98 protein-coding genes and 3 pseudogenes (2 of these 101 only partly in view) are annotated in these 115,343 nt (G+C 40.3%); 48 read left to right on the forward strand and 53 right to left on the reverse strand.

What is annotated here, in order from left to right; translation table 11 throughout:
- The 3 genes from J8Z25_RS18395 to J8Z25_RS18405 all read right to left on the reverse strand — a co-directional run.
- Positions 1-842 carry the beginning of a TonB-dependent receptor gene (locus tag J8Z25_RS18395; RefSeq protein WP_167657426.1) on the reverse strand. It extends 1,849 nt beyond the left edge of the window, so only the first 842 of its 2,691 coding nucleotides appear in the window; its start codon is at positions 840-842; the stop codon falls past the left edge of the window.
- Between the two features lie 233 nt (positions 843-1,075).
- On the reverse strand, positions 1,076-1,825 hold the full coding sequence (gene bla / locus J8Z25_RS18400; RefSeq protein ID WP_250662311.1) for a subclass B1 metallo-beta-lactamase: 750 nt from the start codon (positions 1,823-1,825) through the stop codon (positions 1,076-1,078).
- A 243-nt stretch (positions 1,826-2,068) separates the two neighbouring features.
- Positions 2,069-4,168, reverse strand: a complete 2,100-nt coding sequence (locus J8Z25_RS18405) for a TonB-dependent siderophore receptor (protein WP_250662312.1) — start codon at positions 4,166-4,168, stop codon at positions 2,069-2,071.
- Between the two features lie 208 nt (positions 4,169-4,376).
- Between J8Z25_RS18405 and J8Z25_RS18410 the strand changes: the two genes are divergently transcribed.
- From J8Z25_RS18410 to J8Z25_RS18425, 4 genes are all read left to right on the forward strand, one after another.
- Complete coding sequence (locus J8Z25_RS18410; protein ID WP_130052862.1) at positions 4,377-5,114, forward strand: DUF4198 domain-containing protein; 738 nt, start codon at positions 4,377-4,379, stop codon at positions 5,112-5,114.
- A gap of 365 nt (positions 5,115-5,479) precedes the next feature.
- The gene (locus J8Z25_RS18415) at positions 5,480-5,692 is read left to right on the forward strand and encodes a DUF2061 domain-containing protein (protein WP_250662313.1); all 213 of its coding nucleotides are present in this window, start codon (positions 5,480-5,482) and stop codon (positions 5,690-5,692) included.
- Positions 5,693-6,090: 398 nt separating this feature from the next.
- Positions 6,091-7,128 carry a flavin reductase family protein gene (locus J8Z25_RS18420; protein WP_250662314.1) on the forward strand — a complete coding sequence of 346 codons (1,038 nt, stop codon included), beginning with the start codon at positions 6,091-6,093 and terminating at the stop codon, positions 7,126-7,128.
- On the forward strand, positions 7,125-8,186 hold the full coding sequence (locus J8Z25_RS18425) for a fatty acid desaturase family protein (RefSeq protein ID WP_250662315.1): 1,062 nt from the start codon (positions 7,125-7,127) through the stop codon (positions 8,184-8,186). The genes J8Z25_RS18420 and J8Z25_RS18425 overlap by 4 nt, the downstream gene beginning before the upstream one ends.
- A gap of 307 nt (positions 8,187-8,493) precedes the next feature.
- On the opposite strand, the gene J8Z25_RS18430 is transcribed toward J8Z25_RS18425, so the two are convergent.
- Positions 8,494-9,348: a DUF417 family protein gene (locus J8Z25_RS18430; RefSeq protein ID WP_130052866.1), complete on the reverse strand. Its 855-nt coding sequence runs from the start codon at positions 9,346-9,348 to the stop codon at positions 8,494-8,496.
- Positions 9,349-9,622: 274 nt separating this feature from the next.
- Here J8Z25_RS18430 and J8Z25_RS18435 point away from each other — a divergent pair, with 274 nt between their 5' ends.
- The 5 genes from J8Z25_RS18435 (at position 9,623) to J8Z25_RS18455 (ending at position 13,283) form a co-directional block, all read left to right on the forward strand.
- Positions 9,623-10,453, forward strand: coding sequence for an AraC family transcriptional regulator (locus J8Z25_RS18435; protein WP_130052867.1), 831 nt, complete (start codon positions 9,623-9,625; stop codon positions 10,451-10,453).
- A gap of 26 nt (positions 10,454-10,479) precedes the next feature.
- Positions 10,480-11,082 (forward strand): LysE family translocator, encoded by a 603-nt coding sequence (locus J8Z25_RS18440; RefSeq protein WP_250662316.1) that lies wholly within the window; start codon positions 10,480-10,482, stop codon positions 11,080-11,082.
- A gap of 167 nt (positions 11,083-11,249) precedes the next feature.
- Positions 11,250-11,852, forward strand: a complete 603-nt coding sequence (locus tag J8Z25_RS18445) for a helix-turn-helix domain-containing protein (protein WP_250662317.1) — start codon at positions 11,250-11,252, stop codon at positions 11,850-11,852.
- A 98-nt stretch (positions 11,853-11,950) separates the two neighbouring features.
- The gene (locus J8Z25_RS18450) at positions 11,951-12,871 is read left to right on the forward strand and encodes a DMT family transporter (RefSeq protein ID WP_250662318.1); all 921 of its coding nucleotides are present in this window, start codon (positions 11,951-11,953) and stop codon (positions 12,869-12,871) included.
- 1 nt (position 12,872) lies between these two features.
- Positions 12,873-13,283: an Rrf2 family transcriptional regulator gene (locus J8Z25_RS18455; protein ID WP_130052871.1), complete on the forward strand. Its 411-nt coding sequence runs from the start codon at positions 12,873-12,875 to the stop codon at positions 13,281-13,283.
- Between the two features lie 55 nt (positions 13,284-13,338).
- Here J8Z25_RS18455 and J8Z25_RS18460 read toward each other — a convergent pair whose 3' ends face one another.
- Genes J8Z25_RS18460 through J8Z25_RS18470 form a run of 3 tightly spaced genes read right to left on the reverse strand, consistent with a single transcriptional unit; the run spans position 13,339 to position 17,033 of the window.
- Positions 13,339-15,342: an EAL domain-containing protein gene (locus J8Z25_RS18460; protein WP_250662319.1), complete on the reverse strand. Its 2,004-nt coding sequence runs from the start codon at positions 15,340-15,342 to the stop codon at positions 13,339-13,341.
- A gap of 41 nt (positions 15,343-15,383) precedes the next feature.
- Positions 15,384-16,187 carry an MASE3 domain-containing protein gene (locus tag J8Z25_RS18465; RefSeq protein ID WP_250662320.1) on the reverse strand — a complete coding sequence of 268 codons (804 nt, stop codon included), beginning with the start codon at positions 16,185-16,187 and terminating at the stop codon, positions 15,384-15,386.
- Between the two features lie 6 nt (positions 16,188-16,193).
- Positions 16,194-17,033: a methyl-accepting chemotaxis protein gene (locus J8Z25_RS18470; protein ID WP_250662321.1), complete on the reverse strand. Its 840-nt coding sequence runs from the start codon at positions 17,031-17,033 to the stop codon at positions 16,194-16,196.
- Between the two features lie 150 nt (positions 17,034-17,183).
- Between J8Z25_RS18470 and J8Z25_RS18475 the strand changes: the two genes are divergently transcribed.
- Positions 17,184-18,083 carry an IS5 family transposase gene (locus J8Z25_RS18475; protein WP_250661049.1) on the forward strand — a complete coding sequence of 300 codons (900 nt, stop codon included), beginning with the start codon at positions 17,184-17,186 and terminating at the stop codon, positions 18,081-18,083.
- 152 nt (positions 18,084-18,235) lie between these two features.
- On the opposite strand, the gene J8Z25_RS18480 is transcribed toward J8Z25_RS18475, so the two are convergent.
- Entirely contained in the window at positions 18,236-19,333 is a 1,098-nt protein-coding gene (locus J8Z25_RS18480; protein WP_175081192.1) for an ISAs1 family transposase, read from the reverse strand.
- Between the two features lie 276 nt (positions 19,334-19,609).
- A pseudogene (locus tag J8Z25_RS18485) lies at positions 19,610-20,011 on the reverse strand (PAS domain-containing protein); the annotation flags it as partial.
- Positions 20,012-20,430: 419 nt separating this feature from the next.
- On the opposite strand from J8Z25_RS18485, the gene J8Z25_RS18490 reads away from it, so the two are divergent.
- Complete coding sequence (locus tag J8Z25_RS18490; RefSeq protein WP_250661049.1) at positions 20,431-21,330, forward strand: IS5 family transposase; 900 nt, start codon at positions 20,431-20,433, stop codon at positions 21,328-21,330.
- A 32-nt stretch (positions 21,331-21,362) separates the two neighbouring features.
- Here J8Z25_RS18490 and J8Z25_RS18495 read toward each other — a convergent pair whose 3' ends face one another.
- From J8Z25_RS18495 to J8Z25_RS18535, 9 genes and pseudogenes are all read right to left on the reverse strand, one after another.
- On the reverse strand, positions 21,363-22,148 hold the full coding sequence (locus J8Z25_RS18495) for a cyclic di-GMP phosphodiesterase (RefSeq protein WP_250662322.1): 786 nt from the start codon (positions 22,146-22,148) through the stop codon (positions 21,363-21,365).
- Positions 22,149-22,354: 206 nt separating this feature from the next.
- Positions 22,355-25,501, reverse strand: a pseudogene (locus tag J8Z25_RS18500) (bifunctional diguanylate cyclase/phosphodiesterase).
- Between the two features lie 267 nt (positions 25,502-25,768).
- Positions 25,769-27,154, reverse strand: a complete 1,386-nt coding sequence (gene trhP / locus J8Z25_RS18505; RefSeq protein WP_250662323.1) for a prephenate-dependent tRNA uridine(34) hydroxylase TrhP — start codon at positions 27,152-27,154, stop codon at positions 25,769-25,771.
- A gap of 262 nt (positions 27,155-27,416) precedes the next feature.
- Positions 27,417-27,656 carry a hypothetical protein gene (locus J8Z25_RS18510; protein WP_250662324.1) on the reverse strand — a complete coding sequence of 80 codons (240 nt, stop codon included), beginning with the start codon at positions 27,654-27,656 and terminating at the stop codon, positions 27,417-27,419.
- Positions 27,657-27,684: 28 nt separating this feature from the next.
- Positions 27,685-28,584 carry an IS5 family transposase gene (locus J8Z25_RS18515; RefSeq protein ID WP_250661049.1) on the reverse strand — a complete coding sequence of 300 codons (900 nt, stop codon included), beginning with the start codon at positions 28,582-28,584 and terminating at the stop codon, positions 27,685-27,687.
- Positions 28,585-28,649: 65 nt separating this feature from the next.
- A complete protein-coding gene (locus tag J8Z25_RS18520) occupies positions 28,650-28,937 on the reverse strand; it encodes a hypothetical protein (RefSeq protein ID WP_250662325.1) in 288 nt (95 codons plus the stop codon).
- Between the two features lie 81 nt (positions 28,938-29,018).
- Positions 29,019-31,121, reverse strand: a complete 2,103-nt coding sequence (locus J8Z25_RS18525) for a zinc metalloprotease (RefSeq protein WP_250662326.1) — start codon at positions 31,119-31,121, stop codon at positions 29,019-29,021.
- Positions 31,084-31,638, reverse strand: a complete 555-nt coding sequence (locus tag J8Z25_RS18530) for a hypothetical protein (protein WP_250662327.1) — start codon at positions 31,636-31,638, stop codon at positions 31,084-31,086. The genes J8Z25_RS18525 and J8Z25_RS18530 overlap by 38 nt, the downstream gene beginning before the upstream one ends.
- Positions 31,638-32,249, reverse strand: coding sequence for a hypothetical protein (locus J8Z25_RS18535; RefSeq protein ID WP_250662328.1), 612 nt, complete (start codon positions 32,247-32,249; stop codon positions 31,638-31,640). Before J8Z25_RS18535 ends, J8Z25_RS18530 begins: the two co-directional genes overlap by 1 nt.
- Before the next feature lie 760 nt (positions 32,250-33,009).
- Here J8Z25_RS18535 and ndk point away from each other — a divergent pair.
- The 10 genes from ndk (at position 33,010) to J8Z25_RS18585 (ending at position 43,834) form a co-directional block, all read left to right on the forward strand.
- Positions 33,010-33,441 carry a nucleoside-diphosphate kinase gene (gene ndk / locus J8Z25_RS18540; RefSeq protein WP_036972405.1) on the forward strand — a complete coding sequence of 144 codons (432 nt, stop codon included), beginning with the start codon at positions 33,010-33,012 and terminating at the stop codon, positions 33,439-33,441.
- A 171-nt stretch (positions 33,442-33,612) separates the two neighbouring features.
- Positions 33,613-34,743, forward strand: coding sequence for a dual-specificity RNA methyltransferase RlmN (gene rlmN, locus J8Z25_RS18545; protein ID WP_130052879.1), 1,131 nt, complete (start codon positions 33,613-33,615; stop codon positions 34,741-34,743).
- 113 nt (positions 34,744-34,856) lie between these two features.
- A complete protein-coding gene (pilW, locus tag J8Z25_RS18550; protein ID WP_250662329.1) occupies positions 34,857-36,575 on the forward strand; it encodes a type IV pilus biogenesis/stability protein PilW in 1,719 nt (572 codons plus the stop codon).
- Entirely contained in the window at positions 36,572-37,429 is an 858-nt protein-coding gene (locus J8Z25_RS18555; protein ID WP_250662330.1) for a RodZ domain-containing protein, read from the forward strand. Before pilW ends, J8Z25_RS18555 begins: the two co-directional genes overlap by 4 nt.
- Positions 37,430-37,434: 5 nt before the next feature.
- Positions 37,435-38,553, forward strand: a complete 1,119-nt coding sequence (gene ispG, locus J8Z25_RS18560; RefSeq protein ID WP_167657411.1) for a flavodoxin-dependent (E)-4-hydroxy-3-methylbut-2-enyl-diphosphate synthase — start codon at positions 37,435-37,437, stop codon at positions 38,551-38,553.
- A 132-nt stretch (positions 38,554-38,685) separates the two neighbouring features.
- On the forward strand, positions 38,686-39,960 hold the full coding sequence (hisS, locus tag J8Z25_RS18565; RefSeq protein ID WP_130052883.1) for a histidine--tRNA ligase: 1,275 nt from the start codon (positions 38,686-38,688) through the stop codon (positions 39,958-39,960).
- A 24-nt stretch (positions 39,961-39,984) separates the two neighbouring features.
- On the forward strand, positions 39,985-40,605 hold the full coding sequence (locus tag J8Z25_RS18570; RefSeq protein ID WP_250662331.1) for a YfgM family protein: 621 nt from the start codon (positions 39,985-39,987) through the stop codon (positions 40,603-40,605).
- 9 nt (positions 40,606-40,614) lie between these two features.
- Entirely contained in the window at positions 40,615-41,793 is a 1,179-nt protein-coding gene (gene bamB, locus J8Z25_RS18575; RefSeq protein WP_167657410.1) for an outer membrane protein assembly factor BamB, read from the forward strand.
- Positions 41,794-41,868: 75 nt separating this feature from the next.
- Positions 41,869-43,338, forward strand: a complete 1,470-nt coding sequence (der, locus tag J8Z25_RS18580; RefSeq protein WP_250662332.1) for a ribosome biogenesis GTPase Der — start codon at positions 41,869-41,871, stop codon at positions 43,336-43,338.
- A gap of 115 nt (positions 43,339-43,453) precedes the next feature.
- Positions 43,454-43,834, forward strand: coding sequence for a VOC family protein (locus J8Z25_RS18585; protein ID WP_250662333.1), 381 nt, complete (start codon positions 43,454-43,456; stop codon positions 43,832-43,834).
- Here the strand turns inward: J8Z25_RS18585 and J8Z25_RS18590 are convergent.
- Positions 43,831-44,256 carry a MarR family winged helix-turn-helix transcriptional regulator gene (locus tag J8Z25_RS18590; protein ID WP_130052887.1) on the reverse strand — a complete coding sequence of 142 codons (426 nt, stop codon included), beginning with the start codon at positions 44,254-44,256 and terminating at the stop codon, positions 43,831-43,833. The genes J8Z25_RS18585 and J8Z25_RS18590 overlap by 4 nt on opposite strands.
- 181 nt (positions 44,257-44,437) lie before the next feature.
- Between J8Z25_RS18590 and J8Z25_RS18595 the strand changes: the two genes are divergently transcribed.
- On the forward strand, positions 44,438-45,436 hold the full coding sequence (locus tag J8Z25_RS18595; RefSeq protein WP_250662334.1) for an NADP-dependent oxidoreductase: 999 nt from the start codon (positions 44,438-44,440) through the stop codon (positions 45,434-45,436).
- Between the two features lie 49 nt (positions 45,437-45,485).
- Here J8Z25_RS18595 and J8Z25_RS18600 read toward each other — a convergent pair whose 3' ends face one another.
- The 3 genes from J8Z25_RS18600 to J8Z25_RS18610 form a co-directional block, all read right to left on the reverse strand.
- Complete coding sequence (locus tag J8Z25_RS18600) at positions 45,486-45,791, reverse strand: hypothetical protein (protein WP_130052889.1); 306 nt, start codon at positions 45,789-45,791, stop codon at positions 45,486-45,488.
- Between the two features lie 147 nt (positions 45,792-45,938).
- The gene (locus J8Z25_RS18605; protein WP_250662335.1) at positions 45,939-46,454 is read right to left on the reverse strand and encodes a TFIIB-type zinc ribbon-containing protein; all 516 of its coding nucleotides are present in this window, start codon (positions 46,452-46,454) and stop codon (positions 45,939-45,941) included.
- A 20-nt stretch (positions 46,455-46,474) separates the two neighbouring features.
- Positions 46,475-47,062, reverse strand: coding sequence for a DUF4202 domain-containing protein (locus tag J8Z25_RS18610; protein WP_167657405.1), 588 nt, complete (start codon positions 47,060-47,062; stop codon positions 46,475-46,477).
- Positions 47,063-47,338: 276 nt separating this feature from the next.
- Between J8Z25_RS18610 and J8Z25_RS18615 the strand changes: the two genes are divergently transcribed.
- Entirely contained in the window at positions 47,339-49,747 is a 2,409-nt protein-coding gene (locus tag J8Z25_RS18615) for a bifunctional diguanylate cyclase/phosphodiesterase (RefSeq protein ID WP_136374532.1), read from the forward strand.
- Here the strand turns inward: J8Z25_RS18615 and J8Z25_RS18620 are convergent.
- Complete coding sequence (locus tag J8Z25_RS18620; protein ID WP_250662336.1) at positions 49,722-50,186, reverse strand: TlpA family protein disulfide reductase; 465 nt, start codon at positions 50,184-50,186, stop codon at positions 49,722-49,724. The genes J8Z25_RS18615 and J8Z25_RS18620 overlap by 26 nt on opposite strands.
- 154 nt (positions 50,187-50,340) lie before the next feature.
- Between J8Z25_RS18620 and J8Z25_RS18625 the strand changes: the two genes are divergently transcribed.
- Both J8Z25_RS18625 and J8Z25_RS18630 read left to right on the forward strand, forming a co-directional pair.
- Entirely contained in the window at positions 50,341-50,907 is a 567-nt protein-coding gene (locus J8Z25_RS18625) for a Tll0287-like domain-containing protein (RefSeq protein WP_250662337.1), read from the forward strand.
- Positions 50,908-50,982: 75 nt separating this feature from the next.
- Positions 50,983-51,318 (forward strand): zinc ribbon domain-containing protein YjdM, encoded by a 336-nt coding sequence (locus J8Z25_RS18630; RefSeq protein ID WP_250662338.1) that lies wholly within the window; start codon positions 50,983-50,985, stop codon positions 51,316-51,318.
- 67 nt (positions 51,319-51,385) lie between these two features.
- Here the strand turns inward: J8Z25_RS18630 and J8Z25_RS18635 are convergent, their stop codons facing one another.
- Complete coding sequence (locus J8Z25_RS18635; protein WP_167657403.1) at positions 51,386-51,790, reverse strand: hypothetical protein; 405 nt, start codon at positions 51,788-51,790, stop codon at positions 51,386-51,388.
- A 24-nt stretch (positions 51,791-51,814) separates the two neighbouring features.
- Complete coding sequence (locus tag J8Z25_RS18640; protein ID WP_250662339.1) at positions 51,815-52,795, reverse strand: hypothetical protein; 981 nt, start codon at positions 52,793-52,795, stop codon at positions 51,815-51,817.
- Between the two features lie 223 nt (positions 52,796-53,018).
- Between J8Z25_RS18640 and J8Z25_RS18645 the strand changes: the two genes are divergently transcribed.
- Positions 53,019-53,777 (forward strand): AAA family ATPase, encoded by a 759-nt coding sequence (locus J8Z25_RS18645; RefSeq protein ID WP_250662340.1) that lies wholly within the window; start codon positions 53,019-53,021, stop codon positions 53,775-53,777.
- 160 nt (positions 53,778-53,937) lie between these two features.
- Here the strand turns inward: J8Z25_RS18645 and J8Z25_RS20870 are convergent, their stop codons facing one another.
- The 9 genes from J8Z25_RS20870 to J8Z25_RS18685 all read right to left on the reverse strand — a co-directional run bounded on the left by J8Z25_RS20870 (position 53,938) and on the right by J8Z25_RS18685 (position 61,389).
- The gene (locus tag J8Z25_RS20870) at positions 53,938-54,111 is read right to left on the reverse strand and encodes a hypothetical protein (protein ID WP_350338357.1); all 174 of its coding nucleotides are present in this window, start codon (positions 54,109-54,111) and stop codon (positions 53,938-53,940) included.
- Positions 54,112-54,984: a ribosome small subunit-dependent GTPase A gene (gene rsgA / locus J8Z25_RS18650; protein WP_350338358.1), complete on the reverse strand. Its 873-nt coding sequence runs from the start codon at positions 54,982-54,984 to the stop codon at positions 54,112-54,114.
- A 5-nt stretch (positions 54,985-54,989) separates the two neighbouring features.
- On the reverse strand, positions 54,990-55,529 hold the full coding sequence (locus J8Z25_RS18655; RefSeq protein ID WP_250662341.1) for a GNAT family N-acetyltransferase: 540 nt from the start codon (positions 55,527-55,529) through the stop codon (positions 54,990-54,992).
- Positions 55,526-56,707, reverse strand: a complete 1,182-nt coding sequence (locus tag J8Z25_RS18660; protein WP_250662342.1) for a MerR family transcriptional regulator — start codon at positions 56,705-56,707, stop codon at positions 55,526-55,528. Before J8Z25_RS18660 ends, J8Z25_RS18655 begins: the two co-directional genes overlap by 4 nt.
- 144 nt (positions 56,708-56,851) lie before the next feature.
- Positions 56,852-58,060: an organoarsenical effux MFS transporter ArsJ gene (gene arsJ / locus J8Z25_RS18665; RefSeq protein ID WP_250662343.1), complete on the reverse strand. Its 1,209-nt coding sequence runs from the start codon at positions 58,058-58,060 to the stop codon at positions 56,852-56,854.
- 5 nt (positions 58,061-58,065) lie between these two features.
- Positions 58,066-59,076: an ArsJ-associated glyceraldehyde-3-phosphate dehydrogenase gene (locus J8Z25_RS18670; RefSeq protein ID WP_250662344.1), complete on the reverse strand. Its 1,011-nt coding sequence runs from the start codon at positions 59,074-59,076 to the stop codon at positions 58,066-58,068.
- Positions 59,077-59,078: 2 nt separating this feature from the next.
- The gene (locus tag J8Z25_RS18675; RefSeq protein WP_250662345.1) at positions 59,079-59,579 is read right to left on the reverse strand and encodes a phosphatase domain-containing putative toxin; all 501 of its coding nucleotides are present in this window, start codon (positions 59,577-59,579) and stop codon (positions 59,079-59,081) included.
- A 13-nt stretch (positions 59,580-59,592) separates the two neighbouring features.
- Entirely contained in the window at positions 59,593-60,615 is a 1,023-nt protein-coding gene (gene arsB / locus J8Z25_RS18680; protein WP_250662346.1) for an ACR3 family arsenite efflux transporter, read from the reverse strand.
- A gap of 9 nt (positions 60,616-60,624) precedes the next feature.
- Positions 60,625-61,389: a metalloregulator ArsR/SmtB family transcription factor gene (locus tag J8Z25_RS18685; RefSeq protein ID WP_130052902.1), complete on the reverse strand. Its 765-nt coding sequence runs from the start codon at positions 61,387-61,389 to the stop codon at positions 60,625-60,627.
- Between the two features lie 173 nt (positions 61,390-61,562).
- On the opposite strand from J8Z25_RS18685, the gene J8Z25_RS18690 reads away from it, so the two are divergent.
- Together J8Z25_RS18690 and J8Z25_RS18695 are read left to right on the forward strand one after the other, a co-directional pair.
- Positions 61,563-62,693: a PepSY-associated TM helix domain-containing protein gene (locus tag J8Z25_RS18690; RefSeq protein WP_250662347.1), complete on the forward strand. Its 1,131-nt coding sequence runs from the start codon at positions 61,563-61,565 to the stop codon at positions 62,691-62,693.
- Between the two features lie 32 nt (positions 62,694-62,725).
- Positions 62,726-62,992, forward strand: a complete 267-nt coding sequence (locus tag J8Z25_RS18695) for a hypothetical protein (RefSeq protein ID WP_250662348.1) — start codon at positions 62,726-62,728, stop codon at positions 62,990-62,992.
- A 123-nt stretch (positions 62,993-63,115) separates the two neighbouring features.
- On the opposite strand, the gene J8Z25_RS18700 is transcribed toward J8Z25_RS18695, so the two are convergent.
- Both J8Z25_RS18700 and J8Z25_RS18705 read right to left on the reverse strand, forming a co-directional pair.
- Entirely contained in the window at positions 63,116-64,252 is a 1,137-nt protein-coding gene (locus tag J8Z25_RS18700; protein ID WP_250662349.1) for a serine hydrolase domain-containing protein, read from the reverse strand.
- A 107-nt stretch (positions 64,253-64,359) separates the two neighbouring features.
- Complete coding sequence (locus tag J8Z25_RS18705) at positions 64,360-65,169, reverse strand: sulfite exporter TauE/SafE family protein (RefSeq protein ID WP_250662350.1); 810 nt, start codon at positions 65,167-65,169, stop codon at positions 64,360-64,362.
- Between the two features lie 375 nt (positions 65,170-65,544).
- On the opposite strand from J8Z25_RS18705, the gene J8Z25_RS18710 reads away from it, so the two are divergent.
- Positions 65,545-66,522, forward strand: a complete 978-nt coding sequence (locus J8Z25_RS18710) for a DUF1852 domain-containing protein (protein WP_130052906.1) — start codon at positions 65,545-65,547, stop codon at positions 66,520-66,522.
- Between the two features lie 11 nt (positions 66,523-66,533).
- Positions 66,534-67,571, forward strand: coding sequence for a methionine synthase (locus J8Z25_RS18715; protein ID WP_250662351.1), 1,038 nt, complete (start codon positions 66,534-66,536; stop codon positions 67,569-67,571).
- 261 nt (positions 67,572-67,832) lie between these two features.
- On the opposite strand, the gene J8Z25_RS18720 is transcribed toward J8Z25_RS18715, so the two are convergent.
- From J8Z25_RS18720 to J8Z25_RS18730, 3 genes are read right to left on the reverse strand one after another with little or no spacing between them, the layout of a single operon-like run.
- A complete protein-coding gene (locus tag J8Z25_RS18720) occupies positions 67,833-68,069 on the reverse strand; it encodes a hypothetical protein (protein ID WP_250662352.1) in 237 nt (78 codons plus the stop codon).
- A gap of 4 nt (positions 68,070-68,073) precedes the next feature.
- On the reverse strand, positions 68,074-68,478 hold the full coding sequence (locus J8Z25_RS18725; RefSeq protein ID WP_250662353.1) for a hypothetical protein: 405 nt from the start codon (positions 68,476-68,478) through the stop codon (positions 68,074-68,076).
- 28 nt (positions 68,479-68,506) lie between these two features.
- Entirely contained in the window at positions 68,507-68,920 is a 414-nt protein-coding gene (locus J8Z25_RS18730) for a VOC family protein (protein ID WP_250662354.1), read from the reverse strand.
- A 35-nt stretch (positions 68,921-68,955) separates the two neighbouring features.
- Between J8Z25_RS18730 and J8Z25_RS18735 the strand changes: the two genes are divergently transcribed.
- From J8Z25_RS18735 to J8Z25_RS18745, 3 genes are all read left to right on the forward strand, one after another.
- Positions 68,956-69,165 (forward strand): hypothetical protein, encoded by a 210-nt coding sequence (locus tag J8Z25_RS18735; RefSeq protein WP_250662355.1) that lies wholly within the window; start codon positions 68,956-68,958, stop codon positions 69,163-69,165.
- A gap of 242 nt (positions 69,166-69,407) precedes the next feature.
- On the forward strand, positions 69,408-73,166 hold the full coding sequence (locus tag J8Z25_RS18740) for a TonB-dependent receptor (protein WP_250662356.1): 3,759 nt from the start codon (positions 69,408-69,410) through the stop codon (positions 73,164-73,166).
- Positions 73,167-73,515: 349 nt separating this feature from the next.
- On the forward strand, positions 73,516-73,851 hold the full coding sequence (locus J8Z25_RS18745) for a hypothetical protein (RefSeq protein ID WP_130052908.1): 336 nt from the start codon (positions 73,516-73,518) through the stop codon (positions 73,849-73,851).
- 350 nt (positions 73,852-74,201) lie between these two features.
- Here J8Z25_RS18745 and J8Z25_RS18750 read toward each other — a convergent pair whose 3' ends face one another.
- Positions 74,202-74,648 (reverse strand): hypothetical protein, encoded by a 447-nt coding sequence (locus J8Z25_RS18750; RefSeq protein ID WP_250662357.1) that lies wholly within the window; start codon positions 74,646-74,648, stop codon positions 74,202-74,204.
- Between the two features lie 80 nt (positions 74,649-74,728).
- Between J8Z25_RS18750 and J8Z25_RS18755 the strand changes: the two genes are divergently transcribed.
- Positions 74,729-75,676, forward strand: a complete 948-nt coding sequence (locus tag J8Z25_RS18755; protein ID WP_250662358.1) for an IS30 family transposase — start codon at positions 74,729-74,731, stop codon at positions 75,674-75,676.
- A gap of 1 nt (position 75,677) precedes the next feature.
- On the opposite strand, the gene J8Z25_RS18760 is transcribed toward J8Z25_RS18755, so the two are convergent.
- A complete protein-coding gene (locus J8Z25_RS18760; protein ID WP_250662359.1) occupies positions 75,678-76,112 on the reverse strand; it encodes a hypothetical protein in 435 nt (144 codons plus the stop codon).
- A 262-nt stretch (positions 76,113-76,374) separates the two neighbouring features.
- Between J8Z25_RS18760 and J8Z25_RS18765 the strand changes: the two genes are divergently transcribed.
- Positions 76,375-78,189 (forward strand): GGDEF domain-containing protein, encoded by a 1,815-nt coding sequence (locus J8Z25_RS18765; RefSeq protein WP_250662360.1) that lies wholly within the window; start codon positions 76,375-76,377, stop codon positions 78,187-78,189.
- Positions 78,190-78,659: 470 nt separating this feature from the next.
- On the opposite strand, the gene J8Z25_RS18770 is transcribed toward J8Z25_RS18765, so the two are convergent.
- Genes J8Z25_RS18770 through J8Z25_RS18785 form a run of 4 tightly spaced genes read right to left on the reverse strand, consistent with a single transcriptional unit; the run spans position 78,660 to position 90,055 of the window.
- Positions 78,660-79,238 carry an outer membrane beta-barrel protein gene (locus J8Z25_RS18770; protein WP_250662361.1) on the reverse strand — a complete coding sequence of 193 codons (579 nt, stop codon included), beginning with the start codon at positions 79,236-79,238 and terminating at the stop codon, positions 78,660-78,662.
- The gene (locus J8Z25_RS18775) at positions 79,238-88,537 is read right to left on the reverse strand and encodes an Ig-like domain-containing protein (RefSeq protein ID WP_250662362.1); all 9,300 of its coding nucleotides are present in this window, start codon (positions 88,535-88,537) and stop codon (positions 79,238-79,240) included. The genes J8Z25_RS18770 and J8Z25_RS18775 overlap by 1 nt, the downstream gene beginning before the upstream one ends.
- 23 nt (positions 88,538-88,560) lie before the next feature.
- Positions 88,561-89,607, reverse strand: coding sequence for a TIGR03032 family protein (locus J8Z25_RS18780; RefSeq protein WP_250662363.1), 1,047 nt, complete (start codon positions 89,605-89,607; stop codon positions 88,561-88,563).
- A complete protein-coding gene (locus J8Z25_RS18785) occupies positions 89,597-90,055 on the reverse strand; it encodes a hypothetical protein (protein WP_250662364.1) in 459 nt (152 codons plus the stop codon). Before J8Z25_RS18785 ends, J8Z25_RS18780 begins: the two co-directional genes overlap by 11 nt.
- Before the next feature lie 465 nt (positions 90,056-90,520).
- Here J8Z25_RS18785 and J8Z25_RS18790 point away from each other — a divergent pair, with 465 nt between their 5' ends.
- A complete protein-coding gene (locus J8Z25_RS18790; RefSeq protein WP_250662365.1) occupies positions 90,521-90,997 on the forward strand; it encodes a hypothetical protein in 477 nt (158 codons plus the stop codon).
- Positions 90,998-91,000: 3 nt separating this feature from the next.
- Here the strand turns inward: J8Z25_RS18790 and J8Z25_RS18795 are convergent, their stop codons facing one another.
- On the reverse strand, positions 91,001-92,206 hold the full coding sequence (locus J8Z25_RS18795; protein WP_250662366.1) for an anhydro-N-acetylmuramic acid kinase: 1,206 nt from the start codon (positions 92,204-92,206) through the stop codon (positions 91,001-91,003).
- 259 nt (positions 92,207-92,465) lie between these two features.
- On the opposite strand from J8Z25_RS18795, the gene J8Z25_RS18800 reads away from it, so the two are divergent.
- From J8Z25_RS18800 to J8Z25_RS18810, 3 genes and pseudogenes are all read left to right on the forward strand, one after another.
- Entirely contained in the window at positions 92,466-95,201 is a 2,736-nt protein-coding gene (locus tag J8Z25_RS18800) for a TonB-dependent receptor domain-containing protein (RefSeq protein ID WP_250662367.1), read from the forward strand.
- Between the two features lie 523 nt (positions 95,202-95,724).
- The gene (locus tag J8Z25_RS18805; RefSeq protein ID WP_250662368.1) at positions 95,725-96,705 is read left to right on the forward strand and encodes a site-specific integrase; all 981 of its coding nucleotides are present in this window, start codon (positions 95,725-95,727) and stop codon (positions 96,703-96,705) included.
- Positions 96,706-97,149: 444 nt separating this feature from the next.
- Positions 97,150-98,010 (forward strand): annotated as a pseudogene (locus J8Z25_RS18810) (IS982 family transposase).
- A 224-nt stretch (positions 98,011-98,234) separates the two neighbouring features.
- Here J8Z25_RS18810 and J8Z25_RS18815 read toward each other — a convergent pair.
- Positions 98,235-98,846 (reverse strand): hypothetical protein, encoded by a 612-nt coding sequence (locus J8Z25_RS18815; protein WP_250662369.1) that lies wholly within the window; start codon positions 98,844-98,846, stop codon positions 98,235-98,237.
- A gap of 959 nt (positions 98,847-99,805) precedes the next feature.
- On the opposite strand from J8Z25_RS18815, the gene J8Z25_RS20895 reads away from it, so the two are divergent.
- Positions 99,806-100,414 (forward strand): helix-hairpin-helix domain-containing protein, encoded by a 609-nt coding sequence (locus J8Z25_RS20895; RefSeq protein WP_502934609.1) that lies wholly within the window; start codon positions 99,806-99,808, stop codon positions 100,412-100,414.
- Here J8Z25_RS20895 and J8Z25_RS18825 read toward each other — a convergent pair.
- Positions 100,411-101,253, reverse strand: a complete 843-nt coding sequence (locus tag J8Z25_RS18825; protein ID WP_250662370.1) for an SMP-30/gluconolactonase/LRE family protein — start codon at positions 101,251-101,253, stop codon at positions 100,411-100,413. The two genes, J8Z25_RS20895 and J8Z25_RS18825, sit on opposite strands and share 4 nt — an antisense overlap.
- Before the next feature lie 11 nt (positions 101,254-101,264).
- Positions 101,265-101,672, reverse strand: a complete 408-nt coding sequence (locus J8Z25_RS18830) for a hypothetical protein (protein ID WP_130052915.1) — start codon at positions 101,670-101,672, stop codon at positions 101,265-101,267.
- A gap of 185 nt (positions 101,673-101,857) precedes the next feature.
- Between J8Z25_RS18830 and curA the strand changes: the two genes are divergently transcribed.
- The 5 genes from curA (at position 101,858) to J8Z25_RS18855 (ending at position 105,374) form a co-directional block, all read left to right on the forward strand.
- A complete protein-coding gene (curA, locus tag J8Z25_RS18835) occupies positions 101,858-102,889 on the forward strand; it encodes an NADPH-dependent curcumin/dihydrocurcumin reductase (protein WP_130052916.1) in 1,032 nt (343 codons plus the stop codon).
- Positions 102,890-102,940: 51 nt separating this feature from the next.
- Complete coding sequence (locus J8Z25_RS18840) at positions 102,941-103,558, forward strand: glutathione S-transferase family protein (RefSeq protein WP_130052917.1); 618 nt, start codon at positions 102,941-102,943, stop codon at positions 103,556-103,558.
- Between the two features lie 65 nt (positions 103,559-103,623).
- The gene (locus J8Z25_RS18845; RefSeq protein ID WP_250662371.1) at positions 103,624-104,127 is read left to right on the forward strand and encodes a GNAT family N-acetyltransferase; all 504 of its coding nucleotides are present in this window, start codon (positions 103,624-103,626) and stop codon (positions 104,125-104,127) included.
- Positions 104,128-104,136: 9 nt separating this feature from the next.
- Entirely contained in the window at positions 104,137-104,553 is a 417-nt protein-coding gene (locus J8Z25_RS18850) for a hypothetical protein (protein ID WP_250662372.1), read from the forward strand.
- Positions 104,554-104,678: 125 nt separating this feature from the next.
- The gene (locus tag J8Z25_RS18855; RefSeq protein WP_250662373.1) at positions 104,679-105,374 is read left to right on the forward strand and encodes a class I SAM-dependent methyltransferase; all 696 of its coding nucleotides are present in this window, start codon (positions 104,679-104,681) and stop codon (positions 105,372-105,374) included.
- 1 nt (position 105,375) lies between these two features.
- Here the strand turns inward: J8Z25_RS18855 and J8Z25_RS18860 are convergent, their stop codons facing one another.
- From J8Z25_RS18860 to J8Z25_RS18870, 3 genes are all read right to left on the reverse strand, one after another.
- Positions 105,376-106,299 carry a diguanylate cyclase gene (locus J8Z25_RS18860; protein WP_250662374.1) on the reverse strand — a complete coding sequence of 308 codons (924 nt, stop codon included), beginning with the start codon at positions 106,297-106,299 and terminating at the stop codon, positions 105,376-105,378.
- Between the two features lie 75 nt (positions 106,300-106,374).
- A complete protein-coding gene (locus J8Z25_RS18865; RefSeq protein ID WP_130052922.1) occupies positions 106,375-107,043 on the reverse strand; it encodes a response regulator in 669 nt (222 codons plus the stop codon).
- On the reverse strand, positions 107,036-108,340 hold the full coding sequence (locus J8Z25_RS18870; RefSeq protein WP_250662375.1) for a DUF4118 domain-containing protein: 1,305 nt from the start codon (positions 108,338-108,340) through the stop codon (positions 107,036-107,038). The genes J8Z25_RS18865 and J8Z25_RS18870 overlap by 8 nt, the downstream gene beginning before the upstream one ends.
- 182 nt (positions 108,341-108,522) lie before the next feature.
- On the opposite strand from J8Z25_RS18870, the gene J8Z25_RS18875 reads away from it, so the two are divergent.
- Positions 108,523-109,977, forward strand: a complete 1,455-nt coding sequence (locus J8Z25_RS18875) for a TrkH family potassium uptake protein (RefSeq protein ID WP_167657377.1) — start codon at positions 108,523-108,525, stop codon at positions 109,975-109,977.
- 263 nt (positions 109,978-110,240) lie between these two features.
- On the opposite strand, the gene J8Z25_RS18880 is transcribed toward J8Z25_RS18875, so the two are convergent.
- Positions 110,241-112,175 (reverse strand): RecQ family ATP-dependent DNA helicase, encoded by a 1,935-nt coding sequence (locus J8Z25_RS18880; protein WP_250662376.1) that lies wholly within the window; start codon positions 112,173-112,175, stop codon positions 110,241-110,243.
- 258 nt (positions 112,176-112,433) lie between these two features.
- Here J8Z25_RS18880 and J8Z25_RS18885 point away from each other — a divergent pair, with 258 nt between their 5' ends.
- Both J8Z25_RS18885 and J8Z25_RS18890 read left to right on the forward strand, forming a co-directional pair.
- On the forward strand, positions 112,434-113,738 hold the full coding sequence (locus tag J8Z25_RS18885; protein WP_250662377.1) for an NAD(P)/FAD-dependent oxidoreductase: 1,305 nt from the start codon (positions 112,434-112,436) through the stop codon (positions 113,736-113,738).
- 120 nt (positions 113,739-113,858) lie between these two features.
- Positions 113,859-115,343, forward strand: partial view of a hypothetical protein gene (locus J8Z25_RS18890; RefSeq protein WP_250662378.1) — the 5' portion only. Its footprint extends 645 nt past the window's final position; only the first 1,485 of its 2,130 coding nucleotides appear in the window; its start codon is at positions 113,859-113,861; the stop codon falls past the right edge of the window.

Here is a 115,343-nt window from a genome sequence, read left to right on the forward strand (position 1 = left end):
GTTAATGCGCGAACTTTTTGTGCTTCAGGGTCTGTACCAGCACCATCAATCCACCAGTTTTCTCTTTGAGTGACAGTTTGACCCACGCCTTGATATGAGTCTTCAGATATTACTGGGGCATTTAATACATCATCAGAGAGCCTGCGAGTATCGTATTGGTTAGGATCGTAGTAGCCTTCTAAGTAGGAGTCACGCTTCAAACCTTTTGCAGCGAAACGAACTGCAAACTCCTCATTAATTGGAATATTAATCATGCCATCAATGTTTTTACTGTTGTACTTACCTGCTTCAACATTCACATTGCCAAAGAAGTTTTCAAATTGTGGCTTTGCAGATATGACATTGATACTACCCACCGTAGAGTTTCGGCCGAATAAGGTACCTTGCGGACCTCGCAATGCCTCAACACGGTCAATATCATACATAAGTGCAAGTGCACCTTGCATTCTAGGTGAATACACACCGTCTAAATGCACACCAACTGCTGGGTCACCAAGTTCTGTAAGGTTGGTAGATCGGACCCCACGCATTGAAATAACAGGTGCTGATTGATCTGTTGCTGTTGAGATATCAAGGCTAGGAACAAGGTTCGCAATATCTTTAATATTATTAACACCATTCTTTTTAAGCTCAGCTTCTGTTAGCGCCGTAATTGCTACCGGTGTTTCCATCAACTTTGTTTTACGCTTTGTTGCCGTAACAGAAATGATTTCTAAGCCACTTTGCGGCTCTTTTGCTATTTTATTATCTGTATCCAGCTGATTTTCGTTTTGTGCATGTACAGGTAATGAGCAAGCTAAAGCGACAGCAGCTGCTAATGCCTTTTTATTTATTGTGTGCATATTTAACCTTTAGATGTGTGTTCAGATTTAAAAGAATTTACTTTTAATTAACAGTATCTGCAGGTTCATTTTTCATTACCAGCCAAATTCGGCAAGGCGAGTTTCAAATAATACAAAGCGAATTTAAAGTTACTTTCAAGCGAGATTCTACGTACTTTTTTGGCGCGCAAAGCACAAGGGAGAAAGCGGCCTTAAAATGTTCAATGTGAGCCTAAAGCCGCCATAACCTATACCTATTTGAGATGATCGGTTATTAATTTTTCTGTATGTGAGAGTAAATCATATCCACCAACAGCGCCATGTCCAGGGACGACAATCACTGCACTTTTAAATTTCCTTTTTAATTGCTTTGTTATATTAAGCCAAGAGTGTATGTCACCATGAACTAGGTTACCTACAGATGATGACTGAAGTGACCGAACTGCGCAGCCACCAAATAAGATTCTTTTTTCAGGTAACCACGCCATAACATTGTCCATTGCATGCCCAGGGCCTGGAAAAAATAGTTCAAGAGAGCCAAATTTAACAACTGAATCTGCTACTCTAAGTTCTTTGATAATATTGTTAGGTACTGCCGCGCCTTGTTCTATGGTTAACTGAGCAGTTAATGGATGAGCAAAAACATTGATTCCCTTAGACTCAAGTACATCGATACCAGCAGCTCGGTCACCGTGCGCATGCGTAACAAATGCTTTGCTTACTGGCAGTTTTATTTCTGAGCTAATTGCTTCGAGTAAATCTAAAGTGAGTAATTCCCCCCACGCTGTGTCGATAAGGGTTAAACTATCTCCTTCTTTCACAATTAAGCCATTTGAGGGAAATTCTGTACCATTAGGGTAAGTATAATATGATGTATGCAGCCATACCCCATCAGCTAACTGGGTTATAGAAACCTGATTTGGCCTGTTTTCTTGCGCTGAAACCTGAAAGCTATATATTAAAAGAAAGAAAATAAAACTACCGAATATCCTAAATTTCATCATTGCACTATATCCCTAAATTAAGACATAAAAATATATTATAATTAAAGTGATAAACAAATAGTAATATAATTATACAGAAGCTTTTGTTTCTATAACTATAAGAAGCACTATGCATTCGATGATAAGAAAAAACGAACCCAACGGTTCGTTTTTGTATTTAAGTCAAAGAATGTTCTGCAAAACTTTCGCTCAAGAATGCAGGCAATGACTTTGGAGTCTAAGCAAGTTGCAATTAAACCTACGTTAAAAATTATATTGTAAGCTAACCTTATAATTTAACGGCTCACCTGGTTGGGTCCAAATTGCAGAGTATGAATTAGCGTAATAGGTTTTATCCAATACGTTATTTACAACAAACTGTAAGCTCAAATCATCATTAACATGGTAGTTTGCAAACAGATTTACCAAAGTATATGAAGGCAAATAATAGCTAGGGTCAATCGCTTCACCTAGCCGCTCCCCAACATATTGAACCGACACACCAACTGTTGAGTTCGAATCGATTAAATCACTTAACTCTCTCTTAATACGCACATTGGCACTATGTTTTGGAATGTTTAATAAAGGGGTGCCTTTTGGCAAACTAACCCACCAATCGGTATTAACAGTATCTTTTGCTGTTTTAGCATCAGTGTAAGTATATGCAAGATCAAACGAAGTTTGGCTAGTAATATTACCGTGTAAGTCTAGCTCAACACCTTCACTCGTAACCTCGCCTAGAGCCCTAGATACACCTGCTTGTACGTCTGTGCTTAACATGTTGCTCTTTTGCGCATTAAATACTGTAAAGCTACCACTGACAATGTCTGTATTAAATTTAACTCCAACTTCAATAGAGGTTGTTTCCTCAGGCTCAAATGCTTCTCCATCAGCATCGAAACCACTATTAGGTCTAAAACCTTCAGAATAACTGCTATAAAATTGTAGATCTTCAGAGTGAGCATATACTAAACCTGCTCGAGGGCTGAAGGTGCTTTTGTCAGCCTCTGAACGCGTTAAGTTTTTATGGTTATCAATTCTTTGATCAAACCAATCGTAACGACCACCAATTTGCATTTTCCATTTTTCAGTGATGTCGACTTGGTCTTGAATATAAATACCATAGCTATTCTGTACTTCTGTGGTGTCGAATAACAGAGAACCTTCAGGCGCCGTTTTACCGTACTCAGGCTCATACATATTTATAGCGTAACTCGTGTCATCAAGAGTCGGGCGATATCTGTACCAAACTTTATCAAAATCAAACTTACTGGCATCAGCACCAATTAAAAGGTGATGAGTGAAACCTGCAGCTTTTATACTACCGCTAAGCTCTGAGCGTGCAGATATATAGTTAGTTTGAAAGTCACGCTGGTTATGTTGTCTGCTCAGTGTCACGCCATCAATGAAATATACTTGTCGGCTTGGAGCAAGCTCAGCATCACTTGATTCGCTTAAAAACTCTGAATCGCTATAACTAATACCTGTTAGAAGCGACCATTCTCCTAATTGATGCTCAAGGGTAAGCTGATGAGAAATAGCCTTAACTTCTGTAGGTTTATCACTTGGCTCACCTAAAAAAGTTTCAATGGGTAGCGCATCAATTTTACCATCTACAGCAACAATACCTCGATCGAAAGTTAAACTTTGATCAACGTACTCTAGCTCATAATTCAACTTCGTTTTATCTGAAATTAGCCATAAAATTGAAGGCGTTAATACAGTTTTTTCTGATTCATGATAATCTCTAAAACCTTCACTATCTTCCACAGCACCATTAATTCTAAAAGCCACTTGGTCCGTAATTGCGTTCGTGTAGTCGCCTTCAGTGCGATAACTTTGCCAGCTACCGGCAGTGACTTTTACATAGCCTTGCTGTGCAAACTGCGGTTTTTTTGTAATGATATTTATCGTACCGCCAGGCTCAGAGCGTCCATAGAGTGCAGAGCCTGTTCCTTTCATGATTTCTACATAATCAATATTACTCGTATCACGAACACCGCTAAAGCTTCGCCCAGATGAAAAACCGTTAATTAAAAAGCCTGATGGAATATTCTCATCACCCACTAAACCTCGTATTGCAAAGCTTTCCCATAAACCACCAAAGTCATTTTGTTCTGAAATACTTGGGGTTAAATCGAAAATGTCACTTAAGGTGGTTACACCAGCCTCATTGAGTGTGTCTGATGAAATAAACTCGACAGATTGTGGTTGCTCATTTAAAGGAACATCCCCACGAAAAGCTTGCCTTACACCCGACACTGATATTTTTTCTATCTCTGATGGCTCTGTAGTGGCATATACGGAAGATGTAAAAATTGCGCTAATCATGATTGAAAGGGCTGATTTTTGATATCTGTTCATTCTATCTCTCAGGTATGAATTGTAGTTATTCAATAAAGCTTGTAGTTATTAGGTAAAGATTTACATTATCCATCATTTGAACATGCAATTAACAATACTTATCATTTGCAGTATGATAAACAATTAAACCACTGAGAACTACCCTCGCAAACAACAGAAATTAAAAAACTCAAATTAACGCTTAATTAATAAACACTTAGAGAGAAGAATGAACAAAGTTACTTTAGCCTGCATTACATTAGCCATATCAATTTCCAGCATTTACAGCGCAAAAACACAAGCACATGCAATATGGTTTGCTGAGCGCTCATCACAATTAGCACTGATATATGGTGAAGGTGCACAAGATTTAGACACCGTTAAGCGCCAAGACAAAGTTAAAAGAGTTACTGGTTATAACAAAAATTGGCAAGAACAAAGTGTAAAACTTGTTGAGTCAGGGCATATGATGATACTGAGCGATAACACGGTTTATGCTGTTACAGGAATGCTCGATAACGGTTTATGGAGCAAAACTAAAGATGGTAAATGGTTTGCAAGTGGCCGCGACCAAATCCCTGATGCAGTTTTAAGCGAACATACAAAAAAACATGCTGTACATTTGCGTGGGCCTCTTACTAAAATTCCTCAACTTAAAGAACAACAGTTACAAATTATCCCAATAGGAAACAGCTTTTCAGATCAGAAAGGTGCATTAGTTAGTTATCGCATACTATTTAATGGTAAGGCAGTTCAAGGCGCTAAAGTGATTAATGATATTGTGAATGACCCAGATCAAAAGCCCCTAATAAGCAATGATGAAGGCATCGTGACATTGCCACTACGCAATCAAGGCTTAAACGTAGTCGCCGCTATATATGATGAAAAAAGTACAAATCTCGCTGTATTTGATAAGACCGAGCACTTAGCAACACTTTCATTTATTTTACCCCATGCAGCAGAGTAGTTTTTAAATTAGCTAGTTGCACTCAAGCAAACCGCTGTGGGTCTAGACTTTCAAAAAGCCTGGGCCCTCTAGAACGTTGAACGCCCCCTTCAAAAAACAAGTAGCACACAACTCACTCACAGCCATCAAAAATCCATAAATATATTTACAAACAATGCATTAGAACTATCGCAATAGAAAAGTAAATTGACGAAAAGCTCAAAACTTCTTCATCAATGTGCGCATATTGACTTGAAAATTAACAAGCAATACTGGGCATAACCATTCTATTTAATAAATCACTACAATCTTATTATTCCATTTTAAAGATTAAAAATGATGAGCAATACTAAACTCATCAAATTATGAGAGTTGGGGTATTCAAAATGGTTAAGACAGTTACTTTTGCAGTGATGCACTTCACAATCGCTTTTACAGTGACCTACTTTTTAACAGGTAGTTTTTTAATTGGTGGCCTGGTCGCCATTGTTGAGCCTGCAGTCAATACGGTTGCGTTTTACTTTCACGAAAAGGTTTGGCGTAATCTAGAAGGTAAGGATGGCTTCAAACGAAACCCAGATGAGATAATGTTTGCCTAGCTATTAACTAGGTTGGATTGGCTCCCAATACAATGAATCCCTCATCTTACACCTCAATCTGTAAATTAAGCTTTGCCCCAACGTCGGTGGCAGAGCTACAAACTAAAACGGTTAAAGTCTTTCTCAATTAATAGCCGAAAATACTTCTTTGTAAAAGAACTCAAGGCTTCTTTTCTAGATGCATGCCAATTCGGGTTAGCTCTATCAAGCATATAGCAATGAATTTAAATGAAAAACTAGCAATTTTCTCGGCTCTTTTTATTAAGTTTAAATTCTCAAAAGTTGGATTTCCCCGCCAATTTAGAGCTAACACTCAAATTAGACTTGAAATTATCTTTTTTCAGCTTACACTTGTACGCCTAATGAGCGTACACTTGTAAGCTAAAGGCAAAAAAAGAATGTTATTAAATTCATTATCAAAACATTTATTGCATCATCAATCTTGGTCAGGATACTGGGAGCCTGTGCTCCAGTGCTTTAAACCTGGCTGGCGCGATGGGTATTTTCGCGCACAACTAAAACATGTACACGTGTTTGCTGAACAAAGCATCGAGCTGATTGTTGAGCCAGAAAAAGCATGGCCAAATCATCAAGCAGGCCAGCATATTGCGTTAACAATACAAACGAACGGGCGACTACTGACTCGCGTGTTTACCATCGCAAGCGAACCAAAATTGGCAAAGCAAGAGCGACAAATTCGTTTATTGATCCGCAGCCAAGAGATTGGCGCATTTACGTCAAAGCTAGCAAATTTGAAGCCTGGACAATGGCTTAATATCTCTGAGCCTAAAGGCCAGTTTGTTATGCCAAATACCGCGCGCTCTATAATTATGCTTGCCGGTGGCTCTGGCATTACGCCATTTATAGCCATGCTTAAGTCTTTACCGGCTGATAGCAAACAAACCATTACCCTGCTTTATTACGCAAAGTCGAACAGCCACTGGCTTAAAGATGAGCTTGAACAACTAAAACAATCACTGAGCAATTTTGATTATCACTTACTTGAGCGAAGCAAAGACGGCGATGCGACGACATGGCTGACAACAAACGCGCATAAACACTGGTTAGTCTGCGGCCCAGCTGCTTTATATAAGCAAGCTGCCGCTTTAGCTAAGCAATTAAATACGCCTATCGACAGTGAGCATTTCAGTGCAGTCCCTGCTGTTTTAGCAACCCCTGATAAGCACGAACTAACACTCACTCATCAGGGCAAAACATTCACTATTGATAACCAACAAACCTTACTTACTCACTTACAAGCGAATAAGCAACCTGTGACAGTTGGCTGTGGTATGGGAATTTGCCATCAATGCCAATGCGTTAAAAAGCAAGGCATCGTGCGTGATATTCGCACCGGCGAGCTCTCTGATAGCTCAGAGCAATTAATTCAACTTTGCATATCGCAACCAGTCAGTGACGTGGAGTTATCGGCATGAAGACAACAAAAACAGTCAATTTTGAAAAACTAGCAACCCAACTCGATAGCATTAAAGCAGATATAAAATCGAAACTGGGTGAGCAAGATGCGAAATACATTCGCCGCGTTATTGTTTGCCAGCGTGTGTTTGAATGGAGTGGCCGTATTCTCTTAATGCTAGGCTTTATTCAGCCTGCTTTATGGATAGTCGGTGTGCTTAGTTTAGCCACTGCAAAAATTCTCGATAACATGGAAATTGGCCATAATGTGATGCACGGCCAATATGACTGGATGAATGATAAACACATAAATTCAAAGTCTTACGAGTGGGATATAGCGTGCGATGGTTCAAGTTGGAACCGCGTTCACAACTACGAGCACCACACCTATACAAATATTATTGGTAAAGATCGTGACTTCGGCTATGGATTACTGCGTTTATCTAATGACTTTCGTTGGCGGGTAAAAAACCTGTGGCAATTTATCACTTACCTATTGCTAAGCGTGCTGTTCCAATGGGGTGTGTCGTACCATGAAATGGCTGCCGAGCGAGTATTTTTCGGTAAGAAAAAAGATAACCGTGATTACACGGTATCGCATAGCGAACTCAAAAAACGCTTTTTTAGTAAAGGAGCACGCCAGTTAGTGAAAGACTACCTGCTTTTCCCTCTGATTGCCGGCCCTTTATTTTTGTGCGTTTTAACGGGTAACCTAGCCGCAAATTTATTACGTAACCTCTGGACCTCTACGATTATCTTTTGCGGGCATTTCACCGGTGAAGTTGAAACATTTAAACAGCAAGACTGCGAAAATGAATCGCAAGGCCAGTGGTATTACCGCCAAGCGTTAGGCTCATCAAATATCAAAGGGGGTAACCTGTTTCATGTAATGACAGGACATTTGAGCTATCAAATAGAACATCACTTGTTCCCTGATTTACCTGCAAAACGTTATCGTGAGATTGCTCCTAAGGTGCAAGCTATCTTTAAAGAGCACGGCATCAATTACAATACAGGCGGCTTCTTTCGCCAGTACTTTTCTGTTGTAAAACGGATTGTGCGCTACTCTTTTCCGTAATTTCAAAAACGCCAGTGCATTGCACTGGCGTTTTTATTTTTAATATCATGGTAAGGAATTAACTTTAAAAATAGGTTCATTAATTTCTAACTGTAATTCATCATCTGCTGCTTGTTCCGCGAAAGTTAAAGCTGTATTTGCAAAGTTTAGCGCTTGGGCCTAATCAGGCTTCTCTAAGTAGTTTTCTGCAATCGCAAAATTAATAGATGCATCTTATGGGGTGGCAGACAAACAACTCGTGAAGTTGCTCCACAGTGGGATCTTGGTAATTAATCCTAAACTATGGTTAAAGTGAGGCCTATCTAAATTATTGTGCTATTTCATTAGTTGTATTATTGATTACCGCTAGATGATAAATAATCACTAAGTTTGCAATAAACCAGAGATCTTTAATCACAAATTGACCAAGTCCAGCTAAAACCGTCGTACTGCTAAGCGCATTCGGCGCGGTAACTAAAAATGTTTGCGTCATAATAAAAACAGCGCAACAGGAAAGCCCTGCCAACACTATTAACTTGTTATTTTTGAGTAATAAGCCAACACAAAGCAACAGCACACTAACAATGTCAAACACGCCAATCGCATTCGATGCGCCCTGCACACTAAAAACCTGATACAACCACGACATGAATGGTGATGTTTCAACAAGCGTTACAATCCCCTTTGCCTCAAAAGCAAAAAACTTCATTGCGCCTATCCAAACCAGCACTAAAGCCACTGAAGCATAATTCAAGGTAATATGCGCTTTATCACTTAAAGCATCTTTGTAAAACACAAATAAAAATAGCGGAATTACAGCAAAATACTTAATGATCCCCTGCCCTGAACCAATCACAGGAAAGCCCCCTTCACTTGCAAGCCAACGATTAGCGCCAAACAACGTAATCAAACAGATCAGTGATATAGCAAATGCAGTGATGGTCGGAAGTGCCCTATTAATAAACCCTAAATGAGAGTGAAGGCTGGTAATGCCAACAAAGCAAAATGCAAAGCCTGCGATCATACTCATGATGTGAGCTGGCACCTGAGAGTCTAATTTATAAAACGAAAAGATACTGCCAATGGCATTGGGGTTTGCTCCCAAGATAAATGACAAACCCAATAGCGAAAAACTGATGGTGATAAGTGCAATCACTAAATTATTTGATGTACGTAAATTCATACAAACCCCTTTCTACTGATTGTTTAAAAGACCATAGTTAGGGATAAAAACATTCACACTAAAATAAAATATAAGAAAAGTCTGAGAAGAGATTTGTATAAGCAATTGAAAAATCGATATAAGTATCACTGCTATTTGCCGTTATTTGCTGTTAATTAGGCAAAAATAAATCTCTTTAATTCAATATCAGCAATTTTGTTCAAGTTTTAAGGTTGCTTGCTTCGCTATATTGGCGTAGGAATAATAACGAAGCGCACAACCTTCAGGAGCATCTGTGAGCAAAGACAATCACTTTAAGTACATCAACAACGAACAGCATCAGAGCATCTCGATGTTGACTGCGACTATGAGTGATTTTACATATGCAAAGCATGCTCACGAAGAGTATTCAATTGGCATAACTCTACAGGGGCGGCAAGATTTTTTTTGTCGTAATGCGTTTTATAAAAGCGTACCTGGCAATGTTATTTTGTTTAACCCTGAAGATATTCACGATGGTCACTCTGGCACGGAGCAAAACCTAGAGTATCTAATGCTGTACATTCATCCTGATGAATTTCAGCCTTTATTCAAAGCGCTAGGGTATAAGCAAGATTGTACATTACGTATGGCAAACACCTTGTATGCAGATCCATTACTGCGTAATCAAGTGATTAACTTATCTAGGCTTTTACAAACCAATAGCACGAACAAAATAGAGCGAGAAGCTGCACTATTGCAAATGGCGCAGTCTTTAGTCAGGCTCAACGGCAGCCTTGATTTACCGACTTTAAGCACCCGTGTTGATAGCTTACTGCTGAGAGCAAAAGACTATATTTTGGCAAATATCGACAATGACATTGCTATTGATGACATTGCCCATGCAGCCACTATGTCGAAGTTTCATTTTATCCGCCGCTTTCGCGAGCACTTCGGTATTACTCCACATCAATATGTTTTGAACTGTCGTATTAATTATGCCCGTAGAGCGTTACAAGTTGGCCGCGATGCCACCAGCGTAGCGGTTGAATCAGGCTTTGCAGATGCCAGTCACCTCAATCGTAACTTCAAACGAGTATTCGGTATGACACCAAAACAATTTCAACTGCAATGGGCTCGAAGATAGAGCTAAACTACTGATTTGGAGCTGTTATGGCAGATATTTTTGCATATGCTATTGGCATTATGTACACCCCTGGGCCAATCAATTTACTCGGTTTAAGCAGTGGCTTAAATAAACAAACACGTTCACACCTTGGGTTTTTTATCGGCGTGGGTAGCGCGATGTTTATCTTATTTGTACTGCTTGGCTACCTTGGCTTACAAATGATAAATCCGCAGTTTTTGCCTTATGTGAGCTTAATTGGTTGCGGCTATATTTTGTATATTGCTTGGAAGGTCGCAAAAGCAAAAGTACAGGTGAGTGATACCTCAGCGGATGCATCACTTAGCTTTTTCGATGGCCTGTTTATGCAGCTTTTAAATCCAAAAGCGCTGGTAGCCACTTTACCTATTGCTACGATTCAGTTCCCAAGCGCGGATATTACCGGAGCTGCAATCGTATTTTGGTCTTTTATTTTAGCCATCCTTGCCTTTGGTGCTCCTACAAGTTACTCGCTAGCGGGCTTAGTGCTTGGCAAACAAGTATCACGGCCGAGTGTGTTTAATGTGTTTAATAAACTAATGGCTGTTTTGTTAGTTTATGTCGCACTAATGATTGCCTACGAGCATGTACTTACACCTTTATTGGCATAAAATTGATCATCCTTAGCAAACAGGCATAATAGCGTTATTCTCCAAATGGTTATTACAAAACGATGCAAGGCAATCTATCTATCCGCTCTTACAGTACTAAGCCTGTTAGTCATAGCCATGACTAACATCAACTTGTACTGCCCTTAAAAGGTGTGATTGCTATTAGTGTGGGTGATTTTCAAGGTAAAGTCGCCCCCGGTGAATGCGTGGTTGTCAAAGCCACGCAAGTGCATCTTTTTACTGCCATGCCAGAGGCTCGATTTGTTGTGGCCGATATGCCAAAGCTACCAAATAACCTGGCCACTGCTGAGCGCTGCGTGTTTGCTATTAATCAATCACTTTGGGCATTTTTGCAGTTTGTGGCAAAGCAACTTGAGCAAGCGGTTAATCGTGAGTTAGAACTTGCCATGTTTAACACCTTCAATTTGCTGTTAGCTGAGCAAATTATGCAGCCTAAGGTCGACAGCCGTATTAGCGAGGCATTGCTTTATATTGACAGTCACTTAAGCACTCCTCTTCACATCAAACACCTTGCCTGCATTGCCTGTTTAAGCCCAACACAATTTAAGCTGCTGTTTAAGCAACAAACCGGATTGACTGTCATGAACTATGTAACTAAACAACGAATGGAAAAAGCACAAGCCTTGCTGAGTCATACCGACTACCCGTTACAGCGTATTGGTGAGTTAGTAGGTTTCAATGAGCTTTCCTCTTTTAGCCGCAGTTTTTCAAAGTACTTTGGCTTATCTCCAAGCAAATTCAAAAAGTAACTTTAGTTTTTAACGTTAACAAAACCGTCCTTTTTGTCAAAAATTGTGCATCAATTTTGATTATGCTTTTGATACCTTAAATTTAAAGCGAATCATCGATGAACCACGCTATCGCTACAATTGCCGTGTTAGTTGCCAGTGTGTTTTGGGGCACAACAGGCACTGCCGCAAGTTTTGCGCCAGACATTAGCCCTTTTGCAATTGGTGCTTTTGCAATGGGGTTTGGCGGAGTACTACTTTGCCTAACCGCAATAAAACAACTGATAGATGATGCTAATAAACTGAGTCAACATTACCGCCTAATCCTATTAGGTTCAGCTTGTGTGGCTATTTATCCGCTGGCATTTTATACCTCAATGAATAGTGCCGGTGTGGCAATAGGCACCGTTGTCTCGATTGCCAGCGCCCCTTTATTTACCGTCTTATTGGAATACTTAATTGAGAAAAAGCCCGTTGCAACTCGCTGGCTAGTCAGCTTTTGCTTTGGTGCAGTAGGCATTGGCTTAATCGCGTTAGGCAAAGACTCAAACTCTGCTGCTAAGGGGCTGTTTAGTCAAGACATCGGCATTTTACTTGGCTTAATTGCAGGGCTTACCTATGCGGGCTATTCATGGGTTGCCAAACGTTTAATTAGCAACGGCGTTCATTCAAGAGCGACCATGGCTAGCCTATTTGGTGGCGCAGCCTGTGTACTCCTGCCATCATTATTAATTACAGGGGATACGCTGTTTGCCACAATTACCAATACCAGCGTGGCACTATACATGGCCATTGTGCCGATGTTTTTAGGTTATTGGCTATTTAGTATTGGCTTAAAAACCATCGCTGCCAGCCAAGCCGTACTCATTACTTTGCTTGAGCCTATCATCGCCACCATACTTGCTATTGTGATTTTACATGAACAATTTCAGCAAATTGGCTGGCTTGGGATTGGCTTAGTGAGCATTAGTTTGGTAATTCAAACGGTCAATATTAAGCAGTTCGTGGTACACTGCAAAAAACGCATTTTGACGATTTAACATGAGAAAAGACAGCCGACTATCGCGGGTTTTACATGTGCTGATCCATTTAGACAGTTACAGCCAACCTGTCACATCAGAGACATTAGCAAACATGTTAATGACCAATCCTGTGGTCGTGCGCCGTACTATGGCATTACTACGTCAAGCAGGTTATGTATCAGCTATTAAAGGTCACAATGGCGGCTGGCTACTTGCAACTCCCTTAACTGAGATCACCTTATTTGATATTCACCAAGCGCTTGGCGAAAAGAACCTATTTGTTATAGGTCTAACCGATGAGCACAGCAATTGCCCTATCGAACATGCAGTAAATAGCGCCATACAAAACGCGATGGATGACGCAGAATCGCTATTATTAAAACGATTTGCTGAAGTTTCTCTTGCAGAGCTTGCCAGTCAATTTCAATAATCCTGCTTTAGAGTATTTGGCGATTTCACAAACTCGTAGGTCAAATTCATAGAAATTAATTCAAGAGTATTGGTTTACCAAACAAGTACCCTTGAAAATACTGGCAACCAGAGTTTTTTAGATAAATAAATTGCTCTTCAGTTTCTACTCCTTCAGCAATAACATTCTTGCCTAACCCATCAGCTAAGGTCAATATTGCTTTTACAACTGATGCATCTTCAATGCTAGTCAGCATTTTATCAATGAAGGATTTATCAATTTTCAACGTATCAATTGGGAATCGAGTCAAGTAACTTAATGACGAGTAGCCTGTTCCAAAATCATCCAAGGAAAGCTTAATACCTATCGCTCTAAGTTTGTTCATCCGTTTAATTAGTCGTTCCGTTCCCATTAAAATTACTCCCTCAGTTAATTCTAATTTTAAGCGTGAAGGTGATATCAAATATCTTCCTATAACCTCAAATACTTGTTCCACAAACTGTGGATCCTGAAATTGTAATGAACTCACATTAACTGCAACACTACTATTACCTTGTATTTTACCGTCTCTCATATCTTTACATACTTGCTCGAGTACCCATAAGCCAATACGATTGATTTGTTTCGACTCCTCAGCAACAGGAATGAATATATCTGGTGAAATACTGCCAAGTAACGAGCTATCCCAACGAAGTAATGCTTCATAACCAACTAAAGATTCTTCAGTGTCATGAATTGGCTGATATAAAACTTTTAATTCATTTCTTGGAATTGCATTAAGTAAACCTTGAGTTATTTCGTTCAGTTCCAAAATCGACGCTTGTAATTTTGGATCATAAAAGCTAACTGTATTTTTACCTTTTTCCTTAGAGTGGTACATTGCAATATCGGCTTCTTTAAGGGCTTCAGATAAATCAAAATCGTGATTTTTAAAAATTGTCACACCTATACTTGGTGTGGTATTCACTTCAAATCCATCTAAGAAGAAACTTTGCGAAATAACACTACGTACATTTTGTGCAAAAGTATCAATTAAAAGGAAATCACTGTCGCTTGCGTATTTTGGTTCATCTAACAAAATGACAAATTCATCCCCCCCTAATCTGGCGACTAAGTTCGGAGAAAAGACAATTCCTTCCAAGCGTCGAGATACCTCTTTAAGTAATAAATCACCCACACCGTGACCTAATGTATCATTGACCATTTTAAAATTATCTAGGTCTATTAAAAGTAAAGCATAATATTGTTCCGATGCTTTTAGCTTCAAGCTTTTTGCTTTATCTTTCAGGTGACGCCTATTAGGTAAATTAGTCAGTTCATCATACATAGCTAACCTATGTACATTTTGCTCTGCAAGTTTCCGATCAGTAATATCGGCACGAATAGCAATATACTTTTGTGGTTTATTATTATCGCCCATAAAAGGGACTATTGTAGAGTTTACCCAATATAAGCTGCCATCTTTAGCGCGATTGCATACTTCCCCAGACCAAACTTGACCACTACGAATTGTTTTCCACATCCCCTTAAAAAAACTAGGCGGATGAGTTCCTGAGTTAACTAACGAATGAGTTTTCCCAATAAGCTCAGCTTTTGAATATTGTGAAATATTACAAAACTTTTCATTAACGCATGTAATAACTCCTTGACTATCGGTGGTAGCAACTATTGCATGTTGATCTAGTGCTTTTTTTAATTCAGCTCGACTTCTATTAAGTTCCTCATTTTCTTTTTCAGCAAGTTTTACCTCAGTAATATCTTCAATCAAACAAAGTAAGCTTAACACCTCACCTGCTGAATTCTTTTCCGGTATAGCAATAATATTTCTATATAGCTGTGAGCCATCAAAGGCTAAGTGATTCAATGAAAATCTAATTTGCTCACCTTGACATACCTTTATCAAATAAGGCATTACTTTATCTACAATATCTTGTGGAAAAATATCTTGAATACGCTGATCTCTAGATGTTTTATCTAAGTAATAATATGTATCTAGGGCATTCTTATTAAAGTAACTTAATTTAAAATCGATACTAAGTCTTAGTACTCCTATACCCATATTATCTAGTATGTTATTCAACTCTTGTTTCTTCTTTGATGCATATGCTTCTGACTGCCCAGCTAGAAAATATGGGTAAGAAACTCCTTCAATAAAATACTTTTGTAGATAAGCAGCGCACTAACTAATTTGATCAAATGTGCAATTACAAGGTAACTGTCAGATAGGGATTGATAATGAGTCACTAATAATGAAAATAACGCCATACACATAGAGGATAACGTAAAATAAAAATATCTTCGTTTCCCCTCATTTGAATACTTTCCATAGAACAGCATCGCAACAATGACATACCCCACGAGTAGGAAATACTCTATTACTTCTTTTGTATTTGTTACTCCCTTGCCTTCTATAAAGAATAAAGGAAGGTATGACTCGTATAAATTTCCACAAGACATTAACACTAAAGATACGATACCACCTGAGCATAACCAAAGAAGTTTTTTACCTGGCAGCAAAATTGATAAAGCAATAGCAGCAAATGTAATTAACTCAAATGTTCGAGCGAGTATAGAAAAAAAGATTGACTTTTGGCTCGAGCTTTCAGAAATAAATGCAGGCATACCAGAGAATGAAATGGCATTCATGTAATCCATTATTACAATAATACTAAAGCCAAAAATAATAATATTACTCTGTTCAATATAGCGCCCGTCAAGCCTCTGAAATTCAAGTAATACGATCGATGAAAACACAAATATAGGCAATAGCTCTAATGTAAGGTGAAGTACTATTCCACCTTTTTGTGGAATGATATTTATTTGTTCCAATCCCCAAAAGCTCAATAAAAAGAACATAATAAGTATCGATATTGATTTAAGATGACCGTTCCTTTCCTTCTGAAGTTCAAAAGCAAGATTAAACATAATTTGTTACCTTTTAAACCTAACGACCAATTCGTGTAATTCATTCGATACTGCTTGTAATTTAGCTATCGACTGGGAAACTTTATCTGCATTTGTAACTCCAACATTTGCTAATTCTGAAATATTCACAATTTGATGGTTTATATCTTCAGCAACATGAACTTGTTGCTCAACAGCGGCGGACATCTGGGTAGACATATGAGCGATTTGATCAACAGCGACGACTATGCCATCAAGCATCTTAGCGTTATCATTCACATTGCATACTCCATGCTTTGCTTCATCATTGCCCAACTTAGCCTTTTCTTCAGCACTACTCGCCTTAATTATTAAGTTGTGAATAATATCGTAGATTTCTTTTGTAGAAGACTGTGTTCTCTGGGCTAGTGTTCTAACTTCATCTGCAACAACAGCAAATCCACGCCCTTGTTCACCTGCTCTTGCTGCTTCTATAGCAGCATTCAGTGCAAGTAAATTTGTTTGATCCGCAATTTGCTCAATTAATTGGGCTGCATTTGAGATACGCTCAGTTTGAATTGAAACGTCTGTAATAGACTCTCCTATTTGTGACACTGTATTTTGTAATTGGTTAATCGAAGTCATTGTGACTTCTGAAAAACGCTTACCAGAAGTTGATAATTTGGAAGCAGTATCAGCCTGATTAGCCGTTTCGGAAATATGCCGTGCCACCTCAGCAATCGTTGTGGTCATTTGATTCATGGCCGTAGCAACTTGAATTGTTTCTGATTGCTGGTTTTGCAACTCACTACATGTTTGCTCAGTAAGTATAAGGCAACTATGAGACTCTTCCGATACAGCCAAGGCCGCATTTTCTATTCTAGTCAAAATAGCACCTAAATGAGCAAATTGACTTATTATTGCGACTTCTAACTTGCCTAAGTCTCCTGATTTATTCGGCGTTGTTTCCTAAAAGTTTGAACTATCTTGCCAGCCTGTGATCAGATCATCTATATCCTACTAGCCCGTGCAACAACAATGAGCAAAATCACAAACTGGTCTCACTATAATCAAGCCCTCGTTAACCGCGGTAATATTCGCTTCTGGTTTGACGAAAAAGCAACGCGTCATTGGTATAACGAATGTACTCACGGTGGGCGTGGCCGCTCTAATCATTTCTCTGATCTTGCTATTGAAACTTGCTTAACACTCAAAGCTGTCTTTGGCTTGTCGTTCAGGGCACTACAAGGGTTCACACAATCGGTATTATCTTTGATGAAGCTTCCGCTTGAAGCCCCAACCTACAGTTGTCTGTGTAAGCGCAGTGCTGAGTTGAATATTAAATTTCGCAGTAAAGTCCGCACCACTGGATTTGTAGATATTGTAGTTGATAGCACAGGACTTAAGGTGTTTGGCGAAGGTGAATGGCATGCACAGAAGCACCACGTAAAGGCAAGAAAAAAGTGGCGAAAACTGCACCTTGCGGTGGATGCCAACACGCATGATATTGTGGGGGCGCAAATGACGCTCAGTAACGTCACCGACGGCGAGACCCTCCAAGATTTGATAAGACCATTACGCCGGCGTATAGATAGAGTGAGCGCTGATGGTGCTTATGATAGCCGCCGCTGCTATGCAGAAATTACTGAAAAAGGCGCGATACCTGCTATCCCGCCGAGAGAGAATGCACGGCTGTGGACTGATAAGCATCCACGCAATGAGGCTGTCATGTTGTGCAATAAGTTAGGAATCGCACAATGGAAAAAGCTCAGTGGATATCATGTGCGCTCATTAGCAGAAACAGCGATGTACCGTTTTAAACAGTTGATGGGGGCTAAGCTAAATGCGCGTGATTACAATCGCCAGCTGGTTGAAGCGATGATCAAAGTGAAGGCGCTAAATAAGATCAACACCCTTGGTCTGCCTAAATATCAGTAAGTTAAGTGAGTTTGTTAGAGAGCTGTATTTGATCAACAAGGCCGATTTATTCGTGTAAGTTTTTACGGCTAAATCATCTTTAAAACTACTTCCAAGCTTTTCCAACAAGTCATTGACTATCCCAGGGTGAGAGCATACTTTGTTAACAAGTATTAACCAAAGATAAGCTCAGCCCTGAATTCATCGTCAAAACTAGCCCTAACACACTTACTGCGTATCGAGTCTTTACGGCCTTTGTGCTGTTTTACCAGGTTGCGAACAACCCGTCTGAACAGCGCCATATTCTCCGCCGAAATCGGCTCGCTTATCTGGCAAGCGTCTTCCTTAAAGACGACATCCAACACCCAGTGCTGCTGATTTTCTATGTGCCAATGATGGCGGATTGCTTTCTGCAACATCTGTGCATCTGGCTCGACAGAAGTAACATAAAAGTGCGTGTCTATTTTTATTATTGAGTCGGACTTATTGTGCCTTTCGACTGCGACCAACGAAGTAAGCCCTGGCCATTTTTCTTTTATCTCTTTAGGCAGTTTGTCTGCTTTTAGAGCGTAAGTGATCCGTGTTTCCTGACGTCCATGCCCATTGCTGGTTTGTACGTCCTCAGGCAAATCTCCCTCTTCTTCAAAAGCTTTTTCAAAACATGAAGCGACTGCTTTATAAAGCGTTTTCTGATTTGCTTTGACCTGAACCAAATAGTCCGCATCTCTTGAAGTCAGTGCTGAGAGTGTCGCTTTCTGACAATGTAGTGCATCTAGTGTGATGATAGAGTCTGAAATATCGAGCACATCTAATAAGGCCCTAACTGCTGGGATCTCGTTAGATTTACTTTCTACGGTACGCTGATACAAAGTTAAACCAGATTCACAATCAAAAGCGGACACCAAGTGTAAGTTATCCTCACGCTTTTTACTGGCACCACGCAGAGTTTTCCCATCAAATGCAATAATTGGCTTGTCAGATTGAGTTCGTTGCTCGTTAACCCAACTAAGCAGGGCCAAAATCAGAGAGTCAGTTTCCACTGTTTTAAGAATACGAGCAATACTATGTCGCGTTGGAATACCATGTTTAAATGCTCTGAACTGTCGGAGCCAAGACAGCTTGCTGTGTCCAAACACTTCGATATCTTTCCAGCCTTCACAACCAGATAAAACCGCCGAAATGATAAGAAATAAGACATCAGTAAGGTCATGATGTTGATTGATGAAAGAACGCTTATCTTCCACAAGTTCAAGGTGGCTAAATAACGACATAATTAACAAGTAGATAGTGACAATGTGGGCGTTATTAGATCAGAAAAGAGGCGGATGTTAAAGCCTTTTTACAAAGTGCGATCCCGCCGTGTTGACTATCCGACGTCTAGATTTTATTGAACAAAAAAAGTTAATAGTAAAACTTAATATAAATAAAGTAATAGCAAGATATTTATGCTCAATATAATTTAATAAAATTGCGAGAATAAAAACAAAAAAAGTTGTAATTTCACAATAGTAATTATTTAAATTACTTTTAGAAGCAGAATTCGCATGCCTAAGTTTTGGATAAATTTTTTGTGCACGCATAACATCTTCTTGCTTAGGGCAAGAACGAACTGATTCATAACCGGTTATTACCCCTTCATGGCAAATGGGGGTTACATATGCGTCTACCCAATAAAAGCGGCCGTCTTTACATCGATTTTTAACTAAGCCCATCCATGGCTTGCCATCCTTTAGATATTTCCACATGTTTTTGAATGCAACTTCGGGCATATCAGGGTGCCTAACAATATTGTGAGGTTGCCCAATTAATTCACTTTTATCAAAACCACTTATTTCAACAAAGTGATCATTACAATCAACAATGTTGCCATTAACATCCGTGACTGATATTAATTTTTTTGATTCTGGAAATGTTATTTCTATATTACTTACAGGCAAATTACTTCGCATAAAATGAGTACCATTTTAATCTCAAAGAACAGTTAAAATTTAAAAGCACCTTTATAGAGAATGTAGGTTATTAACTTCTATGAAATTTAAAAAGAGGAGGAAATTAAGTACTTATAAAAACCAAAGGCATTTAGCTATACTTACCCTTATCAACAACTGACTGAACCGGAGGTATATTTTTACCGACTTTCACTTTGCCATTATTTAAGTCTTCATTAATAAAAACATGTGACTTATCTCGCAGTTCAACTTGAATTCCTTTCGGATACAGCCGAATGAAGTTTATAAACTTTGCAGTTAGAATATGATCAAACTTTCCAATTTGCGCAGAGTGGTAAAGGCGTTGTTTCCTAAAAGTTTGAACTATCTTGCCAGCCTGTGATCAGATCATCTATATCCTACTAGCCCGTGCAACAACAATGAGCAAAATCACAAACTGGTCTCACTATAATCAAGCCCTCGTTAACCGCGGTAATATTCGCTTCTGGTTTGACGAAAAAGCAACGCGTCATTGGTATAACGAATGTACTCACGGTGGGCGTGGCCGCTCTAATCATTTCTCTGATCTTGCTATTGAAACTTGCTTAACACTCAAAGCTGTCTTTGGCTTGTCGTTCAGGGCACTACAAGGGTTCACACAATCGGTATTATCTTTGATGAAGCTTCCGCTTGAAGCCCCAACCTACAGTTGTCTGTGTAAGCGCAGTGCTGAGTTGAATATTAAATTTCGCAGTAAAGTCCGCACCACTGGATTTGTAGATATTGTAGTTGATAGCACAGGACTTAAGGTGTTTGGCGAAGGTGAATGGCATGCACAGAAGCACCACGTAAAGGCAAGAAAAAAGTGGCGAAAACTGCACCTTGCGGTGGATGCCAACACGCATGATATTGTGGGGGCGCAAATGACGCTCAGTAACGTCACCGACGGCGAGACCCTCCAAGATTTGATAAGACCATTACGCCGGCGTATAGATAGAGTGAGCGCTGATGGTGCTTATGATAGCCGCCGCTGCTATGCAGAAATTACTGAAAAAGGCGCGATACCTGCTATCCCGCCGAGAGAGAATGCACGGCTGTGGACTGATAAGCATCCACGCAATGAGGCTGTCATGTTGTGCAATAAGTTAGGAATCGCACAATGGAAAAAGCTCAGTGGATATCATGTGCGCTCATTAGCAGAAACAGCGATGTACCGTTTTAAACAGTTGATGGGGGCTAAGCTAAATGCGCGTGATTACAATCGCCAGCTGGTTGAAGCGATGATCAAAGTGAAGGCGCTAAATAAGATCAACACCCTTGGTCTGCCTAAATATCAGTAAGTTAAGTGAGTTTGTTAGAGAGCTGTATTTGATCAACAAGGCCAGTGGTAAATTGTCTCAATTGCGTTTACTCGAGAAAACTCTTCTCGATAATGACGCTTAGATGTTAAGGCAACATATGTGTCAATAATACGGATTATACGTGCTTCAAGTGGGATTTCAGACTTTATTAAGCCATAAGGGTAACCTGAGCCATCACAGTTTTCATGATGACACTTAATAATTTTAATTACATTCTGCTCTACACCTTGAGAGATTAAAGCTTTACAACCGAGTTCAACGTGCTCATGAATGCTTTTGAGCCCTTTAGCTGATAACTGTTTCTCATGTTTATAATCGAAATTAATTAAAGACATACCAATGTCTTTTAAAAAGGCTGACTTTGCAAATGGAATGAGTTTATCTTTTCTTAATCGAATTTCTTTAGAGAACAAAGCTATTAATACTAATAATCTCACTGATTCTCTAAACGTTTGAGAGTCTTCACTAATTTTTTCATAAATAACCCCAAGCTGACTAGCATCGTTTAAAACAAATAAAACAATATTCGCTACAGCTTTAGTTATTGACTTATTGTCTAATACTTGTGATTGTTTACAGTCTTCGACTGCAACTTTTAGGATAGATAAACCTTTACCTAACTCAGTGATGGATTTTTCTTCAGAAACATATAAAGCCCCCTCAAATTGCTTGAGTTTGTATTTATCTTGTTCTGATTTTATTTTTACTTTACTTGTTAAAAAAGGCGTTTTAAGCCAATGTTTATTGACCCTAACTTGCATACCTTTTTTTAATTGATTGGATTCAACTTTTTTCAATTTAAGTAACCTTGTAATAAAACAATACTAGTTACTTGCCGTCTTCCCACTGACAACTCATCCTTTATGGCGTGAATGTTACTTAAAAAATTTATTTAGATCAATATAAATAAAAAAAACAACCCACAAAAAACTAAACTTATTAATATTTTTATATTATACAACCTACAATAGGAACAAAGTATTCTTACTACTTTTCCGCACACTTAATTTTTAATATTCTCAAAAAACGTGTAAAGCATTTCTAATGGCAACGGTTTACTGAAGTAATAACCTTGTACTTGTGAACACTCAAGCTGTTTAAGTATTTTCAGCTGTTGCTCTGTCTCGACTCCTTCTGCAATTGACTCCATACTTAATGCGCTGGCTAAATCAATCATAGCTTTAACGATTGCAGTGTCTGCATCGCTGGGGGTTTCTAAATCATCAATAAACGATTTGTCGATTTTTAGCTTATCAAGGGAAAAATCTTTTAAATAATTCATCGACGAATAGCCCGTACCAAAATCATCAATCGACATTTTAAAACCTGCCTCACGCAATTTTGTTATAGTGTTTAATGCAAATTTGGGGTTCCCTACTGCTATTGTTTAAGTTAACTCAAGCTCAATACATTCAGGCTCAATGGAGTAAGTTTGTAATACCGATATTAAATCACCGAGTAAGTGTTTATTAACAAACTTAGTTGCAGACAAGTTTATTGCAAAAGTGAGACGCGGCATGCTGTCATCTCGCCATTGACGAATTGTTTTAACGGTATGTTCGAATACCCAGTCATCAATTTCACTAATGCGGCCACTGCTTTCAGCAATGGGTATAAACTCAGCAGGAGATACATTACCTAGTGTTGCTGAGTGCCAGCGTAGTAATACTTCAACAGCCACCGCATGGCCAGATGCAATATCAATTTGCGGTTGAAATACCAAATAAAACTCATTATTTTCAAGAGCGAAATTAAGTGCATTAATGATTTGTAATTGTCTGAGCCCAGATTTATTCATTTCTTCGGCGTAAAATAAGGCATTATTACGACCTAGTCGCTTAACCTCAAACATCGCTGACTCAGCCATCTGTAATAGAGGCTCAAAATTTTGCCCATCAATTGGATACAAGGCAACACCAACAGAAGCTGTAACAACAATTAAATCATCATTAATCGTAAGAGGTTCACTGATCACCTTTAATAAGTGGTGACAGCTCTTATTTATTGCACCTGTTGAAGTATAAGGTGTGATAAATGCAAAGCGGTCTCCTTGCAAGCGAGCAACTATAATATGCTCACCCATAAAATTACAAATTCGTGCACTCAAGTTCTGCAGCACAAGGTTACAGTTAGCCATTCCTAGTGCTTTATTTAGAATTTTAAAATTATCTAAACCAACTAAAATAAAAGCTGCTTTTACATCTTCTTGAAGTTTAATTGTTTGTTCAAATTCAATCTGCAGCTTGTTTTGGTTTGCAAGCCCTGTTAGCTGATCATAATAAGACAATTGATGTATAAGCGTTTCACTTTCGACTTCTTTCGTTACATCATGCTGAAATGAAATGTAGTTTGTTACCGAACCTTGCTTATCCATCAATGGGTAAATGGTGGTTTGCTCAACAATCACTTTGCCATGCTTAGTCTTATTAACCAATGCACCAACCCACGCTTTTCGTTTTTTTAAATGCTCCCACATATTTTCGTAAACACTGGAATCAGTTTGCCCTGCACTTATTTTATCGGGCCTTTGGCCTATTAGTTCATCATAGTCGTACTGGCACATCTCTAAGTAAGCGCGGTTCATGTACTCAATTTTTGCATCTGTATCTGTAAACATAATTGGGTGTGGATTTTGCTCAACCGCTTGAGACAATATATGCATGCGTTTATTTAGATTAATTTTATGAAACCACTGCCATACAGTCAGCATTCGCCTATCATGCTCGCTAAAAACCTTCGTTTGGTGCTGAAGAATTATCGCCATATGGCATTGACTATGGCGCATCACCGGCACCACCAATAATGAGCTTGAGTCGCTTGGTAAGCCATACTCTTTAGCATGTTTATAGTTAACAATAACAGCTTCACCTGCCGCTATTTTAGCTTGTAATTTCTCAGTGCATACATCAAAGATAGTGCCTGGCTCTGCTCGATAGGAATGTTGCTTTTGTTCGTTACAAAGAAACAAAGCTGCGCCATCGCAATTAGTGATTTCAAGCGATTGATTTACCGCAAAATTCAATAAAATATCTTGATCGTCTTGAAACGAAATTTCGGTAAGCCGTAACAATCCTCGATTGAATTTACTTTGCTGTGCAAGTGCTGCCATACGGCCTACTTTATCTGATACATCGCGAGCATTAATCAGATATGTTGGCCCATCACTTTCATGATCGAACAAAGTTATCGAAAACTCAAAATGAATACATCTGCCATTTATGGTGATCGGTAAGGTATTTACCAAACACACACCGGACTTTTTAGTCTCCATAAGCATACGCATAAAGTCATCTGCATCTGATTGCTCAAACATACTGCTAATATTTTGACCGACCATACCTTTAGTAAATATATGACCATCTGAGTTATCGCTGAAGACTTCACGGAACGTACCGTCTCTTTCAAGTTCAAAAACAGAATCAGGCAGTGCCGTGAGTGTTGCTTTTAACTGTTTAGAAAAGTTATCTAGAGCTGTATAAGGCTTTGTTACAGTCTCAACAAAGAGGACCTTATACAATAAAAAATAAGTTAACCCTTTATAAACATGACCAAAAAAATTAAAGGTGTTGGTAGTGTGCGACGCATCATTTAAAACCAAAAAACAGACCTCACTTAAAATAGCTAATAAACAAACGATTGTTTTACCAGCAATATTTAAGTTTTTTCTAGGCTCGCGAAGCTGTATTGCAAACATTACAGCGGCTGCACCATAAAGCGCAAAAACAAGCATATCAATTAAAAACTTAATATGGCTACCACCCACTCCTTCAATATATATTTCTGGCAGTAGCTCTGGAAAATAAAAAAGTGAGCTCGCAATGAATAAACTAAATAGCAGCAAAGAGGTAAGTAAAGCACGCGCATTTAACGGCTTATATTTGACCCAAATACCTGCTGCAATAATTAAAAATGCAGCTCCATTAAAGAGCCGTGCAACTAACCAAAGGCTAATAACTAGATTCATATCAGCATCGCCTTCATGCATGCTGTCAAATGCTAAAAAGTGCAATGAGTCGAAAATAGCTACGCAAAGCATGGTGCAAGAAAGCAGTAACAGTTTGTAGTTATTAGTGAAATGCCAAGTATTCCAGCCAATAGCAAAAATTAAAAACGAGATCACAACTGAGAACAATTCGACACAGGTATGCATCGCTATATAAAAAGGAATAGCAGCAATAAGACCTAATTGCTCCAATAGCAAGACAATGGCGAGCAGCAATACACCTACCGCAATAAAAGGTACTGTATGTAAAAGCTCTCTTTGATGTGATGGATGAACGACGTATTTCACTATAGTTTTTGATTATGTTTTATTAATACCCTAGAAAAAAGGATAGTAAAAATAACCAGTAACGACAGAGAATTACTAAAAAAAGATGAAGTAAAAGCGCTAAGAGTGACTTAGCGCATCTTTCAGTTAAGCTTTATTGAATGGATTACGGGTGTCTTGATCTGCATCTAGGTTACGCATCAAAATAGCATGCTCTAAATCGAGGTCTTCAGGCAAAGGAATTTTCACAATATGTCCTGAGCCTTTCGCATCACTAATGGCTTCACCTTTTTTATTTTCCATAAAATCTAGCTTGAAGTTGATGTTGCCTTTAGGTGTCATAAGCTCAAGTGAATGACCGGTACAAAATTTATTTTTCACATCAATTTCAACCAAGCCATTACTAGTGCGCCCTAATACTTCACCAACAAACTGCTGCTTATCTGATACAGAATGACCATACTCATAATTTTGATAGTCTTGATGCGCATGGCGCTTTAAAAACCCTTCGGTATAACCGCGGTGAGCTAAGTTTTCTAGGGTTTTAAATAAGTTGGCATCAAATGGACGGCCTGCAACAGCATCATCAATAGCTTTACGATACACTTGTGCAGTACGAGCAACATAATAGAAAGACTTGGTACGGCCTTCAATTTTTAAACTATGCACGCCCATTTTAGTAAGCTGATCAACATATTGAACTGCACGTAAATCTTTTGAGTTCATGATGTAAGTGCCATGCTCGTCTTCAAAAGTAGGCATGTACTCACCAGGGCGGCCCTGCTCTTCAAGCATGAACACTTCGTTACTTGGTGCACCATCACCGAGAGTTGGGATCACCGCTTTAGGGTCGATTTTATGCACCATTTCGCCAGTTTCATTCTCGGTGCCTGGTTTCACATCGTAATTCCAGCGACATGCGTTAGTGCAAGTACCTTGGTTTGGATCACGCTTATTGATATAACCTGATAGCAAACAACGACCTGAATACGCCATGCAAAGTGCACCGTGAACAAATACTTCAAGCTCTGTATTTGGGCATAATTCGCGAATTTCAGCGATTTCCTCTAGCGATAACTCACGCGATAAAATAACTCGCTCGATACCTTGCTGAGCCCAAAAGTTCACCGTGGCATAGTTAACCGCATTGGCCTGCACCGATAAGTGAATCGGCATATCTGGCCACTTTTCACGAACTAGCATGATTAGCCCAGGGTCAGACATGATCAGCGCATCAGGCTGCATAGCAATGACTGGCTCAATATCTCGTAAGTACGATTTTACTTTGGCATTGTGAGGAGCAATATTCGACACCACATACAATTTTTTATTTTGCGCGTGCGCTTCGTTGATACCAATCTGCAGGTTATCTAGGTCAAACTCATTGTTACGAACACGAAGGCTATAACGAGGTTGGCCAGCGTAAACAGCATCTGCACCATAAGCAAAGGCATAACGCATATTCTTTAAACTACCCGCAGGTGATAACAACTCAGGCGTAAAAGGACGAGGGGTCAAAATAGGTGACGACATGAAAGCTCCACACATCGAACCGAGTACAAGTCGGTTGCATGAATTAATACAAGAATGAAGCGCGGCAGTATAATAATCTGCCCAGTAATTTTATTGATCTAGATCATGATTGATGAAAACTCAGCAAACTAACTATGAGCCTATAAAAAGAAAAAAGGTGACCAATCCTATGGCCACCTTTTAAGATCAAACTCAATTAACTATCCAGGGTAATTGGTTTGGATTTGCAATTGTTAACTGCAAAATTCTTAACAAAAAGTTTTTACACACCGGTTAGGCGCTCTCGACCTTTTTTCCACAACAAGAACTGATAACCAAGCAATCCGTCTGCTTGTATATTGATTCGTCCACCTGCAGCTTTTATAACTTGCAAGTGCTTTGGCTTATCATCGAGTTCAAATTTGAACTGTAATGACTTGGGAGTTTGCTTAATCAAGCTAATTGCAATCTCGTGCTCTTTTTTAGCATGAATAGTTACCATTTCATCGGCCTTGTTGATCAAATACAGCTCTCTAACAAACTCACTTAACTTACTGATATTTAGGCAGACCAAGGGTGTTGATCTTATTTAGCGCCTTCACTTTGATCATCGCTTCAACCAGCTGGCGATTGTAATCACGCGCATTTAGCTTAGCCCCCATCAACTGTTTAAAACGGTACATCGCTGTTTCTGCTAATGAGCGCACATGATATCCACTGAGCTTTTTCCATTGTGCGATTCCTAACTTATTGCACAACATGACAGCCTCATTGCGTGGATGCTTATCAGTCCACAGCCGTGCATTCTCTCTCGGCGGGATAGCAGGTATCGCGCCTTTTTCAGTAATTTCTGCATAGCAGCGGCGGCTATCATAAGCACCATCAGCGCTCACTCTATCTATACGCCGGCGTAATGGTCTTATCAAATCTTGGAGGGTCTCGCCGTCGGTGACGTTACTGAGCGTCATTTGCGCCCCCACAATATCATGCGTGTTGGCATCCACCGCAAGGTGCAGTTTTCGCCACTTTTTTCTTGCCTTTACGTGGTGCTTCTGTGCATGCCATTCACCTTCGCCAAACACCTTAAGTCCTGTGCTATCAACTACAATATCTACAAATCCAGTGGTGCGGACTTTACTGCGAAATTTAATATTCAACTCAGCACTGCGCTTACACAGACAACTGTAGGTTGGGGCTTCAAGCGGAAGCTTCATCAAAGATAATACCGATTGTGTGAACCCTTGTAGTGCCCTGAACGACAAGCCAAAGACAGCTTTGAGTGTTAAGCAAGTTTCAATAGCAAGATCAGAGAAATGATTAGAGCGGCCACGCCCACCGTGAGTACATTCGTTATACCAATGACGCGTTGCTTTTTCGTCAAACCAGAAGCGAATATTACCGCGGTTAACGAGGGCTTGATTATAGTGAGACCAGTTTGTGATTTTGCTCATTGTTGTTGCACGGGCTAGTAGGATATAGATGATCTGATCACAGGCTGGCAAGATAGTTCAAACTTTTAGGAAACAACGCCCATTTCATCCTGATTAAAGCGGTATTTTATTTGTTTATTTGTTGCGATTAGCTTCGGCATTAAATCAGCGATATGTTCATTCCAATTAGCTGACTTTTTTGCATATTCAATTGAAGCTGCTTCATCTAGCTCCCATGTGGTCAATAACTCTTCTGGCGCGCTTAAACTTTTGTTTAGTGAGTTTGAAACTTGATTTATTTGTGAACTAGTTTGATAAGAAATAAAGCTTAAAAGCAACAAAGCGACTGCATTTAATATTATTTTTTTTAACATGAAGACTCTTTAATATACTTAAATTAAAGACCCACTTACTAAGTTACTAAGTGGGCCTTTAATTATTAACACGACAAAGTATTAGTCATCTAAATGCGCGCAGCGACCAAACTCAGCACCAAGTTTGACAGCTTCAACTACTTGCTTAGGGAAGCTAAGCTCACGGTCGCGCCCGTTATCACATACGAAGGCTTTATTAGCATCAACTTCTATTGACAATGTTAGTCCTGCTACACCGGCCATAATCTCAGAGCCGTTCGCACTTAAGCCAAACATGTTATCAGTTAAGATACCTTTTGCCTCGCTTACACCTTGTTTCCCAAAGAATTCCTCTGTTGACATCCAACCGATACCTTCAAGGTAAATAGCGCCAACAAAACCGCCCGCTAATCCACTACCAGCGCGGCCAGTAATTACTGACAAGTCGTCGTTTGCATCAAGTACAATGATTGAAGGTAAGCCAAAGCCTAATTCAACTAATTCTTCATGGCTGTAGCCTAAGTCACAGTAGTTTGTCCAAAAACTTACCGCAGGAATGTTGTCACACCAACGTAAACTACCAATTTTCTGCGTTGTATTAGATACGGTATCCCATAGTTTAACGCCAGCAGAGCGACGGTTTTCGATAGCACCAAAAGCAACATAACGACCATTTTCAGAGATAACTGAATTGTCGATTGCACCAAACTCAGTATAGGTATCTACAAACTCACCATTAACCCAAGCAATTTGAGTAAAACCATTTGTTGAGCCTGTAATTGTTTCCCCATTACCCGAAATACGATCAGCACGGGCCCATGCTGTGCGACAGATCTCTGTATCACCATCCACTAAAGCGATTTCTTTACCAGAATTATAGGAGCGATCAACCATTTTAGTACCTGGTAATAAGTTCGCTTTGCCTGTTTTAACATCCCATACGGTTGGAATTCCTACAGATCTAGCGCCTTCACCTTCTGCACAGCGGTTCGTACCATCATATGGGAAACGTGTATTACCAACGACAAGTTTACCTGCATCATCCATATCCCAGATGCTATGCGAGCTATCACCTTGTTGACTCGATAATGTGCAGCTATTACCAGTTAAATCTTCAAGCATTGATACATGGCCAGAGTTAATATCCCATACACCACCTTGCATAATACCGTTATCATTAAAGTGTGCTGTAATAGCTGCTTTAGTGGCAGTTTTATTCATAGCAGTGTTTGTAGAGCTTAATAAGGCGTAACCATCAGGGCTTACTAGAGTATCAAACGATTTAGTCGCACTGTCATATAAAAATGGAATACCTGATGATGTAGTTCCTAGTGCCTTTTTACCATTTTTAGCGTGATCCACCACAAACGCTGAAACCAATGGCGTATACTGAATACCATCTTGATAACCGTTAAAGAACATCTCAACTTGTTTAGTTTCACCTGCAGAAACAACAATTTCAGTTAAGGCACACGCATTGTCGATACTTGGATTAGCACTTTCATCTTCATTCCAATACTCTGCTTCTGACAGAATATTTGTTTGCTGAGTTGGGTAACCCCCAGCATTAATCTCTTGAGTGTAAAGTGCATAACGCGCACCTGGCGTTAAGCCATTAATAGTGAATGAGCCATCTGGGCCAATTCGACCTTGAGTCATATTACCAGACTGTTGAGTGATCACATCTTCATAAGGGTTATCAAGGTTTCGAGCTATCAAGTTAATACCTGAATACTCAACGCCTTCTTTTGTAAAAAGCTTTCCTCGAATACTACCAAACTTTGATTTGTATTCCTCTGTAGGATAAAGGTCAGAAATATTAACAATATCGTCTTTTACATTAATTGTGTGCTGATTAGAGCCTGCGCTTGAACGAACATTAATAAATGGGAACATTGTTTCAATAGCAGAAAAATCAAGCATACTTGAGCTGGTAAATTCAGTAACTCCAGTACAACCAGGTACACCATCGTATTGTGGGCTATAGCTTGCCGACATATAAACTAAGTGACCGTTTGCCTGCGAGTGAGACATATTGATCGCATGACCAAACTCATGGGTGAATACCCCACCAACTTGCGTGCCATCAGTATCATTAATATCTACATACCAACCGTTCATTAAAGCTGTCGCTTCAATAATCTCACCAGTTTCCTCATCTGCCCACTCAGGGAATGCAATACCCAATACTGAGTCGCGACACACCAAAATAGTTTTCTAAAATGCCGCCATCAGTGTCGTAATTGACCCAAAACCCATAACCGTTCTCAACACCATAAATTTGGTCTACATTTTCAGCGGTTACATCCGCAATGCCTGTTTTCTCTAAAATAGTACCTTGCACAGACATCTCAAAAGTCGATGTCTCTACATCCGACCACTCTTTCACAGCATTTGCTGTTACCACATTAGCTTGTTCAATTGTTAAAAATGTATAATCACGTTCAAGCTCTGTATTAGCAGGGATTATTGTGCCATCAGGTAAAGTAACATCAATGTTAAATACAGTGCCTTTTTCAAGTACCGTGAAGGTTTCAACATCGTTACCATCTTTATCTTTGATAAGTTGACCGCCATCAGTCCATACTGGAATACTGCCTTTTGAGGTGTCCCATTTGTATGGCTGCATTGTCGGTTCATGAATATAAAGTGGACCACCTGCTAAAACACCCGTTGAAACAGTTGCAAGGACTAAAGCTGCTGAGATTTTAGAAAATTTCATTATTGTTGTACTCCAGAAAACTTACCCACTAAATCCATGAAAACACCTACATCAACCGCACCAGGTGTGGTTAAAAGGTTTTGTTGTTCAGTTGACAACTTACTGGTGTCCACCCCTTCAAAAACACCATGATTAGCAAAACGATTTTCTACCTTTCCATTTCGCACCACAAACTTACCTTGAGCGAGACCTACTGTAGTTTGAAAACCTGTGATTGAGGCTGGCTTATACATAAAAGCAATCACTTGTTCACCTTCACGCCATTTAGAAAAGCCTTCTGGTGTTGCACCTAAATACACTTTGCCATTGCCCATTGAGCGAGGCTTAATCAAACCAAACTGGCGAAATGTGTAAGTAGAGTCGCCTTTTAACTTGCCTTTGGCATCTGAAGACACCTTAATAGTTACTTCAGTATATGGACGATTGTTATCAAAACCATCTGTTACACTTACCACCTGACCAGCAATAATACTTTGTGACTCAGCTGTCATTTCTTGTAAATTTTGTTGTTTTAATTTCATTGCATTCGCTGCTGGCGAAAGTGTCATCATCGTGCCTAAAGCAAAGGCTGAAGCACATGACAGCTTGGTAAACGCGCTGCGTAATTTCATTGTTATCTCCTTCAGTTATTCGAATTGTTATCTCAGAATCGGACTTTGCAAATGACAAAGTAGCAATCCATTTCTAATTTATGACTGAATAAAAGTTGGAATTCACGTAAAACCATGTAGCGTTTTGTACACTAAAAATTAACATTTAGATTACAGCATTATGTGAACTTTTCTTTTGAGGCTAGCTATTAGCGAACGAGAAAAATATAGTAAGAGACTAATTTATAAGGAAAATTAAAACTTTACATGATATTGCAATATCAAGTGAAATTAACTTAACTGAACCCAGAATTAACAACTTGGCATCATTTGTTAACCACTTGTTTGTAACAATAAAATTAAGTTCAACTTAAAATAATAAGGCTTTTAAATTACTTAAAAAGCATTTCATTACTTAGTCAAAACTTTGAAGATATTAATAGGGCCTTGCGATTCAGCGCAGACATTTAGCATACATATCTTAAACATGACTATTGCTCTGATAAAAGATTGCAAAAAATCAAAAGCCATCGCCAACTTAGCTTGCGAGATGCGAGAAAAGGTTAGAGTATCAAATGCCAAATATGCACAATTGCTGAAATATCAGTAGGTTTTTGCTCAATTATTGAGTCACTGTTTGACTTTGTATAGAGGTAATTTGATCATTCATGAAAATGCCATCAAATGACTATTTAAAAAATTAGGAATTTTCATGTAAAGCGCGTATAATTCGCGCCCGTTAATATTTAACCTTTAAATTTAAAATTATTGGAGCATAAAGATGGCTTTAGAGCGTACTTTTTCAATCGTAAAACCTGATGCAGTTGCAAAAAACCACATCGGTGCTATCTACAACCGTTTCGAAACGGCTGGTCTTAAAATCGTTGCAGCTAAAATGGTTCACCTTTCAAAAGAAAAAGCTGAAGGTTTCTACGCTGAGCACAGCGAGCGTCCTTTCTTCGGTGCTTTAGTTGAGTTCATGACATCTGGTCCAGTAATGGTTACTGTTCTTGAAGGTGAGAACGCAGTACTTAAAAACCGTGAAATCATGGGTGCTACTAACCCTGCTGAAGCACTAGCTGGTACTTTACGTGCTGACTACGCAGACAGCATCGACGAAAATGCTGTTCACGGTTCTGACGCTGTTGAATCAGCTGCACGTGAAATCGCATACTTCTTCGCTGACGAAGAAATCTGCCCACGTACTCGTTAATTTCGAGTTCACAGCTAAGTCTGTGATGCAGAAGAAAAAGGGCTTTCGAGCCCTTTTTTAGTCATTAGCTAAGCCTATTGTAAATCTGTTTAGCTAATGACTAAGCCGATTAAATAATATACAATCGCGCACCCAAACTACTTTACCACCGTCACTGATTGAGGTTGTTTCATGACCACTGAAAAAAAGATTAATTTATTAGATTTAAACCGAGATGCAATGCGAGAGCTTTTTGTATCATTCGGTGAAAAGCCATTCCGTGGTGATCAGGTGATGAAATGGATTTATCATTTTGGTGTAGACAATTTTGACGATATGACGAACGTCAACAAAAAGCTTAAAGAAAAGCTAAAAGCGGAATGTGAAATTGTTGCTCCTGAGATCTCAGTTAGACAAGAAGCAAGCGATGGCACTATCAAATACGCCCTCATGCTGCAAGGTGGCCAAGAAGTAGAAGCTGTTTGGATCCCAGAAAAAGACCGTGCAACTTTATGTGTATCTTCTCAAGTAGGTTGTGCACTTGAATGTACCTTCTGCTCAACAGCACAACAAGGCTTTAACCGTAACTTATCTGTGTCAGAGATCATCGGTCAGGTTTGGCGTGTTGCAAAAGACATTGGTTTAAACGGCGACAGCACTAAACGCCCAGTTACTAACGTGGTAATGATGGGTATGGGTGAGCCTCTGCTTAATCTTAAAAATGTAGTGCCAGCGATGGAACTAATGATGGATGATTGGGGTTTTGGCTTATCAAAGCGTCGCGTGACATTGAGTACATCAGGTGTGGTACCTGCTCTTGATTTATTAAAAGAGAAAATCGACGTAGCACTCGCTATTTCATTACATGCGCCAAACAATGAGCTGCGTGACGTACTTGTACCTATTAATAAAAAGTACCCAATCGAAGAGTTTTTAGCGGCGTGTCGTCGTTATATTGATGGCTCTAAAGCAAACAAAGATGTGACTATCGAATACGTTATGTTGCAAGGTGTTAACGACAGCACAGATCAAGCTCATGAATTGGTTAAAACTTTGAAAGGGACACCTTCAAAAGTAAACCTGATCCCGTTTAACCCATTCCCGGGTAACGAATATGGCCGTTCTAGCAATAGCCGTATCGACCGCTTCTCTAAAGTATTACAAGCAGCGGGGATTACCTGTATTGTTCGTCGTACGCGAGGTGATGATATTGATGCTGCTTGTGGTCAATTAGTGGGTGATGTTGTCGACCGTACTAAGCGTTTAGCGAAAAAGAAAATGCGCGAAGATAACGCAATTGCGGTAAATATTCATCAAGCATAAACAGAATATTTAAAGATAAGCCTTTGTGATAAACACGTTATTTTAAAATAATAGATGCAACACAAAGGCTTTTCGGTAAGATAGGCATACGGAATCAAAGAAGAGATTAGGTAATGCGTTCTATACTTGCCATTACTGTTAGTGCATTCGCATTAACAGGGTGTGTTACAGAAAACAGCTACGACGGAAGCGACAGACCCGTTGTAGAAAAAAAGATTAATAATACCGGTGCTGCTCGTACTCGTATCGCTCTTGCGTTACAGTACTTAAAAACGGGCAACAACTCGCAAGCAAAATATAATCTAGAACGTGCCGCAGACTTTGCACCTGACCTTCCTGAAGTTCACTACTCTTTAGCCTATTACTATCAACAAGTTGATGAACCAGATCTAGCAGATAAAGCCTATCAACGCGCTTTAAAAATCGCCCCAAATGATCCAAACACCTTAAATAACTATGGTGTCTTTTTATGTGGCATTGGCAAATACGACCGTGCAGCAGAAGAACTTCTTAAGGCGATCGCAGTTCCTAGCTATATCCGTGTAGCTGAAAGTTACGAAAACTTAGCCTTATGTGCGATTGAATTTGATGACTTTGAAAATGCAGAAAAATACCTAAAATCAGCGCTAAACCACAGCTCGCAGCGCCCTTCTTCAATGATTAGCCTAGCCGGTTTATATTACGCTAAAAGCGACCTTCATAAAGCTGAAGAGGTGATTGAAAAATACGAATCAACTGGTCGAGTTACCCCTCGTGCACTCATGCTCAGCTACCTTATTCAGCAACGTATGGGCCATATTGAAAAAGCCGAAACAACCGCAGCAATCATTTTACAAACCTACCCAGGTTCAGTAGAAGCAAAGGCCATTTCTTCTGGGCAAACTAAACGTTCTGAATTTGAAATACTACGTGAAAAATATCGTCAAACGCTGTTAGAAGAGCTTAAAATTTCTAGCGACAGCAGCATCGTCAGTAAAGATCAGCCAAAAATTCGCATAGTGAAAAGAAAAGCTCCTGATAATCAAACCCTTGTTGCTGAGGCGTCAGTGGCTGCTGCTGAGCAAGAGTCACAACTCGTAGCCAGAAGCAATGAACAGGTAGCAGCTGAGGTAGACTCAGACAGCGAAGAAAAGCCATCAACCAAAGCATTAGCCTCAACACAACCGCTCAATACAACGCCAAAGACGCTCACTGAACAAACTGACCAAGGCTTCCAAACAGTTACCTCTCGTAAAGTTAAACAATCCCCTGTTAATGCAAAGCAACAAAAACAAACAACAGATGAAGTGACCATCGTGTCATTTGGTGCGCCGCAAACGCCTAACGTTCAACAAACGCCAGCAAGCACACCAAGCACTAATAAAAATGCTGGTACTGTGGTGTTTTATGAGGCAGAAAAAGACGCAAACGTATTTAGTGGCAGTCAATATAGCAGTTCTTCAGCAGATAACACTGACTTTAGCGTGACGGATCAGCCGCTTAATTTACCAATGCTAAACGCAAATGTACCGGCGCTGAATATCCCGTATCATATTATTGAAAATGGTGAAAACCTGTTTAGTATTTCGGTGCGATACAATGTTAAACTACAGAAGATTTTGCAGTGGAATGGCTTAAAAGAATCAGACCGAGTCCAAAACGGTACTCGCATTTTTCTAAACAATCCGAATATTTATCACAATATCAGTGATGGCGACACACTTTATAGCATAGCCACACAGCATAGCGTATTAATCGATCAGTTAATGCGCTGGAACAAATTGAGCCCAGATGTAGCCCTAAAACCTGGGCATAGACTCTTATTGGTAGATCCAGACTCATACGCATTATGAATGAAGAAAACAATTTAGAACAACCGCAAGAAACGCTCGGCCAAGCACTAAAAAAGCGCCGCGAAGACACAGGCATGAGCCTTGAGCAACTTGCTGGAGCATTAAAGTTATCAGTTTTACAGTTACAACGATTAGAGAATGACGAGCATGAACTACTAGGCCCTGCAACTTTTGTGAAAGGCTATATCAAAAGTTATTGTCGTGAGCTTAAAATCGATAGCCAAGCGATGCTCGAATTATTACCAGAGCACGTTGAACCTGCAAAGAAATCTAAAATGCAGAGCTTTTCTCGCCGTACTGAAAAAGAAGCTAATGACAGCCGCTTAATGCTGTTTAGCTACTTTATCTTAGCGGTGATCATTGGCTCATCTGTGTTTTGGTGGTGGCAAAATAGCAACCAGAATATCGAGGAGCCGGTAACGACGGTGATGCCAAACCAGCTTGAAAGCAGTGATATTTCACCTGACTTAGCTGTAGCAGCGCCTGCTGAAGAAACAATCATTCAGCCTGAAGTAGATGTGCCTACAACCAGCAACGAAACACAAAACCAAGCTGCATCACAAAACCAACCTGCTGCTCAGCCACAAACTGAAAAGGCAGATCCTGAGCACAGCGAAGTGGTGATGCACTTCAATGAAGATAGCTGGGTAGAAATTCATGATGGCAACGGCGATCGCATCGCTTTTGGCGTTAAAAAAGCAGGTTACATCATGAAAGTAACCGGCCCCCAACCATTTAATGTTGTATTAGGCAAACATCAAGTGGTTGATATTACGTTTCAAGGCGAAACCATCGATACCTCACATTTTGCCAAAAATCGCTTAGCTAAATTTACTTTACCGTTAACAGAGTAACCGCAATGTTTTCAGAATCTCCTATTAAACGAAGAAAATCGACCCGTATTAACGTAGGTAATGTGCCAATTGGTGATGGTGCCCCCATTGCCGTTCAATCGATGACGAACACTAATACTTTAGACATAGATGCTACAGTTGCACAAATTCAAGCTATTCAAGATGCTGGTGCTGACATTGTGCGTGTTTCAGTGCCGACTATGGAAGCAGCTGAAGCATTTAAAAGCATTAAAGAACAAGTCACTATTCCGCTGGTAACTGATATTCACTTTGACTACCGTATTGCGTTAAAAGTAGCTCAATACGGGGCTGATTGCTTACGCATTAACCCTGGTAATATTGGTAGCGAAGAACGTATTCGTGCCGTTGTAGACTCAGCAAGAGAGCACAACATTCCTATTCGTATTGGTGTTAATGGTGGTTCATTAGAGCGAGATTTACAGGAAAAATATGGTGAGCCAACACCTGAGGCACTCCTTGAATCAGCTATGCGCCACGTTGAGATCTTACAACGTTTAGACTTTGATCAATTTAAAGTATCTGTTAAAGCGTCAGATGTATTTTTAGCAGTAGGTGCATATCGATTACTTGCGAAAGAAATCGACCAGCCACTGCATTTAGGTATTACCGAAGCAGGTGGTATGCGCTCAGGTTCTGTCAAATCAGCTGTTGGCTTAGGTATGCTACTTGCCGAAGGCATTGGTGATACGTTACGTGTGTCACTTGCTGCTGACCCAGTACAAGAGATTAAAGTTGGCTTTGATATTTTAAAATCATTACGCATTCGCTCACGCGGTATTAACTTTATTGCATGTCCCAGTTGCTCACGCCAAGAGTTCGATGTAGTTAGCACCATGAACCAATTAGAAGAGCGCCTAGAAGACGTGGTTGAACCTATGTCAGTGTCTGTTATTGGGTGTGTAGTAAATGGCCCTGGCGAAGCTCTTGTCAGCGATATCGGCCTTGCTGGTGCAAATCGCCGCTCAGGCTTATATATCAACGGTGAACGTCAAAAAGCACGTATTGATAACGATAATATAGTCGAACAACTTGAAGGCTATGTACGTGACTTTATCGCTAAGAAAGAGAAAGAAACGCCAATCGACATCAAAATCGTTGAATAATTCGAATTATAGTCGGTAAACCCTCGGGTTTGCCGTTTACCTTTACCGCTTAGACGTTATAATAGCGGGTCAATTTTTAGTTTTTCTTGATGCGTGTTTTTTCAACGCAAGTACAGTATTTAGGATTTATCAGTGGCAAAACAAATTCAGGCAGTTCGTGGTATGAACGATTGTCTGCCAGGCGATACGCAAATTTGGCAGAAAGTAGAAGACATTTTACGTGAAACAGTTTCATCGTTTGGTTATCAAGAAATTCGTTTTCCAATTGTTGAATCTACCGACCTTTTCAAACGCTCTATCGGTGAAGTAACTGATATTGTAGAAAAAGAAATGTACACCTTTGCAGACCGAAATGGCGATAACTTAACGCTTCGCCCTGAAGGTACTGCGGTATGTGTTCGTGCTGGTAATCAAAACGGTTTACTGTATAACCAAGAACAACGTTTATGGTATATGGGTCCAATGTTCCGTCACGAGCGCCCGCAAAAAGGCCGTTACCGTCAATTCCACCAATTTGGCTTAGAAACATTCGGCATTGCCACTGCTGATATTGATGCAGAAGTAATTTTGCTGACAGCCCAATTATGGAAAGAGTTTGGTATCAGCGAACACGTTCGTCTTGAACTTAACTCTCTGGGCTCAAATGAAGCCCGTGCTGATTACCGAGATGCGCTTGTTGCTTACTTAGAGCAACATGTTGATGTACTCGACGAGGACTCTAAGCGTCGTATGCATTCAAACCCTTTACGTGTTTTAGATAGCAAAAACCCTGATGTACAAGCCATTTTAACTGATGCACCAAAATTATCTGAACACTTAGATGCTGAATCAAAAGAACATTTTGAAAATTTATGTGAACGTTTAGACGCTGCGGGCGTCGAATACACGGTAAATGAAAAGCTTGTACGTGGTCTTGACTATTACAACCGTACCGTTTTTGAGTGGGTAACCGATAGCCTTGGCGCCCAAGGAACCGTTTGTGCCGGTGGTCGATACGATGGTCTAGTTGAACAACTAGGCGGTAAAGCAACACCTGCGGTTGGTTTTGCAATGGGCCTTGAACGTTTAGTGTTATTACTTCAAGCACTCGAATGTGTAGGTGACATCCGCCGTAGTGCTGATGTATATTTGGCAGCCATGGGCGATAAAGCCAGTATTCAAGCGCCAATTATTGCCGCTCAATTACGTAAAGATGTTGCAGGTTTACGTGTAATGGTTCACGCAGGCGGCGGCAACTTTAAAAAACAATTAAAACGCGCAGATAAAAGCGATGCTCTCGTAGCTGTTATTATCGGCGAAGATGAATTAGAACAAGGCGTTGTGACTATTAAGTATTTACGTGAGCGTAAAGAACAAGTCACCTTAAAACTAGAAGAAGCGAAAACGCTACTAGCTGAACTTATTTAAGCTCAGCTAGCAACAGAGGTAAGCATGGAAATTTATTCAACAGAAGAACAACAAGAAGAAGCGATCAAACGCTTTTTCCGTGAAAATGGTTTAGCACTTGCAATTGGTATTGTTGCAGGTTTAGGTGGTTTATATGGTTGGAAAGCTTATAACCAAAACCAAATCACCACAGCTGAGAAAGCATCTGACTCTTTCACACAACTTGTTGAGAGCGGTGCCGTGCTAGAAAAAGCGGATACGTTTATTAAAAACAACAGCGAGTCAAGCTACAGCACGCTAACAGCATTTGTAGCGGCGAAAGAAGCGGTTGATAAAAATGACCTTGATGCTGCAAGCGAAAAGCTTAACTGGATCATCACCAACGAGCAAAACCCTGAACTAAAAGCAACGGCTACAACTCGCCTTGCTCGTGTTCACCTTGCTCAAAAGCAATATGATCAAGCTCTAACAACGCTAAATGCACAGCTTCCAGCATCATTTTCTGCTGCAGTTGCAGAACTAAAAGGCGATGTTTATGCTGCACAGGGCGACAAAGACCAAGCACGTAGCCAATACCAAGCTGCTGCTGATAATGGCGGCCTTGAAAACAATCCGTTATTACAAATTAAACTTGATGACTTAGCACAAACTAGCCCAGCGGCGTAAGGGGTTAAGATGAAGAAGTTAACAGCGGCAACACTTGCTCTGTGTATCGCAACCCTTACTGGGTGTTCGTCAAGTGATGACGAAGATGAGCTGGTACTGCCTGAAATTGTTAATCAATTTGAGACAGAAGTGGTTTGGCAAGAATCAATTGGTGATGGTGTTCAGCATTATTTCTCGCGCTTAACGCCGGCTATTCATAACGATGTTGTGTATGTAGCAAACCGCGAAGGTGAAGTTGAAGCCCTTTCGCTTGAAAATGGCGATACGCTCTGGGAAACCGATGTGCGTGAAAACCCTGCCTTCTGGCCTTGGGAAACCACAGAAAGTGCCAAGCTATCGGGTGGTATTTTACAAGCTTACGGCAAAATTTTTGTTGGTTCTGAGCATGGCTATTTAACCGCGCTTGACCGTGAAACAGGTGAAGTAGTTTGGCGTAAAACAATGCCTGGCGAAGTACTTGCAAAACCTGCTGCAGGCGACGGCCTAATTTTTGTAAATTTAGGCTCAGGTAAATTATTAGCTGTACACCCAGATACCGGTGAAGAGCGCTGGAGCTTTGAACAAGAAGTACCACCACTAACTTTACGTGGTCAAAGCTCGCCTACAGTAGCAAATGGTGGTGTATTACTAGGTCTTGAAACTGGTAAACTAAGCGTATTAATTTCTGAAAATGGTTACTCTGCTTGGAGTGCTGAAATTGCTTCTCCAAAAGGTGCGTCTGAGTTTGAACGTTTAGTTGATGTAGATACACAAGCATTGATTAGCGGCCCATATGCTTATGCAATCGCCTATAATGGTAATTTAGCGGCCGTAGATATTCGTTCTGGTAATGTTGTTTGGAAACGTGAATACAGCAGCTACCGTGACTTATCTATGGATGGTCAATCTATCTATGTTGTTGATAGCGATGGAGTTATTTACGGCCTAGATAAAACATCAGGTATTGAGCGTTGGAGCCAACCAGCTCTACGCGGCTGGTACTTAACAGGCCCTACCGTGGCTGGTAAGTATTTAGCATTGGGTGACCAAGAAGGTAACCTACACTGGTTAGACAAAGAAACGGGCGAGCTTGTATCGCGCGAAGATTTTGACAGCTCAGGTTTCTTCATTGAGCCAGTTGTTGCCGGTGACAAATTGATTTTATACACCCGAGATGGTGAAGTTAGCGCGGTTAAAATTCCAAACTAACTTACTAATAGTAAACGTTATTTTTCTAAGGCTTCGCTTGGCGAAGCCTTTTGTTGTTTTTTTAAGAGGTAGTTTATGCTTCCCGTGATCGCTCTTGTTGGGCGACCCAATGTGGGCAAATCCACATTATTTAACCGTTTAACACGTACTCGTGACGCCCTCGTAGCCGACTTCCCTGGCTTAACACGAGATAGAAAATATGGCCAAGCTGATTACGATGGCTATGAATTTATCGTGGTAGACACGGGTGGTATTGACGGTTCTGAGCAAGGTATCGAAACCGAAATGGCTGAACAATCGCTTCTGGCAATTGAAGAAGCGGATATCGTGCTATTTCTAGTTGATGCCCGTGCAGGTATGACTGCCGCAGACCAAGCAATTGCTAATCACCTACGTAAACAACAGAAGAAATGTTTTGTTGTGGCAAACAAAGTGGATGGCATTGATGCTGACTCATACTGTGCTGAGTTCTACCAGCTAAGCTTAGGTGACGTGCATCACATTGCTGCGGCTCACGGCCGTGGTATCACGCAACTACTCGAAACGACCTTACAGCCAGTTATTGCGGAACTTGCAGGCGAAAGTGAAGAGCTTGAAGAAAGTGATGACGAATTGGTTGATCTTTACAGCGAAGATGAAGAAGGCGAAGACAACCAACAAGCCTTTGCAGATAAGCCTGTAAAACTTGCAATTATCGGCCGCCCTAACGTTGGTAAGTCAACACTTACCAACCGTATCTTAGGTGAAGAACGTGTAATCGTTTACGATATGCCGGGTACAACTCGTGACTCTATCTATATTCCGATGACACGTAATGACAAAGAATACATTCTTATTGATACCGCAGGTGTTCGTAAGCGAAAGAAAGTAAGCGATGTTGTAGAAAAGTTCTCTGTGATCAAAACCCTTAAAGCGATTGAAGACGCTAACGTTGTATTACTAGTGGTTGATGCTCGCGAAGGTATTTCTGATCAAGACTTAAGCTTATTAGGTTTCGCCTTAAACGCAGGACGTTCATTGGTTGTTGCTGTTAACAAATGGGATGGCCTTGATGATTACGTTAAAGAACGTATTAAGTCAGAGCTTGACCGCCGTTTAGGTTTTATCGATTTCGCACGTTTACACTTTATCTCTGCTTTACATGGCACAGGTGTAGGTCACTTATTTGAGTCAGTAGATGAAGCGTACGAGTCAGCAACTAAGCGTATTAGCACAGCGATGCTGCGTCGTATCATGGATATGGCACAAGCCGATCACCAACCGCCACTTGTTCGCGGTCGTCGTGTGAAACTTAAATATGCCCACGCAGGTGGCTATAACCCACCACGTATCGTGATCCACGGTAACCAAGTTCATGACTTACCAGATAGTTACAAACGCTACCTAATGAACTATTACCGTAAAGCATTAGGTATTATGGGCACGCCAATCAAAATTGAATTTAGAGAAGGCGACAACCCATACGCGGGCCGCACCAACAAAGTGACCTTATCGCAAAAACGTAAGATTCGTGCATTTGCGAAAGAAAACCGCAACAAGTCGTAGCTACTACAGCTAAGCTTTAAGTATTAAAAAAACCTTGTGAGTATGACTTTCAAGGTTTTTTTATTGCTAAAACTATGCTTTATTTAATAAACGAACAATAAATAGAGCAGCATAAATGGTATTTTTAAGTCAGGTTATTTACGTCGATAACGTAGAAGAAGTACTCGACTTTTACTATCAAGCATTTGGTTTTAATACCAATCATATCAGTGACGATGCCGAATATGGTGAACTTGTTACTGGGTCTGTTAAGCTTGCTTTTGCGACCCACCCGCATGCGCAATCATATTTCAAGCAAGGGTATATTCGCGCCCATCCTAAGCAACCCGCCCTTGGTTTTGAGCTAAGATTCAGCTGCCATAATTTAGTCGAAAGTTATGATAAAGCTGTGCTTGCTGGTGCTGAACCATTGTGCCCACCAACTAAAAAAGATGCCCAGCATTATGCGTATGTTCGCGCTATTGAGGGCACCTTAGTGTGTTTATTAGAAGATTAGTCTTTGGTAAGGTCAGTGTGAAGTTCAAGGGTTAATTCACGTAGTAATTCTATGCGCTCTAAGCTCATGTTTGAGCGCGCCATTAACTTAGCCGTTAGTTCTTCGGCATCAACTTTAAGTTGCATGCCCTGCTCAGTTAACGAGATTACTTTTTTACGCTCATCTTCACTTGATACCTGGCGTGTTAATAAACCTTTCGTTTCTAGGCGTTTAACTATCGGTGTTAGGGTACCTGAATCGAGGTGCGTATCATTAGAAAGCTCTTTTAAACTCACTTGGTTATTATACCAAAGCGAATGCATCACAATATATTGCGGATAGGTTAAGTCATAAGCCTCGAGAATTGGCCGAAACGCTCTGATCAACGCATTTGTTGCACTGTATAAAGTGAAACACACATTGTCTGATAAGTTATTGCTCATGCTATTACCCTAAACTGAAATACAGCCCTATTATTGCCGTAATTTAGTTTGCGCGCAAATTATTTTCCTACTATCTATTGCCTTTTACTGTAAAGATCATTAAATTGATCGCAAATAGTTTGCGCACAAATATTTTGCGCAACATATTAATTAATCCCAATCTAGCAGGCTCGAGGTTTATATGGCGACAAGTCAACAAATTCATTTAGTTTCACGCCCAACGGGTGTACCAACACAAGCTAATTTTGCGCAGGTCGAAGTATCACTTCCTAATTTAAACGACGGCGAAGTATTAATTAAAAATACCTGGATGTCAGTTGACCCCTATATGCGCCCACGCATGATCGATCGTAAATCATATATCGCGCCATTTAACTTAAACGAAGTGATGGAAGCCGGTGCTATCGGCGAGGTGATTGAATCACGCAATAACGACTTTCCTGTAGGAAGCAAAGTAAGTCATATTAGTGGCTGGCGTACCATGCACATTAGCGATGGTAGCGACTTAACGTTACTACCTAACGTGCCACTACCAGACCAACTATTTTTAAGTACTATGGGTATGACTGGGTTAACTGCATGGGCAGGTTTAACAAAGGTAATTAATCTTAAAGAAACCGATACCGTGTTTGTTTCAGCTGCATCAGGCGCTGTAGGTAGCGTTGTTTGCCAAATTGCTAAGCTAAAAGGCTGTAAAGTGATTGCTTCGGTTGGTTCTGACGAAAAAGCACACATGGTTAAAGCGTTGGGTGTTGATGCTGTAATTAACTATAAAACGGTAGCAAATCTAACAGAAGCCCTTGAACAAGCGGCACCACAAGGCATTGATGTGTACTTTGAAAACGTAGGTGGCGATCACCTTGAAGCTGCACTCAATGTAATGAACGATTACGGCCGTATTCCTGTATGTGGCATGATCTCAGGTTACAACAATGACACCGCACAGCCAGGGCCAAGCAACCTGTTTTATATCAACTCGAAAAAGCTCACCATGCAAGGCTTTATCGTGATTGATTACTTTGATCAGTTCCCTGAGTTTATTGAACAAATGGGCGCGTGGATCGGCGAAGGTAAAATTAAATCTGAAGAAACGGTATACCATGGCATTGAAAATGCCGTTGATGCATTTCTTGGCCTGTTCGAAGGTAAAAATAAAGGAAAAATGCTAGTTAAGCTTTAACACCTAACATGCAAATAAAGCCTGTATCTTAGTTGGTACAGGCTTCTTATTAAGCTAGTTTAAAAAATACGATTGCCGATACAAGCACCAACCCCACATAGGAAAGAAACAAAATCCCAGCTTGGCGATGTTTTCTTGCATTCGCTCGCACTGTTTCGTTTTCTGTGGAATTTAAAAGTGCTAAACCCTTTTTAGACACAAACACCATAGGTACTTTTAAAAATCGCGGTGCACCCAGTTGTTGCCACAGTTCAGGCTCTAAAGATTTAACCGATTGATAGTATTTATATTCAGCACTAGCAGCATAAAGCATTAACAGCGCCCACACTGAAACCAATATTATTGTTATTAGCATAGGTTACCTGTTCAATTTATTTAATTAGGTTTAAAGTTTATGTCATCGCCTATAAATCACAACTCTGTAAACAGTTTTAAATCGCGAGGTTTAGAAAGATAGACAGATCCGCGAATAAGTTCAGCTTCAGGTGTTTTATATAAGTTATCAGTCATTCAAAATCGATAAATACGCAAGTTCTGCTAGTTTTTCTAATGATGACGTTGCATTAGACTCAAGCTTTTCAGCATGTACTGAGTAACGCCTTTTGGGAATTTTAACTTGAATAAAACCCTGATTATTGGCCATATCAATACGCAGCATTTCACGCTCTTTTGGGGTTAAATGATTTTCATGGATCTTTTCAAGCTCGCCATGATCAAGCCAAATAGCCGCACAGTTTGGACATTCGTCTATTTCAACCACTTTTAAAGGCGTGAAAAAGCGTCGCATCATCACCACGTCAGGGCATTTAGGGCAATTAATTCGCTTTTCTAAATCAACCTGTTCTATTGGCAAGGTTTGTAAATGAGCCACCAGCACTTGCGCTGGCTTTAAACTCGGATCGCTAAAGTGAAATATTTGTCGGTTGTCAAAAAATATCCCACCACTTTTTGATAAATACACGTTAACATCGCCAATGCTCACAGCTTCAAGGGCTGTTTTAGTACGCGGGCAGAACATAGTACATCCTTGTTTTACAATTAATTTAGCGCTTTTGTTATTAACGGCTTAAGCGGCTCAGGTAAGCTGATGTTACCAGCTAACACAAAGTCATGTGCTTCGTTTGACATCTTTTGCCAGGTTTTACGAATAATACCCAGCCATTTTTGCTCATCGTAATCAGGCTTACTACTTGCAAAATCCAGCATGTAATGTTCTATAAACACGAGACTTGCGATATCCTCAATCAGTTGGCTATCTGGGTTTCGTTTTATATTCTTTTTCGCTACTGCTGCGTATACACGCTCGCATTCTTCCGGTGAGTAACCCGCCTTTTTCATAAGGGCTGTTACACGCTCTGCATGAAAGTCATATAAAGCAGTGCGCCATTGATAATAACCTTGCTTACCCATAGGGAAGTCGCTGCGAGGAGAGCGCCAGCGTTCAATATGTTGCCCTCTAGCAGCAATGTGCATTAACTCATCAGCTAAAGGATTAAAACGATTAAGCATATCTGTCATACGCATCGCATAGAGTGACTCTTTTGCTAGCGCTTGTTCGTCTTGTGTAACACGATTTGGATCTGCAGCATTCGCTACATCTATAGCTTTAATAACGGCTTGGTACATAGCATTTATCTTAATATTGTTTGCAATCTATTGTATTTAGGTACAATTATTTTTCTAACATGCTAAAAATTCATCTTTAATTCCTAACACTTAGCTAGACAACCAGATAACCCTAAACTAGTATTTTTAAAGGTAAGTTTAATACTTAAATATCTACTTCATATAGAGATACTATTGCGCAATATTATATATTTTTCACCGTTATTTACTTCTTTTTTTCTTAGTTTCTGTTTGTTTTCGGTTATCACGTTTAAAGTGTTTTACGATAGACAAGAAATGCATGAAATAGAGAAAATTACAGCACTTAACAGTTACAGTCGCAACCTTGAAAAAGCACTCAATAGCGCATTCCTCGGCCCCTACCTTGTTCGTGCGGCAATGCGTGACTTTGCATACACTGAAACTGAATTCGAAACCCTAGCTACAGAGATATTAACTCATAGTGACGGCAGTCAAACCATCCAACTAGCACCAAAGGGTGTAATTCAATATACCTATCCACTTAATAGTCACGAGACTGTAATTGGTGTCGATTTATTCAAAATACAAAGTATTCAAGACTCATTACAAAGAGCCATTAATACTAAAAAAATGCAAATCGATGGGCCAAAAGAGTTGGCTCAAGGTGGCCAAGGCTTAGTAGCAAGATTACCAATTTTTGATCAAAATGAGTTTTGGGGGTTTGCAATCGTGGTGCTGCGCTTTCCAGAGTTTATCGCAAATTTACCACCTGACTCGACTTCTCATCCTCACTTGTATGAAGTTTGGCAAAAAACAGCTGATAGTTACACCCCTCTTTTAAATAATCACCTTTTTCAACAAAACGATTGGACAACCTACAACCTCGATGTTGAAAATCAACAATGGGTTGTCGGCATTAAAGACGAGTTTGCTTATCGCACGCATGTTGAATTTTTAGTGTTATTACTCATTGCTCTGCTATTTTCATCGGTTAGTAGCTATTTAATTACCATTACTTACCGGTTACGAGAACATGAACAAAACCTAGAAAAGTTAGTACAAAAACAAACTTTAGAGCTCTCAGAGCAAGCGCTTGAGCTTAAACAAGCTCAATCACTTAGTGGTGTGGGTAGTTGGCACTTATCGCCTAATAAAAGCATTAGACAGTTATCAACACAAGCTGTTGCATTATTTCAAGAAGAAACCAAAGAACAATCAATTGATAATGTCTGTAAAAAAATCGATAGCTTTTATAAAAACACATTTTTAAATTTTATTCATACTAAGCCAAGCAGTCCGACCGAAATTGAGTACACAATTAAACTTAATGGTGAAAAACGCTGGTTTCATGAACACGCTGAATGGAACCCAAAAACCAACACCTTAGTTGGTACGATTGAAGACATAAGTGCAGAAAAACAACGTCAGCACGAACTATACCAGCAAGCACACTTTGACCCTGTCACTGGACTTGCTAACCGCCGTTACAGTGAAAAGTATATAGCAAGCATATGCCCAGAAAATCATTACTCTAGTGGCCTTACTTTATTGTGCGCCGAGATCAAAGGCTATCGTCAATTAGAAGATATTTACGGTCAAGATTACTTGAATGAACTACAAACGACCATTGCTAACCGGCTAATTGCATTTTCTGACTTGCTCCAAGCGTTTTGCGCGCATATAAAACCCGGCTGTTTTTTAATATTGCTAAAAGAGGCCATTTTTGACGACAAGCTCGCTGCCCTATTAGATAAATTTCAGCATCAGGTCGGAGGCATTATTGAAACCGCTGGCAGCGCTCATTTTTACCATTTATACATTGGCGTGGGCTATCCGCATTTACAAAACATCGATGCTGCTGAGCAAATAAATACTGCACTTATTGCGATGAATGAATGCCCCCGCACGCAAAAGCCATTCACAGTCTACAGCCAATCGCTCAAAGATAAGCTCATTGCACAAAGTAACCTTGAAAGTGATTTACGTCATGCCCTTGCGGCCAACGAACAGCTAAGCATGGTGTATCAACCGATTGTAAACACCTTAGATGGCACACTAATTGGCTGTGAAGCGCTTGTACGTTGGCATCACCCTGTTAGAGGCTTTGTGTCACCTATGGAGTTTATTGCCATTGCTGAGCAATCAGAGCTCATTAATTTATTGTCTCGCTGGATTGTTGCTAAAGTTGCTAAAGACTGCCATCGCATGGTTAATAACGACATTCATATTAAAGTGTCGATAAACCTGTCGCGTAAACAGTTTTCTGACGTGCACTTAGTTAAACGACTAAGTAAAGAAAAAGCCAAACTATTTCCTGCAAATCAAAAAATAAACCTTGAGATCACCGAATCAGCCCTATTTCAAAATACCCAGTACGCGATAAACCTTATGCATGAGCTTAAATTAGCGGGTTTTAATTTATCTCTCGATGACTTTGGAACGGGTTATTCATCACTGTCATCGATTCAGCAGTTTCCGCTGGATAACGTTAAGATTGATCGGGCTTTTATCTGTAACTGCGTAGATAACCCGAAAGATGGTTTATTTTTACAAACAATGAGTGATTTAGCCCATCAACTCGATTTAACGATTACCGCTGAAGGGGTCGAAAGCTCAGAGCAGTGGCAATTAGTGAGTGATAAAGGCATTGATTATATTCAAGGTTATTTAATATCAATGCCGTTATCTATTGATGATTTTATAGCGTTTGACCCGGTTGCGTAAGATCCACAGCCAAGCTCTGTTTTGGCTTTTCGATCATACGAGTAAGTTCTTTTTCGTCATCGCTCACAATAATGGTGGGTGTATACATTAAGTTGTGCTGCTTTGCTAAACCAGCGGGGTCAAGCTTATCGTAGCCAACAGCCACTAATTTAAGTGAGCCTAGTTGCACCTTTGCTGTATCAAGAAGTTTAAGAAAACGTGGTACTTCACGTTTAGAGTCATGACACCAGGTTCCTAAAAACACCAATACTTGCTTACCATGCAGCGCCTTAATAGTGCTTTGCTCTTCGTCACTCGGTGTGTATTCATCGTACTCTTCACTAAATGCAGAGTAGTCTTTAAGTAAGTCATCACGACTTATCTCTCCACTGTATGGAGCGGTACCTGCAAATGTGAGAGCTGAAAATAACAGAGCGGCGATATAAATTAGTTTTTTCATTTTTTTGTTCTCAAAATATTTTTCTCACCATAACCAATTTAGCAGCAACACTCCAGTAGGCTTTGTGCTAAGAATAGTTATTTTTGCAGGTTACATTGGCATGTAAAGTAAAAACGAACTACTATATTAGATATATCTAATATAAGGTTTTATTATGCTTGCTTTAAGAACATTAATCCTCTTCACCGCGTTACTATCGCCTACTCTTTACGCCGAAACAAAATCAGCTAACCTAGAAACTCAAGCAGCTGAGCGAGCAGCTGAGTTTGCCACCACCCTTAAATCAGCATTAGCAGCTGCAATCAAACAAGGTGGGTTAGTCGAAGGGATTAATGTGTGTAAAATGCAGGCTCCAGCGATTGCCGAAAGCCTATCAACAGATGGCTGGACTGTAGCGCGTAAAAGTACTAAAAACCGTAATCCAGACAATAAACCGGATGACTGGGAAGCTGAAAAAATCGCCCAGCTACTCGATATGGTCAGAAACACTGAAAGCATCGATAATGTGACTTTCTCAACCAGTAAAGAAGGCCAATTCCGCTTTGCTAAAGCGATAAAAATCGCGCCAGTTTGCCTAAATTGTCATGGCCAAACGATAGCACCAGAGGTGAAGCAAGTGCTTAGCGAACATTACCCAAATGATTTAGCCACAGGCTATCGGCTTGGTGATTTAAGAGGGATATTCTCCATTACCAAAACGCTCGAAACGCCTGAGCCATAAAATATAAGCCTTATGCTCGCTTAGTTTGCTCTTAGCCATTAAAATACGCTTTTATAATTAACCATGGTGCCATTTATGTCTTTTCCACCTTGCCCACGATGTAACTCTGAATACGTGTATGAAGATCAAAACAATTTAGTATGCCCAGAATGCGCTCATGAGTGGGATCCTAATGCGGTTGATACTGATGATGTGATCAATGTAAAAGATGCTAACGGCACTTTATTAGCTGATGGCGACAAAGTGACCGTTGCGAAAGATTTAAAAATTAAAGGCAGCTCACAAGTGATTAAAATTGGTACCAAAGCCGTTATCCGCCGCGTGTTAGATAAAAAAGACCATGAGTTAGACTGTAAAGTTGATGGCGTAGGTGAAATGATGGTAACCGCTAAGTTTGTAAAAAAAGCCTGATAGCATCATCAAAATTGTTATATATTGCTGCGAATAATTACGCAGCAATCTCAATAAGCTAATTTTATTAATAGCCAAACTTTTCAACAACAATCCCTGTTACTTCACAATGTTCGCAGCTCAACTCCCAACCAGCAGCCCAGGTGGTTGCACTAAGATCTCCCGCGCAAAGAGGGCAAACTTCGCCAGCAAAGGTGCTAGGTGTAATCTCTTTAGCTTGCTTTGAAAACGGTCTTAAAAACCAAAGAATATTATCATCGATACTAATTGTCAGATCATGACGGAGCGTCTCACAATAAGCATTAAACACCGCTTGTTTGTACTGCTTTTCGTGCTCAGCAGATTGGCTGGCATAAACATTTAACGCATTCTCAATGTCTTTTAGCCGCTCGGGCCATACTTGTGCGTCTATGTTTGTTTTGCAATCTATCAGCTCATCAAGTGTGTAACTTGCATAGTTTGGTTCAATCATAATTGCCATCCTTGCTTTGGGTTATTAATTCTTTGGGTATAGCGTACCATTTTGCTTTATTTGCAAAAGCCATTGATCATATAAGTTGTTCGCAATACTCAGCTCTTCATCTGAAAGTGTCGGGTATTGTCTTTGCTCAAACCACGCATAACGATTATACACATCGTTATTTTGCGTGATTTCCATAATGAGTCGATTTATAGCGTAGGCTTTTGCTGCGCTATGCTCACCAACTTGTTCGCTGTAATACATGCTCGCTAAACTCATCAGCGCTTGTTCACTGCCCTGCTTCGCTGCTTGCTCTAAAAATGCGGTTTTACGCTGTTTAAAATTATCGCGATTTTTGATGAACTCGGCACGTGACAACTTATCAGGAAATTGTGACTTCATATAAAATTCGGGAGTTAGCCCAGCAAACGTTTGCTGCGCATAAGCCGAACCATTTTCTGCAGCCTCTGCCAAATAACTGTAAAAAGAACGCCGCGTTGCTAAATCTAACCCTTGGCAATACTCATATTTTTCTAAAGCACGGTTTTGTGTATCACCAGCATCGCTAAACTCATAGCTTTCGGCTAATGTTGCTTCAAGCGCCTCAGCATCTAAAGGAGCATTAAAACAATACTTAAGATTTTGTGCGATGAGATAGTTAGCCTCAGCATCACCTTGCTCAGCGCGTTGCTTTAGCTCTGTAAAATAGTCAATTAACACACCATCAAAACGCCATTTCGGTGCATTTTTGATAATAAGTTCACGGCTGTGATTAATTTCACTCCCTTGCTCAGCTGATTTATCAACTAACAAATTCGTATCAGGCTTTGTGGCTGGTATGCTTACTTGTGCCTCAACGTGCTGTGTAGCTTTTGTATCATTTGATGATTCTAAACTCTTTGCTAATGGAGCTGTTGTTTTAGAGACGTAACTGTTAAAAAACACTACAAATACTAATGCCGTAGCCACAGTTAAAAATGGCTTTATTCCTTGCCTAATAAAAGCATACCTAGACATAACAACCTACTTATCATTTTTGTTGCTAAGTAAGTTACAAGAAAACAAGGATGAAAGCGAAACCTAACTGCGGTTTCGCTTTTCAGCTATATAAACTATTTGCACTTGAGGCTTATAATTAAACCTAAGAAACCTGCAGTTCTAGTATTTGCTCGTTTTGAATCAAGTGGGCATTTTGTCTTTTTTTGCTGCTTATTTTAGGTCTTTATTAGGAATATTGTGTATGGACGCATTACCGTATCTACAAAAGGTGACACTTAAACGAGATCACGTTTTCTCTTTTGATACATATCCATTCTCTATTCCTGCGGTTAATCAGCTCTTTGAAATAGACTTTTCGAAACATGTAACAATATTTGTAGGTGAAAATGGTTCTGGGAAATCGACTCTTTTAGAAGCAATTGCTATCGGGTTGGGTTTTAACGCCGAAGGTGGCTCTAAAAACTTTAACTTTCAAACTCAGCAATCGCATTCAGATCTTCATAAGTACTTGCTACTCTCAAAATCGTTTAAGAGATACAAAGATGGTTTTTTCTTGCGAGCTGAAAGCTTCTATAACGTTGCATCAAACATTGATGACTTAGATATGGGATTTTCTGGGGAGCCTAAACTGATAGGTGCCTATGGTGGTACATCCCTTCATCACCAATCACATGGCGAATCTTTTTTAGCGCTTATGGTAAACCGCTTTTCCGGTAATGGGCTTTACATTTTAGATGAGCCTGAAGCCGCACTTTCTCCTTCTAGGCAGTTGGCTGTTTTAAGTCGCATGTTTCAACTAATTGAACAAAACTCTCAGTTCATTATTGCCACACACTCACCGATTTTAATGGCGTACCCAGGTGCAAGGATCTACCAAGTGGGAGCACAAGGCATTGAACAGATAAATTATGAGGATACTGAGCATTACCAAATTACAAAGGCATTTTTAAACAACCCACAGCCAATGCTCGAAGAGCTTTTCAAGCCAGAAGGTAACTAATTTTTAGGTTTGAGATTCGCAACAGAATTAAGTTTGTTCACCAAGCAGTTGCTCTCTCAGAATATCAGCTATCACTGCAGCGTCTTTATGATCTATTCAAGCTTCCCTGCTTGTATCTAAAATAAGTTTGTCCAACTTAGGAGCATTGTTATGTACTCTCTCATTGATCAATAAGAGAGCTTTTAATTGACCTACTTTGCTTTTGAACAGTATTAACCATTTTTGAAAATGCGCGCTGCTTGGCGCGCTTTTCAGCCATGGTGGCATTGTTGTGCTCATTTTCAGCTAACAACTTACGGTAATTTTCTAAGCGTCTTGTTGATAATGATCCCATTTAAATTGCTTTAATAACAGCGCAGCCCGGCTCTATTTGGTGTTGGCAATCTTTAAATCGACAGGTACTTGCGATTAGCTCAACATCTTCAAATGCACGTTCAATACCTTGCTTTGAATCGCTTAATTGCAATTCTCGCATGCCCGGTGTGTCCATCAATAACGCACCACTAGGCAATCTTTTAATCGATCTAAAGGTTGTTGTATGGCGGCCTTTGCTATCTTGTTCACGAATACCTGCTGTTTTTAATTCATCGGAACCAAGTAGTGCATTAACAATGGTCGACTTGCCCACTCCAGATGACCCCATAAATGCGAGCGTTTGCCCCTTTCGACAATAAGGTGCAAGTAAATCACAGCCCTCTTCTTTTAACGCATTAATAGCAATAACACTCAAAAGAGAGTCGAGGTTTTGTACTTGCTGGCAGTACTTTTCAACGTCTGGGCAAGTATCAGCTTTAGTTAACACCACCACAGGCTCTATTTGGGCATTTTTAACCAAGGCTAAATATCGCTCTATCCTATTTAGGCTAAAGTCATCATTAAGCGATGTAACTATAAACACGGTATCAATATTCGCCGCGATTAATTGAAACTCATGTTTAGAGCCTGCTGCCTTGCGCTTAATGATTGAAGCTCTTTCTAGTACCCGTAAAATACGCGAATCATCAAATACCACCCAATCACCTACACAAATTTGTTCAAGACTCGGTGTTAAAGCAAACCGCACCGTGCCTTGCTCGCCAAGCAATACAACCTCTGTTTTGTGATGCTCAACAACACGCCCTAAATGGCCGTTTTCTAGCTCATCTAAACTCAACTGTTGTTGAAAGAAAGGTCGCATGCCTAATTCTATCAGTGATGGTGTTTGCATAGTGTTTACCAAAGCTGTGGATTATCGAGTGGTTTTAGGCAACTTGGCTTACCAGTAATTGGCAAAATTTCGTCATCTAAAACCGGTTTAGCAAGCCAACCTTTTGGGTAAGATAAGTTATGAGGTGCTTGAATAACTTCTTCACTCACAACGGAAAACCCGACTTTTCCATAAAAGTTGATATCACCATAGGTCATCACTAGGCTGACATTCTGTTCAGCTAACTTATTACAGCCAAATTGGATCAGCTTTTGTCCTATGCCTTGTCCCTGACAATCCGTTGCCACTGCAACAGGGGAGAGTAAAAACACCTCTTTAGCGTGCGCAAACTTTAAACGCGACAGCACAATAGCGCCCACGATACGTTGCTCATCTGTCGCGACAAACACATATAAATCAGTTGATGGATATGGCTCAGCTAAAAAGTCAGTGACTAAACGGGCAACTTGCTCGCCTTCTTGTTTTGACTCTGATGCACTAAATGTTGCCAAGTAAAGCGCAATAATGCCGCTTTTTTGGCTCTGTTCGTAAATTGAAAAATTCACTTACACTCCTTAAGTTTTAAAATAAAATAGTGATAAGTAAAGTTTTGCCCAGTTTCATTTTCGTAAAGGGCAATTTCTGCTTGTATGTCTTTTACAGCTTGAGACTCACTTATCGATGACGCTAACTCCGCAAGGCGCGCCTTGAGTGGTTGCCAATAGTTTTGCCATGCTTGCTGATCCAGCGAAAACTGCTCTATCAGCTCATAACCAAGCTCATCAAATAAGGCTACGCGGCTGTCGATTGACTGCATATCTGGGTAATTCGCTTGCCAGTACTCTTTAACCGCCATTTCAGGCTGGCTGTTAAGCCAAACTAAATCACTGACCACAATCACCCCATTACTGCGAAGAAACGGTTTCCAGCTTGATAGTGCACTTTGCATCCCCATGACATACACGCACCCCTCAGCCCAAATAACATCGAATGATTTCGCTTTAAAAGGCAGTGCAGTCATCGATGCGCACGTCAAAGATACACGCTCAGCCAATTGCTCTTTGTGCAGTCGCTCCTGTAAATAAGCAAGTGCTGATGACTCATTATCTAAAGCCGCGATCTTGGCATCAGTTTGCTTGGCTATTAATAATGTTGATGAGCCTTTACCACAGCCAATTTCTAAAATTTGTTTGGCATTAATAGGAACAGTAGCAATGGCTTTTAATGTGGCTTCTTCGCTACCAGGCCCCCATCGCTCTAATGGCTCAAGCACAGTCATGAAATCGTGCATGTAGCTTTCATGGTCACTCATATCTTTTGATAACCAACGAAGCCGCAATGCCTCTTTTTCTGTGTATCCTTGCTTTAACAACCAATTTAAATGCGCACTTGGCGCACGCTTATTCAGCTCATCATGTAAGTCTTTTTGAGAGCGTTTGCCAAGCAAACTCAGTAATAAATCTTTGGCTTGTAACTTAGCGGTAATTTCATCTTCAAGTTGCGCTAAGCGCTGTTGCAAAATAGCTTTATCTAGCTCGACATCTAAACAGCTCTGACATTCTTTTAAGGTTAACCCCGCGCTTTGTAACTGCTGGATCAAAACCAAGCGTTGTAAATCAGCCTCGCTGTAATAGCGATAACCATTTGCAAGCCTGCGCCCCTGAATGATTTTTAGCTTCTCGTAATACAACACAGCCGTGCGCGACAAACCAAGTTTTGCTGCTAACTCTGAAATTAAATACATGATGAAATAGGCCTATAAGGCTTTTGAATACAATAAGTATGAAGTGTAAAGCTGTAGACAGGTCAAATATTTTTGCAAAATAATTTAAGAAAATAAGGTAAGCAATAAAGCATGCTTACCTTTATAGGGCGTGTTTAGATTTAACTAAATTTGTTTTGGTAATTTAGTCGAAATAAGGGCGGTAATAACAATAAATAACAGTGAGATAGCCAAACAGGCTGCTAAGCCATAAAGCTGAAACACTAAGCCCGACAACACAGTACCAATTAAGCGACCCATGGCATTAGCCATATAGTAAAACCCAACATCAAGTGATACGCCATCGGCATCAGCCATGCTAACAATTAAGTAGCTGTGCAAAGATGAGTTAATCGCGAAGACCACGCCGAACAACATCAGTCCGCCTATCAGCATTGGTTTTACAGCCCAGCCAAAGCCAACAGCAAGGGCAATGGCTAAGGTGACTAAAGCAAGCAGTGATGCCCACTTAACTGTTTCTGCACTTGGTGATGTTTGCTTATTAAGCTTAATGATTTTGGGAGCAAAAGATTGCACAGCCCCATAGCCAATGACCCAAGTAGCTAGAAAAGCGCCCACAGTCCAGTGGTCCCAATCAAAGGCTTGTGATAAAAACACCGGAAGTGCAACTACAAACCAAACATCACGCGCACCGAACAAGAACAACCTCGCGGCCGACAAGATATTGATTGAACTGCTTTTTGAAAATATCTCGTTAAACTTAGGTTTGTTTTTGGCTTTGCCTAAATCATTTTTAAGTGCATAAAGACTAAAACACCACACCACCAGCAAAGTGGCAGCCATCGCGAGCATTGCGCCTTTAAACGACATCAATGTCAGTAGTAAGCCACCCAAAAAGAAGCCCACACCTTTTAATGCGTTTTTAGAGCCCGTAAGTATCGCTACCCATTTAAACAAGGTGCCTTCTTGGCCACTGGCAACCAGCATTTTAATTGAGCTTTTAGCACTCATTTTATTGAGATCTTTTGCAATGCCCGACAGCGCTTGCGCCAGCATCACATAGGCTACACTTAGCCATTCAGGGGGGGCTGCCAACATGAACAAGGCTGCAACCTGTATGGCAAGGCCAATGTTCATGGTTTTGTTTAAGCCAAGCCTTGCGCCTAAATAGCCACCTACTAAGTTAGTAACAACACCAAAAATCTCATAAAACAAAAACAGCATGGCAATACTCAAAGGCGAGTAGCCAAGCGCATGAAAATGCAGTACCACCAACATTCTCAATGCGCCATCTGTAAGCGTAAATGCCCAGTAATTCCCAGTGACAATTAAGTACTGCTTTATATCAGCGGGAAGGTTAGCCAAACGCGTCATTCATTTTAACCTTTCAGTGATAACGCAACTTTACGGGCAAGTTCGGCGGTACGGTTTGCATAACTCCATTCGTTATCGTACCAAACATACAGCTTAACTTGTGTCTCGTTCACAACCATGGTTGATAATGCATCCACAATGCTTGAGCGTGGATCAGTTTTGTAATCAATAGAAACAAGTGGCTTTTCTTCATAGCCTAAAATGCCTTTTAGCTCACCCTCTGCGGCTTCTTGCATCCATTGGTTAATTTGCTCAGCCGTGGTCGGCTTCTCGACTTCAAACACACAGTCAGTGATTGATGCATTCGCTAAAGGCACACGAACCGCATGGCCGTTTAATTTGCCTTTAAGTTCAGGGAAAATATGTGTAATCGCCGTTGCAGAGCCAGTTGTAGTTGGGATTAAGCTCATGCCACATGCGCGAGCACGGCGTAAATCTTTATGCGGTGCATCTAAGATAGTTTGCGTATTGGTGATATCGTGAATAGTGGTCATTGAACCATGTTTGATACCAATTTTTTCTTGCAATACTTTAACTACTGGCGCTAAACAGTTGGTAGTGCATGATGCGGCAGTAACAATATTGTGTTGCTCTACATCGTATAAATCATCGTTTACACCCATCACAACGTTCAGCACACCGTCTTCTTTTACAGGCGCAGTGACAACAACTTTCTTCACACCTTGTTCAAGGTAGGCTTGCAGCAACTCGGTTTTTTTCATCACGCCAGAGGCTTCAATTACGATATCGCAACCAGACCAATCAGTATCTGCAATCGCTCTATTTTGCGTAACGTTAATTTTGTGGCCATCAATGATCACCGCATTATCGTTACTTTCAACCTCATGCGGCCAAATACCGTGTACCGAATCATATTTTAGTAAGTGAGCCAATGTCGCTGCATCTCCCGCAGGGTCATTAATTTGCACAAACTCAACGTCGTCCCATGCAAACGCTGCTCTTAGCGATAAACGGCCCATACGGCCAAAACCATTAATGCCTACTTTAATTGCCATTGTTAAGCTCCTACTTTTTGAAAATTGTCGAAAAATGAACGTTGTATAGGGTTATGCAACGATTTGGGGCGAATAGCCTGCACTTGATTAATTATGTCGTTTTTAGCATAGCCAAGCTCATGCATTAATAAATCAATAACTAAACCTGTACGGCCTGAGCCGCCTTTACAATGCACAGCCACGCTGCCACCATTTTTTATAATGGCAAGAATCTCGTCTAGGTGCTTGGTAAATGCGTGATTAAACGCCTCCTTAGGAGCGTCATCATCAACAATTGGTAACTGAAACCAGCAAAGCCCCATTTTCTCACATTCGCTTGCAAGCTTTTGTGCACCATTTTTAATAAGCTCTTCATCGTACATCAGAGTAATAATTGCTTTTGCACCTGCCGCTTTTAAATCAGCCACAGACTGTGATAAGCCAACGCCTTTTGTGCCAGGGCAAGGGGTAAAAATAAATGCCCCAGTTTCTAGCTGTAAAATATCAAATGGATGTGAGTGCATTATGATTCCCCAATTACTCTTTAAACCAATGTGTTGTTTTATTAACGATTGCAACCAACGACAACATCACAGGTACTTCGACCAACACCCCAACAACGGTTACTAATGCTGCTCCCGAGTGCAAACCAAATAATGAAATAGCCACTGCGACAGCTAACTCAAAAAAGTTAGAAGTACCAATTAAACATGCTGGACCTGCAATATTGTGCTTAAGCTTAAGTTTTAGAGCGATAAAATAGCCGATCACAAAAATACCGTAAGTTTGCAAAACAAGCGGGATGGCAATCAGTACAATGTTCAGCGGTTGGGCTAATATGGTGTTTGCCTGAAACCCAAACAGCAAGACCACTGTGGCCAATAAGCCAACAACTGAGGACGGTTTAATTTTCTCTAAAAATGACTGCACAGCAGCTTCATTTTGTGCTGAATTATTGAGAGCTTTTCGTGTTAATACACCAGCTATTAGTGGCAACAACACATACAAAACAACCGAGATCATCAATGTGAACCAAGGCACATGAATATCAGACACCCCAAGTAATAAACCTGCGATGGGCGCAAACGCAAAAATCATGATGATGTCGTTCACAGACACTTGAACTAGTGTGTAATTTGCATCGCCTTTAGTCAGCTGTGACCATACAAACACCATAGCCGTACAAGGTGCGACACCGAGTAAAATCATCCCTGCGATATATTCTTGCGCCGTTTCAGGGCTAACGAAATCAGCAAATAACCCTTCAAAAAATAACCAACCTAATGCGGCCATTGAAAAGGGTTTGATTAGCCAATTAATGATTAAAGTGAGAATCAGCCCTTTAGGATTTTTACCTACTTCTTTAATCGTTGAAAAGTCAACTTGCACCATCATTGGATAAATCATTACCCAAATAAATAGCGCAACAACTATGTTTACATGCGCGATTTCTATTTTGGCTATGAGTTCAAATAAAGGCGGAAATACAACGCCAAGCCCCACACCTATAGCAATTGCGCTAGCAACCCATACAGATAAATATCGTTCAAAAACACCCATTTTCAGTCCTTAATTACAGCAACGAGCAACACGAGTTGGGCGATCATCACCCATCGCATTTAGCCTTGCTAGCTCGTTTTCAATGAAATTCGGCTCGTTTACAACTGTCGAGGTAATTATTTGTTTCATCCACAAAGGCAGTGTCGGGTTTAAAGAGTAAAACACCCACTGTTGGTGTTTTCTATCCGACAAAATGCCCTGTTTTTTAAGTTGCGCTAAATGCCTTGAGACCTTTGGCTGACTATGCTCGTTAAGTGCGGTCATGAGTTCGCATACACAAACTTCTTGCTCAACCGCAATAAGTAATAAACTTTTTAGGCGAATATCATCAGCAAGCGCTTTATAAAATAAAGTTGGCGAAATTGATGTGATTTTTTCTTTGCCATGGGATTGAACGAACTGTTTGATTCGCTCATTGAGCTCTTGCAAAGTTTTTTCAAATGCGTGTGGTTCTGGGCGCGTTTTAGGGTCGACAAAATCCCATGCAAGACATTGGCTACCATTTACTCGATTGGCACACTCTTTCGCCGCTTGGTCGCACAATGTAATTACATAATCAAAATGCATGTTAGCCACATCGTTTAAGTGCTTTGAGTGTAAGTCATCTGTTTTAAGGCCAAAATGATCAATCGCAGCAAGAGTGCGAGGGTCTACCGCAAATGGTTCTGTGCCAGCACTAAACACCTCAAACTCACCTTTTCCGTGATGTTTGAGTAACGCTTCGGCCATAATTGACCGCGCTGAGTTTTCTGTACATAAAAAGAGAACTTCCATGACCACTCCATAACAATTTATTTATATAATAATTTTGTTATATTGTTAAAGCAAACCTTATCTGATCTTTTTATGATCAACTGTGACATTTTGCCGCATTGCTCAGCTCAACCAATTTATGAAATAATATTCATTGGCGTGTTGAATAAAGCCAGTAATTAAAGAGGTCTGCAATGCTAAACTGGCGAAAATTACACCGCCGTATTCATAAATGGCTTGGCCTGAGCCTTGGCTTATTGTTTTGTGTTATCGCACTATCAGGTTCGTTATTAGTATTTTACGATGAACTTGATCAAGGCTTAAACATCTCTTCGACTAAGTTGCAAAACAACGCTTCTGCTAACTTTAATAACGCACTGGATACCCTACGCAAACAATATCCTGATAAACAAGGTAGTTGGCGCTTTGAAGTTACCCCACAGGCAAAGTTAATTCCTGCTCGGTATTACAATCCTCCTGAAACAGAACATCTCGAATTTGCTCCGATGATGGTATGGCTTTCAAGTGATGGCAATTTAATTCTACGCCGCGATTATTGGGGTCAATATTTAATGACCTGGCTCTATAACCTGCATTTCACTTTACTACTAGGTCAAACTGGAACTTGGCTTTTAGGTTACGTGGGGTTAGCTATTTTATATTTGTTAGTTAGTGGCTTATTTGCATGGTGGCCTAAGCAGGGACAGTGGCAAAAACAACTTAAGTTTAAAAAGCGTTCATCTCGTATTGGGATGCTTTACGATTGGCACAAATTAATAGGGTTAACTTTTTTAGCGCCATTAGTCATTTTAACAGTGACAGGGATTATGCTAGCACTCCCTAAAGAGTCAGCTGCAATTTTAACAAAAATAACAGGGCCAATAGATACTGTGGAAACTCCTGTAAACCACTATGGTGTTCTGGCAGATAACCCCCCTATTCAACCCAATGCAGCATTGAATTTAGCGCTTGAGGTTTTACCTAATTCTCGAGGAGCATGGATAGAAACACCCGCAATGAAGGGTAACCCGTTTTATTATCGAATTAGAGTGCAAACAAAAGAAGACCCATCGCAACGCTTTCCACATAGCTATGTTTATATAGACGCCAATAGTGGTGAAGTTTTAAAAGTGTTTGCTTACCAAGAGCAAGGCAAAAGCAACACAGTTTTAAATTGGCTTCATCCTATACATGATGGCAGTTTTCTTAATTTAAGTGGGCGTATTACATGGTTATTCAGTGGCTTGGCTGCTTTTGCTCTATTTCTATTAGGCTCTATGAGATGGCTATCCCGCAACCAATACAAATCTAAGCCACGAGATTAAATTAGGCTCTTAGTTTGGCGCGCTTGGCAAGAATGATGGCGCGATCTGAGAGTGATTTTAAACGTAAGCAGCAAGATGTTATCAGCGAACAAAGCCTTACTGATAAGGTGTCGAGGATTATGTTTAAAACCTTATCGCAAGAGCAAATTAGCATTGAGCATATTGCCTCAGACCTAGCACTAAGCAAACGTTCACTACAACGAAAACTAACAGCTGAAAAGCAAAGTTTTCAACGGTGTTACAACAAGTTAGAATGGATCTTGCACAGCACTATTTGCTGCAAACTGAGCGACCAATAATCGAATCGCTTTTTTACTCGGTTTTAGCGAAGCTAATTCGTTTGTTCGCGCTTACAGTAGCTGGACGGGTGTTTCTCCCGCCCACAAACGCACACAGCTGAGGCTTTAACTAGCTTTATAAGACTATTTTGTCTGTAGGATGAGATAGTCACTCATCACTTTTTCAAGCTGGCCGTAGTCTTTTTGCTGAGTAACCGCGCCTGCTACCACTACCTGCGATGTTGGTTCAAACATCACCAAAGTGCCCCAAAAGCCACCATGTTGATAAACCAAGGTGCCGTTATATTCTTTTGCAAATACACCTAAACGATAAGGGCTATCTGCAGGTAAACCTTTATCCGATAGCATGAGTTCAAGTGTTTCTGGGTGTTTGAAGACCTTACCTGAAAATAAAGCATGATAAAATTTAGCCATACCGATTGGGCTGGCAACAAGCCCACCGCCACCATATAAATCGACAGTTGGGCTCCAATTAAAGGTGTCGGTGCCATGCAAGTATTGATGCACGCGTCGAGACTCATCCACAGCAACCGTATCACCCCGTTCCCAGATCACATTTTCGATATGATTTTTATCGAAACTTAAGTATTGTCGAACCGCTTCAGGTAGCGGTAAATCTGTCACTCTCTCAATAATATGGCCGAGTAACACATAACCGGTATCTGAATATGAGAAACGCTCACCAGGTTTACTAACTGGGTCACCCCACTCTACACACCTTTTAATTTGCTCGCGCATCGTAATATCTTGCTGCGGATTTGCCATTATGCCAGCTAAATACTGATCGCTTTGGGCATGATCGTATAACCCTGCCGTATGACTCAGTACTTGTTTTAGCGTCATTTTATCTAGGGCATAGCCATCGCTTTCAAGAAGCGTAAAAAAGTCGTCAGAAATTAATTTATCGAGCGTTGTATCAAGGTTTAATTTACCTTCTTCATGCAAACGAAGCACCGTTGCTGCAGTGAAGGTTTTGGTCACACTGGCAATTCTAAATAAACTATTTGGGTTAATAACTTGCGGCGCATTTTCTTTACTTTGCTTTGCCGTTGAAAAAGCATGTCCATCATCAACAATCACATGAAGTGCAAAACCAGTAAGGGGTGTTTTCTTATTTGCACTGAGAATTTGCCCCATTAAAGCATGGTGAGTCTCGAGAGGTTTTGTTGGCTCAGCAGTCACTGGCAAAATCATTAGTGATAGAGCAACAAATAAAGAGCTTAGCGTTTTTTTACTTGCTAAAGTGCACCGACGATCCATAGCATATTCCGTAAAAAAGAGTCCTTAAATAGCGCCTACAGCTTTCGAAAAACTGCTTAACTGACATTACCAAACCGCGTTCGACATGTCGAATTAATACGTTAACACTATTTAGCTAGCATATTCACAGCCATAATAACCAACAGCCCTGCAAAGATTTTTTTAATTGTGGAGACAGGTAGGTGATGCGTTGCTTTTGCACCTAATGGTGCGGTAAACCACGAAGTACAAACAATCCCAAACAAGGCAGGCAAATAAACAAAACCAGCAAAGCCTTCTTCTAGCGCAAAGTACTGACTGCCTGAACTGATGTAACCCAAAGAGCCAAACAACGCAATGACAATACCGCACACCGAAGCACAGCCAATGGCTTTTTTCATATCGACCGAGAAAAACGTCAGTAACGGCACAAGTACCGCACCACCGCCAATGCCAATCATGGCAGAAAGCCCCCCTGTGATGGTTGTATAAAGTGTTAAAAGGCTTTTATTAGGTAGCGAGCGTGTTGTTTGGCTGTCGTTTTTACTGCTGAAAATCATTTTTAATGCAATAAGCACCACACTCACAGCAAACACTATTCGCACCACATTTGCGGGTAATAGCGAAGCCAAAAAGCCACTGATAAGGGCGCCTAGTGCAACCCCACTCATCACCCACGGGGCCAATTGCCAAGGCACATTGCCATTTTTATGGTGAGCGATAGCTGATGACGTTGAAGTAAAAAGAATTGAGGCGAGCGATGTAGCAATCGCCACCAGCACCACTTGCTCTGCAGGTAACACCTGAAAGTGCAGCAAGATCATGCTTAATATAGGCACAATTACTAGGCCTCCACCTATTCCTAATAGCCCAGCTAAAAAGCCCACCCCGCTACCTAGTATGGCGCAAGCGATAATAAGCACGATTAATTCATTCATTGTATTTGTCTGTGTTGTTGGTTTAGGGAGACGAGTATATCAACAATAAAGTACGAGGTTGTTCTCAAAAGTAGGGTTAAGTAGTGAATATTACTCACGTTTTATATGAAATTACTGCAACTCTAACAAACCAGTTTAGAAATCCAGACGTCCAAAATAACTTTAACGCATTTTTTCACTATCTCTTCCTAAATGTTTTACTAAAACAGCAAATATTTATGAATCTGCCTCATGTTTTACCTGAAATAAAAACGTTTTTCTTCATGCTGCTGAGCACATATAAATAGATACCCAAGCCACCTCAAGGTTAATGACCTAGCGATTTAAGGAAGGTGAGCAGCAATCATTTATCTCAGGACTTTTGGATACATTGCCATGAACAACGATTTCAGATTTACAATTAAAAGCATTTGCCTCGACGAAAATTATCATCCGTCAAACAGCACACGACTGACTACAAACTTTGCGAACCTAGCTCGCGGTGAAAGTCGCCAGCAGAATTTGCGTAATGCATTAAAAATGATTGATAGCCGCTTTAATGCGCTAGCAAACTGGGATAACCCGCAAGGTAACCGCTACTCTGTAGAGCTTGAGATCATCTCTGTTGATCTAGAAATTGCACAAAGCACAGAGGCATTCCCGTCAATTGAAGTGCTAAAAACTAATATCATTGATCACCAAACTAATGAACGTATCGAAGGTATTGTTGGTAATAACTTCTCATCTTACGTCCGTGATTATGATTTTAGCGTACTGCTGCTAGATCATAACAAAGAGAAAAGCGAATTTAGCATTCCCGAAAACTTTGGTGACTTACACGGTAAACTCTTTAAATACTTTATTGACTCAGAGACTTACAAACAGAACTTTAAAAAACCACCGGTTATTTGTTTAAGTGTGTCTGATAACAAAACGTACCATCGTACAGAAAACCAACACCCAATTTTAGGTGCTGAGTACCAACCAAATGAGTCGTCATTAACCGAGCAATACTTTAAAAAAATGGGCTTGCAGGTGCGCTATTTTATGCCACCAAACACAGTTGCTCCGCTGGCGTTTTATTTCTTTGGTGACTTGCTGAACGATTACACCAACTTAGAGTTGATCAGCACGATTAGCACTATGGAAACATTCCAGAAAATCTACCGTCCAGAAATTTATAACGCCAATGCCGTGGCGGGTAGTTGCTATCAACCAAATTTAAAAAACGCCGATCACTCTATCACGCAAATTGTTTATGACCGTAAAGAGCGCAGCCAATTGGCGATTGCACAAGGTAAATTTACTGAGCAACACTTTATTAAGCCTTATCAATCTGTACTTGAGAAATGGTCTGCCAACTACGCGATTTAAAGAGAGTAAAAATGAAAAAGTTATTACCAACATCGACAGCAGGCAGCTTACCAAAACCAGCTTGGCTCGCTGAACCTGAAACCTTATGGTCGCCTTGGAAATTGCAAGGCGCAGAACTTATCGACGGCAAACAAGACGCGCTGCGTGTTGCCTTGCAAGAGCAACAACAAGCTGGCGTTGATATCGTGAGCGACGGCGAGCAAACACGCCAGCATTTTGTGACGACCTTTATCGAACACTTAAATGGCGTTGATTTTGAGAACCGTAAAACAGTGACTATTCGAAACCGTTACGAAGCAAGTGTTCCGAGTGTAATTGGCCCGGTTTCTCGCAGCAAGCCGGTGTTTGTGGAAGACGCCAAGTTTTTACGTTCGCAGACCAAGCAACCAATAAAGTGGGCATTACCAGGGCCTATGACCATGATCGACACCTTGTATGACGCCCACTATCAAAGCCGTGAACAACTAGCGTGGGAGTTTGCCAAAATTCTCAACCAAGAGGCGAAAGAGCTCGAAGCTGCGGGTGTTGATATTATTCAATTTGATGAGCCTGCGTTTAATGTGTTCTTTAATGATGTTAATGACTGGGGCATTAAGTGCCTAGAAAGAGCAATCGAAGGCTTAAAGTGCGAAACCGCCGTACACATTTGCTACGGCTATGGTATTAAAGCCAACACAGACTGGAAACAAACACTGGGGAATGAGTGGCGTCAATACGAAGAAGTATTCCCAAAACTTCAAAAGTCGAATATTGATATCATTTCGTTGGAGTGCCACAACTCACGCGTCCCCATTGAGCTATTAGCGCTGATACGTGGCAAAAAAGTGATGGTGGGTGCCATTGATGTAGCAAGCAATGAAATTGAAACCCCTGATGAGGTGGCACACACATTACGCGAAGCCCTTAAATATGTTGATGCCGACAAGCTTTACCCATGCACAAACTGCGGTATGGCCCCCCTCCCTCGCCAAATAGCAAGCGCCAAACTCAGTGCATTGAGTAAAGGCGCAGAGATAGTCAGGCGGGAGGTTTTAGAGGCTAAGGGCTAGGAACTAGGCTCTAGGATTAGTCAGCGAGTTACTAGGGGAAAGGGGAAAGTTGCGAGGAGCGAGATGCGCTTCTACCTCGCCTCTCGTTTCTCGTTTCTCGTTTCTCGTTTCTCGTTTCTCGTTTCTCGTTTCTCGTTTCTCGTTTCTCGTTTCTCGTAAAAATTTATCAATGACGCGGCATAAAGCCGCTGCTACAACGTAGGCGTGAAACTTGTTTCGCGCGCCGTTTTCCCTTGAGATTATAACTAAGAGTTTCAGGGTTTAATCAGGCACTGAACTCACAAATGCTCGAAGCCTTTCAATGGACTCTTTAGAATTAATTACACCATCGGCAAGATCTTCAAATATTCGTATTACTTCATTTCTCAATCCGAACGGAACAGCCTCTAAAGCGCTCACGTCACCGCCAATACTACTAAATGCATCATTGATATCATCGAAGGATTGCTCATCAAGCGAGTTTAAGATTAGCTCTTTTCTTTCTTTATTATTCATCATTACTCTACTGTGAATTTGCAGATGTGTAATTAGTTACAACATTTAACCCAAAAATATTTTTCGAAACTTTCCCTGTACTAATTCTTTTGTCTACTATTTCCGTGATAACAGTCTTAGGTTCACCTTTAAGAGTATGTAAATTTAAGAAGCCGACCACTGTAAGAAAAATGAACATATAGGTCGTTCTTCGCTGACTTCTGAAAAAACTCCTTTTATCTACATAACTATCCCATAGCTCAGATGGGTTTACTTTCTTATGAAGTAGTAACCCTACGATAAAGCCTATCAATGCACTCGCAAAAACAAGTTCAACACCGTAGAACATTTTATCAATCATAACTATTGATAACCAAATAGCTGGAATAATAAAAACAAACCATAAAAATTGAGAATCAGTATTTGTTTTCATTGAGCGATTCCTAATCCCCCTGCCATTTTTAACCTTCAGGGTCTTTAAGCTCAAGTAAGTCCCATTTGTTGCCGTATAAATCTTGAAACACCACTACGGTGCCGTAAGGCTCTTCTCTTGGCGATTCATTAAATACAACACCTTTACTTTTCATGCTGTTGTAATCACGCCAAAAGTCATTGCTGTGTAAAAACAAAAATACTCGACCACCGGTTTGATTGCCAACAGCGTGCATTTGCTGTTGATTCCTGACTTTTGCAAGTAGCAGGTGTGTACCGTTAGAACCTGGTGGCGAGACTAAAACCCACCGTTTTCCCTCTCCTAAATCGGTATCTTCCATCAATGTAAATTGTAATTTTTCGGTGTAGAAGGCTATAGCTTCATCGTAATCATTTACCACCAGTGCAACACTGCCGATGTGTTGCTTTATCTCATTTTTCATTAAAAACCTTGCGGCACAAAACCCATTTAGACAGTGTGCCTATTAACGAAAAACAAAACAACTGGTTAAGTGAATGGCAGTTTAAAGCCGCAGCACAGCAATATCAGTGGATAAAAAACAGAAAACTAAAGAATAAAATATTCAAAAAGAAAGACCCTAAAAAAGCTCAACCAATTGTTTTAATTAATCTTGTATATATAAACACCAAAAAGCCACCTCATCCCAAAAACAAAAAACCTTATTAAATACAGAAATTTAAAATATTTTGGGCACAAAGTAAAAGAAAATCAAAAAACACCAAATAAATAATAAAATATTCTTGATCTGTTCTAGATTTGTACTATTTTAATTTAATCAGCAACTGTATAGGTGTTGTATTTCGGTCACTGGTAATTAAAAAGCAAGATCTTTTAAAGGTCTTAGTTTCGCTATAAATGCTCAGTAACAACGAGTCAGATTAAAATAATAACAATTTGAAAGGTGCAAAATGAAAGCTCTTCGCTTATCTAAAATGACCATTGCAGTTCAGTCAGCAATGTTATTGACTGCAAGTATGTCAATGCCAACCTTTTCACAAGAGGTGAAAAAGGACTTACCCACAAATAAAAATTCAGAAAAAAACCTCAAAGATGAAGAAATTGAAGTTATTCAAGTAACAGGTATTCGCTCATCTTTGCGTGAGAACTTGAATAACAAACGATACTCAGATGTTATTGTTGATTCTATTAATACAGAAGATATTGCCAAAAACCCTGATAAAAATATGGCTGAAGCGTTACAACGTGTGGCGGGGGTACAAATTGAGCGTCAATTTGGTGAAGGCTCTAAAGTGTCTATTCGCGGCACGTCACCAGAACTGACCAATACCTTAGTTAATGGCCAATCAGCTAAATCTGCATCCTATTTACCAGGCCAATCAGAAAGTAATGCCTTTGATTTTTCAAATATTCCAGCAGAACGAGTTTCTAAAATTGAAGTTCATAAATCAGCACGCGCTGATCTTGATGCTGGCGGTATTGGCGGCACAGTAATCTTACATACTAAAAAACCCTTGGAACAAGAAGATGGCTATGGGTATTTTAATGTTGAATCAGAGTATAACGACTCTTCAAAGAAGTATTCACCACAAGTATCAACAGCCTATAACTTTGTCTCTGAAAATAAAAAGTTTGGCGCTTCAATTAGCGTAAGTCATCAACAACGCAAGGCATTTCGTACCGGTTTTGAATCAGATGGTATTGCTGGTAATGAAGGCGCGATCAGCACAGGCTTTGCTCAAACAGATGCGATAGAATGCCCAACAGAAGCATGTGCGAGCAGCGACATCAATCTACGACATATGAATAATCATGCCCTGATCATTACACGTCACATGGCAATGAACGGTTATACCTACGGTGATTTAGAGGCTGTAGCCAATAGTGGCCCTTATTGGCCTACTGATGATCCTAACAATTCAGGCGTGTGGAACAACAGCACACAAAACTGGGGACAACCTAATGAAGTTATAGATCCAACCTATATCGACCCTGTTTGGGGCCTATTTTGGGGAAGCAGAAGAGAAGCAGGACTCGGGCAAACACCCGGTAGAACACTGGGTAATATGGTCTATGCGCCTGCATTTTCAACTGATGAAAGCCGCCTAGATACAACTTTAAACTTTCAGTGGGCACCTATTGATAACTTAAGTTTAAACCTAGAGATTAATCAGAATAAATCCGATCGAGATAATAAAAATGATAATTTATATGCTCAACCACACCGTATTGTACAACTACTGTATAGCAACGAAGTGCCTGGGATAGATCCCCGACTTGTGATGGATCCTGAACGCGATATTGTTTTATCAGCAACCTACCCTATTGATGGCACAAATTTAGTCCGCGGTGCTGGCATGGTCTGGGATGGTAACAACTATTACGATGGTGATATTCGCTGGGGTGAAATGATCCGTCGTGACTCAAACGATAGAAGTGGCACCGAAACTGAACAAAATCGCTACCATCTTACTGTAGATTTTGAACACGATGACTTTGTAATGAAGTTTCAAGCGGGTCACACAGAAGCAGAGAGTACCGTACTCGATCGTGGAACCACACTTGCAAGTCGTTATGGGGATTACGAAACACTTTACTCAGGTGATGATGCATCTTTAAAAATCCCAACTTATGAAGGGGTCAATTTAGGGTATGGATATAACCCCGATACTGGCAAAGTATATTGGGGGCTTGAGGCTGATCCGTCTCTAACAGGACAAGCACTAATAGATGCACAACAGCGCGCAAAAAATTTCTTGCTTGCGCCTACTAACGAGTTTTATTTATTAACAGGTGGCTTAAATAACTCTGCCCGCGATCGTAAAAACACTGAAGACTTTCTGCAAGGTGATATTACCTGGTCTTTCGAGAATGACTTTTATATTGATAGCATCAAATTTGGCGCAAAATATCGCGATATAGAACGCACTCAACGCTATTTTACTGAGGGAGCCCGATTTCATGGTTATGCAAATGAATCAAGTGATTTCCCTCTCATTCTGGCAGAGCAAATTGTGGGAGGAACGGTATCTGGCTTAGACTCTGCGGGTCATGATATTCCTAATGAATATTTTGACATCGATCAGGCCAAGCGAGATTCATTGTTAAATGATCACTTCTTACTGCTCAACTCAGAAGGTACACCGAATGAAGGCGCATGTGTTGAAGCCATTGCAAACTCAGCTAACCCAGAAAACTATTATGGTTGTCGCTCAGGATTAACAGAGTCTGTTGGTTCGGCCTATACAGTCACAGAAGAATTGCTTGCCTATTATGCAATGGCGAACTTTAGTGGTGAAAAATTTAGAGGTAATGTAGGTGTTCGCGTAGTAGATACACAGCGTGAGTCTGTTGGTAATGAGGTAGCGAAGGATGAAAATGGTCAGCTCCTTTCATACCCAAATGACGAAAATGATCCTAATTATGTAGCTGGTCTTGCTGGGTTTAATCAATACTCTCCTTTAGTGCAAAAAAGTAGCACCAAAGATTATTTACCAAGCTTTAATATTGCTTATGATGTGGCTGATGATATTGTGCTAAGGGCCGCTGCATCAAAGAATATTTCGCATCCTAGTCTCACTCAACTCAGAAGTAACTTTAGTTTAGTTACAGAGCGTTATAGATTTTACACGGATGGTAGACAGCAAGATCTAACACCCGCTGGAGAAGCCGAACGTCTACCAATGGATTCGCAGCGTCGAGGATCAGTAGGTAATCCAAACTTAGGCTCATATTCATCAGTCAACTCAGAAATAGGCGTAGAGTGGTATTTTGCTGAATCATCAATTTTTGCCATTACTGCGTTTCAAAAAGATATTAAAGATATAGTTCGTTCATCATCTCAAGTTCAAGATTTATCTTATCTTGGTGACGACGGTCAAACAGATGATAATGGCTATACTATTAACGGTGATTATGTTGTTAGCTCTTACTTCAATACGGGTGAGCAAAAAGTAAAAGGCCTTGAGCTACAATTGCAACATGATTTCGGTAACGGTTTTGGCGGTTTAATAAACTACACTTATACAGATGTGCCTGATCAGAAGTTTAATACTTCAACGTTCTCTTATGAAATTGCTGATATGAGCGATATTGAAACACATCAAAGTGATCCGTCACAACGAGAATACTTTGAAGTAACTGGCTTCAATACAAAAACAGTAAGTCAAACAGAGCCCATGTTTGGGCAGTCAAAAGACACCCTCAATGCATCTATCTATTTTGAGAACGATACATTTTCAGCCCGACTGTCGTATAACTATCGTAGTGAGTTTGCAAATGCCAGCTTTACAGATGGTATACGATACACTGACGCACGCCAGCAGCTCGACTTTAAAGCAACCTATCAAATCCTAGACAATTTAGTAGCTAGTTTCGCAGTAACAAATTTAACCAATGAAAATGTTGTTCAATACATTAAAACATCGCAAATTGTTAATGACCCAGTAATTAATAAAATGAAATGGATTGACGAAATTGGTGAAGATGGCGTTGCAACCGGAAATCGTATAGTTGCACAAGATGAAAATGGCAACAATATTGTTGAATCATCTGTGACAGGTGAAGGAGCATTTGCCATTTTATCTCAAGCAAGCGGCATTCCTGTCGAAGAGTTAAAACCTTATTACCAGAATCATTTAGATAAGATATTTGTTAATGAGTGGACCAATGGCCGTCGCTACTACCTAGGTATCAACTGGACCTTTTAACGACTCGTATTCTATTAAGTGGTTGTGAAAGTAGCCACTTAATAGTTTACATATAGCCTTCGCACCTTATTTACAGCAACTCGATTAAAGTAACTACTCAATACCTGTTAATCATCTAAACATAAAGAAACGAGTTCTACCACCTTAACATCAATCTGACTTTAAAAGATAAGGTGATTCTTTAACCAAGTAACCAGCTACTTAAAACTCTGGCCATTATTTAGCAATACTTATTTTCTTTCCCCCTCAACAAAACAGTGATAAAGAAGTGAATCTAACTGGATAACCTAACATTTTTTTGCTAGATTTCAGTTGTACCCAATGGATGGGCTAAAATTGAGGGATTAATATGAACGAATTTGATATTTTCATCAGAAATATTGTTTTAGATTGTATTCGTGAGCAAGGAACTTGCAGCAACCTTTGCGAAGAAGATGATCAATTAACTTTCTATGTTGACATTGAAAATCACGATAATGTGATAGCTCGCAAGCAATTTAAGGTCACTTATCCAATTAGCTACTCTATTAAGTCAGCTCTCATACATGAAATTGATTTACTTAGATATTTAGATTCAGGTGAAATCAGAACACCGTTTACGACCGATATTGTCGAAGTTCTTAAATCTGAGTTACAAGCGTTTATGTTTAGCAACAAACCCCGTGGCGAATACCATATTTGCTAAAGCCTGATTTATAGCCTGATGAAATAATTTATCAGGCTAATGAGCCAATTAATTTTTTAATCATCTGTTTAGTTCTTATCCGATACCTTTCCTCAAATGCTGTAATCGCAGGCATGACAAGAGCACCGACTGCAAATGAGACATATGCCAAAGCTGTTTACCGTTAATAAGCCTAATTTAGACAAAAGGCTAACAATTAAAGTTACCACAAGAATAAAGCGCGATTATCCCTAAATAAGCAAATCCTTAACTAAAAACAACACAAAACAGAGGTTTTGGGATTTGATATTTCTTATATAGTCTCAAAACTGACTCCTTTGAAAATATAGATAATAAAAACAATTAGTTAATTAATTGGTTTGATAGTAAAATCTCGTCTTAGAAAGTGGTTTAATTATGTCGTACTCAAGGCCAAAAGCATTCCTATCACCCTTTCTAGGTATACTATATTTATCTAAAAGGACTACTCCCCAATGATTATCACTAAGACCACCAAAGATCACATTAACGCTGTCGTACTCATCTTTTGTAACAGCTGCAACCTTAAATTTAACCATTAAATCTCTGAGCTTTTGTGAAGTGGCTGATAGCGCCATCAAGCCAGGGGCAGTATCAGGTGTAAAAGTTTTATAATCAGCAGATGGTACAAACCCCGCATATGTTGATGGTGTATAGCTTATTAATTGCGTAGGAGAGTAAAAAGTATTGTTAACACGATACACGTGCGGCGCAGATTGCTGTATAAGTTTCAATTTTTGGTTATTTTTAAATGCCCCGAATTCAGATAATAAGTGCACCACTCATGGTTAAACGGTGAGAAGAGATCAACTGCCTGTTGGTGGTACTCTGTAATCGCCAAAAAACAAGAGTAGATACCATGAGTTACAAGCAGTTGATCGAAGGGCAAAGATACCAGATTGAGGCCTACTTACGCGAGGGTTTTAGCTATCGAGAGATAGGGAAAAGGCTAAAAGTGAGCCACAGCACTATAAGTCGTGAAGTTAGGCGCAATAGTACTCGAAGTCATTACTTGCCTGAGGTTGCACATTCAAAGGCATGTAAACGAAAACGTCTAGCTGCCAAGTATTCCATGCCAGCACTTACAATTGCGTTCGTTGAGTTTGGATTGGAGCAAAAATGGAGCCCTGAGCAGATTGCGGGTGTAAGCAAAATTATCGGGCATCCTGTGAGTCATGAATGGATTTATGGCTATATTCAAAAAGATAAATTGAGTGGTGGCAAGCTATACAAACATCTGCGACAAGGGCACAGACGTTATCGTAAAGGCAGCCGAAGCAAACGTGTCATCATCCCAAATCGTGTTGGCATTGAACATAGACCTGCGATTGTTGACACTAAGACACGGTTTGGTGATTGGGAAGCGGATACAGTACTTGGCAAGCATGGTACGGGAGCAATCTTTAGTTTAGTCGAGCGTACAAGTAAGTTTTACCTGATACGCAAAGTGCCAGCAAAAAGTGCAGCGCAAGTGAGCAGAGCAATGATAGGTATGCTGTGGCGCTATCGACGCCATGTTCATACGATAACCGCAGACAACGGGAGTGAGTTTTGTGAACATGAGCATGTTTCAGACAAGCTAAAAACCGACATCTACTTTGCTAACCCCTACTCATCATGGGAAAGAGGGTTAAATGAGAACTTTAATGGCTTGTTGCGTCAATATATTCGCAAAGGCACTGATTTACGAACGGTGACAGATAAGCAAATTGCGCACATAGAAAAGGCGCTCAATGCGAGGCCGAGAAAATGTCTAGGGTTTAGGCAACCAGCGGTAATATTCGATGAATTACGCAAAGCAGCCTAATTTAGCGAGTGGTGCACTTCGGACTTGAATTCGCGGCCAAAATTTGTGCTTCAGATTCCGCTAAAAACGACTGAATTAACTTAAGCCTTTGTTCTGTACACTTGTCTTTTTTACAAATAACTAAATTAGGAAGTTTTGTTCCAATTTGCTGTTCAACATTTAAAAACTGGCTACCAAGCACTCCTAAATTAAAATTAGTGAACGCTTGCTTATCTTTGTCATTTTTAAGTTTTGTGGCATGAATATCAAAGATACTAAACGGGTAAAAAGAGGGTAAATAGGCAAGCTCTTCATCGGTTTGCGGCATAATTTCGTCCATATGCTTTAAAACCGCGCGATACTCTTGCTCTATCTCATCATTAAAATAGTCTGGTCTTTCAGCCAGTGCTGTAACAGAAAATAACAAAGCACTACAAAGTAATAATTTGTTTAACATGAAAAATAAATCCTTTTGATTAAATCTAGTGTGAATATATCATTTTAGGTACAAAATTAAATTACTTTCAGTTGGGTTATTTTTTTGACCTAAAGACAACCAAACATAGATTAAAGCATTAAATTATTTATATTTTTTCAACGTAAAATCTTATAAACAATAATTTCATTATGCTAAGCTACCAGCAATTAGTAAAAATATGTCATTGATTGGCACTAGAGTAGCAGTATGGAGTAATGCTCAAATGATAAGGATATTGTGCTTGTTGCTATTTGCAGCCAATGTGGCTGCAACTGACGTTCAGAGTGAAATCAACAGTGTTCTTCACGGTTATAAAACGTATTCTGAATCTGTCGAAGTTTTAGCTAAATTAGAGCAGCAAATGCCTTATGAAAATGTGCTAGATGATGCGCAAGTAATGGCGTTTAAATGTTGGTTTTCTGATGTATCAAGCCCAAACGGGATTAGTGAATATAATAAATTTCTAGAAACAGCTAAGCCAATCATCCAAGAAGCAAACGATTTAACCTTAATACAAGAATTTGCTACCTGTGAAGCAAACCAAGAATATACACAAGGTAATTATCAAACAGCTCTCGAACACTTAAAAACAATAATAAACACCCCGTCATTAGAAAAAGCAACCTCCCCTAAACCATTGTCAATCATTGCTATTGCTCACATTGTACTTAACCGTATTCAGTTAGATAAAGGCAACTATCAAGAGGCATTCGACTCTGCTAAAACTGCTTATCAGTTATTTGAAAAAGCAGGTAATGACTACGAAAAGGCGCTCGCATTAAAAGAAATTGCCAATATTCATATAGCTTTGTACAACTATGAACTTGCAATTGAACAACTGCAGCGTGCAAAGTTAGCGTTAACGAAATTCAATGAGCAAGAGCAGTACAAAGTAGCGGATCAACTCGCATATACCTATGAAGAAAAAGGTGACTTAATAAAGGCAATTGAGCTATACGAGTCGATTAAAAAAGATGTTCGTCGCTTCGAAAACGATAATGGCTATGCTTACATATTGATAAAACTGACAGAACTCAATATAAAACTTAATAGTTTATCTCAGGCTGAGTCATATCTAACTGAGTTGAACACGCTTTCTGTGACTGACAGCTGGATTATGACTCTTTACAACTTCACTAAATCAGAATGGTACTTGGCTACAGCTCAGTTGCAAGCCGCCCTTTCATCTCATGAGAAGATAGCCGGGCAACAACAATTTTGGCCCGAGAGCTTAAAGGAGCGTTATTTAAATTTAACCTCGCAGCTTACAGCTGCAACAGGAGATACTTCCTTACAAATAGCATCTCAACAACAATTAATCACTTTAATTAAAACTAAACAACAAGCTATCGCAAATAACACGCTTATTTCTGCCAGATTAAACTTTAATTATGAACAGCAGATCCTTGAGATTTCTCGTTTAGAGCATGAGTCAAAGCTACAACAAAAACTTTTAGCGGTGGCCGAAGATAAATCTTTTTGGCAAGGCTTAACTGTGATGATCACTTGCTTGTGCTTACTCTTATTCGCCGTTTATACATTCAAACAAGTTCGCCAGAAAAAGTACTTTGAAATACTCGCTTTAAAAGATGAACTAACAGGCATAGCAAATCGAAGAGCTATATTGAATTTAAAACGAAGTGTCATGCTGCAAAACAAACTCAATCAGCAAGTCAGTTCTTTGATTTCTATCGATATTGATCATTTTAAAGCGGTCAATGATCAGTACGGTCACGATATTGGTGATGAATTAATCATATCTATAACCAACACGATTGTACAAACAGTCCGTTGTTCTGATCGGGTAGGTCGTGTCGGCGGCGAAGAGTTTTTAATTGTGCTTGAAAATCAATCTTTAGAGCATGCAAAAGATATTGCCGAGCGTATTAGACTTTCAGTTGCCGAAAAGGAACATACATCTTTGTCTATAAGCGCAACGATAAGTTTAGGTGTTATAGAAATTGCACCAAACGAAACGTCAGAACAGGCAGCCAAAAGAGTCGACTTACACCTTTATGAGGCAAAAAGAAGAGGACGAAATACTGTTTTTTCTTAGCTTTTAATAGGAGCTCAACAAGAACCAAAAGATACAGACTTATATCCGACCAAAACGAATTAGCCATTCAACTTTGTTCTTTCAGATCCAAGGCTGGAATTAAGCTCTACTAACGACGATGAAATTGTGTATCAGTTTCTGATAGATAATTACCAGTGCTTCTGATAAAGCACTGGAATTTGTGTTTTATTACGAAAAATCGTTGGAATAAATTTGCAAATAATATTCTTAAAATATTTTAAAACTAAAAATGATTGGGCATTAAATATTCTCTATTATCACGGCTTTTTTCAAGGTAATGCCTATTCGCTTAATTAAATGATTTAATATTATTGTGGGGTGATATCAACCTTAATATTGCCTCAACTGCTCGAAGCCATTGAGGCAATATATACATGATCATTAAACTTAGACAAGACAAGTGTTGTCTCAAAAGCTTAAATCGTGGCCACTTTCTGTAGAATATACTCTTAGAAGCGGTATACTAATCCTAAAGAATACTCATGAATACTCTGGTCCAATTGATAGTTTCTATAATTGAATCCAACATTCCAATGCTTAGTGAAGGCATAGCTGACAACCCCACCAAAATATAGGTCAGTCCCACTAAAGTCAGTATATAATGTATCATTATCGCTACGACTCTCAATTTCACTTTCCCAAACATATAAACCAAGCTCAATAGATGATGACCATGTCTCTGTCTGCCAAAATATGTAATCAGAGCCGAATGTAAAACCATTTGCTAAAACAGGGGCTATCTCACGGACTTTTTGGTGGTAGCTTGATAAGTCAAGCGTCTCATTGAGTAATACAACCTGCCCCATGCCTTGATCTACATAACCAAAGTCAATCAAGAGTGAGTCACTTAATTTATAACTCCCTTCAAGCTTATAACTGGTATCGGATTTATTCGAGGAAATAATCGTGGAGTCATAACCTCTTAAGCTCGTTTTTGCCTGCCCAACCCATATACCAAGGTGAAACTCGTTGGCTTTCACATGAATGCTTGTTAACACTAAAAATACAAATATCAAACATAATTTCATTATTCATCCTCCTTAGAATTTCGTTTTGGTGAGCGCACTGATAAGCCTAACAGGGCAAGTAGAGCAAACAGTACTGACACACTACCACCTCCTGAGGAGTTGTTTGTTATCTCAGCCTTCTTATATGCTGTTATGGTGACTTTTACGTGTCCTTCAGTCACTCCCCCATATCCATCTTCAACGACATATTTAACATCATCGATTCCATCATACCCTTGTTTTGGTATATAAGTTATTGAGTAATCGTCGTTTATTGAAGTTTCCCCATATGTTGAGGTTGCTGATGTAACAACTAGCATATCACCATCCGAGTCGCTATCATTATTAAGAACATTAATTATTACTGCAGTACGATCGTCCGTATTTACAGTGTCATTTTGTGCAACAGGTACTGAATTAGGTAAAATATCAACTAACAACTCACTTGACGAAACACCTCCTTGCCCATCACTAATACCATATAGAATCGTAACTCTACCGTAAAAGCCTATAACTGCGGTGTATTGTAGTTTGTTATTAACAATATCAACACGGCCAATATCAACATTCGCACTAGTGATTGTTAAGGTATCACCATCTGAATCAGTGTCGTTGGCGAGTACATCTACTGTTACTTCTCTTATTTCCCTAATTTCTACTGAGTCCTGTTGTGCTTCTGGTGCTGTATTATTTGATATTGCAACCGCCACACCGCCTGGATCTTCGATTGCTTTATTAGCCATGCCATCATCATCATTTGGTCCCCCATCCTCTATTGTAAGTTGCACACACCAATGCCCGAGGCCCAAACCTGGTTGATACTCACTCGAGCCAGGAGGAGGGCAGTAGCCTTGAGAACCAGTCGCAGACGAAACCAGATTCTTATCATTTTCTACAAAATTAATCCATTCACCTGATACCAGTTTTCGATATTGAGAGTTTTCAGCTATCGGTAAAAACTGTGCTAACACAAGGTTAACTGATTGACCGGATACAGGAAGACCAAGAATTGAAAAATCAAATAATCCATTTATGTGATTAAATTTACTATCTTTATTTACACCTTTTCCATCATCACCGTATTGAGAGATATCTGAATCACTCACACCAGATGCATGTGCATTTGCTCGCAATGCAACATCACCAATTACAATTGATAGACCTGGCTCTGTTTCCATCAAAAATGAACCATTAGTTAGTCGCTTTTCTTGCGCTACATTGGAGGTTATAAGCCGTGAATCAAGATAATTAGGAATGCCATCGCCATCGTCGTCTCCAAACCCCTCTTCATCATCATTAATTCCGTCATCATCACTATCATTTTGAGATAATTGTGGTGGAGTCTCGACCACCAACAATTTTATTATCTCGGATGTCGTGTCAATCCCATCATCTACCCTCACTACAAAACTATACAAGCCTTCTGATAAAATATTTGGCTCAAAGGTAAACGTTGTCGCTTCATTATCAGAATCTGTAATATTTTCATCACTTGGAAGCCAAGCAACTGAATGAGAATCAAATATATTGGGATCATTAATAACGACGGAAAGAGTAACTAAACCAGATTCTTTAGAAATAAGGCGAGTATTGTCAAGTGTGTTTTGGGTTGCAAAAACAGACAGTGTAGGCGCCACATTACCTTCAACAATAGTCACTTTATGTGTTGATTTTGGACCAAAGACTGCATTCTCTACAGAGTCCAGAGAGATAGTTATTTCTTCAGTGCCTTCAATTATACCATCTTCATACACATCAAATTTAACAAGTTTCTCACGTTCTCCTTCTCTGAAAGTGATAGAGTCCTCAACCAAACTATGATCAGAGGAGTCTACGGATCCATTAATAGTATACGAGACATTAACTGGATAAACTGCAGCACTACCATTAAGAATCATTTTGAACTGCGCTTCACTTCCTTCGCTTATAGTCTGATCCTTACTCAAACTAACTAGCGGGATAACATCAACAGACTGAGCGGCAGATGCAATATTATCTCCCTCTGTGGCACTCCACAGCACTTTATATTTTCCAGGTGCGAAGAAACCATTGGTATCTGCTGTAACTGCGACGTTTTCACCTCGCGCGTTTACTGCAGTCGCCGTGCCCAAATCCACTTTAGTAAATAAACCTGTAGCATTGACAGAAATGTCAGCAGGAGCGGTAATGGTTATATCGCCACCATCTGATACAATTTCTAAACTAGCAATTGCATTGGCAATCTCGCCATCTGGATCTCTAATTGCATATTGAATAGTGGCATCTCCAATAAAACCTTGAGGAGGTGTGAAGGTCAATAAATTATTGATATTACTCACACTACCGATATTAGTTGTTACTTGATAAATGGTGATAGGATCGCCATCGATGTCAGTATCATTATTAAGAATATCCAGTACTATACTTTCACCAGCCGATGATGAAATACTATACTGATCATTATTAGCAACTGGCGCATCATTCACTGGACGTATAACTATTGATACCGTTGCTGATTCAGAGTCGAATTCTCCATCATTCACTGTAAACGTAAAGCTATCGCTACCATTTACATTTTCATCAGGCGTGTACAGCCACAACTGACCTTGAGGGGTTAATGAGCCTCGTTGCGGCTGAGAAATAATCGTTAATTCAAGGTCATCGCCGTTTACATCAAAGGTATCAAGTTTAAATGAGAAACTGCTATCTTCATCAACTGAAATCTCAGAATCCAGCGCTATTGGGGCGATATTTGTTTCTACGACTATTGCAGTACTTTGTGACGTTACAGACTCCTCATTGCCCTTCCCATCGATATAAGTTGCAACAACAGAAATTTTACTACCTATATCGGCTTCAATAAGAATATAACTGAGTCCAACTCCACCTACTATTGGTACTCCATCACGCAGCCATTGATATGAAATCGCGCCGATCCCATCTTCATCAGCTAAATTGTTGCTCGCTGTCAATGTTGCTCCCAATGTTGCAGAGCCCACGATTGAAACGGATCCTGTAGGGGGAGTATTTTTAGAAATAATAGTACTTGTTTGATTTGATATCACTATTTCAGCAGTACCACCGCCATCGGTATAACTGGCCCTCACACTGATTTGTGCACCCACATCATCTTGAGACAAGACATAACTATCACCTATCGCGCCATCAATAGGCACCCCATCTCGGAGCCATTGATAGATAATTGTGCCTAACCCATCCGCATCCGCTAAATTATTGCTTGCAGTTAACGTTTCACCTTGAATCGGTTTTCCACTGATGCTGACTGATCCAGTTGGCGCATCATTAGTATTATTCACTAATGCGGTAGGGCTAGACGTCACACTTTCAGCAGTGCCCCCCTCATCGGTATAACTGGCATTTACAGTGATTTGCGCACCCACATCATTTTGAGTCAAGACATAACTATCACCTATCGCACCAATAATGGGCACCCCATCACGGAGCCATTGATAGGTGATCGTGCCCAATCCGTCAGCATCTTCTAAATCGTTGCTTGCAGTCAAGGTTTCACCTTGAGTCGGTATGCCGCTAATAGTGACATTGCCTGTGGGCGCATCGTTTATATTGGTCACCACTGAAGTAAGGCTAGACGTCACACTTTCAGCAGTACCACCGCCATCGGTATAACTAGCACGCACACTAATTTGCGCACCCACATCATCTTGAGTCAATACATAACTATCACCTATCACACCATCTATAGGCACCCCATCACGGAGCCATTGATAGGTGATTGTGCCCAATCCGTCTGCATCTTCTAAATCGTTGCTTGCAGTCAAGGTTTCACCTTGACTCGGTGTGCCACTAATGACAACTGAGCCAGTTGGCGCATCGTTGATGTTGGTCACCACTGCAGTAGGGCTAGACGTCACGCTTTCAGCTGTACCACCTCCATCGGTATAACTGGCCCTCACACTTATTTGTGCACCCACATCATCTTGACTCAATACATAACTATCACCTACTGCGCCATCAATAGGCACCCCATCACGGAGCCATTGATAGGTGATTGTGCCCAATCCGTCTGCATCTTCTAAATCGTTGCTTGCAGTCAACGTCTCACCCTGACTAGGCGTGCCATTAATAGTGACATTGCCTGTAGGCGCATCGTTGATGTTGGTCACCACTGCAGTAGGGCTAGACGTCACGCTTTCAGCAGTACCACCGCCATCGGTATAACTAGCCCGCACACTAATTTGCGCACCCACATCATCTTGAGTCAATACATAACTATCACCTCCCGCGCCATCAATAGGCATCCCATCTCGTAGCCATTGATAGGTGATCGTGCCCAATTCATCGGTGTCTGCTAAATCGTTGCTTGCAGTCAATATTTCACCTTGAATCGGCGTACCACTAATGGAAACTGAGCCAGTTGGTGCATCGTTGGTGTTGGTCACCACTGCTGTAGGACTAGACGTCACGCTTTCAGCAGTGCCACCGCCATCGGTATAACTGGCCCTCACACTAATTTGTGCACCCACATCATCTTGATTCAATATATAGTTATCATCTATTGCACCATCAATAGGCACTCCATCACGGAACCATTGATAGGTGATCGTGCCTAACCCATCTACGTCCGCTAAAGTGTTACTAGCTGTCAACGTCTCACCCTGACTAGGTGTACCATTAATAGAAACGTTGCCTGTAGGCGCATCGTTGATGTTGGTCACCACTGCAGTAGGGCTAGACGTCACACTTTCAGCAGTACCACCGCCATCGGTATAGCTAGCTCTAACACTGATTTGCGCATCCACATCATCTTGAGTCAATACATAACTATCACCTACCGCGCCATCAATAGGCACTCCATCACGGAGCCATTGATAGGTGATCGTGCCCAATTCATCGGTGTCTGCTAAATCGTTGCTTGCAGTCAAGGTTTCACCTTGACTCGGTGTGCCACTAATGACAACTGAGCCAGTTGGCGCATCGTTGGTGTTGGTCACCACTGCAGTAGGACTAGACGTCACGCTTTCAGCAGTACCACCGCCATCGGTATAACTGGCCCTCACACTGATTTGCGCACCCACATCATCTTGATTCAATATATAGTTATCATCTGTTGCACCATCAATAGGCACTCCATCACGGAGCCATTGATAGGTGATCGTGCCTAACCCATCTACGTCCGCTAAAGTGTTACTTGCTGTCAACGTCTCACCCTGACTAGGTGTGCCATTAATAGTGACATTGCCTGTGGGCGCATCGTTGGTGTTGGTCACCGCCGATGTAGCTGATGACGTGACACTTTCGTCCGTGCTACCGCCATCAGTGTAACTGGCCCGCACACTAATTTGTGCCCCTACATCCTCTTGACTAAGAACGTACGTTGTATTTGTCGCACCACTTATCGCCACGCCATCTCGAAGCCACTGATAGTTGATCGTGCCCAATCCGTCTTCATCAGCAAGCGTGTTACTCGCCGTGAGTGTTTGGCCTTGAGTCGGGGTGCCACTGATCGTTACGTCACCTGTGGGGGCATCGTTAATATTAACGACTGAATTTGTCGGTGAAGACGTGACACTTTCATCTGTGCTACCGCCATCGGTATAACTGGCCCGCACACTAATTTGTGCCCCTACATCCTCTTGACTAAGAACGTACGTTGAATTGGTCGCACCACTTATAGCCACCCCACCTCTAAGCCACTGATAGCTAATCGTGCCCAAGCCGTCTTCATCAGCAAGCGTGTTACTCGCCGTGAGTGTTTCATCTTCTTGTGCAACACCACTAATCGTCACACTGCCTGTCGGTAAGTCATTTACATTGCTCACCACAGCTGTTTGCGCTGATACGACACTTTCATTCGCACCACCGTTGTCTATATAGCTTGCGCGAACCGAAATCTGTGTACCCACATCGGTTTGCGTCAACGTCAACGTCGTGCCTGTGGCACCACTAATCGCAACCCCATCACGGAGCCATTGATAGGTGATCGAGCCTAACCCATCTACGTCCGCTAAAGTGTTACTTGCTGTCAACGTCTCACCCTGACTAGGCGTGCCATTAATAGTGACATTGCCTGTGGGTGCATCGTTGGTGTTAATCACCGCCGATGTCGCCGACGATGTGACACTTTCGTCCGTGCTACCGCCATCAGTGTAACTGGCCCGCACACTAATTTGTGCCCCTACATCCTCTTGACTAAGAACGTACGTTGTATTTGTCGCACCACTTATCGCCACGCCATCTCGAAGCCACTGATAGCTAATCGTGCCCAAGCCGTCTTCATCAGCAAGCGTGTTACTTGCCGTGAGTGTTTGGCCTTGAGTCGGGGTGCCACTGATCGTTACGTCACCTGTGGGGGCATCGTTAATATTAACGACTGAATTTGTCAGTGAAGACGTGACACTTTCATCTGTGCTACCGCCATCGGTATAACTGGCCCGCACACTAATTTGTGCCCCTACATCCTCTTGACTAAGAACGTACGTTGTATTTGTCGCACCACTTATCGCCACGCCATCTCGAAGCCACTGATAGCTAATCGTGCCCAAGCCGTCTTCATCAGCAAGCGTGTTACTCGCCGTGAGTGTTTCATCTTCTTGTGCAACACCACTAATCGTCACACTGCCTGTCGGTAAGTCATTTACATTGCTCACCACAGCTGTTTGCGCTGATACGACATTTTCATTCGCACCACCGTTGTCTATATAGCTTGCGCGAACCGAAATCTGTGTACCCACATCGGTTTGCGTCAACGTCAACGTCGTGCCTGTGGCACCACTAATCGCAACCCCATCACGGAGCCATTGGTAGGCGATCGTGCCTAACCCGTCTACGTCCGCTAAAGTGTTACTTGCTGTCAACGTCTCACCCTGACTAGGGGTGCCGTTAATAGTGACAGTGCCTGTGGGCGCATCGTTGGTGTTGGTCACTGCCGATGTAGCTGATGACGTGACACTTTCAGCAGTGCTACCGCCATCAGTGTAACTGGCCCGCACACTAATTTGTGCCCCTACATCCTCTTGACTAAGAACGTACGTTGAATTTGTCTCACCACTTATCGCCACGCCATCTCGAAGCCACTGATAGTTGATCGTGCCCAAGCCGTCTTCATCAGCAAGCGTGTTACTCGCCGTGAGTGTTTGGCCTTGAGTCGGGGTGCCACTGATCGTTACGCTACCTGATGGTGAATCATTAACGGCAGTGATATTTATACTCACATTTGGATTACTTGCCAAACCAGTTGCCGATGTATCTTCCGCGGAAATATTAAGCGTCGCAGCATTATTTCCATAGAGGTTGGCAGTTCCGATAAGCTTAATATTACTAGCTGTATCCAAATAGTTGTTGATACTACTAGCCGCCCCTTGTAACTGCACTTCGGTAGAAGACACTAATGTTGCTACAACACCTAGCCCAGAGCCATCCTCTGGGGCTGAAAACGAAGCATTAAGTAACATAAGTGAAACAGTAAGTGTATCACCATCCGCATCTGCAAATTCGATACTAGAAAGATCTAAATTAGATTGGGTGTCTTCGGTTATAGTTATAGATGTGGGTGTACCAGTGACCGTAGGCGAATTATTCGCTGTTGCAGAAACAAAGCTTTTTATTAGATATTCATAACCATAGTTAGGAGAAGTGTAATACTTGTCTTCGCCTTTAAAGACTGCATCTATATCACCATCACCGTCGACATCTCCAACACCTATCCCTCTGGTTCCTCTATATGCTCCATTATTGTAAGAATCATCAGCAATAACTTCTATGTTCACCTGCTGACCTGCAGTAAAAGAACCTGAACCATTGTTTAAATAGAAGGTATCGTTTTTCAAATAATCTATGTCACCGTCATTATCAAAATCACCATATAGCTTTTCGTTTGTGCTCCTTGAGCCATTAACAGTGCTGGCGTCTATATTGCTTCTAGTAAAAGTTCCCGTACCATTGTTGGTAAACAGAACAGAGTAATATTTAGTTGGATTGCTTTGAGGACCATCAAACGCTGCCTTTGGTACGTAGAAGTCTTCGTCTCCATCACCATCAAAGTCACCTTTAACAACGGTCGTTAAAAATACAGTTCCAAATGTTTCCTGAAGAGAAAACGTATTGGAACCATTATTAATATAAGTATTCCCGCAATCCTCATTTGCTGAAATGATATCCAGATCTCCATCATTATCAGCATCTAGCGCTTCAATATCATAGTAATAATTACCGTTTATACCAGCACAAGTAGCGTCTGTGATATCTGATATATTACTGAATATTCCCGAGCCATTATTTTCGAATATGTAAATCTTATTTAGACTACTGTTACTGGTATTGTAGTTTGCAACGGCAATATCAATATCCCCGTCATTATCAAAATCCTCAGCTGCGAATGATTGAGCTCTCCCCGCCAGCCCTTGTGCATATGAAAAATTACCAGAACCATCATTTGTATATACACCTAATGGTTGTCCGGAAATTCTAATTAAAGCATCTAAGTCATTATCACCATCAATATCACGAAGTTCATATTGGAAACTACGTTCTCCCGTTACTGAAATTGTTGAGAAAGAAGAAAAATTACCTGACCCATCATTTTTATAAACCTTATCTAAAACTTGATCGCCATAGAAAATCGCATCATCATCTCCATCGCCATCAACATCTCCAAAAACTACTTGGCTCAGAGTACGGCTAGCTTTTCCACTAAATATAGTGGTACCTTCAATAAAATCGGGAGCAACGAACGTATGTTTGTAATTGTTGATAATAAAGTCGTTGAAAGGAATATAATTTTTAATTTGATTCGGATTATATTCTAAGTTCCAATCCCCACCCTGTTTAGCGTAGCCTGTCTTGTTTGTAGATGCGGCAATTCGCAAAGTCGAACCTGAACTTAGCTGTTGTAAATACTTATGCCCAATATCACCACTTGCAATGTCACAGCCCAGAATAATTAGATCTTTACCATCCAGTAGAGATGTAAGCTCTTTTACTTTCTCATTTGAGACAATATATTCATAGTCGACTTTGGCATTTCCAAAGTCCAGTTCTCCGGGAGATGCGTGAGATAGAAGAGTAACTCTGTCTAAATTATTAGTACCATGTTCTTTTACTATTGACACCATTTTGCGAAAGGCGTCATCTACCGAGCTAATTTCTATAGGCAGTACATTTTTTTTTAAATTAGATAAGAGCAGAGCTTTATCATGAACCCGCTCATCAATGAAGAGTATTTCATTTTTCAGGTAATCATTAGTGGGAAGAGCTGGTTTGTTCAATTGACTTGCTAACAAACAAGAGGGGTATAACGCTACTGCCACTGATAAGGTTAATGGGTTTAAAATTGGAACTTTTATTTGATTTTTATTCATCATATATCACCTTCGTAATTATTATTCTAACCCTCTTTAGTCTTAAACCAGCCTGTTAAACTAGGGGTATCTATAGGGTTGTACCCATCAATTTCAGTAGAGTTCAGAATATTTAGTTTTGACGTATTTTGGATACATTTCACGTCATAAATCTCTTCTATATCGCTGTGGAACTCAATTTCTCCTAGAGCAAAGCCTCTATTTAAATCAAAAACAACGAGAGAAGGAACTACATTACTGTTGTCAACTTCTATGCCTAGATTAGTTAAGGACTCTTCTCTGAATTTTGATATTCCTATAAATGCGTAATTCCCAACGATATCCATACCACGGACAAACCCATTGAATTTATGTAGCACCTCTTTTTCCCCTGTTAACACATCTATCTTAACCAAGGTTTCTGCTAACGACTCGAGTAAATAAAGCCACTTACCAATAAGCCTAGGAGAATGGGGCATTTGAAGGTTATTGCATAATATGGTTTTTCTCCGTAGATCAAATAATAGACCACATTGCTTTTTTTGCTTCCAACCAAAGTAGGTATTAGTGTCTGAAAATGAAGTGGCAAATGCTAATTGGCCATTTTCATTGACAGCAAGCCCATTTAAATGGCACCTATCTGTTGGAAATATTTGATCGATAAAATCTGGTTTCCAAATTGGTTCAAAACTGTATTGATTGCCAATTTTCGATAAACAATTATATGCAGTGCTTACTGCCACAAGACCATGCTCTGTATAGCAAATATCATGTGCATCCATTTTGCCAGTAAAGTGAACAGATAAAGGAAAAAATAACGAGTCATATTGTCCAGGTTTCGAGGGGTATTCGAAGGCTAATTTTTTACTTTGCTTAAAAGTGGCTATGTGGTCTTTCATAGCTATAGACAAGAGGTCTCCATGCTTCGCGATTCCCATAGGCCGTGGAAAATATCTGACCAAACACTGCAAACTGTCGTCCGTCGGGTTTAGGATCACAACTCTATTGGCTTGATAGGTTGTAAACATGACACTTAAATTTAAGCGATACAAAAGAGAAGGTAAGCTTTTTGAAAACGAAAACTCAAAACTCATATAGCCACACCTGCATCCTGTTTTTGCTCAATCCCAAAGGAACAGCTTTAAGGGGCTGCAGCACCCTTTTTTTGACTGCTAAAGAAGTAAGTTTAGGGTTGCTTAACTCTACAACCAATCCACACTGATTAATCTCGCCGCTATTTTTGCGATGACTTAATTTTTCCAAAATAAACTTCCAAGCAATAAAAAATAGACGTGTTCCTCGATGTTTTTTTGCGATTGATATCCTGCCATAAAAATACTTTTTTCTATCTTTAAAAAAGCTTGCCGCTGTAATAACACCCACGATACATTCTGCGTAAAATATTATTAGTATTACCTCTGATACTCGTTTTTGAGCTTCGCTCATAGACAATAAATTATTTGATACCCAATAATTTATAACTTTAGAATGATCAGCTTCACGGCCATATACATCCACAAGCCTGTATTGATTATATTGCATCGATGTCATTTGATTAATTTGTTGAATACATTATATTCAATATAGTCTATTCTAGCTTCATATTCAATATAGTCTATTCTAGCTTCACTACAAAAAGAACTCGAATTTATTAAAATAATCGAGTGAATTTCAGTTTAACGAAACATATGCCATTCAGTAGAGTTACGCTTTTATTACTAGAAGATACAACTAATCGACTCTGGAATGTAATATAAAAGGACTACTCAGCTTACTCTATTAGACCCAAACATTTAATATTACTCACAATAAAGCAACTTAACTTATATTGATAAATAAGACTTTCTATTCCAACCTTGTCAGAAACCATTCCATTTCTGGAACAGAAAGTACAACTTTTCTCTGTTTTTGAAATAAATAATCCGTAATATGACAATAGTCATAATTCTGTAATTTAACTGATCAATAATTGACGCTAATTTAATCAGCTAACGTAATGAAGAAGTAATGGACAGTGCCTTGGTGCAACTTTGGTTTGCACTCCCCTCTAGTGAAGACCCTTTATGTGCTGCACTTGCGCATACTATGGAATATGAACAATTGCACTTTGCGGCTAATGAGCAAAAGCGTGTTGTATTTTGTTGTGTGCTGCCAGATGATGCCCATGAAGGTGATGTGATCTCAATCAGTGCAACACGCCCTGATGCCCGTGAGTCAGCGTATTTTACTGCGCACACTTTAACGCAACACGATCTAGAACAGCACGTTATTATGCTTACCTTAGAAAACGTTACTCACAGTGGTGAATTTGTATTGCAATTAATGCTACACGGTATGCATGCAACACTTAAAGACAGCGCCCAGTTTGATGTCAGCATTGCAGCGAGCACGTCACCAGAACTGTTAACTTCTGAGCAAGCTAAAAACCATGGCTTACGCCATTACATCAGTCATATTGGCGCAAGCTTTTTAGCCTTTTTCTAGGCTCTAATCAGCAAAGCTAATTTTACCCATGGTAATATCGGGGATCCCTTGCTTAGTATTACCAAAGCGTTGTTGTCCACCCGACAAACATTCGTTAGCTAAAATAGCAAATAACACAGCCTCTTTTGCATCTGGATTTATACCCAACGAATCAGTGTTATTGATTACTGTAAGTTCTGGGCAATGAGCCAAAATAACTTGCATTAATAATGGATTATGAACCCCACCACCACTGGCGTATACAGCCACATCAGTTAAGCCTTCACTGCATTGGTTAATTGCTTTGGCAATCATGACTCCTGAAAACTGCACTAAAGTTGCCATAACATCAAATTGCGATAACGCTTGCGTATTTGAACGTGCTTGTGCCGCTGCTAAATAGTCTAGATTAAACACTTCTGGGCCTGTGGTTTTTGGAAACCCTAAACCAAAAAATGCATCATCACACAGCGCATTGAGTAAAACTTCACTTACCGTACCTTTTGTTGCAATAGCGGCATCTTTATCATAATGAAGTGGTGCGAAGTAACGCTGAACATAGGCATCCATAATGGTATTGCCTGGGCCAATATCAGAGCTAAAAACCGCTCGTGCATCAGCAGATTTTGGTAAGTAGGTTAAGTTGGCAATGCCGCCCATATTTAACAATATGCGGTTTTCACTAGTACTTGTGAAGTACAAATAATCACCATATACAGCAAGCGGCGCACCTTCACCACCCGCTGCTATGTGTTTTTGTCTAAAATCACCTATGGTGGTAATGCCTGCGGTCACGGCTAAATGATCGCTATCACCAATTTGTAGAGTTGCATTGCCATATTCAGGGCGATTATGTTGGTTTTTTGGGCAGTGATAAATAGTTTGTCCGTGGCTGGCAATCACATCAACAAGTTCTTTTGCTACTCCCCAGCTGACTAACGTTTTGGCAACCATTTCACCATGTAATTGGCCAATCCAAGGGTTTAATAAAGTGACTTCTTCAAGATCGCACTCGCGCTTGGCGAATACGCGTTTTACACGTGTTTTATAATCATCGTCGTAGTCGACCGTAATAAACTTTAGTACTTCTACACGAGTATCCATGCCCTGCCCTGATACTTCGCATAACGCGATATCAAGGCCATCTAACGAGGTACCACTCATTAAACCAATTATTAATTTTTTTTCTTTCTTAGCGCTTAAATACAGTTTCTCAATATGTTGATGCATAAATAAATCACTTAAAATCAGCTTATTAGATGTAAATAAGCGGGTTGATGATGTGGAATAGTTTATATTTTAAAATAATAGATTTAAAGAATAATTATTGCAAAGACTTTTAAATTGCTTTAAAACTGTACCGGTGAGCTCCCCAAAAGGAGAACACAGAAGCATCATAACAAAAAGTATGACTCATTAAATTAACTAAATGGTCTAGGTCACACACCAACCTGCGTTGATTTAAATGATAAAACGCAAGGGAATCATCATGAAAGCAAATACATCTACAGGGCATCGCTCACTATTGCTGCTCTCACCTTTAGCTCTCGCTGTAAGTTCAGTAATAAGTTATGCCCACGCAGAAGAAGCCACAGAGGCGAAAAAACCTGAAGTGATCACAGTTACAGGTTCACGTATTCAACGTACCGAGCTGGTCTCAAGTAGCCCAGTGGTTAGCGTTGATGAAGCACAAATTCATCTAGACCGTGCTGTAAACGTTGAAGATATTACAGCAAAATTGCCACAAGCTGCAGCAGGTGCAAACAGCACAGGTGCCACAGTCGGTGACTCATTTGGCTCATCAACCATAGATTTACGCGGTCTTGGCCAAAACCGTACATTGGTACTTATTGACGGCACTCGCGCCGTACCATTTAGTTTTCGTAATTCGGTTGACGTAAATACCATTCCTGCCGGCTTAATTAAACGCGTTGATGTCTTAACAGGTGGTGCAGCAGCGGTTTATGGTGCTGATGCCGTAGCCGGTGTTGTTAACTTTGTTCTAGACGATGATTTTACTGGCGCCGAGTTCTCAACTAGCTATGAAAGTGCCGACGGCGGTAACGAAAAGCTTAACTTCGAGGCTATTTTTGGCGGTGATATCGCCGATGGCCGTGGTCATGTAACAGGCTACATTGGCTATACCGAACGAAAAGAGCTATTAGCCGGTGAGCGTGACTATGCACTTGAAAACTCAACGGCGATGATAAACAGCGGTGGTTATTATACTGACGTTGCATCTGGCAACAGTATCGGTATTGCAGATTCAGGTGCTGTAACAAGTGAGCGCCCAACAGCTGATTTCACTCCTGATCGTTATTTAACTCAACCGATGGACCGTTTTTCTGCGGGTTTATTATTCGACGTTGATGTCAGCGACAGTGCCATTGCCTATGGTCGCGCAATGTACTCTAAAGTTACTGTTAATGGTGCTGGGGCAAGTGGCCAAACCCCAATTTTTGTTAACGAGCAAGTAACCCTAACCCAAGACAATGCATATATTCCTGATGAATTACGTGATCAACTAACGTTTGACAGTGAAGGTAATGCCCTTGTTAATGTTGAGCGCAACTTAGGCTTAGGTGTACAACACACCGAAGCGGTACGTGATTCAATGCAATTTCAGCTGGGTCTAAAAGGCGATATTACTGACTACCTATACTATGACATATATGGTCAGTACGGAAAAACTGACGAAGTAGCAACCATTTACAATAACGCTTACCGTAATGATAACAGTGGTAATAGCCGCTTTGCTGCCCTTGCAAACTCTGTAGATATTTTTGATCCCAACCACGACTTCAGTGGCTTTAGCGATCCGCTGCTTTATACCACCCGCGACCGTACACAAAGTGTGATCTCAGCCACGTTATCTGGTGATTCTGGTTTCTTATTTGAGTTACCTGCTGGTGCTATCGACTTTGCAGTCGGTTATGAATACCGTAAAGAAACCGGAAAACAAACACCGGGCGATGCATTCAGAAATGGTACTAGCTTTGCTTCTATCAGCGCATTTGATATGGATGCAAGTTTTAGCTCAGAAGAGTTCTACGCTGAGGTATTGGTGCCAATTTTGGTTGATCAACCATTTGCCGAAGAGCTTAGCTTTGAAGGTGCATACCGTATTTCTGATTACTCAAATACCGAAGCTGAAGATACTTACAAGTTAGGGATCAACTGGGCGATTAACAGTGACATTCGTATTCGAGCAAACCGCTTAACCGCATTTAGAGCGCCGAACTTAGGTGAGTTTGCCAGTCCAATTACAGCTCTTTCGTTATCGTTATTCGATCAAAACAGCGATCAATTTGTACCACGACTAGCAGGGCGTTATAACGGCGATCCATGTTTACTGGGTACCGGAGATGCAACCCAGTGTGCTGCGTTTGGTGCACCACCTGTTGGCACTGAGTTTGATTCAAGCACGGCAGAATATACCTATGGTGGTAACCCGAATATTAAACCTGAGCAAGCCGAATCAGACACCTTGGGTATTGTTTATACACCTAGCTATTTAGAAGGCTTTGATTTATCACTCGATTACTACAGTATTCGCGTAACAGATGCAGTAAGCCAAATTCAGCCTGGTGCTGCACTACAGAGCTGTTATGTTGACGATCCAAATCCGAATAACCCATTGTGTGGTGCGGTACTTCGTGATCCAAACACTGGTTTTATTAGCACAGCCATCGTTAATGACTTTAACTTAGCTGCAATCGAACAAGAAGGTATCGATGTTGCAGCAAATTATGTGATTGATGCACCAGAGCAAATGGGTGGTCGCTTTAGATTCTCTTACCAAGGTAACTTTGTTACTAAACAAACACGCCAAAACAACAGCACTGTAGCAGAAATTGACTGTAAAGGAACTTATGGTAGTGCCTGTTCTGGTGACTTTGCGAGTATCTTACAAGCCGACTATAAACACCGTGCGAGTATTGATTGGCAGTTAGATAACATGAACTTCCAACTAGGCTGGCGCAGAATCGGTGAAGTAGAGTATGCTGTCGACCGTTCAGAAACAATCTCAGCACAAAATTACTTAGATTTTGCCGCTGCATGGCAAGTTAATGAGGAACTTGCTGTTAACTTTGGTGTCGATAACTTATTAGACCGTGAACCGCCAACACCTGAGGTAGGCGCAAACCACTTTAACACCGTGAGTGATTATAGTGTGATTGGCCGCTCAGTGGGTGTTTCTCTGAGATATGCTCCAAGTTTTTAATTAATCCTACTGTTTTAGCTACACAGGATTGATCCCCTCAAGCGCACCCTGCCCGGTGCGCTTTTTTATTTCAAGTAATAACTACTTTAAGAATAAAAAGGGACAACGAACAAATTGTTGTTTAAGATATGAGCGACAGAAGCTACAAGGAAGATGCTATGCTCAAATCAATAAAGTCAAAAATTCCATTTATTTTTCTAATTAACCTGAGCTGTACATAAGAAATGGAACTAAATGCCTAAGCCAGTAGCACTGCCTAAAAAAGCAGTTAGCTCACTTTATTAGGAGGAAGATCTACCCAATAAGGCGGAAACTTATCCTAGTTAGGCAACGTGATTACCTTGTTAGGTTATTTGCCTGCCTAGTTAGACAGCACCATCGTCCTGCTAAAAAGCCTCTAATGTTTTCAGGGTTATTAAACAACATTATTTTAACCACTCAACAAAAAAGTGATTATTTTGCAATTTAGGTGCTGTTGCTAAGTGTCTAATTTGGTATTTTCACAAATTAAGAGGAGTGATTAATGTTTCCAGAAGAAAGAACACGAACAACCGATACTGAAGATAAGTACGTTATAAGAGCAAACCAATGGATAATGCGATACTTCACGCATTCAGGTGCTAATGAATTGGACGTACACTTCATAAACTACGTTGTAGATATGACTAGAAACAAAAGTTTTGCTAACTGGCGTCTAGTTAAAGCAAGCCTGATTCATTACTTGGACATCAACGGTAAAAGTGGCTTGGCTAAGAGCCTTAGTGATATTGACGGCTCTCATACTGACAAAAAGTGTCTAATAAAAAGAACATCAGCTAAAAAGAAGAAATCTGTTAGCGAGGTTGAAGCAGACAAAATATCTAAATATCTGTTCGCGCTAGTTAAAAGTGGATCACCAGGTAAAAACGACAAACTCACCCTAGCAATGTTTAATGCCACGCTTAGTGTTGGTTTAAGACCACAAGAATGGTGCACTTGTGAATTAATAGATAGCCCTATTGATGGTGTTGATGCAGAGCCGCCCATACTTAAGGTAAAGAATGCCAAAGCAACTAACGGGAGAAGCTTTTCTGAGTATCGATACATAGGTTTATCAAAGCTAGACAAGTATCAAATGAGCTTCATTAAGTTAACCATAATGTTGCTATCAGAGAATGCTGATATTACAGCAAAAAAATCATCTGTAGCACAGGCAAGCCGTAGGTTAAGCGCTGTATATACTCGATTTTTCCCGAAGGCTAAAGAAAAGATAAGCATGTACAGTGGCAGGCACCAACTTATTGCGAACCTAAAAAAAGCAGGTTACTCAAAAGTAGAAATTGCAAGTATTGTCGGTCATGGAAATGATCTTACCGCTGGTACCCACTATGCTAGAAAAGCTGCAGGCTACACTTTCGCTAATTTACCAAAACCAGATAAAGCAGCAATAAAGAAAATAAAAGTTATCGAAAGTAAATTTGATATCAAAACAATAAATCAAAGAAAACATCAAAAGAATCAATGAGTAGTAATCACCGATGATGTAGAGAGGTCTGTCAATAACTTACAAATACTCAAGACCGCCAACACTAAACGGTTAAGTGCAAATTTGAATGAGCCATATCTGAAGCGCAATATATCAACTTCTATCAGATAGCCTTGACTTGGTTTTCATGTTCAAGCATGTTCCTGTGGATTTCCATTTGCTGGCTTAAGTATATTTAATACAAGCAAACATCAACAGTTATCATTGGGCGTCTTTGTTTAGTTTGTTTTAGCCTTAACAATATTCTTCTGTCACTTGGCAGATTGCTTAACCCCTTCTGGATAGCTTACGATATTCAATAGATAAACATATTTCGTTCTATAGCTTTACTTAACCTGAGCTGCACATAAGAAATGGAACTGAATGCCCTTGCGGTGATCAGATTTTTCTGACCAAGAAACATAAGATCACCGAAGCAAGGGCATGAATAACTTAGATGCAACTTACGTAGATGTCGATGATTTTTGTTTATTGTTTGAACCTCAATGGCTTAAACACCTAATAGAATCAGGGGAAAAGCAACGCATTAAGCCATCTCGACTATCCTCTAGCGAAGTGATGACTATTTTAATTGCCTTTCATCAATCAGGTTATCGCGACTTTAAAACTTACTACACCAAATTTATTTGTCAGTATTGACGACATTATTTTCCTGATTTAGTCAGTTATACACGTATGTTGAAGTTACTTCAGGCCACGTTGTCTGCTTTGTGTAGCTATCTGAAGCAGCGCTTTGATAAACCAACAGGCATTGCATTTATCGACTCCACTTCTCTCAAGGTGTGTCACAACATGCGTATTCCTCGTCACCAAGTTTTCGCGGGAGAAACCAAACGAGGCAAAGGAACAATGGGCAGGTTTTATGGCTTTAAACTACACCTCATCATGAATGATGAAGGTGGTTTATTAGCTGTAAAAGTGACAGGAGGGAATGTTGATGATAGGAAACCGGTACCAGATATGGTCGAAAATGTTACAGGTAGTTTATACGCTGATAAAGGTTCTGTATCTGCAAACCTAAAAGCGGAACTTGCTGAGCAAGGTATTGATTTTATTACAGGTCAACGAAGTAATATGAAACGTCAGCCAATATCACCTTGGGATAGAGCTATGTTATCAAAGCGTTTCATCATTGAAACAGTTTTCGACCAACTGAAAAATATGGCTCAAATAGACCATACAAAGCACCGCAGCTGCATCTCATTTATGGTTAATTTAATGGCTGGATTAATTGCCTATACCTTTCAGGCTAAAAAGCCAAGTATACAAGTGACTCGGCTTTAATTCTTATGCTGAACTGAGGTTACTTAGGTTTGTGAATATTGGCATTGACTTGGTGTGAGATATATCATTGACAACTTCCACGAAGCTGTTCGGGGACTCTTAATTAAGTCACAAGAAATAGAGCACGGACGATGCGTTATCATCTGCGCTCAAAAGCGCCTGAGCCGTCTCAAAGGAAGTATTAAGCAACTTGCCCATTGGGGAGGTGTCTTTACAGCCTAAATCTATACCAACACTGGCCTTGCCTGCTGTCTGCTCTGGTTTGAATTCAACCACAACATTGAAGCAACAGCGGCACGACTGTCTTCATTGAATGAGCCAGATTTGAATATGTAGTTGTTTAGGCTGTAACTATCCCAGACCTTGAAATACTGGCGATTATAGTAAACCTGACCTCGTTTGAAGCTGGTGCAATCTTTACGGACAGGTATCAAACATAGCGAGCACTTAGCTCCACCATACTTACGCCAGTTAATCTTTGCGTTCTTGAATTGCTTGTGGCGAGTAACGTATTCATGTCCGAACATTTGGAGGGTAGCGGAGTTTAATCCAAGCTCTTTGTTTACGCCATTTGTGTAATTTTGCAAGTCATATTCGGATAGCCACCTGTTTCTATCTTTGATTGAACGACAAGAAAGCTCGTTGCAATAGTTCCACACCTGATTAACCGAAAAATCCCATACGTTAAGCAGCTTAACGTGCTTACCTCGAACTCTGACATTTAAGGTATTCGTGTGAACGATTTCTTTCATGTTTGAAATAATAAACAGAAAATTGTCAGCGCAAACCTCTTTGAGCCAAGACAGCTCCACTACTTCTTCCACTGTCTCACTCATTTAAATAGTTCCGTATAACTTGAGCACTCTCATGTAGTGAAGCAAACCCTTGTTACGCCCAGACCGACATAACCCAAAAAACATTAAAGAACGCTACGTGAGCGGCGATTAGCTTCAATCTGAAATTGTATACTTTTCAATGACAAACAAATTTGATTAATGCTGCCAATAGAACGAACAAAGGTGTGGGTAAACACTTTATAAGTGCAGGCCTACATTAGCGCTGCCCAACACACCAAAATAGTAATTATTTAAGTAATTCAGGCCATTTTTCTATTTAATCTCCAAAGTATTAACTTCGTGCCCAGAAAAAATAAAGCCCCCATACACTCAAATCAAAGCGATTGCCTAGTTAGGTAACGTGATTGCCTAGTTAGGCAATGTGATGCTAGTAATTGCCTAGTTAGGCAATGTGATGCTAGTAATTGCCTAGTTAGGCAATGTGATGTTAGTAATTGCCTAGTTAGGCAATGTAATGCTAGTAATTGCCTAGTTAGGCAATGTAATGCTAGTAATTGCCTAGTTAGGCAATGTAATGCTAGTAATTGCCTAGTTAGGCAATGTGATGCTAGTAATTGCCTAGTTAGGCAATGTAATGCTAGTTAGGAGGTTTGGTTTACTTGGTTAAACCACTTTATATCTGGACTTAATTGATATTAAGTCGACTTCAAAAATTACAGCTAAATAAATGGTAAGTAACATGGGTAGAAGTAAGGAAAAAGCACCTCTAAAAACAATGAAAATACAACAAAAAAACCGAAGATTAGACTTAAATATTTATAATACAACTTTAATGGGAAGTAACATACATTTTTATAGCGTTTTATAGCCTTCTTAACGTGTTACTTTCCTGTAAGTAACATGGGTAGGAGTAAAGAAAGCCTTTTAGTTACCATAAAAAAGATGGATCACAAGCTAACTTACTTGGCTTTATTTTTATAATCTTATTAGAGTTGCCAATGATGCACTTCTTTTTGCACTTTATATGGTCACCATCAGCAGCAAACATTATCACTGGTTTAACTATTTTTAGCCTTTTATTCTTTACTGCAGAGTACCGTTCGGTTGCAAGGCGTCCTGTTTCTATTAGTAAATCGCAACCCATTATTCGCTATGGGCTATATCCTGCATACAATATTACTTTAGCAAATATCAAAACTATTGATTTAAATACCGGTTTCATTGCACGCGCTCGAACAATCAAACGCTATAATTACTCTGGCTATCCAAATATTAAAATCACACTTAAAGAGCCCCAGAATGATATCGACACTGTTTTTCTAGGATTAGATAACCCTCATCATTTTATAGACTCCACAAACAAGGACAAAAACATGCCATTTAACGAGCAAGAACGCAGCGGGCTTTTAGCACTCAAAGGTGTGGGGCCTACGGTTCTAAAACGTTTTGCAGAAATTGGCATTGAATCGTTTGAGGAGTTAGCTGGGTTTGATGCAAACACCATTGCTGAGCGAGTAGCGTCAATGCTACATTCAAGTTGTTGGCAGAATAGCCCGCAAGCAAAGGCGGCAATCACCGCCGCTATTGCGCGAGCAAAGCAAGGCTAAAGCTCAATCACTTCTATTGCACCACGTTTTTGCATGGTGACATACACTCTGCTTTGCATATCGTCGAAGGCCAAATTCGTTGGATGTTGGCCCTTTAACTTATAGCTATTTAACACCTTGCCGCTAGGCGAGACTTCAAGCACCTTTCCAGCACCATAACGAGTAATAAACACATGTCCTTGATTATTAACACGCATACCATCCAAGCCATGATCAGTAAACTTAATCAAAACTTTTTTATTACTTATGTTTAGGCTCTCATCCAAGTCATATTGCCAAACAACTCGCTGCACACTCTCATTCACATAAAGCTTAGTATTTTCCTTGTTAACAGCAATTCCATTGGTGGTACCCATGTTTTCCTCAAGCAATTTAGTGCTGCCATCAGCATTAATACGCCACAATTGACCCGTTTCGTTCGCCCAATTAGGGTCACTTGCAAACAGCACCCCAGTTTTGGTGATAGCAATGTCATTGGGTTGATTCATGTTGCTATTATGAGCGAAGACTTCTGCTTTATTGCTGCCTGCAGGTACTTTTAAAATATTGTGGTTAACATAATCGGCAATAAACAAATTACCGTGTGAGTCAAACTGTAGGCCATTGCCAATGCTATCATTTGGCAAACGAACAAATAACGAAGTTTTGCCCATGTTGTCTACGCGGCCAATAGTTCCTTGCTGAGCATAGTTCACCGCATATAAGGCACCGTTATGCATAGTCGGTCCTTCAACGCCTTGCGTGAAAACGTTATCTTTAACAAAATCTTGGCTATCAACAGCAAAGGTTAAAGGTGAGCTTAATAGTAATGTAATAGCCAGTGGCTTAAGTAATTTCATGGGCTATCCTTTTACTCATTTAAACTCGTGTAAACCGCTAAAATCGGATATTCGTTTTCACCAAAAGATAAGGTCAATGAGCGTTTTTCGCCATCATCTAACTTAATACCTTCGTCAAAACTCAGAGGGTGTACACGACGCCCATCAGCAAACAACGCCATAATATGGTCGGCCTGTAAAATACGCGAGCCTGATGCTTTATTTTCAATAGTCACAACAGCTAAACGGCGACCACTTTCACTGCTCATTAATACACTATGGACAATGCTAAATTGGCTCTGTTTAGGATAACGCTTGGCATCATTCTCAAATGAAAAAGCACTGCCAGAGAGCATCACTGGATCCACTGACAACACATCAGTATTTGCTTGAGTACTGGTTGCAAAAAGCGCTGAAAAAAATAGTAAAGTACGCTTCATATCAATCCTTTAATGAGCTTCAACTAAATTTAGCATACACCGTTCCTAATTCCCGTGCAAAACTGATTATTGCAGCTGAGGGATTGTCATTATTTATATAGTTACAATTTCATTGTTGAATTTTGTTCCTTTGTCCTCACAACATTAGTAAACCTCTTTTTTACACCTGGCAGTAGGAGCCAAGTATGTCTGATGTTCAAAATCGTCAATTTATTCTAGCCTCCCGCCCAAATGGGCAAGCAAACGAAAGTAATATTCACTTAAAAACAACCTCCATTCCAGCCCCTGAAAAGGGTGAGGTTCTGTTAAGGACCATATATTTATCTCTTGACCCTTATATGAGGGGTCGAATGAGTGACGCAAAATCTTACGCCGACCCTGTAAAAATTGGCGATGTGATGGTTGGGGCAACCGTATGTCAGGTAGAGCAATCAGCTCACCCTGATTTCACTGAAGGTGAGTGGGTGCTCGCTTATACAGGTTGGCAAGAATATGCAATTAGTAACACTGAAGGTCTAATGAAACTTGGTGAGGCCCCCAGTAACCCATCATATGCACTTGGCATTTTAGGAATGCCAGGTTTTACGGCTTACATGGGGCTGCTTGATATTGGCGAGCCAAAAGCTGGAGAAACTGTCGTTGTCGCGGCAGCAACAGGACCAGTAGGTGCAACCGTTGGACAAATAGCAAAAATCAAAGGCTGCAAAGTTGTTGGTGTTGCAGGTGGTAAGGAAAAGTGTCGACACGCCGTTGAAAACTTAGGTTTTGACTACTGCATTGATCATAAAGCCAATGATTTTAGTGAACAGTTAAGCAAAGCATGTGATAACGGCATTGATGTTTACTATGAAAATGTGGGTGGTCATGTATTCGATGCTGTTTTACCGCTGTTAAATACTAAAGCACGAATCCCTCTTTGCGGCTTGGTATCACAGTATAACGCAACTGAGTTACCTCCAGGTCCAGACCGTTTATCAATGTTAATGGGGCAAATACTAACTAAGCGTATTAAAGTACAGGGCTTTATTGTTTTTGATGATTACGGCCACCGCTACGCAGAGTTTGCCAAAGACATGCAAGCATGGCTTAGTGAAGGAAAGATCAAATATAAAGAACACATGGAGCCAGATTTTACAAATACTTTAAATGCCTTCAACGCGATGCTAAATGGTGAAAATTTCGGCAAAACAGTTGTTCAAGTGCAGCAACCTTTATAACTTTTTTAAATACTTAGCGCTGCAGAGCAGCGCAACTTAAAAGGATTACTTATGATAAAACTTCACCACTTAAATAAATCACGTTCAAAACGTATTATTTGGCTACTAGAAGAGCTAGGTGTCGATTACGATATTGTTGCTTATCAACGTAACCCAGAGACATTTCTTGCACCTGATGAACTAAAAGAGATTCACCCTCTAGGTAAAGCGCCGGTGCTTGAAGATGGCAAAAAGATAATTACCGAATCAGGGGCTATTACTGATTATCTAATTACTACTTATGGTGAAGGTAAATATATGCCAGCCCCAAAGTCTGATGAGTATTTTAGTTATCAGCAATGGCTTCACTTTGCAGAAAGTTCAGCTATGGTGCCTTTATTACTAAAACTGTTTATCACTAAAGATGGTTGTAAAACTAACTTTATAGCTGATTATGCTGACCATGAAATTGGCAAAATTTTGAGCTATGTAAATCAGCAATTAAAAGGCAAGCAATACCTTGTTGGTGAGACGTTGACTGGTGCTGACTTTATGATGTCTTTTGTTATTGAAAAAGTCGCCGAATCTGGCGTGCTAACACACTTCCCAGAATTATCGCGTTATCTAGAACAGCTCAAAACACATGAAAGCTATCATACAGCCAATGAGTTAGAAGAAAAATACGGATGATAATAGACAAAGGTACGTTATAGTGCCTTTGCACCTTTCGCTTTAATAGCATTACAAGGATAGTTGTGATCACGCTACGAAATTTTATAGAGTCAGATACCAAGCAGCTTATCGCTATACTTAACGATAAAGATGTAACTCAATATCTATCAACTAAAATCCCTTCTCCATGTACTGAAGAGGATGCCTTAGGGTGGATAAATGAAGGTAGCCAAGGTGAACTCGTTAAAGCGATTATATTTAACAACACACTTATTGGCTGTGTGAGCGTATTAGCCGGCGAGTTTGAGTTCAATCGCTCAGGTGAGTTAGGTTACTGGCTGGCAAAAAAGTATTGGCAACAAGGGATTACTACAAAAGCAACATCTATGCTACTTGATACTGTTTTTACTAAAACCAATATCACCAGAGTGTTTGCCTATGTGTGCGAAGATAACCTCGCTTCAATGAAGTTATTGCAAAAGCTAGGGTTCGAGCAAGATGCCATTTTAAAAAACGCGATGTTCAAGCATGAGCAATTCTTTAATGCGCATCTCTTTTCATTATTAAAGCCTAATAATCAAAACTAAAGGATGAGCATGAGTAAAGCACTAAAAATACTTTGGCATGTTGGTGCTGCTATTTTTTGGGGGTTTAGCACTCTAGCGTTACTTATTTGGGTTATTTCATCTATCACACCAAACTGGTGTGGTGAAGAGCAATATGAGGTGTTCTTATCACCAGATAAAGATAAACAAGCCGTGGTATCAGTCATAAACTGTGGTGCTATAACAAACTATGAAACACTGATATCTATCAGTCGCGTAGCGCAACCAAGCGACCAAACTATCTTGCTATCACTAGACGGGCACCCAAGTAACAACAGCTACAAAGTTACCTGGACATCGAATAACGACATTAAACTTACTGATTTTGAATTTTCAAAGCTATTATCGTTTCATAGTCGAAACACTGTTGGCGATATAGCTCAGTCTCACATTCAACCTAAAAATTAAGTGAATTGGTATGCTTTAAATCACCATTTCACTTGAATTTCTCATTAAGAAACTTTTAAAGTTACCTAAAACAAAGTAAGCTAACCACTTATGTAACACTTAAAGTTACCTATTGGGTTTTTACTATGCAACAACACGAAGTCACCGCCTTATTTGATCAACAAGCAGCTAATTACGATTCACAGTGGCAAAACATGGCACCTATTAGCCAAGCCTTGTATTTTATGATGTCGCCTTTATTCTGCAAACTGCCAAGCAATGCGCATATTCTCTGCGTTGGAGCAGGTACCGGAAATGAAATTTTGCATTTAGCACAGGCATTCCCAGCATTTCGCTTCACCGCTGTCGAACCCTCGACTGAGATGCTCAAAGTATGCAAACACAACTTAACGCAAGCAGGGCTAGCACAACGATGCCAGTTTCATAATGGTTATCTAAGTTCACTCAAAAACTTAATACCCTTTAATGCAGCAACAGCCGTATTAGTGTCGCAGTTTATTGTTGATGAGCCAAAACGGGTGGCATTTTTTGCTGATATACATAAACGTTTAAAAACTGGTGGGTTACTGATCAGTGCAGACTTAAGCGCCAATCAAAGTGCCGAAACTTACCCAGAGCAGCTTAGTCACTGGTTAAGTGTTATGTCATCAGCCGCAGTCAGCCCTGAACAAATTGAAAGAGTAAAACAGGCTTATGAGAATGATGTTGCGCTAAGAGAAACTCAAGTCATTGAAAACATCATTGCCGAGTCAGGCTTTACGGGCGTTTACCCTTTTTATCAAGCAGGCCTAATAAAAGCATTCACTGGTGTTAAAGCGTAGTTTAAGCCACAAACACTCGATTGCGGCCTGACTTTTTAGCCTGATACATAGCTTGGTCAGCCCTTTCGATTGCCGCTTCGATATCATCATCGGCATTTATTAGCGCAACACCAAAAGAGCCTGTTACATAAATGTGTTTATCATTACCAATTTCGATTTTTAAAGCAGCTATCCCTGCTCTTAACCGCTCAGAAAAAGACTTGGCACCTTCAAGCTCTGTTTGAGGTAAGCAGACTAAAAACTCTTCGCCGCCATAGCGATACAATTGGTCGTACTCTCTTAAGTGGGATTTAATGCATTTAACAAGCGCTATTAACACTTTATCACCCGCGCCATGGCCAAACTCGTCGTTCACCTGCTTAAAATGATCAAGGTCGATCATTATCAGCGCGCAGCTCAAAGATTTACGTTTGCAAAGCTCATGCTCTTTTTGCAGGTTTTCCACTAAGTTTGTTCGGTTTGTAGCACCGGTTAAAGGGTCGCGGGTGTGTAACAGTTCACAAAGTTCATCATTGATAGCTTCAAAATAATCTCGCAAACTATCTAAATCAGTATGAAATTGGTCCAATAAATTCACAGGAATAGCTGAATTAGACTCTTTTAACGATAACAGGACCTTGGCACCTTGATGCATTTTTTGATGCGCTGAAGCGATTTCTGAAAAATAAGGATGAAGGTTTAGGGTCTGCTCGGGAAGCTTATTAAACCATTGCCCAAAGCGACAGAGGTTATGAGCATTATCGCTTAAGTCTTGTTCATTTGCGGGAGTATCTGCAATTAAGCATCTTAACAAATTTTTATACCATAACTGATGCCACTCAATGGCTTGCTCGATTTCTGCGATCACGTCTTCAAGCTGGGTATTCGACAGTGAACTAATGCCTTGCCCAGTATTTTGATGCATAACCAATGAATAGACTTCCACTTTATTATTGTTATTTCCTAAAACAGTACCTAAGGTAAGTTACAAACACAACTTAAAGGGATGTAAAGAGATAATTTATTCAACTAAGCGGTAACCTACAGCAGGCTCGGTTAAGATATGTTTAGGGCTCGCTGCATTTTTTTCTAGCTTTTGTCTTAACTGACCAATATGTACACGTACATATTCAGGGCGATTAATATACTGCTCTCCCCACACCTCAGATAAAATGGCGTTATGCGTTAACACCTTGTCTTTTTGCTGAAAAAATAACAGCAAAATAGCGTATTCTTTTTTAGTTAATTTTACTTCTTCATCGCCTTTGCGGACCACATGCTTATGTGGGTCTATATGAATATCACCACACTTAAGGGTCAGGCTTGGTGTTATTTGCGTGCGTAGAAGTACCCGTATCCTAGCTAACAGTTCGTTTGCACTAAATGGTTTGGTCAGATAATCATTAGCGCCGTTATCAAGGGCGGTGACTTTTTCTGTTTCGCCGTCACGTGCAGAAAGTACTAGCACAGGTAGCAAACTCCACAGCCTAAATTCTACCAGCCAATCTTGCCCATCCATATCGAGCAAGCCTAAATCAAGCAATACTAAATCAAACTGCTGCTGGCTTAAAAGCGAAAACGCATCAAGCCCTTTGGCGCATACACTAACCTCATAATTACTAGCTTTTAACAATGTTTTTAAAAAACTTTGCAGAGGTGGTGAATCCTCTAAAACCAAAATGTTAGCCACGGCGGTTACTCCAAATTAATATAGCTGTTGCCTGCTTTGTTTGCTCATTGAGGGTTAATTCAAAACATCCTTGGTGACATTTAGCAACCACATCGCAGATCACACTACCTAAGCCAACCCCTTCATCTTGACTCGTCTCATACTTATTATCAAAAGAATTGGTTAACACAATTTGGTACTCATTTTCCGTTTCAATAAATTGTATGCTTGCCGAACCATCACTGTAGCGAGCAGCGTTCTCGAGCATATTAGCCAAGGCAATTTCTAGTAAGGTTTCATCCCCAAAACAGATGCTTTGTTGCTGAGCCTCGATGCTAAGTTTAAAGTTTTCTAGTTGTTGCTGACGGCGTGATTTAGCTTCGCTAATTAAGGTCAAAATGGGCAGTTTTTGCCATTTTATATTCTCAGCTAACTTATTAACTTTACTGAGCTCCATTACTTTATCAAAGTGCTGGTTAAGAATTTTACTTTGCTCATAAATATTAGCTGCTTGCTCTTTGATAACCTCTGAGCTTAGTTGAATATCATCATCAGCCAACATGCTCGATGCCCCCATTATGGTCGCTAATGGCGTTCGTAAGTCGTGAGATAAACTACGCAATAAGGTGTTTTTTGACCTTTCTAGCTCCGCCTGTACTTTAATCGCCGCAGATTGTTCACGAAGTAAGGTTTTTTCCTGAACCTGATACAATAAAGAGCACGCCGTATTTGCCAAAGCGTGTTGCTCAGCATTGAGTGCTTTAGCAAACGCGATACCGCCAAATTCCGCTTGATGTTCATTTAAATAAATAAACTGCTTAGATGCTATTAACTGCCAATCACACGCAACCCCTAAATGCGCAGCCATGGTTTTTAAAAACAGCTGCTTTTGTTCCTCAAGGCTGTCGAGCTCATTGAGTTTTTTAGCTAATTCATACAGCAAGCGACTATTACTTGCATGGGCTTGCACATCGCGAACCTTGGTATTGAGCTCCCCTGCAAGGTGGCTTATCACTAAACCCACAATCAACATCACCAAAAAGGTAACCACATATTCAATATTTTCGATATGAAAAGTAAAATACGGCACCACATAAAACCAATCGGTGCAGGCAACACTTACTAAGGTGGTAAGTGCTGCAACACGGCGATTACTTTGAACCGCAACCCATGTCACCCACAGAAGCTGTAGCATGACAATATCGGTGGTTGTAAACAGTTCTCGAAACGGAAATATCGCGAGCACCACCACAAGTGGCATTAACACACTTAAAAATGCGGCTTTTAAATACTGTATTTTGAATACTGACTGCATCATTTTTTCACTTATTTTTTGTCCCTATTAGATTAAAGGGTTTTCAATTTTGTCACTATAAAGTTTTTATAAAGTTTTTTTATCTCGGCATAAAATCTTTATAAAGCTTTCACTCTCTCTAAAGACATCGGCTCCTACTTGAATAACATGCTGGTTTAATAGCCGTTCATTAAATCAGTAAACATATGATCAATTGGAAAATCACATTTCGATTACTCGCTTTCCCTATTTTGTGGATGAGCATAGTGCAGTTGATATTTGCAGCTTTATCGGCATTTTTATTTAAAGATAATGTATCTGTGTCATTCCTATTACCTGCGTCAATAATGCTTTTTACAGCAAGTGTCATACTGTTAAAAACCCAGCATGTTGATTCATCACTTGCCAACTTTAGGGATGCACTGATTTATGCGACAGCCACCTGGTTGATTGCTGGCTTTTTAGGAGCAATTCCAATCATTTTAGTCACTAAAGTGACCTTTACAGACGGCATCTTTGAGTCGATAAGCGCATTAACAACCACCGGCGCTACAATACTGTCTGGCTTGGATGATTTACCTCGTACATTTTTATTATACCGCCAGTTTTTACAATGGATGGGAGGGCTCGGCATTGTAATTTTCGTTGTGGCTATTCTACCTATGCTTAATATAGGTGGGATGAAACTCTTAAAAGCCGAAACACCTGGGCCAATTAAAGATGAAAAGCTATCGCCTCGTATTGCAAACACGGCGCATTACCTATGGAGTGTATACTTAAGCATAACCGTGTTATGTACTGTCTCTTACTATTTTGCAGGCATGACCTTTTACGATGCAATCGCTCATGCGCTAACAACCGTTTCAACGGGAGGATTCTCAACCCACGATGCCAGTATGTGGTTTTACAAAAGTCATTTAATTTTATGGATTGCCAACTTATTTATGATTGCTGGAGCTATTAATTTTGCCCTGCACTTTAGAGTCGTCCACAAACGAGCGCTCGGTAGTTACTATGCTGATGAAGAAACTCGTTATTTTATATACATCATTACTGCCCTTTCAGCGTTGTCGGGCGTTATTTTATACAGTCACGATACCTACTCCTCTATTTTTGAGTCATTAAGTTTTTCAGCCTTTCATATCGTGTCGTTTATAACCAGCACAGGGTTTGGTGCTGCAAATTTTACTGAATGGCCAGAAGCTGTCGGATTTTTACTTATCATCACCGGCTACTTAGGTGGATGCGCGGGCTCAACAGCTGGCGGAAATAAAATCATCAGAAACATTCTTGTGGTTAAAATGCTCAACTATAACTTTAAACAACTTCTTCACCCCCGCGCTATATTCACCATTAAGTACCAAGGCAGCCCTGTAAAAGATGACGTACTTCATGCCGTTATGGCATTTATGACTTTTGCTGCAGGATCAAGCATGCTGTTTACATTATTGCTGATGTTTACTGGGCTGGATTTTTGGAGTGCATTTTCTGCAGTTGCAGCATGTGTCAATGTTCTCGGACCGGGGTTTGGTGAAGTAGGCGCTAACTTTGCGCCAGTTTCAGACACAGGAACATGGATATTAACCGGCGCGATGCTTGTCGGTCGTTTGGAATACTTTACTGTTTTTGCTCTTTTTACGCGTACCTTTTGGAGGAAGTAAAAACACAACTGTAATGTGTCTTTATAAGCCTTTTGAGCATATAAATGCATCTTACTTATGATCTTCTTTGTTCACAGGACTGATTGATAAACAAACCACCAATCCTGTATCTATTGCTAAAATGAAGCTTTTTTAAACTTTGCTATCTTCTAAGAAACACTTGGTGAACAATGTTTCAAAGACCCTCTCTGACGAATTTAAAACAGTACACAAAAACATAATTGCACAACCCTAGGAAGATGTGCTGACAATTTAAAACCCTGCTACATTGGCTGTAGCAAGGCTTTAATGTCACTGTATCGCTGCTGTTCGCAAAGGCCAAAGCCTGATAGCTGTCTAACTTTGTTACGAGTAAATAAAGGCACGCTCATGCCCGCTAAAAATCGGCACTGCGTGTCGATGCTGACATCACCAATCCCTTTAGCGGCTAAGTGCTGTTTAAGCTCAGCAACTTTACTGCCAATCACATTTTGCTCAGGCATTTTGTGCACTAATGAATAACTGAGTTTTACGTGCTGGCCTCTACATACTGAGCAATGACCACATTGCTGTGGTGCATTTTGGTCATCAAAATAGCGGGCTAAGTTATAACTTAAGCAGCTATCTAGCTCAAAAAAGCGTACTAAAGTGGCGATACGTTTAATTTCGGCCTGTTCTTTTTCGATAAAGTATTGGTGAAGTTGCTGCGCTAAATCAGCGTGGTTTATTACCGAGTTATTCACTTCATACACTTGCGTGATACGTTTAGTTTCAAGAGCTATATGGCCTTTTTCTGCTAAATAATCGAGCGCTGCAACCACACGTTTTCTGTCAACTTGAGTAGCGCTTGTTAGCGCATCAAAATTAAGTGTGCCCCAAATTTTCTTAAACTCGGTGTGTTTAAATACGTGTTGTAAGAAGGCTTGTCGATCAGCATCAAACTGGCTAAGCAGCTCATTTTTATCCGTTAAAAACTTATATTTAAAATCGGCGTAATAGGCATATAAAGGTGTAATAGCCCCTTGGATTTCTAACTGCACAAGTAAGGTTTTTAACGCCAAAGCACGAATATTACTTTCGCTTGATAAGCTGTACTCTTGCATTTCCCATTGGTTGTTAGTTTGCTCGTTGCGAATGTTATTAATGACAAATTCAATACCACTTTGCTCGGGAGTGTCAGCATAAACAAAGTTTTCTACGGTATTTAAGCCATCTAAGTTTGCTAGCGTAAAACAGTTTGATGAGGCACCATCTCGTCCTGCGCGACCAATTTCTTGACTATAGTTTTCAATCGATTTTGGTAGATCATAGTGGATCACAAAACGAATATCTGACTTATCAACGCCCATCCCAAAAGCAATGGTTGCCACGACTATATTGATTTTACCCGCCATAAAATCATCTTGAATTTGCCAGCGTTTATTATCCTCAAGGCCTGCATGATAAGCCACCGCATTAAAGCCCGCTCTAGCCAAACCTTCGGCCACTTGCTCAGCGGTATGTTGTAAGGTGACATAAACAATTCCAGCCCCTTGTTGGCTGGCTATGATACTTGCTAATTGCTGAGATTTTTCTTGGCTTGCAACACTAAGCACTGATAAATCGAGGTTGCTTCGGTAAAAGCCAGTTTGTACTACACATTCTGGGGCAATAGCAAAACGCTCACACATATCACGCTTTACTTTTTTAGTGGCGGTAGCGGTAAGTAGCAGTACCAATGGAATATTAAGCTCTTCACGATAGCGCGGCAGCTTTAAGTAGTCAGGCCTAAAGTTGTGACCCCATTCAGATATACAGTGCGCTTCATCAACCACCAGCATCGAAATAGGCACTTGTTTAATAAATTCACGAAAGCGCTCATTCTTAAAGCGCTCAACTGAGACCATTAAAATTTTCACCTTCTCTGCTCGCACATCACTCATTACCGTATGGCTTTGCTCACTGGTTTGGCTTGAATCAAGGCTTGCCGCATAAATACCTTTGCTATTTAAAAAGCTGATTTGGTCTTTCATCAGCGCCAATAATGGCGAAACCACTAAGGTCAAATTGGGTAGGTGCAATGCGGTTAATTGATAACACAAAGATTTACCTGAGCCAGTCGGAAAAATTGCCAACGACGATTGCTGATTTAATAGCTGCTCAATGGTTTGTTGCTGACCTTGGCGAAACTCATTAAAGCCAAAGTATTGATTCAACGAAGTGTGTAGTGGTGTAGTCATCCTGATCCCTCACTGTCATCCCCTTTTCAGGTAATGATAGGTCTCTTACTGCGAATTAGCCATGTTAACTTGTTTAACGCTATCTCCCAAGGCTATTGATATAACTAAGCGCACTATATTGTTCTTAACAGGTACTGACAAAATCAGTAAAAAGGCGCACAATGGGCGCGTTGCCATGGGGTATTGATGGATGGACTTGCAATACCTAAGCGCTTTTTCGCAAGAGTGTTTAGGTATTATACTTTTGAGGGCAACGTAATGATTAACCAACCTCCTAAAATCGTGATAATCGGTGGTGGCGCTGGTGGCTTAGAGCTAGCAACACAATTAGGACACAAACTCGGGAAAAAACGCCAAGCAGAGATACTTTTAATCGATAAAAACCGCAGCCATATTTGGAAGCCGTTACTTCATGAAGTAGCGACGGGGTCGATTGATGCCGATTTAGACGGCGTTGTATACTCAGCTCATGCAGCAAAACACCATTATAATTTTCAACTCGGCAGCTTTTGCCACTTAGATCAAACCAACAAAACCATTACTTTAAGCGAATTAAAAGACGAGCTTGGCCACCGTATTTTACCTGAGCGCCAAGTGAGCTATGACTACCTCGTACTTGCCATTGGCAGTGTTAGTAACGACTTTAATACCCCTGGTGTTAACAAGCACTGTTTTTACCTTGATTCAAACCAACAAGCTGAGCGCTTTCAGCATGCTCTACTCGATAACTTCACCCGCTTACATCAAGATGACGACCCACAGCACTCTTTAACCATTGCCATAGTGGGTGGTGGTGCAACCGGGGTTGAGCTGTCGGCTGAGCTTTATCATGTGTCAGACATGCTAAAAATGTATGGCCTAAATAAAATGACCGCCAAACGCTTACACATTGATTTAATTGAAGCAGGGCCGCGAATTTTGCCCGCTTTACCCGAGCGAATTGCAAACTCGGCTAAGCGTGAACTGGTTAAATTAGGGGTAACGGTGCGCGAAGGCACACAAGTAAAAGAGGCCACAGAAAACAGCTTTATCACCAAAAACGATGAACATATCAAAGCCGATATTATGGTTTGGGCTGCGGGTGTAAAAGCCCCTGATTTCATTAAAGACATTGGTATCTTTGAGCTTACCCGCAATAACCAAATTAAAGTAAACCAATACCTGCAAAGTAACGTTAACGACGATATTTTTGTGATTGGTGATTGCTGCGCATTCACCCAAGAAGATGGCACACAAGTGCCACCAAGAGCGCAATCGGCCCATCAAATGGCACAATGTGTTGAAAAAAACCTGATTGCGACACTCAAAGGCCAGCCCCTGAGTGTGTTTAACTACAGTGACCATGGTTCTTTAGTTAACTTGTCACGCTACAGCACAGTAGGTAGTTTAATGGGTAATTTAACCAGTAATAGCTTTTTTATTGAAGGAAAAATAGCGCGATTTATGTATATTTCTCTCTACCGTATGCATCAACGTGCAATCCACGGCAGCGCCAAAACCTTTGCACTGTGGATCAGTGAAAAAGTACTTAGAGTTGTTAGACCAAAAATGAAACTACATTAAGCTACAGCATAAAGCCGGCAAATTAGTTGCTTGTCGGCTATTTATGCAGTTTGTCCCCAAGTCATTGACATCAAACTATGAAGCCATACACTTCACGCAAGATAAATCCATGGATTGAATATGAAAAAAGGTATTTCGCTAACCGTTTTTGCAGGGCTTTGTGCCTTTGGGACCTACCTGACATTAGATAAACCCACTCCCATCGCAGCTATAAGCAATAAAGTCTCAACATCTACTGGTACTGTAGCTGAACAAGAGAAAGCTACTAGCCTCTTTGAACCATCAAGCCAGCCAAATAGTAAAGCAACAAAGCTGGCTAAGCTCAAGCTAGCCAAACGCCAGTGTAAGCAACAAAGTTTAAAAGCCACTCAAGCAGCGGCTGATCATAGCCAAATCGAAGCTGCACTTAAACAAGCTCTAAAAGACGGTCAATCCCTTAAGGATATTTTAAGTTATTCAGAACTTGTCAAAATATCTTACCGTTCATTTGAGACTTTGCTTATTAATGCACTTAAAGAGAATGCTGAAGAACAATTTCAATATGCCGCATCAGTAAGTATCTTAAAAAGCTGGCAAGGGATTGAAATAATTGAGGCTTTTGATACTGATACAATCAACCAACTAACGGTAATTAATGGACCCCTTAGTCAAAATACTGGCTCAATGATGTTTAATGTTCCATTACCTGAGCAAGTAAACAAAACAGCACTGTACAAACTATTGGATAACAATGATGACTTTAATACCTATTTAAAAACACCGTTTAAAATCGGTCCATCACGACTCATTTCGCCATCTGTTTTGTTTCTTCTTAATGCTCATGCGCTTAGCTTAACTGAATTTGAAAACGCAATATCCAGCAAAGAGTTTACTGTTAACGACATTGCTGTCGCTTTAAAAAGCAACTTACCTAATGAGTATTTAACAGCACTGATCTCTCAAACTGCACAGCTAGGCGGCTCGCCTACAGCAATGAGTGATGACTTTATGGATGAACAACTGTATTTAAACCTTGCTGATGTAGCCGTTAGTGAATTTAATGTACCAATTTTAAAGTTATTAAGTGAGCGAGGTATTGAGCCAACTAATCAGCCAAATGTATTTACGGCGATGGATATTGCCATTGTAAACCTAAAAGGCAGTTCAAATAGCGAAGTGAAGCCACTAGAGAGCAAACACTTAGAAACACTAAGTTATCTAAAAAATAAAGGTTATCGAGCTCACGGCGAGCTTGTGCGCGACACACCAAACGATAAGCTACTGATGCTTAAATCTTCATTTTTACCGAGTAGTCTTTTATTCGTTGGCGACCAAGTTGCTAATGATGCTTTTACTGAGTTAAAAGATATAACGCTAATTCCAAGTAGCCAAGCATTTAAGCGTAAAGATAAAGATAACTCTGCAATATCTAAAGCACTCAGTGCATATGAGCTACATAAACAGCAAGCCAAAAAAATAACTCCTGAGTGTGAAACGATAGATCAGCGGATCAATTCACTTGAGGCAATAAAAACACGTTCTCAGGCACTCAAAGAAATAGAAAAGCTTGAAGTCCAGCAAAGTTCGCTGACACCCGACACCCTTCAGGCAATCGACCCTGTACAG

The sequence above is a fragment of the Pseudoalteromonas sp. SCSIO 43101 genome (genome assembly GCF_023650775.1).
GTDB lineage: Bacteria > Pseudomonadota > Gammaproteobacteria > Enterobacterales > Alteromonadaceae > Pseudoalteromonas > Pseudoalteromonas apostichopi.

Bases quoted from the DNA above. Each gene is read 5' to 3' on its own strand.
- bla (WP_250662311.1), bottom strand. From the start codon at position 1,825: ATGATGAAATTTAGGATATTCGGTAGTTTTATTTTCTTTCTTTTAATA.
- J8Z25_RS18405 (WP_250662312.1), bottom strand. From the start codon at position 4,168: ATGAACAGATATCAAAAATCAGCCCTTTCAATCATGATTAGCGCAATT.
- J8Z25_RS18410 (WP_130052862.1), top strand. From the start codon at position 4,377: ATGAACAAAGTTACTTTAGCCTGCATTACATTAGCCATATCAATTTCC.
- J8Z25_RS18415 (WP_250662313.1), top strand. From the start codon at position 5,480: ATGGTTAAGACAGTTACTTTTGCAGTGATGCACTTCACAATCGCTTTT.
- J8Z25_RS18420 (WP_250662314.1), top strand. From the start codon at position 6,091: ATGTTATTAAATTCATTATCAAAACATTTATTGCATCATCAATCTTGG.
- J8Z25_RS18425 (WP_250662315.1), top strand. From the start codon at position 7,125: ATGAAGACAACAAAAACAGTCAATTTTGAAAAACTAGCAACCCAACTC.
- J8Z25_RS18430 (WP_130052866.1), bottom strand. From the start codon at position 9,348: ATGAATTTACGTACATCAAATAATTTAGTGATTGCACTTATCACCATC.
- J8Z25_RS18440 (WP_250662316.1), top strand. From the start codon at position 10,480: ATGGCAGATATTTTTGCATATGCTATTGGCATTATGTACACCCCTGGG.
- J8Z25_RS18450 (WP_250662318.1), top strand. From the start codon at position 11,951: ATGAACCACGCTATCGCTACAATTGCCGTGTTAGTTGCCAGTGTGTTT.
- J8Z25_RS18455 (WP_130052871.1), top strand. From the start codon at position 12,873: ATGAGAAAAGACAGCCGACTATCGCGGGTTTTACATGTGCTGATCCAT.
- J8Z25_RS18465 (WP_250662320.1), bottom strand. From the start codon at position 16,187: ATGTTTAATCTTGCTTTTGAACTTCAGAAGGAAAGGAACGGTCATCTT.
- J8Z25_RS18475 (WP_250661049.1), top strand. From the start codon at position 17,184: ATGAGCAAAATCACAAACTGGTCTCACTATAATCAAGCCCTCGTTAAC.
- J8Z25_RS18480 (WP_175081192.1), bottom strand. From the start codon at position 19,333: ATGTCGTTATTTAGCCACCTTGAACTTGTGGAAGATAAGCGTTCTTTC.
- J8Z25_RS18490 (WP_250661049.1), top strand. From the start codon at position 20,431: ATGAGCAAAATCACAAACTGGTCTCACTATAATCAAGCCCTCGTTAAC.
- trhP (WP_250662323.1), bottom strand. From the start codon at position 27,154: ATGTCGTCACCTATTTTGACCCCTCGTCCTTTTACGCCTGAGTTGTTA.
- J8Z25_RS18515 (WP_250661049.1), bottom strand. From the start codon at position 28,584: ATGAGCAAAATCACAAACTGGTCTCACTATAATCAAGCCCTCGTTAAC.
- J8Z25_RS18520 (WP_250662325.1), bottom strand. From the start codon at position 28,937: ATGTTAAAAAAAATAATATTAAATGCAGTCGCTTTGTTGCTTTTAAGC.
- J8Z25_RS18530 (WP_250662327.1), bottom strand. From the start codon at position 31,638: ATGAAATTTTCTAAAATCTCAGCAGCTTTAGTCCTTGCAACTGTTTCA.
- J8Z25_RS18535 (WP_250662328.1), bottom strand. From the start codon at position 32,249: ATGAAATTACGCAGCGCGTTTACCAAGCTGTCATGTGCTTCAGCCTTT.
- ndk (WP_036972405.1), top strand. From the start codon at position 33,010: ATGGCTTTAGAGCGTACTTTTTCAATCGTAAAACCTGATGCAGTTGCA.
- rlmN (WP_130052879.1), top strand. From the start codon at position 33,613: ATGACCACTGAAAAAAAGATTAATTTATTAGATTTAAACCGAGATGCA.
- pilW (WP_250662329.1), top strand. From the start codon at position 34,857: ATGCGTTCTATACTTGCCATTACTGTTAGTGCATTCGCATTAACAGGG.
- J8Z25_RS18555 (WP_250662330.1), top strand. From the start codon at position 36,572: ATGAATGAAGAAAACAATTTAGAACAACCGCAAGAAACGCTCGGCCAA.
- ispG (WP_167657411.1), top strand. From the start codon at position 37,435: ATGTTTTCAGAATCTCCTATTAAACGAAGAAAATCGACCCGTATTAAC.
- J8Z25_RS18570 (WP_250662331.1), top strand. From the start codon at position 39,985: ATGGAAATTTATTCAACAGAAGAACAACAAGAAGAAGCGATCAAACGC.
- bamB (WP_167657410.1), top strand. From the start codon at position 40,615: ATGAAGAAGTTAACAGCGGCAACACTTGCTCTGTGTATCGCAACCCTT.
- der (WP_250662332.1), top strand. From the start codon at position 41,869: ATGCTTCCCGTGATCGCTCTTGTTGGGCGACCCAATGTGGGCAAATCC.
- J8Z25_RS18585 (WP_250662333.1), top strand. From the start codon at position 43,454: ATGGTATTTTTAAGTCAGGTTATTTACGTCGATAACGTAGAAGAAGTA.
- J8Z25_RS18590 (WP_130052887.1), bottom strand. From the start codon at position 44,256: ATGAGCAATAACTTATCAGACAATGTGTGTTTCACTTTATACAGTGCA.
- J8Z25_RS18595 (WP_250662334.1), top strand. From the start codon at position 44,438: ATGGCGACAAGTCAACAAATTCATTTAGTTTCACGCCCAACGGGTGTA.
- J8Z25_RS18600 (WP_130052889.1), bottom strand. From the start codon at position 45,791: ATGCTAATAACAATAATATTGGTTTCAGTGTGGGCGCTGTTAATGCTT.
- J8Z25_RS18605 (WP_250662335.1), bottom strand. From the start codon at position 46,454: ATGTTCTGCCCGCGTACTAAAACAGCCCTTGAAGCTGTGAGCATTGGC.
- J8Z25_RS18610 (WP_167657405.1), bottom strand. From the start codon at position 47,062: ATGTACCAAGCCGTTATTAAAGCTATAGATGTAGCGAATGCTGCAGAT.
- J8Z25_RS18615 (WP_136374532.1), top strand. From the start codon at position 47,339: ATGCATGAAATAGAGAAAATTACAGCACTTAACAGTTACAGTCGCAAC.
- J8Z25_RS18620 (WP_250662336.1), bottom strand. From the start codon at position 50,186: ATGAAAAAACTAATTTATATCGCCGCTCTGTTATTTTCAGCTCTCACA.
- J8Z25_RS18625 (WP_250662337.1), top strand. From the start codon at position 50,341: ATGCTTGCTTTAAGAACATTAATCCTCTTCACCGCGTTACTATCGCCT.
- J8Z25_RS18630 (WP_250662338.1), top strand. From the start codon at position 50,983: ATGTCTTTTCCACCTTGCCCACGATGTAACTCTGAATACGTGTATGAA.
- J8Z25_RS18635 (WP_167657403.1), bottom strand. From the start codon at position 51,790: ATGATTGAACCAAACTATGCAAGTTACACACTTGATGAGCTGATAGAT.
- J8Z25_RS18640 (WP_250662339.1), bottom strand. From the start codon at position 52,795: ATGTCTAGGTATGCTTTTATTAGGCAAGGAATAAAGCCATTTTTAACT.
- J8Z25_RS18645 (WP_250662340.1), top strand. From the start codon at position 53,019: ATGGACGCATTACCGTATCTACAAAAGGTGACACTTAAACGAGATCAC.
- J8Z25_RS20870 (WP_350338357.1), bottom strand. From the start codon at position 54,111: ATGGGATCATTATCAACAAGACGCTTAGAAAATTACCGTAAGTTGTTA.
- rsgA (WP_350338358.1), bottom strand. From the start codon at position 54,984: ATGCAAACACCATCACTGATAGAATTAGGCATGCGACCTTTCTTTCAA.
- J8Z25_RS18660 (WP_250662342.1), bottom strand. From the start codon at position 56,707: ATGTATTTAATTTCAGAGTTAGCAGCAAAACTTGGTTTGTCGCGCACG.
- arsJ (WP_250662343.1), bottom strand. From the start codon at position 58,060: ATGACGCGTTTGGCTAACCTTCCCGCTGATATAAAGCAGTACTTAATT.
- J8Z25_RS18670 (WP_250662344.1), bottom strand. From the start codon at position 59,076: ATGGCAATTAAAGTAGGCATTAATGGTTTTGGCCGTATGGGCCGTTTA.
- J8Z25_RS18675 (WP_250662345.1), bottom strand. From the start codon at position 59,579: ATGCACTCACATCCATTTGATATTTTACAGCTAGAAACTGGGGCATTT.
- arsB (WP_250662346.1), bottom strand. From the start codon at position 60,615: ATGGGTGTTTTTGAACGATATTTATCTGTATGGGTTGCTAGCGCAATT.
- J8Z25_RS18685 (WP_130052902.1), bottom strand. From the start codon at position 61,389: ATGGAAGTTCTCTTTTTATGTACAGAAAACTCAGCGCGGTCAATTATG.
- J8Z25_RS18690 (WP_250662347.1), top strand. From the start codon at position 61,563: ATGCTAAACTGGCGAAAATTACACCGCCGTATTCATAAATGGCTTGGC.
- J8Z25_RS18695 (WP_250662348.1), top strand. From the start codon at position 62,726: ATGATGGCGCGATCTGAGAGTGATTTTAAACGTAAGCAGCAAGATGTT.
- J8Z25_RS18700 (WP_250662349.1), bottom strand. From the start codon at position 64,252: ATGGATCGTCGGTGCACTTTAGCAAGTAAAAAAACGCTAAGCTCTTTA.
- J8Z25_RS18705 (WP_250662350.1), bottom strand. From the start codon at position 65,169: ATGAATGAATTAATCGTGCTTATTATCGCTTGCGCCATACTAGGTAGC.
- J8Z25_RS18710 (WP_130052906.1), top strand. From the start codon at position 65,545: ATGAACAACGATTTCAGATTTACAATTAAAAGCATTTGCCTCGACGAA.
- J8Z25_RS18715 (WP_250662351.1), top strand. From the start codon at position 66,534: ATGAAAAAGTTATTACCAACATCGACAGCAGGCAGCTTACCAAAACCA.
- J8Z25_RS18720 (WP_250662352.1), bottom strand. From the start codon at position 68,069: ATGATGAATAATAAAGAAAGAAAAGAGCTAATCTTAAACTCGCTTGAT.
- J8Z25_RS18725 (WP_250662353.1), bottom strand. From the start codon at position 68,478: ATGAAAACAAATACTGATTCTCAATTTTTATGGTTTGTTTTTATTATT.
- J8Z25_RS18730 (WP_250662354.1), bottom strand. From the start codon at position 68,920: ATGAAAAATGAGATAAAGCAACACATCGGCAGTGTTGCACTGGTGGTA.
- J8Z25_RS18740 (WP_250662356.1), top strand. From the start codon at position 69,408: ATGAAAGCTCTTCGCTTATCTAAAATGACCATTGCAGTTCAGTCAGCA.
- J8Z25_RS18745 (WP_130052908.1), top strand. From the start codon at position 73,516: ATGAACGAATTTGATATTTTCATCAGAAATATTGTTTTAGATTGTATT.
- J8Z25_RS18755 (WP_250662358.1), top strand. From the start codon at position 74,729: ATGAGTTACAAGCAGTTGATCGAAGGGCAAAGATACCAGATTGAGGCC.
- J8Z25_RS18760 (WP_250662359.1), bottom strand. From the start codon at position 76,112: ATGTTAAACAAATTATTACTTTGTAGTGCTTTGTTATTTTCTGTTACA.
- J8Z25_RS18770 (WP_250662361.1), bottom strand. From the start codon at position 79,238: ATGAAATTATGTTTGATATTTGTATTTTTAGTGTTAACAAGCATTCAT.
- J8Z25_RS18775 (WP_250662362.1), bottom strand. From the start codon at position 88,537: ATGATGAATAAAAATCAAATAAAAGTTCCAATTTTAAACCCATTAACC.
- J8Z25_RS18780 (WP_250662363.1), bottom strand. From the start codon at position 89,607: ATGAGTTTTGAGTTTTCGTTTTCAAAAAGCTTACCTTCTCTTTTGTAT.
- J8Z25_RS18785 (WP_250662364.1), bottom strand. From the start codon at position 90,055: ATGCAATATAATCAATACAGGCTTGTGGATGTATATGGCCGTGAAGCT.
- J8Z25_RS18790 (WP_250662365.1), top strand. From the start codon at position 90,521: ATGGACAGTGCCTTGGTGCAACTTTGGTTTGCACTCCCCTCTAGTGAA.
- J8Z25_RS18795 (WP_250662366.1), bottom strand. From the start codon at position 92,206: ATGCATCAACATATTGAGAAACTGTATTTAAGCGCTAAGAAAGAAAAA.
- J8Z25_RS18800 (WP_250662367.1), top strand. From the start codon at position 92,466: ATGAAAGCAAATACATCTACAGGGCATCGCTCACTATTGCTGCTCTCA.
- J8Z25_RS18805 (WP_250662368.1), top strand. From the start codon at position 95,725: ATGTTTCCAGAAGAAAGAACACGAACAACCGATACTGAAGATAAGTAC.
- J8Z25_RS18815 (WP_250662369.1), bottom strand. From the start codon at position 98,846: ATGAGTGAGACAGTGGAAGAAGTAGTGGAGCTGTCTTGGCTCAAAGAG.
- J8Z25_RS20895 (WP_502934609.1), top strand. From the start codon at position 99,806: ATGATGCACTTCTTTTTGCACTTTATATGGTCACCATCAGCAGCAAAC.
- J8Z25_RS18825 (WP_250662370.1), bottom strand. From the start codon at position 101,253: ATGAAATTACTTAAGCCACTGGCTATTACATTACTATTAAGCTCACCT.
- J8Z25_RS18830 (WP_130052915.1), bottom strand. From the start codon at position 101,672: ATGAAGCGTACTTTACTATTTTTTTCAGCGCTTTTTGCAACCAGTACT.
- curA (WP_130052916.1), top strand. From the start codon at position 101,858: ATGTCTGATGTTCAAAATCGTCAATTTATTCTAGCCTCCCGCCCAAAT.
- J8Z25_RS18840 (WP_130052917.1), top strand. From the start codon at position 102,941: ATGATAAAACTTCACCACTTAAATAAATCACGTTCAAAACGTATTATT.
- J8Z25_RS18850 (WP_250662372.1), top strand. From the start codon at position 104,137: ATGAGTAAAGCACTAAAAATACTTTGGCATGTTGGTGCTGCTATTTTT.
- J8Z25_RS18855 (WP_250662373.1), top strand. From the start codon at position 104,679: ATGCAACAACACGAAGTCACCGCCTTATTTGATCAACAAGCAGCTAAT.
- J8Z25_RS18870 (WP_250662375.1), bottom strand. From the start codon at position 108,340: ATGATGCAGTCAGTATTCAAAATACAGTATTTAAAAGCCGCATTTTTA.
- J8Z25_RS18875 (WP_167657377.1), top strand. From the start codon at position 108,523: ATGATCAATTGGAAAATCACATTTCGATTACTCGCTTTCCCTATTTTG.
- J8Z25_RS18880 (WP_250662376.1), bottom strand. From the start codon at position 112,175: ATGACTACACCACTACACACTTCGTTGAATCAATACTTTGGCTTTAAT.
- J8Z25_RS18885 (WP_250662377.1), top strand. From the start codon at position 112,434: ATGATTAACCAACCTCCTAAAATCGTGATAATCGGTGGTGGCGCTGGT.